At 38.7% G+C, this 115,343-nt stretch carries 112 protein-coding genes and 1 tRNA gene (1 of these 113 running past the window's edge); 24 read left to right on the top strand and 89 right to left on the bottom strand.

Annotated features, from left to right (window positions below; all coding sequences use genetic code 11):
• The 4 genes from WNY98_RS12255 to WNY98_RS12270 form a co-directional block, all read right to left on the bottom strand.
• A partial coding sequence (locus WNY98_RS12255) for a FimV/HubP family polar landmark protein (protein WP_342878030.1) occupies positions 1-1,866 on the bottom strand: 1,866 nt, incomplete at its 3' end.
• A gap of 354 nt (positions 1,867-2,220) precedes the next feature.
• Positions 2,221-3,237: an aspartate-semialdehyde dehydrogenase gene (locus WNY98_RS12260; protein WP_007586655.1), complete on the bottom strand. Its 1,017-nt coding sequence runs from the start codon at positions 3,235-3,237 to the stop codon at positions 2,221-2,223.
• A gap of 48 nt (positions 3,238-3,285) precedes the next feature.
• A complete protein-coding gene (locus WNY98_RS12265; protein ID WP_342878031.1) occupies positions 3,286-4,407 on the bottom strand; it encodes a 4-phosphoerythronate dehydrogenase in 1,122 nt (373 codons plus the stop codon).
• 265 nt (positions 4,408-4,672) lie between these two features.
• Entirely contained in the window at positions 4,673-6,895 is a 2,223-nt protein-coding gene (locus WNY98_RS12270) for a TonB-dependent receptor (protein WP_342878032.1), read from the bottom strand.
• 409 nt (positions 6,896-7,304) lie between these two features.
• On the opposite strand from WNY98_RS12270, the gene WNY98_RS12275 reads away from it, so the two are divergent.
• On the top strand, positions 7,305-7,895 hold the full coding sequence (locus WNY98_RS12275; protein ID WP_024597700.1) for a LuxR C-terminal-related transcriptional regulator: 591 nt from the start codon (positions 7,305-7,307) through the stop codon (positions 7,893-7,895).
• Here the strand turns inward: WNY98_RS12275 and WNY98_RS12280 are convergent.
• From WNY98_RS12280 to WNY98_RS12305, 6 genes are read right to left on the bottom strand one after another with little or no spacing between them, the layout of a single operon-like run.
• Positions 7,885-8,736: a hypothetical protein gene (locus WNY98_RS12280; protein WP_342878033.1), complete on the bottom strand. Its 852-nt coding sequence runs from the start codon at positions 8,734-8,736 to the stop codon at positions 7,885-7,887. The genes WNY98_RS12275 and WNY98_RS12280 overlap by 11 nt on opposite strands.
• Positions 8,726-11,131, bottom strand: coding sequence for a fimbria/pilus outer membrane usher protein (locus WNY98_RS12285; RefSeq protein ID WP_342878034.1), 2,406 nt, complete (start codon positions 11,129-11,131; stop codon positions 8,726-8,728). Before WNY98_RS12285 ends, WNY98_RS12280 begins: the two co-directional genes overlap by 11 nt.
• Before the next feature lie 2 nt (positions 11,132-11,133).
• Positions 11,134-11,868, bottom strand: a complete 735-nt coding sequence (locus tag WNY98_RS12290; RefSeq protein WP_342878035.1) for a hypothetical protein — start codon at positions 11,866-11,868, stop codon at positions 11,134-11,136.
• The gene (locus WNY98_RS12295) at positions 11,861-12,562 is read right to left on the bottom strand and encodes a molecular chaperone (RefSeq protein WP_342878036.1); all 702 of its coding nucleotides are present in this window, start codon (positions 12,560-12,562) and stop codon (positions 11,861-11,863) included. The genes WNY98_RS12290 and WNY98_RS12295 overlap by 8 nt, the downstream gene beginning before the upstream one ends.
• Positions 12,563-12,613: 51 nt before the next feature.
• Positions 12,614-13,126 (bottom strand): hypothetical protein, encoded by a 513-nt coding sequence (locus WNY98_RS12300; RefSeq protein ID WP_342878037.1) that lies wholly within the window; start codon positions 13,124-13,126, stop codon positions 12,614-12,616.
• Between the two features lie 54 nt (positions 13,127-13,180).
• Positions 13,181-13,651, bottom strand: a complete 471-nt coding sequence (locus WNY98_RS12305; RefSeq protein ID WP_342878038.1) for a hypothetical protein — start codon at positions 13,649-13,651, stop codon at positions 13,181-13,183.
• A gap of 502 nt (positions 13,652-14,153) precedes the next feature.
• On the opposite strand from WNY98_RS12305, the gene WNY98_RS12310 reads away from it, so the two are divergent.
• Both WNY98_RS12310 and WNY98_RS12315 read left to right on the top strand, forming a co-directional pair.
• Positions 14,154-15,284, top strand: a complete 1,131-nt coding sequence (locus WNY98_RS12310; RefSeq protein WP_342878039.1) for a porin — start codon at positions 14,154-14,156, stop codon at positions 15,282-15,284.
• Positions 15,285-15,296: 12 nt separating this feature from the next.
• Positions 15,297-15,704 carry a phosphate ABC transporter substrate-binding protein gene (locus tag WNY98_RS12315; RefSeq protein ID WP_342878040.1) on the top strand — a complete coding sequence of 136 codons (408 nt, stop codon included), beginning with the start codon at positions 15,297-15,299 and terminating at the stop codon, positions 15,702-15,704.
• Between the two features lie 436 nt (positions 15,705-16,140).
• On the opposite strand, the gene WNY98_RS12320 is transcribed toward WNY98_RS12315, so the two are convergent.
• From WNY98_RS12320 to rlmE, 8 genes are all read right to left on the bottom strand, one after another.
• Positions 16,141-17,766 (bottom strand): methyl-accepting chemotaxis protein, encoded by a 1,626-nt coding sequence (locus tag WNY98_RS12320; protein WP_342878041.1) that lies wholly within the window; start codon positions 17,764-17,766, stop codon positions 16,141-16,143.
• 199 nt (positions 17,767-17,965) lie between these two features.
• Positions 17,966-18,050, bottom strand: a tRNA-Leu gene (locus WNY98_RS12325).
• A 79-nt stretch (positions 18,051-18,129) separates the two neighbouring features.
• Positions 18,130-18,483 carry a preprotein translocase subunit SecG gene (secG, locus tag WNY98_RS12330; protein WP_024597872.1) on the bottom strand — a complete coding sequence of 118 codons (354 nt, stop codon included), beginning with the start codon at positions 18,481-18,483 and terminating at the stop codon, positions 18,130-18,132.
• Position 18,484: 1 nt separating this feature from the next.
• Complete coding sequence (tpiA, locus tag WNY98_RS12335; protein ID WP_170071862.1) at positions 18,485-19,234, bottom strand: triose-phosphate isomerase; 750 nt, start codon at positions 19,232-19,234, stop codon at positions 18,485-18,487.
• 71 nt (positions 19,235-19,305) lie between these two features.
• The gene (gene glmM, locus WNY98_RS12340) at positions 19,306-20,655 is read right to left on the bottom strand and encodes a phosphoglucosamine mutase (RefSeq protein WP_024606173.1); all 1,350 of its coding nucleotides are present in this window, start codon (positions 20,653-20,655) and stop codon (positions 19,306-19,308) included.
• Positions 20,652-21,500 (bottom strand): dihydropteroate synthase, encoded by an 849-nt coding sequence (folP, locus tag WNY98_RS12345; RefSeq protein ID WP_024597869.1) that lies wholly within the window; start codon positions 21,498-21,500, stop codon positions 20,652-20,654. Before folP ends, glmM begins: the two co-directional genes overlap by 4 nt.
• A gap of 78 nt (positions 21,501-21,578) precedes the next feature.
• Positions 21,579-23,522: an ATP-dependent zinc metalloprotease FtsH gene (gene ftsH / locus WNY98_RS12350; RefSeq protein ID WP_342878042.1), complete on the bottom strand. Its 1,944-nt coding sequence runs from the start codon at positions 23,520-23,522 to the stop codon at positions 21,579-21,581.
• 66 nt (positions 23,523-23,588) lie between these two features.
• A complete protein-coding gene (gene rlmE / locus WNY98_RS12355) occupies positions 23,589-24,218 on the bottom strand; it encodes a 23S rRNA (uridine(2552)-2'-O)-methyltransferase RlmE (RefSeq protein WP_024597867.1) in 630 nt (209 codons plus the stop codon).
• An 88-nt stretch (positions 24,219-24,306) separates the two neighbouring features.
• On the opposite strand from rlmE, the gene yhbY reads away from it, so the two are divergent.
• Positions 24,307-24,603 (top strand): ribosome assembly RNA-binding protein YhbY, encoded by a 297-nt coding sequence (gene yhbY / locus WNY98_RS12360; RefSeq protein WP_002963153.1) that lies wholly within the window; start codon positions 24,307-24,309, stop codon positions 24,601-24,603.
• Between the two features lie 80 nt (positions 24,604-24,683).
• Here yhbY and WNY98_RS12365 read toward each other — a convergent pair whose 3' ends face one another.
• Together WNY98_RS12365 and WNY98_RS12370 are read right to left on the bottom strand one after the other, a co-directional pair.
• Complete coding sequence (locus tag WNY98_RS12365) at positions 24,684-25,184, bottom strand: histidine phosphatase family protein (protein ID WP_342875938.1); 501 nt, start codon at positions 25,182-25,184, stop codon at positions 24,684-24,686.
• Positions 25,181-26,335: a serine hydrolase domain-containing protein gene (locus WNY98_RS12370; protein ID WP_342878043.1), complete on the bottom strand. Its 1,155-nt coding sequence runs from the start codon at positions 26,333-26,335 to the stop codon at positions 25,181-25,183. The genes WNY98_RS12365 and WNY98_RS12370 overlap by 4 nt, the downstream gene beginning before the upstream one ends.
• 112 nt (positions 26,336-26,447) lie before the next feature.
• Between WNY98_RS12370 and WNY98_RS12375 the strand changes: the two genes are divergently transcribed.
• The 6 genes from WNY98_RS12375 (at position 26,448) to WNY98_RS12400 (ending at position 32,484) form a co-directional block, all read left to right on the top strand.
• Positions 26,448-27,251 (top strand): hypothetical protein, encoded by an 804-nt coding sequence (locus tag WNY98_RS12375; RefSeq protein ID WP_024597864.1) that lies wholly within the window; start codon positions 26,448-26,450, stop codon positions 27,249-27,251.
• Between the two features lie 476 nt (positions 27,252-27,727).
• Positions 27,728-28,510, top strand: coding sequence for a MipA/OmpV family protein (locus WNY98_RS12380; RefSeq protein WP_259365611.1), 783 nt, complete (start codon positions 27,728-27,730; stop codon positions 28,508-28,510).
• Positions 28,500-28,883, top strand: coding sequence for a DUF3019 domain-containing protein (locus WNY98_RS12385; RefSeq protein WP_024599162.1), 384 nt, complete (start codon positions 28,500-28,502; stop codon positions 28,881-28,883). The genes WNY98_RS12380 and WNY98_RS12385 overlap by 11 nt, the downstream gene beginning before the upstream one ends.
• Before the next feature lie 25 nt (positions 28,884-28,908).
• Positions 28,909-29,613 carry a response regulator transcription factor gene (locus tag WNY98_RS12390; protein ID WP_024599163.1) on the top strand — a complete coding sequence of 235 codons (705 nt, stop codon included), beginning with the start codon at positions 28,909-28,911 and terminating at the stop codon, positions 29,611-29,613.
• Positions 29,614-29,632: 19 nt separating this feature from the next.
• Positions 29,633-30,925 (top strand): ATP-binding protein, encoded by a 1,293-nt coding sequence (locus tag WNY98_RS12395; protein WP_024599164.1) that lies wholly within the window; start codon positions 29,633-29,635, stop codon positions 30,923-30,925.
• 203 nt (positions 30,926-31,128) lie between these two features.
• Positions 31,129-32,484, top strand: a complete 1,356-nt coding sequence (locus WNY98_RS12400; RefSeq protein WP_342878044.1) for a sodium-dependent transporter — start codon at positions 31,129-31,131, stop codon at positions 32,482-32,484.
• Between the two features lie 79 nt (positions 32,485-32,563).
• Here the strand turns inward: WNY98_RS12400 and WNY98_RS12405 are convergent, their stop codons facing one another.
• Entirely contained in the window at positions 32,564-33,013 is a 450-nt protein-coding gene (locus WNY98_RS12405; protein WP_342878045.1) for a GNAT family N-acetyltransferase, read from the bottom strand.
• A gap of 74 nt (positions 33,014-33,087) precedes the next feature.
• Complete coding sequence (locus tag WNY98_RS12410; protein ID WP_076924491.1) at positions 33,088-33,831, bottom strand: sporulation protein; 744 nt, start codon at positions 33,829-33,831, stop codon at positions 33,088-33,090.
• 266 nt (positions 33,832-34,097) lie between these two features.
• On the opposite strand from WNY98_RS12410, the gene WNY98_RS12415 reads away from it, so the two are divergent.
• Together WNY98_RS12415 and WNY98_RS12420 are read left to right on the top strand one after the other, a co-directional pair.
• Entirely contained in the window at positions 34,098-35,672 is a 1,575-nt protein-coding gene (locus WNY98_RS12415) for a cation:proton antiporter family protein (protein ID WP_024599168.1), read from the top strand.
• Positions 35,673-36,023: 351 nt separating this feature from the next.
• Positions 36,024-36,239 carry a DUF3820 family protein gene (locus WNY98_RS12420; RefSeq protein ID WP_170071858.1) on the top strand — a complete coding sequence of 72 codons (216 nt, stop codon included), beginning with the start codon at positions 36,024-36,026 and terminating at the stop codon, positions 36,237-36,239.
• Between the two features lie 98 nt (positions 36,240-36,337).
• Here the strand turns inward: WNY98_RS12420 and WNY98_RS12425 are convergent, their stop codons facing one another.
• The 6 genes from WNY98_RS12425 to ilvY all read right to left on the bottom strand — a co-directional run bounded on the left by WNY98_RS12425 (position 36,338) and on the right by ilvY (position 41,978).
• Entirely contained in the window at positions 36,338-37,585 is a 1,248-nt protein-coding gene (locus WNY98_RS12425) for an ATP-binding protein (RefSeq protein WP_170071857.1), read from the bottom strand.
• A gap of 25 nt (positions 37,586-37,610) precedes the next feature.
• On the bottom strand, positions 37,611-38,303 hold the full coding sequence (locus tag WNY98_RS12430; RefSeq protein ID WP_076924494.1) for a response regulator: 693 nt from the start codon (positions 38,301-38,303) through the stop codon (positions 37,611-37,613).
• 14 nt (positions 38,304-38,317) lie between these two features.
• On the bottom strand, positions 38,318-38,698 hold the full coding sequence (locus WNY98_RS12435) for a DUF3019 domain-containing protein (protein WP_342875941.1): 381 nt from the start codon (positions 38,696-38,698) through the stop codon (positions 38,318-38,320).
• 1 nt (position 38,699) lies between these two features.
• Positions 38,700-39,512: a MipA/OmpV family protein gene (locus WNY98_RS12440; RefSeq protein WP_024599173.1), complete on the bottom strand. Its 813-nt coding sequence runs from the start codon at positions 39,510-39,512 to the stop codon at positions 38,700-38,702.
• A 397-nt stretch (positions 39,513-39,909) separates the two neighbouring features.
• Positions 39,910-40,956, bottom strand: coding sequence for a GGDEF domain-containing protein (locus WNY98_RS12445; protein ID WP_171972317.1), 1,047 nt, complete (start codon positions 40,954-40,956; stop codon positions 39,910-39,912).
• A 116-nt stretch (positions 40,957-41,072) separates the two neighbouring features.
• Positions 41,073-41,978, bottom strand: a complete 906-nt coding sequence (gene ilvY, locus WNY98_RS12450; protein WP_007584128.1) for an HTH-type transcriptional activator IlvY — start codon at positions 41,976-41,978, stop codon at positions 41,073-41,075.
• 138 nt (positions 41,979-42,116) lie between these two features.
• Here ilvY and ilvC point away from each other — a divergent pair, with 138 nt between their 5' ends.
• Together ilvC and WNY98_RS12460 are read left to right on the top strand one after the other, a co-directional pair.
• A complete protein-coding gene (gene ilvC / locus WNY98_RS12455) occupies positions 42,117-43,589 on the top strand; it encodes a ketol-acid reductoisomerase (RefSeq protein WP_342878046.1) in 1,473 nt (490 codons plus the stop codon).
• A gap of 192 nt (positions 43,590-43,781) precedes the next feature.
• A complete protein-coding gene (locus WNY98_RS12460) occupies positions 43,782-45,701 on the top strand; it encodes a methyl-accepting chemotaxis protein (protein ID WP_076924512.1) in 1,920 nt (639 codons plus the stop codon).
• Between the two features lie 95 nt (positions 45,702-45,796).
• On the opposite strand, the gene WNY98_RS12465 is transcribed toward WNY98_RS12460, so the two are convergent.
• Complete coding sequence (locus WNY98_RS12465; protein WP_024599177.1) at positions 45,797-46,126, bottom strand: GIY-YIG nuclease family protein; 330 nt, start codon at positions 46,124-46,126, stop codon at positions 45,797-45,799.
• A 107-nt stretch (positions 46,127-46,233) separates the two neighbouring features.
• On the opposite strand from WNY98_RS12465, the gene WNY98_RS12470 reads away from it, so the two are divergent.
• Positions 46,234-46,593, top strand: coding sequence for an outer membrane protein assembly factor BamE (locus tag WNY98_RS12470; protein ID WP_024599178.1), 360 nt, complete (start codon positions 46,234-46,236; stop codon positions 46,591-46,593).
• A gap of 132 nt (positions 46,594-46,725) precedes the next feature.
• Here WNY98_RS12470 and WNY98_RS12475 read toward each other — a convergent pair whose 3' ends face one another.
• Both WNY98_RS12475 and WNY98_RS12480 read right to left on the bottom strand, forming a co-directional pair.
• The gene (locus tag WNY98_RS12475; protein ID WP_007584122.1) at positions 46,726-47,049 is read right to left on the bottom strand and encodes an RnfH family protein; all 324 of its coding nucleotides are present in this window, start codon (positions 47,047-47,049) and stop codon (positions 46,726-46,728) included.
• Positions 47,046-47,486 carry a type II toxin-antitoxin system RatA family toxin gene (locus tag WNY98_RS12480; RefSeq protein WP_007584120.1) on the bottom strand — a complete coding sequence of 147 codons (441 nt, stop codon included), beginning with the start codon at positions 47,484-47,486 and terminating at the stop codon, positions 47,046-47,048. Before WNY98_RS12480 ends, WNY98_RS12475 begins: the two co-directional genes overlap by 4 nt.
• Before the next feature lie 147 nt (positions 47,487-47,633).
• Here WNY98_RS12480 and smpB point away from each other — a divergent pair, with 147 nt between their 5' ends.
• Together smpB and WNY98_RS12490 are read left to right on the top strand one after the other, a co-directional pair.
• Positions 47,634-48,113: an SsrA-binding protein SmpB gene (gene smpB, locus WNY98_RS12485; RefSeq protein WP_024599180.1), complete on the top strand. Its 480-nt coding sequence runs from the start codon at positions 47,634-47,636 to the stop codon at positions 48,111-48,113.
• Between the two features lie 697 nt (positions 48,114-48,810).
• Entirely contained in the window at positions 48,811-51,402 is a 2,592-nt protein-coding gene (locus WNY98_RS12490) for a TonB-dependent receptor (RefSeq protein WP_197185685.1), read from the top strand.
• Positions 51,403-51,461: 59 nt separating this feature from the next.
• On the opposite strand, the gene WNY98_RS12495 is transcribed toward WNY98_RS12490, so the two are convergent.
• Both WNY98_RS12495 and fadR read right to left on the bottom strand, forming a co-directional pair.
• Positions 51,462-52,067, bottom strand: coding sequence for a peroxiredoxin C (locus tag WNY98_RS12495; protein WP_007378637.1), 606 nt, complete (start codon positions 52,065-52,067; stop codon positions 51,462-51,464).
• A gap of 364 nt (positions 52,068-52,431) precedes the next feature.
• Entirely contained in the window at positions 52,432-53,145 is a 714-nt protein-coding gene (gene fadR, locus WNY98_RS12500; RefSeq protein ID WP_004335692.1) for a fatty acid metabolism transcriptional regulator FadR, read from the bottom strand.
• 386 nt (positions 53,146-53,531) lie between these two features.
• Here fadR and dsbB point away from each other — a divergent pair, with 386 nt between their 5' ends.
• Positions 53,532-54,050: a disulfide bond formation protein DsbB gene (dsbB, locus tag WNY98_RS12505; RefSeq protein WP_342878047.1), complete on the top strand. Its 519-nt coding sequence runs from the start codon at positions 53,532-53,534 to the stop codon at positions 54,048-54,050.
• 1 nt (position 54,051) lies between these two features.
• Positions 54,052-54,354, top strand: a complete 303-nt coding sequence (locus WNY98_RS12510; RefSeq protein WP_024599183.1) for a DUF6170 family protein — start codon at positions 54,052-54,054, stop codon at positions 54,352-54,354.
• Between the two features lie 24 nt (positions 54,355-54,378).
• Here the strand turns inward: WNY98_RS12510 and WNY98_RS12515 are convergent, their stop codons facing one another.
• A complete protein-coding gene (locus tag WNY98_RS12515; RefSeq protein ID WP_342878048.1) occupies positions 54,379-54,675 on the bottom strand; it encodes a helix-hairpin-helix domain-containing protein in 297 nt (98 codons plus the stop codon).
• Between the two features lie 314 nt (positions 54,676-54,989).
• Between WNY98_RS12515 and WNY98_RS12520 the strand changes: the two genes are divergently transcribed.
• Positions 54,990-55,307, top strand: coding sequence for a YebG family protein (locus WNY98_RS12520; protein WP_007584105.1), 318 nt, complete (start codon positions 54,990-54,992; stop codon positions 55,305-55,307).
• A gap of 276 nt (positions 55,308-55,583) precedes the next feature.
• On the opposite strand, the gene putP is transcribed toward WNY98_RS12520, so the two are convergent.
• Complete coding sequence (putP, locus tag WNY98_RS12525) at positions 55,584-57,062, bottom strand: sodium/proline symporter PutP (protein ID WP_076923495.1); 1,479 nt, start codon at positions 57,060-57,062, stop codon at positions 55,584-55,586.
• A gap of 332 nt (positions 57,063-57,394) precedes the next feature.
• Here putP and WNY98_RS12530 point away from each other — a divergent pair, with 332 nt between their 5' ends.
• On the top strand, positions 57,395-58,621 hold the full coding sequence (locus WNY98_RS12530) for an HDOD domain-containing protein (protein WP_342878049.1): 1,227 nt from the start codon (positions 57,395-57,397) through the stop codon (positions 58,619-58,621).
• A gap of 62 nt (positions 58,622-58,683) precedes the next feature.
• Here the strand turns inward: WNY98_RS12530 and WNY98_RS12535 are convergent, their stop codons facing one another.
• The 10 genes from WNY98_RS12535 to ccmA are packed head-to-tail and all read right to left on the bottom strand — an operon-like array spanning position 58,684 to position 66,404.
• Positions 58,684-59,415, bottom strand: coding sequence for a VacJ family lipoprotein (locus WNY98_RS12535; RefSeq protein ID WP_007585858.1), 732 nt, complete (start codon positions 59,413-59,415; stop codon positions 58,684-58,686).
• A gap of 9 nt (positions 59,416-59,424) precedes the next feature.
• Positions 59,425-60,678, bottom strand: a complete 1,254-nt coding sequence (gene ccmI / locus WNY98_RS12540; RefSeq protein WP_024599188.1) for a c-type cytochrome biogenesis protein CcmI — start codon at positions 60,676-60,678, stop codon at positions 59,425-59,427.
• The gene (locus WNY98_RS12545) at positions 60,679-61,140 is read right to left on the bottom strand and encodes a cytochrome c-type biogenesis protein (RefSeq protein WP_024599189.1); all 462 of its coding nucleotides are present in this window, start codon (positions 61,138-61,140) and stop codon (positions 60,679-60,681) included.
• A complete protein-coding gene (locus WNY98_RS12550; protein ID WP_342878050.1) occupies positions 61,140-61,709 on the bottom strand; it encodes a redoxin family protein in 570 nt (189 codons plus the stop codon). The genes WNY98_RS12545 and WNY98_RS12550 overlap by 1 nt, the downstream gene beginning before the upstream one ends.
• Complete coding sequence (locus WNY98_RS12555; RefSeq protein ID WP_342878051.1) at positions 61,706-63,676, bottom strand: heme lyase CcmF/NrfE family subunit; 1,971 nt, start codon at positions 63,674-63,676, stop codon at positions 61,706-61,708. The genes WNY98_RS12550 and WNY98_RS12555 overlap by 4 nt, the downstream gene beginning before the upstream one ends.
• A 2-nt stretch (positions 63,677-63,678) precedes the next feature.
• Positions 63,679-64,158 carry a cytochrome c maturation protein CcmE gene (gene ccmE / locus WNY98_RS12560; protein ID WP_024599192.1) on the bottom strand — a complete coding sequence of 160 codons (480 nt, stop codon included), beginning with the start codon at positions 64,156-64,158 and terminating at the stop codon, positions 63,679-63,681.
• Positions 64,155-64,358 carry a heme exporter protein CcmD gene (gene ccmD, locus WNY98_RS12565; protein WP_149614289.1) on the bottom strand — a complete coding sequence of 68 codons (204 nt, stop codon included), beginning with the start codon at positions 64,356-64,358 and terminating at the stop codon, positions 64,155-64,157. The genes ccmE and ccmD overlap by 4 nt, the downstream gene beginning before the upstream one ends.
• A 2-nt stretch (positions 64,359-64,360) precedes the next feature.
• A complete protein-coding gene (locus WNY98_RS12570; RefSeq protein ID WP_342878052.1) occupies positions 64,361-65,098 on the bottom strand; it encodes a heme ABC transporter permease in 738 nt (245 codons plus the stop codon).
• Positions 65,098-65,784 carry a heme exporter protein CcmB gene (gene ccmB / locus WNY98_RS12575; protein WP_024599195.1) on the bottom strand — a complete coding sequence of 229 codons (687 nt, stop codon included), beginning with the start codon at positions 65,782-65,784 and terminating at the stop codon, positions 65,098-65,100. Before ccmB ends, WNY98_RS12570 begins: the two co-directional genes overlap by 1 nt.
• Positions 65,784-66,404, bottom strand: coding sequence for a cytochrome c biogenesis heme-transporting ATPase CcmA (gene ccmA / locus WNY98_RS12580; protein ID WP_076915766.1), 621 nt, complete (start codon positions 66,402-66,404; stop codon positions 65,784-65,786). The genes ccmB and ccmA overlap by 1 nt, the downstream gene beginning before the upstream one ends.
• 113 nt (positions 66,405-66,517) lie before the next feature.
• Between ccmA and WNY98_RS12585 the strand changes: the two genes are divergently transcribed.
• Positions 66,518-68,971, top strand: coding sequence for a flagellar hook-length control protein FliK (locus WNY98_RS12585; protein ID WP_342878053.1), 2,454 nt, complete (start codon positions 66,518-66,520; stop codon positions 68,969-68,971).
• 2 nt (positions 68,972-68,973) lie between these two features.
• The gene (locus WNY98_RS12590; RefSeq protein WP_076923499.1) at positions 68,974-69,282 is read left to right on the top strand and encodes an EscU/YscU/HrcU family type III secretion system export apparatus switch protein; all 309 of its coding nucleotides are present in this window, start codon (positions 68,974-68,976) and stop codon (positions 69,280-69,282) included.
• A 31-nt stretch (positions 69,283-69,313) separates the two neighbouring features.
• Here WNY98_RS12590 and WNY98_RS12595 read toward each other — a convergent pair whose 3' ends face one another.
• The 31 genes from WNY98_RS12595 to WNY98_RS12745 all read right to left on the bottom strand — a co-directional run bounded on the left by WNY98_RS12595 (position 69,314) and on the right by WNY98_RS12745 (position 99,581).
• Positions 69,314-69,715 carry a DUF2802 domain-containing protein gene (locus tag WNY98_RS12595; protein ID WP_076923500.1) on the bottom strand — a complete coding sequence of 134 codons (402 nt, stop codon included), beginning with the start codon at positions 69,713-69,715 and terminating at the stop codon, positions 69,314-69,316.
• A gap of 17 nt (positions 69,716-69,732) precedes the next feature.
• A complete protein-coding gene (locus WNY98_RS12600; RefSeq protein ID WP_002959294.1) occupies positions 69,733-70,230 on the bottom strand; it encodes a chemotaxis protein CheW in 498 nt (165 codons plus the stop codon).
• A gap of 24 nt (positions 70,231-70,254) precedes the next feature.
• Positions 70,255-71,049 (bottom strand): chemotaxis protein CheW, encoded by a 795-nt coding sequence (locus WNY98_RS12605; RefSeq protein ID WP_342878054.1) that lies wholly within the window; start codon positions 71,047-71,049, stop codon positions 70,255-70,257.
• Between the two features lie 3 nt (positions 71,050-71,052).
• Positions 71,053-71,823, bottom strand: a complete 771-nt coding sequence (locus WNY98_RS12610) for a ParA family protein (RefSeq protein ID WP_007585827.1) — start codon at positions 71,821-71,823, stop codon at positions 71,053-71,055.
• Between the two features lie 12 nt (positions 71,824-71,835).
• Positions 71,836-72,795 carry a flagellar motor protein MotB gene (locus WNY98_RS12615; RefSeq protein ID WP_197185694.1) on the bottom strand — a complete coding sequence of 320 codons (960 nt, stop codon included), beginning with the start codon at positions 72,793-72,795 and terminating at the stop codon, positions 71,836-71,838.
• A 1-nt stretch (position 72,796) separates the two neighbouring features.
• Positions 72,797-73,561: a flagellar motor protein gene (locus WNY98_RS12620; RefSeq protein ID WP_024599203.1), complete on the bottom strand. Its 765-nt coding sequence runs from the start codon at positions 73,559-73,561 to the stop codon at positions 72,797-72,799.
• Positions 73,554-74,720 (bottom strand): chemotaxis response regulator protein-glutamate methylesterase, encoded by a 1,167-nt coding sequence (locus WNY98_RS12625; protein WP_024599204.1) that lies wholly within the window; start codon positions 74,718-74,720, stop codon positions 73,554-73,556. Before WNY98_RS12625 ends, WNY98_RS12620 begins: the two co-directional genes overlap by 8 nt.
• A 58-nt stretch (positions 74,721-74,778) precedes the next feature.
• Positions 74,779-76,986: a chemotaxis protein CheA gene (locus WNY98_RS12630; RefSeq protein ID WP_342878055.1), complete on the bottom strand. Its 2,208-nt coding sequence runs from the start codon at positions 76,984-76,986 to the stop codon at positions 74,779-74,781.
• A 15-nt stretch (positions 76,987-77,001) separates the two neighbouring features.
• Positions 77,002-77,775: a protein phosphatase CheZ gene (locus WNY98_RS12635; protein WP_342878056.1), complete on the bottom strand. Its 774-nt coding sequence runs from the start codon at positions 77,773-77,775 to the stop codon at positions 77,002-77,004.
• A gap of 17 nt (positions 77,776-77,792) precedes the next feature.
• Entirely contained in the window at positions 77,793-78,176 is a 384-nt protein-coding gene (gene cheY / locus WNY98_RS12640; protein WP_008132609.1) for a chemotaxis response regulator CheY, read from the bottom strand.
• 40 nt (positions 78,177-78,216) lie between these two features.
• Entirely contained in the window at positions 78,217-78,927 is a 711-nt protein-coding gene (locus tag WNY98_RS12645) for an RNA polymerase sigma factor FliA (RefSeq protein ID WP_024599207.1), read from the bottom strand.
• 26 nt (positions 78,928-78,953) lie between these two features.
• The gene (locus tag WNY98_RS12650) at positions 78,954-79,814 is read right to left on the bottom strand and encodes a MinD/ParA family protein (RefSeq protein ID WP_002959312.1); all 861 of its coding nucleotides are present in this window, start codon (positions 79,812-79,814) and stop codon (positions 78,954-78,956) included.
• Positions 79,807-81,291 (bottom strand): flagellar biosynthesis protein FlhF, encoded by a 1,485-nt coding sequence (flhF, locus tag WNY98_RS12655; protein ID WP_342878057.1) that lies wholly within the window; start codon positions 81,289-81,291, stop codon positions 79,807-79,809. Before flhF ends, WNY98_RS12650 begins: the two co-directional genes overlap by 8 nt.
• A 21-nt stretch (positions 81,292-81,312) precedes the next feature.
• The gene (gene flhA, locus WNY98_RS12660; RefSeq protein WP_024599209.1) at positions 81,313-83,424 is read right to left on the bottom strand and encodes a flagellar biosynthesis protein FlhA; all 2,112 of its coding nucleotides are present in this window, start codon (positions 83,422-83,424) and stop codon (positions 81,313-81,315) included.
• Positions 83,425-83,496: 72 nt separating this feature from the next.
• Complete coding sequence (gene flhB, locus WNY98_RS12665; protein WP_010553902.1) at positions 83,497-84,627, bottom strand: flagellar biosynthesis protein FlhB; 1,131 nt, start codon at positions 84,625-84,627, stop codon at positions 83,497-83,499.
• A 9-nt stretch (positions 84,628-84,636) separates the two neighbouring features.
• Entirely contained in the window at positions 84,637-85,416 is a 780-nt protein-coding gene (gene fliR, locus WNY98_RS12670) for a flagellar biosynthetic protein FliR (RefSeq protein ID WP_007585805.1), read from the bottom strand.
• 2 nt (positions 85,417-85,418) lie between these two features.
• A complete protein-coding gene (gene fliQ / locus WNY98_RS12675) occupies positions 85,419-85,688 on the bottom strand; it encodes a flagellar biosynthesis protein FliQ (RefSeq protein ID WP_002959325.1) in 270 nt (89 codons plus the stop codon).
• Between the two features lie 40 nt (positions 85,689-85,728).
• Positions 85,729-86,469, bottom strand: a complete 741-nt coding sequence (gene fliP, locus WNY98_RS12680; protein ID WP_197238254.1) for a flagellar type III secretion system pore protein FliP — start codon at positions 86,467-86,469, stop codon at positions 85,729-85,731.
• Between the two features lie 4 nt (positions 86,470-86,473).
• Positions 86,474-86,857: a flagellar biosynthetic protein FliO gene (gene fliO, locus WNY98_RS12685; RefSeq protein ID WP_007377952.1), complete on the bottom strand. Its 384-nt coding sequence runs from the start codon at positions 86,855-86,857 to the stop codon at positions 86,474-86,476.
• Entirely contained in the window at positions 86,854-87,252 is a 399-nt protein-coding gene (gene fliN / locus WNY98_RS12690) for a flagellar motor switch protein FliN (protein ID WP_024599211.1), read from the bottom strand. Before fliN ends, fliO begins: the two co-directional genes overlap by 4 nt.
• A gap of 20 nt (positions 87,253-87,272) precedes the next feature.
• Entirely contained in the window at positions 87,273-88,364 is a 1,092-nt protein-coding gene (fliM, locus tag WNY98_RS12695) for a flagellar motor switch protein FliM (RefSeq protein WP_024599212.1), read from the bottom strand.
• A gap of 9 nt (positions 88,365-88,373) precedes the next feature.
• Positions 88,374-88,904 carry a flagellar basal body-associated protein FliL gene (gene fliL / locus WNY98_RS12700; RefSeq protein WP_024599213.1) on the bottom strand — a complete coding sequence of 177 codons (531 nt, stop codon included), beginning with the start codon at positions 88,902-88,904 and terminating at the stop codon, positions 88,374-88,376.
• 57 nt (positions 88,905-88,961) lie between these two features.
• A complete protein-coding gene (locus tag WNY98_RS12705) occupies positions 88,962-91,061 on the bottom strand; it encodes a flagellar hook-length control protein FliK (RefSeq protein ID WP_342878058.1) in 2,100 nt (699 codons plus the stop codon).
• An 89-nt stretch (positions 91,062-91,150) separates the two neighbouring features.
• Complete coding sequence (gene fliJ, locus WNY98_RS12710; protein ID WP_010553907.1) at positions 91,151-91,597, bottom strand: flagellar export protein FliJ; 447 nt, start codon at positions 91,595-91,597, stop codon at positions 91,151-91,153.
• Positions 91,597-92,931, bottom strand: a complete 1,335-nt coding sequence (fliI, locus tag WNY98_RS12715) for a flagellar protein export ATPase FliI (RefSeq protein ID WP_002959338.1) — start codon at positions 92,929-92,931, stop codon at positions 91,597-91,599. Before fliI ends, fliJ begins: the two co-directional genes overlap by 1 nt.
• Before the next feature lie 18 nt (positions 92,932-92,949).
• On the bottom strand, positions 92,950-93,756 hold the full coding sequence (fliH, locus tag WNY98_RS12720; RefSeq protein WP_076923508.1) for a flagellar assembly protein FliH: 807 nt from the start codon (positions 93,754-93,756) through the stop codon (positions 92,950-92,952).
• A 3-nt stretch (positions 93,757-93,759) separates the two neighbouring features.
• On the bottom strand, positions 93,760-94,800 hold the full coding sequence (gene fliG, locus WNY98_RS12725) for a flagellar motor switch protein FliG (RefSeq protein ID WP_007581881.1): 1,041 nt from the start codon (positions 94,798-94,800) through the stop codon (positions 93,760-93,762).
• Positions 94,793-96,508 carry a flagellar basal-body MS-ring/collar protein FliF gene (fliF, locus tag WNY98_RS12730; protein WP_024606216.1) on the bottom strand — a complete coding sequence of 572 codons (1,716 nt, stop codon included), beginning with the start codon at positions 96,506-96,508 and terminating at the stop codon, positions 94,793-94,795. The genes fliG and fliF overlap by 8 nt, the downstream gene beginning before the upstream one ends.
• Positions 96,509-96,528: 20 nt before the next feature.
• Positions 96,529-96,861: a flagellar hook-basal body complex protein FliE gene (gene fliE, locus WNY98_RS12735; RefSeq protein ID WP_008168784.1), complete on the bottom strand. Its 333-nt coding sequence runs from the start codon at positions 96,859-96,861 to the stop codon at positions 96,529-96,531.
• A gap of 156 nt (positions 96,862-97,017) precedes the next feature.
• Positions 97,018-98,472, bottom strand: a complete 1,455-nt coding sequence (locus WNY98_RS12740; protein WP_342878059.1) for a sigma-54 dependent transcriptional regulator — start codon at positions 98,470-98,472, stop codon at positions 97,018-97,020.
• Positions 98,469-99,581, bottom strand: coding sequence for an ATP-binding protein (locus tag WNY98_RS12745; RefSeq protein WP_342878073.1), 1,113 nt, complete (start codon positions 99,579-99,581; stop codon positions 98,469-98,471). The genes WNY98_RS12740 and WNY98_RS12745 overlap by 4 nt, the downstream gene beginning before the upstream one ends.
• Before the next feature lie 132 nt (positions 99,582-99,713).
• Here WNY98_RS12745 and WNY98_RS12750 point away from each other — a divergent pair, with 132 nt between their 5' ends.
• Complete coding sequence (locus tag WNY98_RS12750) at positions 99,714-100,307, top strand: DNA-3-methyladenine glycosylase I (protein WP_342878060.1); 594 nt, start codon at positions 99,714-99,716, stop codon at positions 100,305-100,307.
• Between the two features lie 337 nt (positions 100,308-100,644).
• Here WNY98_RS12750 and WNY98_RS12755 read toward each other — a convergent pair whose 3' ends face one another.
• The 13 genes from WNY98_RS12755 to flgH all read right to left on the bottom strand — a co-directional run.
• Positions 100,645-102,081, bottom strand: coding sequence for a sigma-54-dependent Fis family transcriptional regulator (locus tag WNY98_RS12755; protein ID WP_342878061.1), 1,437 nt, complete (start codon positions 102,079-102,081; stop codon positions 100,645-100,647).
• A 349-nt stretch (positions 102,082-102,430) separates the two neighbouring features.
• Positions 102,431-104,497 (bottom strand): 6-hydroxymethylpterin diphosphokinase MptE-like protein, encoded by a 2,067-nt coding sequence (locus WNY98_RS12760; protein ID WP_342878062.1) that lies wholly within the window; start codon positions 104,495-104,497, stop codon positions 102,431-102,433.
• Positions 104,490-104,840 (bottom strand): hypothetical protein, encoded by a 351-nt coding sequence (locus WNY98_RS12765; RefSeq protein ID WP_342878063.1) that lies wholly within the window; start codon positions 104,838-104,840, stop codon positions 104,490-104,492. The genes WNY98_RS12760 and WNY98_RS12765 overlap by 8 nt, the downstream gene beginning before the upstream one ends.
• The gene (gene fliS, locus WNY98_RS12770; protein ID WP_342878064.1) at positions 104,841-105,260 is read right to left on the bottom strand and encodes a flagellar export chaperone FliS; all 420 of its coding nucleotides are present in this window, start codon (positions 105,258-105,260) and stop codon (positions 104,841-104,843) included. It lies immediately after the preceding gene.
• Between the two features lie 10 nt (positions 105,261-105,270).
• Complete coding sequence (gene fliD / locus WNY98_RS12775) at positions 105,271-106,662, bottom strand: flagellar filament capping protein FliD (RefSeq protein WP_342878065.1); 1,392 nt, start codon at positions 106,660-106,662, stop codon at positions 105,271-105,273.
• 10 nt (positions 106,663-106,672) lie between these two features.
• Entirely contained in the window at positions 106,673-107,065 is a 393-nt protein-coding gene (locus WNY98_RS12780; protein ID WP_342878066.1) for a flagellar protein FlaG, read from the bottom strand.
• A 74-nt stretch (positions 107,066-107,139) separates the two neighbouring features.
• On the bottom strand, positions 107,140-107,955 hold the full coding sequence (locus WNY98_RS12785; RefSeq protein ID WP_342878067.1) for a flagellin: 816 nt from the start codon (positions 107,953-107,955) through the stop codon (positions 107,140-107,142).
• A gap of 192 nt (positions 107,956-108,147) precedes the next feature.
• Positions 108,148-108,966: a flagellin gene (locus WNY98_RS12790; RefSeq protein WP_278382871.1), complete on the bottom strand. Its 819-nt coding sequence runs from the start codon at positions 108,964-108,966 to the stop codon at positions 108,148-108,150.
• Between the two features lie 294 nt (positions 108,967-109,260).
• On the bottom strand, positions 109,261-110,514 hold the full coding sequence (flgL, locus tag WNY98_RS12795; RefSeq protein WP_342878068.1) for a flagellar hook-associated protein FlgL: 1,254 nt from the start codon (positions 110,512-110,514) through the stop codon (positions 109,261-109,263).
• Between the two features lie 2 nt (positions 110,515-110,516).
• Entirely contained in the window at positions 110,517-112,520 is a 2,004-nt protein-coding gene (flgK, locus tag WNY98_RS12800) for a flagellar hook-associated protein FlgK (protein WP_342878069.1), read from the bottom strand.
• Position 112,521: 1 nt separating this feature from the next.
• Positions 112,522-113,538, bottom strand: coding sequence for a flagellar assembly peptidoglycan hydrolase FlgJ (gene flgJ / locus WNY98_RS12805; protein WP_342878070.1), 1,017 nt, complete (start codon positions 113,536-113,538; stop codon positions 112,522-112,524).
• 166 nt (positions 113,539-113,704) lie between these two features.
• Complete coding sequence (locus tag WNY98_RS12810; RefSeq protein ID WP_024592771.1) at positions 113,705-114,799, bottom strand: flagellar basal body P-ring protein FlgI; 1,095 nt, start codon at positions 114,797-114,799, stop codon at positions 113,705-113,707.
• Between the two features lie 11 nt (positions 114,800-114,810).
• Positions 114,811-115,343 carry the 3' portion of a flagellar basal body L-ring protein FlgH gene (flgH, locus tag WNY98_RS12815; protein WP_002959418.1) on the bottom strand. It continues 151 nt past the right edge of the window, so the window shows 533 of its 684 coding nt (coding positions 152-684); the start codon falls outside the window, past its right edge; its stop codon occupies positions 114,811-114,813.

The following is a 115,343-nucleotide window of genomic DNA, read 5'->3' on the forward strand; positions in this document are numbered from 1 at the left end:
GTCGTCACTTTCCTCAACTAATGAATCATCTGCAGTATCAACTGCTGCTTCATCAATTAAACTATCTATGTCGTCTAGATCAAAGTCGTCACTTTCCTCAACTAATGAATCATCTGCAGTATCAACTGCTGCTTCATCAATTAAACTATCTATGTCGTCTAAATCAAAGTCGTCACTTTCCTCAACTAATGAACCATCTGCAGCATCAACTGCTGCTTCATCAATTAAACTATCTATGTCGTCTAAATCAAAGTTGTCGTTTTCTTCTAGAAGTTCATTTTCGTCGAGTAACTCTGCATCAATTGAGTCATCTACCACATCACTTTTTGGTTCATTCGCTTCATCAATTAAGTTATCTATATCATCTAAATCAAAGTCGTCGCTTGAATCAAGTTCATCTAAAGTGTTATCTGAGGTATCTAATTCTGTTGATGTTTGATCTAATAATTCATCTATATCAAAATTATCATCATCTGCAAGCTCCTCACTTAAAGCCGCCATTTCATCATGGGATTCTAAGCTATCATCTTCTAAAGCTTCGCTTGTTTGCGGTGCATTAAACTCAGGTAGACTATCGTCTTCATCAAACAAGCTATCTAAATCGTCATTAGTTAGAATTTCATCATTGTTTATTGAGTCATCAGATAAGTCTAAATCTATATCTTCAGCGTTTTCATCTGAAGGTTGATCAAAACCTTGCTGCATAAAAATATCAAGTTCATCATTGTCATCGGTATTTTCATCATCAAAAACAATGTCATCACTTAGTAGGCTTTCGAGCTCATCCTGATCGAGTAAATTTTCACCACCTGAAAAATCATCTAGGCCGTCATCTAAATCATCATCAGGCAACATATCATTTTCGAGATTATCATCAAGTTGAACACTTAAGTCATCTAAAGAATCGGGTACAATTGGATCGTCATTTAAACTTGGATCTAAATCATCATCGCCAGTATAAGTTGGGGTTTGTGGTAAAAAGTCATCATCGTTTTGTGGCTCTTCTTGATTACTTGCTCGTTTTCGTAAAAACATAACAATTGCAAAAACAATCAGTAGCCCAGGAATAAACATTAATAAACCCAGCACTATAGGATTTGAAAATAATGAGTTTAAATCAAACGATTCTTTTGGTATTACCTCTTGTTTTTTTTGTTGTGCAATAATCTCGTTTTGTTTAACAATTAGTTCTTTTAACTGATTTTGAATTTCGCTGTCTTGTCCTAACTGTAAGCGTAAGTTTTCGAGTTCGTTTGAAATACCTGATAATTGTTTTTTAAGATTATTATTTTCAACTAAAATTTCTTCTACATTGCTTACAGAATTTTTAAACTGTTGTTGTAACTCAACTAGCTTAGTACCTTGCTCTGTTTTTATTTCATTTAATTCTTTCTGTATCTCTTTTTTGGCATCGTCTACGTCGACTTTACGAGCTTGAGTTACTTTTGTTTGCGCTGAGGTAATTTCGCTTTGCGTAAGTGTGCCATTTTTTTTCTTTTCCCATAATGCATCATCTTGCTCAGAACGTTGCTTTGCAAGCTGTGTATTTACACTTTTTATTTCGGCTAAAGTTGGGATTTTTAAATAGGCACCATTTTGAATATGGTTAAGATTTTGTTCTAAAAATGAGTTGGGGTTTTTGTTATACAAGGCCTGCATAACTTGATAAATGCTGACGGAGTTATCTGGGCGCACTTTAGCCGCTATACGCCAAAGTGTATCAGTTGGTTTAATTGGCCCAATAGATCGCCCTTGCGCACCATAGTCAACGCCTTTAGGCCCCTTTAATTGGGTACTGTCTTGAGAGTAAACTGGCGTTACTATCAATGCAGACGCTAATATAATAAGTGTAACTAAACCGCGCATGCTGATCCTTTAATATTTAAATATTAACAAAACACTTAAAGCTTAAGTGCATAAATATTGTTGATTATTGCTGTTATCAGCCAAATGACTGACTCGCATTTATTATTACAATCTATTTTTATTGCAAGCTCTATTCCAATTACAAACTATAAACCAGTTAGGGCTTAATATCCATCGCAACACCTTGAAAATAAATGCCTTAAAACATCTTTATAAATATTAATTTATTGAGTGTTATCAATCAGTTTATATACTTTTAGAATTAAACGGCAAAAAATTGACAAGCTCTATAAACAAAAAGCGGCAAACAAATAATGTTTACCGCTTCTCAAGTGTGTTCAACGCTATTAACTATTACATGTAATTAGCAATAAGCTCTTCTGCAATTTGAATACTGTTAGTTGCAGCACCTTTACGAGTGTTATCACTTACAACCCACATGTTTAATCCATGAGGATGAGAAATATCAGCACGTAATCGGCCTATATAAACAGTATCGTTACCACTAGCGTCAGACACTGCTGTAGGGTAATCACCTTCATCATCAATTAGCTCAACACCAGGCGCGTCTTTTAAAAGTTGCTTAACGTGTTCAAAGTCATAAGGCATGCGCGTTTCAATATTAATTGATTCTGAGTGACCAAAAAATACGGGAACACGTACACATGTAGGATTTACTGCAATGGTGGTATCACCCAAAATTTTATGAGTTTCATTTACCATTTTCATTTCTTCACGCGTGTAGCCATTATCTTCAAAGCTATCAATTTGAGGAATAACGTTAAATGCAATTTGCTTTGGAAATACTTTATTGTCCATAGGGCGTGCGTTCATTAAATTAGCTGTTTGCTTTGCAAGTTCATCAACCGCTTCTTTACCTGCACCCGATACAGCTTGGTAAGTAGATACGTTGATACGGTCTATTCCATAAGCATCATAAATTGGTTTAAGTGCTAGCATCATCTGAATAGTTGAACAGTTAGGGTTAGCAATAATATTACGGTTTCTAAAATCAGCTAGACTTGAAGCATTAACTTCTGGCACCACTAGCGGGATTTCAAAATCATTTCTAAAGTGCGATGTATTATCAATTACAATACAGCCGGCATCAGCAGCAATAGGAGCATATTTTTCAGATACACTACCACCAGCAGAAAACAAACCTATATGCGCTTGGCTAAAGTCAAAGCCTTCAACGTCAAGTACTTCAATGGTCTCACCACGAAACTTTATGTCTTCACCTGCGCTGCGGCTGCTCGCAAGTAAAAAAAGCTGATCGACTGGAAACTTACGATCTGCTAGCGTTTCAATGATTTGACGGCCTACTAAACCAGTAGCGCCAAGTACGGCAACGTTATATTTTTGCGACATATTTCTTCCTCTATAAACGACATTAAAACAACATCGTTAGTTAAATAATTATTCAGCTATGCTAAAGCCAAGTTGGCTAAGTGCTGCTAGTTGTGGGCTATCACCTTGTAGAAATAAGGTGCTAAATTCTCGCCTTACCGGATAGTTTTTACGTAAACTATCAAAGCCCTCACCTTCTAAATGACGAAGTAAAATTCCGTCATCGCGGCGTACGTCATAAATTAAATGCACCAAACGGGCAATATCTTGCTCGCTAAGGCTTTGCGTAACAGTTGCATTTGTAATAGCAGGTATTGGTAAAAAATCATCCAACGATTTACTTACCTCTACACCTTTTAGGTCACACAATTTTTGATACAACATTTGTGTACCTCGTGCTTTCCCCTCAAGTGTATGCCCTGCGATATGCACACTGGCATAACGCACATGCTCTAGTAATTCAGTTAGAATATTGGGCTCTTTTTCCCATACATCAAGTACTAAATCTAAATCAGCCCCAGCTTCCATTACCTCAAGCAAAGCTTGATTATCAATTACGTCGCCTCGGCTTGCGTTAATTAGCGTGAGTCCTGGCTTAAGTGCTTTTAATCGCTCTTTATTCATCATGTGCAGCGTTTTGTGCTCGCCACTTATAACAAGTGGAACATGAAAAGTAACAACATCTGATTGCGCTAATAACTCATCAAGCGCTACATGCTCTTGTAGTAAGCCCTGTTCGTGCTTAATTGGATCGCACAGCAGTACGTCGACATTTAATGCTTTTAATTTTTGCGACAAACACGTGCCAATGTTACCCATTCCTACAATACCAATTGTTTGACCACATAATGGGCGCGCATTTTCTTGGCTTAATGCAAATAAACTACTAATTACATATTCAGCTACAGCAACGGCATTACAACCAGGTGCACTGGTAAAAGCAATATTTCTATCATGTAGTAATTGCGTATCAATATGGTCAATGCCAATTGTGGCAGTCCCCACAAAGCGCAGCTTGTTAGCTTGTGCCAATAGTTCATGATTAACATTAGTCACTGAACGAGTAAGGAGTACATCTACATTTATTAATTGTTCAGGCGTTAATTTACGACCATCAAAACGCTCGACCTCACCAAAGTCTGCAAAGTACTGCTCAACTAAAGGCATATTTTGATCGGCAAGAATTTTCATCACTGAGTCCGTTTGGCAATTAAGTGGCGCCATTGTAACGAACAACCAAGCCTTTACACAAACTAAAAAGGCGCATTTTGGCTGATACAAATACTTAAAAGTGGTTATGTTGATTGTTTTAAATCAGCAATTTAAATTAGGGATTTAAATTATGCGGATAATAATTTTACTATTGAATATATAAAGGCCGAATCACAGCATGATTCGGCCTTTATTATGAAAAATAAACTTCAATTACATTGAATTTTATTTAGTTGATTTTAGTTTATAGCTCAAAATCTTTTTTGAATTTCAAACCAAATTCACTGCGGTCATTACTGCGCATTACACCAACAAAACCTGATTGTTGTAGGCGACCAACATCGTAAACTTCGTTTAGAACGTTTTCACCATATAATGTAACTTCCATATCGCCATATGGATTAGTGTACGAAATATTAAAACCAACTAGTTCACGAGAATCAATAGTCTCACTTTGGTTGTAAACTGATTGACCTTGCATTTCACTGCGATACGAATAATTAGCATTAAACGCAAGTGTTGCGCCACTCTCTAAATCCATAAAGTAAGAAGGTGCAACCATGACAGTCCAGCGTGGTGTAAGTGCTGGTGAATCGCCTTTACCTATGCCTTGTACGCCCTCAGCAACTTCTGTTATTTCAGAATCTAAATAACCAACTGCACTACGAATAGTAAAGTCATCGGTAATAGCAACGGTTGTTTCAAGTTCAATACCTTGCGCTTTAGATTGACCCGCATTTTCTACAATTGTTACAAAGCCACCACCCGCTGTTGGATCTGAAAACGGTAATGCTAAATCGGTGTAATCAGTCACAAATACCGCAAGCATCATAGATACATTTTCGTGTACTTGGCCTTTTAAACCCATTTCGTAGTTAACCGCTTTTGTTTCGTCAAACGATACAAATTGATCTGGTCCACCAAATGGACGCGGTGGAAAACCACCTGTTTGATAACCTTTTTGAACCTGGCCATACACATTCATATTATTGCTAAGCTGATAAGATGCATTTACATCCCACGTAACTGCATCAAAATCCGCACTTACATACTTACGAGTTGGAAATGATGGGAATATAGCATTTGCATCTTTCTTATCTTTTGAATAACGAAGGCCACCACCAACCGTTAAATCGTCAGTTAAATCGTAGCTGGCATTTATATATGCTGCATACGAATTAGTTTCTTGGTTAATTTCAAATTCACCGTAACCACCAAATGATTCTGTTACACCATCATTCAACAAGCCATTAGGTGTATTAAATGGGCTAAATACAAACGGGCCTGAACGTGTAAAGCCATCTTCATTAAAAAAGTAAAGACCAGATACAAAGTCCATATTATCGAATGTTGCATTTAGCTGAACTTCAAAAGAGTATTGATCAGCACCGCCCTCCTCTGGGAACTCAGACAAGTTTAAAGGTGATGCATCATCATCTAGGCCACCTTCATACTCAGATGTACGGTAACTTGAGATAAACTTAGTAGTATAAGTATCGTTAATTGCCCAATCGGCTGAAAACGATGTGCCCCAACCTGAGTAAGAAGTAGATTCAATACCCGCAACGGTTGTACCTAAATCATCAGGGTCTGATGGAATTAAATCTTGAGTCAATAATGGGAAATCTCCATTAAACACATCGCTTGCATCTAGCGGATCAGTTAATTCAATTGTGTAGGGCGATTGGCCAGATTCGTTATCGACACCATCTAAAGAAAAAGTAAATGCTAAGTCGGTATTTACTTGCCATTTAAGTGCAACACGGCCGCTAAACTCCTCTTCTTCACCAATTTCTTTTTCTGGGTTTGCTAAATTAACTGCCTCGCCCACACCATCACGTGTTTTGTACGATGCACTTGCAGACATACTTACATCATCTGTTAGTGAATTGTTAAAATAAACATCACCTGCAATACGTCCGCGACTCCCCAGCTTTGCAGTAGTAGTTACAATACCTTCATCACCAGGTTGTTTGGTAATTACATTTACAGCGCCACCTAATGTATTACGGCCATATAAAGTACCTTGTGGGCCACGAAGCACTTCAACACGCTCAACATTAGGTAATGATAAGTTAGAACCCATTTGACGACCTAAGTACACACCATCAAGATACACACCCACACCCGGATCGGTAGTTATTATATGATCTTGCAAACCTATACCGCGGATAAATACAGACGCATGCGCAGAATTACCCACGCCATAGCGGGTAATATTTAAATTTGGAACATATTTACCAATATCTTCTAAGTTACTCATATTGGCTTTATCAATTAGATTAGCGCCAATTGACGTGATAGCGGTTGGAGATTCAAACAGGCTCTCTGTACGTTTACGAGCTGTGACTTCTATCTTTTCGAATGCGTCTTGTTTAGCTGTTGTTTTAGCTTCTTCGCTGTTTACAGAGGTAGTGAGTGAAGCAAGAATTGCTAAGCTTAACTGTGAGAGGTTACGTAATTTCAAAATATTCTCCAAAGGATACCGGATGATTTAGTTATGCATTTATACTTAAGAGTATAAAATTCAGGCATAAAAAAAGATGCTTAATAGCACCTTTCCTCTGGACGGGTATTATATGACAGAATTGTGAAGAAATGTATAAATTATTTGAATGAATGTATAAAGAATAAAAGTGATTTAGACATTGTTAGTTTTTGGTGGATTATCACAAATAAAGAACATTAATATCAACCTCACTAAAAAGCTGTTTTAAAACAAAAAATCGCATAAATATAATTTTAAAAAACACATAAAATGTACTATACACATGCACTTTAGTGTATAAAAAAAGAGCTAAAACACATTCTCCTATCATTGAAATTAACTAAAAATAAGAATATAGTACTAAAATGTAATCTATGGATAGAATATTATGAATATTGTAAATACAGTAGATAAAAGCCCAAAATGCTTCACCAACTCAAATTACACCTCACTTTTTTGTGTTGCAGCTGACTTCAACGTCCTACTCGTTAATTATCAAGCTTTAAACGTCATTACCAATTATGAACTTATAAATCAGTTTATGCTAAAAAACGGTCATCAAGGACTCGTTATTTTTGACGTACCCAAAGACGGAGATGTACTCGCATTAAAAGAATGGCCTAATTTAAAAGGGTTGTTTTATGAAGGTACTGACGAGGTACTATTTCAGCAAGGGTTAGAAGCTATAGAGCAAGGAAAACTTTGGTTTCCACGTGCTGTAACTGACGGTTGGATGAGACAAATGCTAGCGAGTGAACAGCAAACCACACTGCAATCCAACAATTTAACATGTAAAGAAATGAAAGTATTAAACTTATTATTTTCAGGCTTACATTCAAGTGCAATTGCCGACACTTTATTTATAAGTGAAGCTACTGTTCGCGTGCACTTACACAAGGTTTATCAAAAGATTGCTGTGAAGAACAAGCAACAAGCATTACTTTGGTGTCAAAAAAACTTAAATAGAATTAATAGTTAAGCGGGCTTATTTGAAACCTTATTGTATCTGAATATTCTCCGGCAGCTTGCTCTCTAAAGTCAGCTAAGTGTATTCTAAGCGGTAATAGAAATACAGTTTGGCCATTATATGAATACGCCTGCTCAATATCCTGACTAAGGTGTAACTCATTCCCTGCCATATCTAGATAGTAATCTATATCATAGCGATGCTTATAAATACTATGTACTAGCTTACCTTTATTATCAGAACTAATACGTAATTTAACATCCGAGTTTGTTACTATTTGCAAGCTAGGTAACATTGAATATGTTTGTCTGGGAGTTAACTCTCCTAAACTGATAGTACTTGATAATGTATTGTAACCAAGTACTGAAAGATTCGTTCTAGGTGCTATATTTGTATCAATGTCCAATTGAAGCTCGTCTAGGAAGTTATTATTTTGATCATACAATTCAACCTGTAATCTATCCTTGTAAATGCCTGCTTTGACCGGTGTACCCGAAGGAATTAGGAGCTCTATTTCAGCTTTTGAGTCAATAAATTCCAACCTGCTGATTGATGAACTTAAAAGTTGTTGTGCGTTACTACTGTACCGATAAGCTATAGTTTGGAATACACCTTTCAACTTTCCTTGATTTTCACTCTTTAATATAATGTGAAGCTGGCATTTCTCGTCATCAACCACACTAATTCGCAACTGTTTTTTTGCATCTGTAGTCTGTAAAGAATAGTATTGTTCGAAATTATCAAATATATGTTCTACCTTATCAATTTTTGCATTACACTGCGCAAAACTCATATAAGGTACATACAATAAGACCAAGCCAATCATTGAGGTAACCACTTTTTTAGTCGACATAAATTTTTCCTTTGCGCTGTAGTTGTTCGCCCTCGATCACATCTAATAAGAATTTTGAATTACTACTATTATTAAGCTTTACAGTATAGCGACAAGGCGCAAGCCCTGTAAGTGCAAAGCGTCCTAATTTATTAGTAAAAAATTTGTAGCTCTTTCCTGGTTTTTTTAAGCAAGAAGCAACACCAACTTGCAATATAAGTGGTTGCTTTTGGCGATCAAGTAAGGTCGCTATTACTGATATATTCTCATCCGTACCAACTGTTAAATTATGGCCACTTTTATATGATGGAAAGAGAACAATTAACCCTGAACCTAAGTCATAACCTGGAGGTAGGTTTTCGACATCTATCGAGATTGCAGAATTTGTATAAGAATCAACATCACTTAATAAAATAGTTTTGAACTGATCATTACTCGCCCTATATTGCTGTTTGTTTTTACCCAATATAATTTTGTTATCTCCTAAACTACGGTGTGCATTTACTAAAGCAAAGCTATCATTAATAGGCTTACCAACAGCCCATTCAGTTTCGGCAAAAGCCAAACTAGACGCAAAACTCACCCTGCTTTGATGTGATACATTGTTGCTATTAAATTCTTCAAATGAGCTCGCATGGTCAAGGCTAAATAAAAACCTGTTTCCGCTATACTGCGAAGTTAAATCGAACAAAGCTGCATTTTCATCACTCCTTTCAACTCCTGCCCTCATACTAAGAGCGCCAGCATACCGGTGATTTGAACTGTGGTTTAACTCAAAGCGAGTCGCCTTTCTTCTTGATTGGTGTGAAAGCTTAGCTCTAATAGGGTTACTAAACTTATAAGATAAAGATAGCTGGAGGCCCCAAGCATTTTCTTTTGAAATTTCATCAAATTGCACACCAAAGTTGTAACGCCAATCACTGCTATTTAAGTTACCTGAAAAATTTACTCCAGCTGATTTATCATAATAAGATTGTGCATGTGCTCTGTTTAAATTTGCATAAAAAGCAACTTGCAAGCTAGGGTCAAAAACAAAACTATAATTAGATTGTATGAGATGTTCTTGAAATTGTGCATTATTTAATAACTCAGGGCGATACCCAATAGAGCTAAATCCAACAGAGCTATACTCATAACCTATGCTAAAGCTTTGCTGCAAAGAACTACTATCATAAAAGCTACTGTATAATAATCGGTAAGCATGTCCTGTACGATCAGCGAAACTAATAGCATTTTCAAACGCAACTTTGCCTACTTGAGTAGCAAAGATATTTTTGAAACCAAGCTGTTGCACATATTCATCCATTTGTAGTGTAAAACCTGATGTCCAACTTGGCGATATACCATAATCCAAGTAGCTACTAAGAAGTGGGTAATCGTTACTATATTCTAACTGCTCAGCTAATTTAGAAGGTATACCTAAGTGAATTTCGTATTCTAACTGTCCCTGAGCAAATAAGTCTAAACCCGTAGTTACATCAAAATCTATATAATGCACCACGCCAGCTATATCTGTAATACGTAAACTAATATTATTGCTTCCCTCTTTAAGAGGGATATCACTTAAAGAATACGTACCAACTCCTAGGTTCAACCTGCTTATAATTTTGCTATCCGCAAAAACTTCTATAGAAGAAGGACTCTCTAAAGTGAAGCTTTTGGAGGCGCTAGGACGAATAGTCTTATTAGAAACTAATGCAAAGTCATGAGCCAATGAAACACCTAAAAATCGTGATGTTGATTGAAAATAACTACCTGAACTATAGTTATCTCCTACTGAAATACGCATCCCCGCAAGAGGGGTGTCATGAGTTAATCGTGTTCCCAATCGTCTATAACTTGAGTCTTTTTCAGTTATTTCTGATATGTACTCGACTTCATTTTCTATTACCCATCCCTGCCAGTTTAATGCCATTTCTGCACGTGTTGCTAACTGCCTTCTTGTTTTATCTACTCCAATAATTTGACTATGCAAAAGGCTAGCATAAAAATTAGTAAAGCCACTTAAATCAGCAACATTCTCAGCATGTAGGTACCTAATATCAGGCTTTAATGTCAAGGCTCTCGTGGTAATAAACTTCAAAGGAACACTTATTTGTAAGCTAAAATTACTGAAGTCGAAATGCAAAGCAAAACCACTATCCTCTATTGCCTGATGGGTAAGCAAACCGTCATGAACTTTTGCTGATAACTTTGAAAAAATTTCGGGAAACAATACATCTTGAAAGGCAGAGTGAACATCGTTCCATTTAACTATTAGCCTATCATCAGGCTCAATAACTAGCGCAATTTTACCAATTGAGCTGCTATTGAGCTCAGCTTCAACGCTTAATTCAATTGTATGATTTGTTGGATTTATTTTTGCAAAACAGTTCAACGTAAGAGTAAGCAAAAAAAAATAAATTAGTAGCCGCATATTCACTTTTCCAGTTTTAAGTACAGCTGCTTTAGGTTGTTCTTATTTATAGAAGTTGAAACTGGTACTTCAATGTGACTAATACTATGCGGAGCAAAAAAAACATCATATCCCTTGGCTCTCAGCTGCTGTTTTAAAACTCTTTGTACCAAGACTTCACTATTAATATCTATGAAGTTAAGATCATACTCACTTAAACGGCTTGCACCTGGGCCAATATTTTTAATATTAGTTGTAATATAATTACCTTCTATAGAAAGAGGAGTTACTACTAAATTGGGTTTTAGCTTTACCTGGTCAACATGTACCACTAGGTTCACATTTAATCGAAGATTTAGTGCTGGGCCGCTAGTTGTAGAATGATTTAAAATGGGCTGTTCAATCAGGCTAATCTGGTAACTTTTATCAGATTCAGGTAAAATTTCAGTTAACCACTTAAATTGTAGTTGTTGAGCTTGACCAGGCTCTAGATATAGCGATGGTGGGAAGACCCATAGTGGCGAGTCAGTTAAAGCTTTGAGCTTTGGCTCTTCTTTTGCGTCCTCCTCACTAAATTTAATTTCAAATATTTGTATATCGAATGCTATCTCACGAGTTAGATCATTACGTACTAAGCTGTTAGCATCTTCATTAGGTGAAAAAGTTATCACCATAGGTCTTACCTCAATTGCATAAACAGGCCAAAAGAAGTTCAATAAAAGGCATGCTGGTATAGTTAAAAAAAATGACCTATTCATGCACCACCATTAACTTACTTAATTTGGGGTCAAATCTTGCTGGCATTTGCAATGTCACCTCACGGCTAGAGTAAGGTAATAAAAACTGATCTGAAAGGGCTTCTTTTAATTTGTCATCTTTAAGTTCTAACTTTTCACCAGACCTCTCAATTATCCATTGAGTTTTTGTCAAGCGAATATATTTATTTCCTTTGTTTTCTAAATACACCTTCCATAAACCCTCACTAGCCTGCTGCTTACCATTAACAACTAACTGTGCATGTGCTTGAGTAGGTACTACGTTATATAGAGTTTGAAAAACATAGCCAACTCCAATTGAAGATTGATTGCCTCCACTTAAATCAACATCAAGTTGTTTCACTTCTATTCGGTAAGATTTTGATGCTTTTAATATTGGTTCGCCTATGTATTTTACAATAATAGCCTGACTTTCTCCTGGAGGGATAATCGCAGTCATAGGTATGATCATAAAATCGTTGTCATTAGCAAATAACTTCTCTTTATTCTGGGAGTTGATTGTTAAATCAAAACTTGAAATTTCTACTGACAATTGATTCTCGGAAGTATTAGTTACTCGCAGTAACAACTGGGAATTTGCACCCAGTGGCTGTAAATCAGCCACCATAGGCTCGACCTGAAATGCAAAAATACGGAAAGATATGAATATTGTCAGAATAATTATTATATTGCGCATTTAATACCCCTATTTTGTAATAAAAGGCAGCCTTAGCTGCCTATTTAACTTTTACAAAGCAGTTATAGTCAATAATAAATTATCAGCATAATCCCCGGCCATTGAATTCCCATAACCACTGGTTAGGCCAACAGTCAATTTTGCATCGACCCCCGTAGCCACCTGAGCATTAGTAGTCATTCGCTGCTCACTAGTTTTTTGCTTACTTGTGTTGTCTGCATCAAGTACTAAATTGAAATTATTAGCGTCAGCCACATCCAGTTTTGCTTGATACTTAACTCCAAATGCTGCATTAGATTGATTTTCCAACCAACCATTTGAAGACTTCAATTTTACAACTGCATCATTAGCGCTGTTACATGTAACCTTGAAGTCAACATCTAAAGAACCTGTTGCGCTCTTTATTTGCTGTTCAGTAAAATCAAAATCACCTGTAAAAGTTGTTGCATTACAAATAACAGGAACAGTTCCTCCTGGAGCAAAGTCTTGGCTAGTTGCTAAGACAGAACCTGATGTGAATGTTGTAAATACTGAAATTGCCGAAATTACGATTAGTTTATTCATTTTTATATTCCTTATCCATGTGACATATAGTTTGTTTTGTTAATAAATGTGCGCTTAAAGCACGCCACCCGATACTACTGATGGTGTCATTTCTATGCGGATCACGTCCTGGTAGCTTCCTGCATATATCAAAGGTTCATCTAGAGTTAACTGAATCTCAGCAATGGTATTAAATAAGATATCATCAATATTAAAGTTATATGTCGATTTGATTGCCTGTGCCGATATAGACACAATTTTATTGGCACCTTCCAACGCCCAGTTAATATTATATGAACTTATTCTATTACTTTGCTCATGGCTTAAACCGCCATTAAGAGACTGCATTGATATTCGCATTGGTGAATTACAGTTGATCTCTAATGTTGTATTAGCAACGCCACTAGAAGAAAACTCTAAGTTACTATTTTGTGAGGTAAATTCACATACTGGAGAGATAAAACCAACCAATATAATACTTACTTCATCATTGCTATATGCATTGGATGCAAAGCAACAGAATATTAACCATGCTAACCTCTTCATTATTACCATTTCCTTTGAACTACCTTGCTAATACAGTGGTAATGTTAAGCTAAAATTCAGGTTTAGGAAGTTGGTATTTGATTACAAAACAAAGGATAATACTAAATAAGCTGTAAATAAGCATACCACTGGGTATAAACATCCGTGTGATTCGCAATCAGTAAAAATAACCTATTTGTGATTAGCTCCTTCCTGAAGCCACCACAGCACTACATTTAATGTTTATAAACAGTGCAACAGGAGGCAAACAAAGCATAAACAACGAACGAAATATCAATCACTACCTTCGAAATAATTCACTAAACAATGTTAATAAATTTAAAATTTTAGCTTCAATAAAATCACTAACTTTAATTAGGAAAGTCTGATAACTAAAAATTGAAAATTTCAAGGTAAACTAAATGCTCACTTCTTTTTTATTAACTAGCTAAGTTAGGTAAAAACCAAATTTACTTCTATAATCCTATTGAAATCAACATTTAATAACAAATAGGAACAACATATGAAAAAGCTATCTGTAGCAGTGGCTGTATGTGCAGTTTTAGCATCTAGCTATACTAGTGCTGAGGTAAGAATTAATGGTTTTGCATCAATTGTTGGTGGTAAAAGTCTGGATAGTGACAGTACTTTGTACGGCTATGATGACGATATCTCTTTTAAAAATGAGAGTAAATTCGCTTTACAATTATCTGCAGACCTACATGAAAAGCTAACAGCTACGGCTCAAATTATTGCGCGTGGAGAGGATGACTTTGACGCTACATTCGAATGGGCATACGTTACTTATGAATACAGCGATGAACTGCAATTTAGCGCTGGTAAAATGCGTGTTCCTTTTTACAAGTACTCTGATTTCTTGGATGTAGGTTATGCTTATCGCTGGGTACGTCCGCCAAAATCAGTATACGGTATCCCATTTTCAACTTATGAAGGAGTTAGTGTAGTTTACAGCTCTCAATTGGGTGATTGGGATTCTACGCTTCAAGGCTTTTATGGTGCATTCGATGGTGATATTGATGTATTTGGAACAGAATTACCTGCTGAATTAAATAATTTAGGCGGTATAAACTGGAGTCTATCATACGACTGGTTCAGTGCGCGAGCTGCATACATTGTGGCCGACACTAGCATTTCATCAGAGGATAGCGGCCTAATTGGTCTCGTAAGTGTATTGTCTGATAGTGGCTTAACTAATACTGCGAATGACCTAATCACTGAAGAAGATAAAACGAGCTTCGTTGGCGTTGGTTTTTCTATTGATTATGAAAACTTTTTGTTTGATGCCGAATATACGCAATTTGAGGTTGAAGACAGTATACTACCAGAACAGTCACAGTATTACGCATCAGTTGGTTACCGTATTGACAGTGTAATTGTTCATTTTACTTATGAAGACAATGATGACAAACATGACTCATCACGTTTTAATACCATTGAGTCAATACCAGCCTTAAATTCAGCTGTAAATGGTGCTCTTGAAGGTCTTCGTGCACAAAGTAACGTATACACAATTGGTGCACGTTATGATTTTCATCCTTCCGCTGCTTTCAAGATCGACTTTAGTCGTTTTGAAGATGACATAACTGATACAGAGACGGATGTTGTAGCTGTCGGTGTAGATCTTGTCTTTTAATTGGAGCTTATGATGAAAAAATTAATTTTAGTAAGTGCACTTTCATTGTGCTCAATTAATGTATTTGCAGAAGTTGCTGTGATTATTAATCCAAGCAATGCTAGCTCTGTAGATGCTGACACAATAAAAAAGATTTATCTGGGAAAAAGTAAGTCATTTAGTAATGGCGATAAAGTTAATCCTATAAATCAAGACGGTACATCTGTAGCTGATGAATTTAACGACAAAGTAGTGGGTAAGTCTAGCAGTCAGTTAAATGCATATTGGTCAAAGCTTGTATTTACAGGTAAAGGTACCCCGCCTGAAAAACTAACATCTGACCAAGCTGTTATTGATTTTGTTGCTGCTAATAACGACGCTATTGGCTATATTGATAGCGCTAAAGTGACCGATAAAGTAAAAGTAATTGCTACCTTTTAGCAGTGAAATTGATATAAAAATCACCCAGAGGTTAATATAGATAGGTTGAGGAATAATTTAGCTAATCGATAAAACGGCCTTCTGGTTCTTTTATAAAGGCTTCTGAATTTATTCAGAAGCCTTTTCTTTTGCAATCCACTACGACACTTCATCTAGCCAATAGATACGTACACAATTCAGAAGACTTCTGTGAACTGAGTGTTGCGACGTGTGTAATTAATATTTTTAACTTAATTCAGACTATGTTTATTGAGAACTCAGGGAGTATCCCTAAATAAATAGAGTAATCGTAAGCTAAAGTAGAGCATCACATATTACTAATAAAGCGAGGGTGAGCATAAACTAGGTATGTCAAATATCCAAAAAAAGCCAGTCAGCGGTTAACTAACTGGCATCAACCCTTGGGTAGATTTTTATACTGACTCAGTACTAAGCTTTACTCAATTCTAAACTTAGCTGTTGCATCTAATAGGTTGTCTGATAGGTAGTGAAGGTTTTTGGCTACGTCGCGAACAGCAAGTAATGAGTCCATAGTATCTTCGAATGATACATGCATATTTGACACATTATCTACTACCATAGCTGCAACGGATGTTTGTTCCTCTGTCGCTGCTGCTATTTGCGAATTCATACCATTAATTTCTAACATTTGCTCTGCGATTTTCTCTATTGAAATACCTGTTTTCTCTGCGGCTGTAGCATTATCTGTTGCCATATCTCGTGCTGAAGTCATAGCTGCTACAGATTCATTTGCGGCAGTCGTTAATGACCCCAATAGTTCACGTATTTCATTAGTAGAATGTGCAGTGCGAGAAGCCAGTTCACGAACCTCATCAGCCACTACCGCAAAACCTCTTCCATGTTCACCTGCTCGAGCGGCTTCAATAGCAGCATTAAGGGCAAGTAAGTTTGTCTGATCTGCAATAGACGTGATTACATTCAAAATTTGAGATACATTTTTTGTATCGTCCGCAAGCTTATTGATAGTACTTGCAGCTCGATTAATTTCATCACTGAGCGTACGAGAGGCGGTAACTGACATTTGCACTTGTGTACGACTTTGTTCAACTTCTTTTTCGGCCGTTTCAGCAGCGTGAGAAGCGTTAGCCGCAGATTCTGATATGTCACCAACACTCTGCTTCATTTCTTCCATAGATTGCTTAACAATTTCAGCATCAGTGGTTTGTTTTGTTGTAGCACGCTCAGCTTGTTCCATACCTTGAACTAGTCGTGTTGAGTTTTCCATTAAAGGCTCACATACAGCAATAACTTCAAGAACCGTTTCTCTTAGCAAGGAAATAAATGCATTGAAATTAATAGAAACTTGGCCAATCTCGTCTTCTGAATTAACAGATAGTTGGGTGCTTAAAGAACCATTCCCGCTTGCTAATAAACTAAGGTTGTTAGCTGCATCACTAGCAGATGAACCTATATTCTTAGCAATCCAAATAGCCATAAACAATAATAAAATTAATGAAATAATGGATACAGCTAACATTAGAGTTAATACTTCATCAGAGCGCGCTTTAGTGTTGGCAACCAGTTCAAAAAAACGATTATCAGCTTTTTGTTGAGCGCCTTTAAAGCTTTCTAAAACAGATCCATATAAGCTTGTTTTAAGCTGCGCTTGTTGCTGAATCTTACTAAAATCAGCTGTACCGTTAACCATACCTGTAGCAATACTTGAGGATATTTTTTCATAATCTGACAGCTCATTAATAATATCGTTATTAATGTAGGAGTTATTAAGTTGCGTTATTAATGCAATATTAGACTCTAAAGCTTGATATACCTCATCTGCTTTAACTATAAGGTCTTGCTCACCAAACGTAACAGCTTGGGTATAAAGTTCATCAAGTTTCTCTAAAAGCCCTACGTTTTGCGACGTTATTTTTACAACTTTATACGATGAGTTACTCATTTCATCGAGAGAAACCTTATTATCATTCATAGCTAAATAGTTTATCAATACGATCACTACAAAAGCCACAACCGCAATACATGTTATTGCATGTATTTTTTTTGTTATGCTTAGGTTTTGAAAAGAGAAGCCTGAAGCCATACTGTGCTACCTTATTTTATTGTCTATATCTATTATCGGCTTGATATCTATAAGTGTGAGCTAAATTTGTAATATTTCTAGTTTTTTCTAACAAATAGAAGAATTATTTAACAACAAACACACATCGCTCAAAAAACACCCACAATAAATTCCAGATACAAAAAAAACCAGTAACATCACTGCTACTGGTTTCTAAATTTGGTGCGGATGGGGGGACTTGAACCCCCATGCCCTAAAGCACCACCCCCTCAAGGTGGCGTGTCTACCAATTCCACCACATCCGCATTTTAAGCTTTCGCTCAGGTGTTAAACATGTGACTTATTTGAGGAAGATAAATCGTTTAACGATAGCTTTACGCTAAATTAGTTCGGTACTTCAGAGCTTTGCTCTTTTGTAGATGTTACTGGAACATCTTCTTCAACAGGAACTACTGTTTCTACTGCTGGAGCTGCTTCTAGGTTTTCCCATTCGTCGGTCTTTTTAATTTGACCAGCTGTTAGGTTTCCTAACACAATGCTTAAAACAAAAAATACCGTTGCTAAGCTTGTGGTTGTTTTTGTCATAAAGTTACCAGCACCTGACGAACCAAAAACAGTGCCTGATGCACCAGCGCCAAATGAAGAACCCATATCTGCGCCTTTACCTTGTTGAATTAAAACCATTCCAACTAAAGCTAAAGCCACAACTAAATAAACTACTAATAAAATTTCGTACATCTTATACAGTCCCTTTTGCACTGTTACAGATTGCAGTAAAAGACTCTGCCTTTAGACTTGCGCCGCCAATTAAGCCGCCATCTATATCTGTTTGTGCAAATAATAATTCGCTATTTTTTTCATTAACGCTACCACCGTATAAGATGGTAAGCCCTTGTGATAAATTGCTGTCAAGTGATGCAATTTTGTCACGGATAAATTTATGAACAGTTTGTGCCTGCTCTGGCGATGCAGTCTTACCTGTGCCTATGGCCCAAACGGGCTCGTATGCTATCACAGAATCTTTCAGTGCTGCTACACCTAATTTCTCTATTACTGCATCAATTTGTGCAGCAACTACTTGTTCAGTTTGACCGTTCTCTTGCTCGCTTTCGCTTTCGCCTACACATAAAATTGGTGTTAAACCAACTTGCTGTGCCCTAGCAAACTTTTCAGCGACTGTTGCATTACTTTCGTTATAAATACTGCGGCGTTCAGAATGACCAACGAGTACGTAAGTTGCACCTAAATCTTTTATAAGCTGCGCATCAACTTCACCAGTAAATGCGCCAGGTGTATTTTCAGAAACAGTTTGAGCTCCTGTAGAAACACCGCTAGCTACCATTGCAGATACAAGTGGGTATGGAGGAAATAAAACAATGTCCATCTCTTGTGATTTTACATCGTTAATGGCGTCAGACATTTTTTTAACTAACTCTAAAGAGCCATTCATTTTCCAGTTGCCTGCGACCATCGCCTTGCGTATTGCCATTATCCACTCCACATTAGAAAGCGGGCGAGATATTAACTTTTCTCGCCCAAAGTTACAAGAGGTTATTGTTATTAATCAGTTTGTTTGCTCATAGATTCTACAACAGCTGCAATTTTTTGAGCGCTGTCTATTACAATTTTTTCTTGCTCGGCTTCAACCATAACACGAACCACAGGTTCAGTGCCTGATTTACGCAGTAAAACACGGCCTTTATCGCCTAAAGCAAGCTCGACTTCTGCTACAGCTGAAAGTACTTCAGGTGCTTTTGTAGGGTCAGTTCCAGCGGTATAACGCACGTTTATCATTTTCATTGGATACTTGGTAAAACCAGCACCTAAATCTTGTAATGTACGATTTTGTGCAACCATAGCAGCCAGTACTTGCAAGCTTGATATAATGCCATCACCCGTGCTAATTAAATCTAGATTAAGTACATGGCCTGAGCTTTCGCCGCCAATTTTCCAGCCTTTTTGCTGTAGTAACTCCATAACATAGCGGTCCCCTACTTTACTGCGAGCAAACTCGATACCTTTTGCTTTTAAAGCATTTTCAAGGCCCATGTTAGACATAACAGTGCCAACTACACCACCACCCAAATTATCATCTTGGGCTGCTTGGCAAGCAATAATATAAACCAGATCATCACCATCAAAAACGCGGCCATTATGATCAACCATCATTACGCGGTCACCATCACCATCGTATGCAATACCTACGTCGGCTTTAAGTTCAAGCACTTTACGTTTAAGGGCATCTACGTGAGTAGCGCCACATTCATGATTGATATTAACGCCATTAGGCTCGCATGCATGTGTCATTACTTCTGCGCCAAGTTCACGCATAACAGAAGGTGCAATATGATAAGTAGCGCCATTTGCGCAATCGACAACAATTTTAAGACCTTCTAAAGATAGGCCTTGCGGGAACTGGCTCTTACAAAACTCTATATACCTGCCATCCGCACTAACTAAACGCGATGCTTTACCTAATTTATCTGAAGCAACACACGTCATTTTCTCATCAAGCATTGCTTCTATTTCAAGTTCTACTGCATCATCGAGCTTTAGACCTTGACCATTAAAAAACTTAATACCGTTATCATAATACGGATTATGTGAAGCACTAATTACAATTCCTGCCTCTGCACGAAATGTTTGAGCTAAGTAGGCTACAGCAGGTGTAGGCATAGGGCCCAATAATACAACATCAATACCGGCGGCGATTAAACCAGCTTCAAGTGCGGTTTCAAGCATGTAGCCCGAAATACGTGTATCTTTACCTATAATTACTTTTTTAGTACCACTTTGTGATAATACACGTCCAGCAGCCCAGCCTAACTTCATTGCAAACTCAGGGTTTATAGGAGCAGCGCCTACAAGTCCACGCACGCCATCGGTGCCAAAATATTTTCTTTCTTTCATTGTGAAATTCCTTGTTCGCAGGCTTGATATACACCAAGTACATCTGCGGTTTCTTTTACGTCATGTACACGAATAATTTTTGCGCCATTTTGCGCTGCGATTAACGCACCCGCTAAGCTGCCCGCTAACCGTTCATTTGTATCTCTATTTAATAAATTACCTATCATCGATTTACGAGATAATCCGGCCAATAATGGCAAACCTAACTTATTAAAATCATCAAACCTAGCCAATATTTGATAGTTATGACTAAGCGTTTTTCCAAATCCAAAACCTGGGTCTAGAATAAGTCGTTCAAACTTAATCCCAGCTGTTTCACATGCTTTAATACGTTCACTAAAAAACATATTTATATCTGCAAACAAATTATCGTAATGAGGTGCCGATTGCATGCTGCGGGGCTGCCCTTGCATATGCATTAAACAAATTGCTACATCTTCATACTGCGCAACCGTTTCTAAGGCGTCTATTTCTTGTAAAGCTCTTACATCATTAACTATGTCTGCCCCTGCGAGTATTGCTTGCTCCATTACCGGTGCTTTACTGGTATCAATTGAAATAGCGCAATCACTGTGCTGACGTATCGCTTTAATAGCAGGGATTACTCGAGAAAGTTCATCCTCTAAGCTGACATCTGGCGCGCCAGGGCGAGTAGATTCTCCCCCTATATCTAAAATTGTCGCACCGTCATCTAATAATTGCATAGCGCGCTTTAGCGCTATTTTGGGTTCTAAAAACTGCCCACCATCAGAAAACGAATCCGGCGTTACATTTAATATCCCCATAATAACGGGCTTTTCAAGATTAAGCGTACGCCCTCTCGGAAGCTTTAGTATGCTAGTCATTGCCAACCTTTATTCTTTTTCTAAATAGCTGATACAAAAAAGCCCCGAAGTTCGGGGCTTTCATTACTATTTTAACGATTATTCAGCTTTATCATCAAGGTTTGTTTCATCTTTTTTTGATGAATCGCCAGTATTTTGACTTTCATCAACTACTGGCTCTTGAGGTTCTTCCGCTTTTACCGGTTTTGCTTCATGACGGTCATGTGCATCACGCGGCTCACGCACTGGTTGGCGTGCCATTAAATCATCAATTTGCTTAGCATCAATAGTTTCGTATTTCATTAATGCATCTTTCATTGAGTGAAGAATATCAATGTTTTCTTTTAATATTTCTTCTGCTCTTTGATAGTTACGATCTGAAAATAAACGTACTTCTGCATCAATTATTTTAGCTGTATCGTCTGACATGCTAGATGAACGGCTACCACCGCCACCCATATACATTTCGTTCTGATCTTCAGCGTAAAGTAACGGACCTAGTTTTTCACTTAAACCCCAATGCGTAACCATTTTACGCGCTATATCTGTAGCTCGTTCAATGTCATTACTTGCACCCGTTGTTACTTTATCTGCACCGTAAATAAGCGCTTCAGCAATACGGCCACCATAAAGGCTAGAAATCATTGATTCTAAAAGCTCTTTTGAATGGCTAACACGATCTTGTTCTGGTAAGTACATTGTTACACCCAGCGCACGGCCACGTGGAATAATAGATACTTTATAAACTGGATCATGCTCTGGCACCATACGACCAACAATTGCATGGCCTGCTTCGTGGTACGCAGTCATTGCTTTTTCTTGCTCGCTCATCACCATGGTCTTGCGCTCTGCGCCCATCATGATCTTGTCTTTAGCAGCGTCAAATTCAGCCATACTTACAACACGTTTATTACCACGTGCAGCATAAAGCGCAGCTTCGTTTACTAAGTTTGCTAAATCAGCACCTGAGAAACCTGGAGTACCACGTGCTATAAGAGCCGCTTCTACGTTATCGCCTAATGGCACTTTACGCATGTGTACTTTAAGTATTTGCTCACGACCACGAATATCAGGTAAGCCTACTTCAACTTGACGGTCAAAACGACCTGGACGAAGTAATGCAGGGTCTAATACATCTGGTCGGTTAGTTGCTGCAATAACGATTATACCTTCGTTACCACCAAAGCCATCCATCTCTACTAGCATTTGGTTAAGTGTTTGCTCACGCTCGTCGTTACCGCCGCCCATACCAGCACCACGTTTACGACCAACAGCATCAATCTCATCTATAAAGATAATACAAGGCGCCGCTTTTTTAGCTTGTTCAAACATATCACGTACACGTGATGCACCAACACCCACAAACATTTCAACAAAATCTGAACCCGAAATTGTGAAAAACGGTACTTTTGCTTCACCAGCAACTGCCTTTGCAAGTAGCGTTTTACCGGTACCGGGAGGGCCAACCATCAGTACGCCTTTAGGAATACTACCGCCAAGCTTTTGAAATTTTGATGGGTCACGTAAAAAGTCGACCAATTCAGTAACGTCTTCTTTCGCTTCATCACAACCTGCCACATCGGCAAACGTTGTTTTAATTTGGTCTTCGCTCATTAATCGAGCTTTACTCTTACCAAATGACATAGCGCCTTTACCGCCGCCGCCTTGCATTTGACGCATGAAGAATATCCACACACCTATAAGCAGTATCATCGGGAACCAAGAAATAAATATACTTGCTAAAAATGATTGTTCTTCAGGTTGTACACCCTTCACATTTACATCATTTTTAAGTAAGTCATTAATTAAATCTTCATCGTACATTGGCATCGTTGTTTGAAAACGCTCACCACTGCTCTTAGTACCAGTAATATTACCTGTACCACGGTCAATAATAACTTCTTGTAAAGAGCCACTACGGACATCTTTAACAAATTGAGTGTAACTAGTTTGACGATCAACTTGCTCGCCACCATTAAAGCTCTGAAAGACTGACATCAGCACAACTGCAATCACCAGCCATAGTATTAAATTTTTCGCCATATCGCTCAAGGGGTTAACCTCTTGTATCCAATTAATTTAAGTTCAACTAAACGCCAAGCAACTGTACTACAGTTTGTATCCAGTCGCTACTATATATACTTCCCGAGAACGGGCACGTGAGGCATCAGGTTTGCGTATTTTCACTGCTTTAAAACTATTACGTACATCTTGCAAGTATTGATCAAAGCCTTCGCCTTGGAAAACTTTAACAATAAATGCGCCATTTTTCTTTAGTACTTGGCTACACATATCTAGCGCAAGTTCTACCAAATACATGCTACCTGCTTGATCTACTGAGTTATTGCCACTCATATTTGGTGCCATGTCAGAGAGTACCACATCAACATTTTTACCATCAATACGTTTTAACAACGCATTTAATACTGATTCTTCACGAAAGTCGCCTTGTAAGAAGTCAACACCCGCAAGTGAGTCCATCGGTAATATATCACACGCTATCACTTGACCTTTGTCACCGACTTTCTCTGCCAAATATTGAGACCAACTTCCTGGCGCTGCCCCTAAATCAACAACTGTCATACCTGGACGAAGTATCTTATCTCTATTTTGTACTTCATCTAATTTAAAAACCGCTCGGGAACGCCAGCCTTTTTTTTGCGCTTCTTGAACATATTTATCATCAAAATGTTCTTTCAGCCATCGCTGTGAACTGGCTGACTGTTTTTTATTTGTCATAAATTAACACGCAACTAATTAGTAATATTCTTTAGATGGCGTTAGAATACCCTTAATTCAAGCCATATTCAGCAAAATTTGTATAAACATGACATTATCAAACAAACAAAAGCAGTTTTTAAAAGGTCAGGCACATAGCCTTAAGCCTGTAGTTTTACTAGGTTCTAACGGTTTAACCGAAGGCGTAGTAGTAGAAATTCAAAGTGCATTAGAAATTCACGAATTAATCAAAGTTAAAGTTCCAACTGACGATCGTGAAACAAAAGCACTAATTTTTGAAGCAATCGTACGTGAAACTGGTGCGACTAAGCTACAAACGATAGGTCACACTATTGTGCTTTATCGTCAAAGCGTTGAGAAAAAAATACATTTACCGCGTAACTAATTATTCCTGTTAAAGGATTTAGTGCGTTTAAATTGAAAAAACCAGCTTAATGCTGGTTTTTTATTATTTAACGTTTTAAATCAAAAGCTCATTTTATGATGGGTTAAATCATATTCGCTACCATTACTCCTCGGCTTCTTATTCAATATAAAGTACTGAGTAAATTGTGTTTCACTCATTGCTGACACTTTTTCATTCGAAAGCAGCTCGGCTAGTTGCGGTGTGGTATTACTGTGCCCTATAACAACAACTACACCTTTTAGTTTTAGTAACTCTTTTTTTAAATCACTTAGCTCACCTGCGTTATACACATTTACGTCGGTATTAAAATATGTCTGCAAAGGGGCCGCTGTTTGTAACGTGCGTTTATAGTTACTGCTGAAAATATGTATATTTTGATACTCTTTGAAAAAAGTAACTAAATTATTTGCACGTGCCTTTCCCACCTCTGAGAGCGCTGGATTTTTGCCCGTTAATTTTTCGCTATGACGAAACAAATATATTTTATCCGGTGCCGCAAGCGCCAAACTACTATTAGATAATATGACTAAACAAGTGATTACTAATATTATTTTATTCATATTTTTTTACCCCGTTTGTACTCTAATAGCCTGTCGATAAATTCAGTCGTTAGTTCATTAATTACGCCGGTTTCAGCGTTAACTATTAAGCTAAAACCAATATTTAAATGAGGAAATACAACCAAATCACTTCTATACCCTTGCACCCAGCCACTATGATAATAAAGCGTTTCATCAGCATAGTTATAAACGCGCCAACCTAGCCCGTAATAAGCTTCGTTAAGGTGTTTTTTCCACACCCTACGATACATTTCTTTTTTTGTATTCGTATAAGGGCGTGTTTGTTTTGCGAGAGTATCCAATGACAAAACATCAGGGTATTGGCCCAGCTGCGCTTTTAGCCAAATAGCCATATCACTTGCGCTCGCATTTACACCGGCTGCTGGGCTCACTTTATAGTAATTTTTTTTAAGCTTAGCGCTATACCAACGTTTTTTACCACGCACGTGTGGTAGCGCGTAATTTTTGTCATTCGTCATTGATTCAAAGCCTAAGCTCGCATCATTCATTTTCAATGGCTCAAAAATAGCTTCTTTTAACCACTGTTTGTAACTTGTATCGGTGCTTTGTAATATCACATCACCTATAAGGCTAAACATAACGTTTTGATAGCCATAACATTCACCAGGTTTACAAATTGGTTTGACACTAAGTAGCTTTTCAACAATACCGGGGTAATCCATACGAGATTCAATTAAATTATCGTATGCATTAGGAACTAACCCGCTTGAATGACTTAAAAGATGAAACACCTTTAAATCATTTTCATATACAGTTCCTTTAAAATCAGGTATGTAATCACTAACAGGCTTATCTAACTCCAGTAGGCCGTTAGCAGCCAATTTAGCTGATAACGAGCCTGCAAATGTCTTAGAAACAGACGCAAGTCTAAAGCGGGTATGCTTATTAACTTTTTGTCCATTTCGTGTTTTAGTTACGCCCATAGTGTGGATGTAGTCTGAGTTGTTTATACTTACAATCGAAAGCGCTGCACCAGGTATACCTTTACTTTTTAATTTTTTTTGTGCGTAACGACCGTATTTTTTTACAAATGCATCCCAATCAGGATCCGCTTTTGCTGCAAAGCCCACAGAGCTAAACAACAAACACACTGCAGGTAAGCTATACAATAAAGAGTTGAGATACTTCATTTTTATAAATTTTATCTTTTTAACCACATCTGCGCAGATAATATCATGAAGTTTTGTTTGGACTAACGTACAATACGACGATTATTTGGTTTTTAGCGGGTGTTTAGTACTTATGCGTTTTTTAGTTGTGTCACTTTTTATATTATTATCAACTGGTTGTGCTATTACAAAGCAGCCAGCCGAGCCATTGGCTATGCCGTTAAAGCCAACATTAAAAAGTCAGACCTATCAGCTTGAGTACACTACAGAGCACTCATCTCCAAAAGTTAAATCTGTGCAATTACCTGCACATAAAGTAGTTAGAAACCAGACAGTAAAAATCATTACCGATAAAGCGAGCGTGACCGATAAACTTCTATCGCAAATTAGCCAAGCACTGAATGATAAACAACTAAAAGTGACAACTAAAAATAACAGCGACTATACACTGACAATTCAGCAACTAGATTTAACTTTTACAGACGATACCAAGTACGCAATAAAGCAACCAGAGAATCCTTTTACTTTATATTCAAATGTTGCACAACAATATCCAACCCAGCAGTGCGCAGCTATGTTCGCACAAGTTAGTATGCGTCTTACGCACAAGTCATCGGGTGATGTTGTTTGGTTTGCTAAATCATCTATCGACAGTGCAAGTTTTCATCGCGAGCCGCTAATTTACAATTTTACCGAAGAGCAAAAAATAACTAATGAGCTTGAGGTTGTCGCTTTTGTTCATCAACAAAACACTGATGAAGCTCGCATTGAAAGACTTGGGAAAGACATTCAAATCCCTCAGTACAAAACGTTGTCAAAACTATCTAGTCTTACCAAACTTAGCGGTCCATGTAACAGAACAGAAGTAAGTGCATTAACACCTATGATGCAGTTTTACTTGAGCAGTATATTAATCGATAAAATTAAAGTTCAGTAAATTAGGGTCTGTTGATCTTTACGGATTAAAATTTGTTCAAACTAGGGGCTATTTAATCGCGGCGCGAGATTTGTAACCTAGTGGGCTCAATAACTGCTCCTGCGTTATTCTACTGGCTTACATCCATGTAAGAATCAGTAAAAACCGAGCAACAAATAGTAAATAGCCCCTAGGAAGAACCCTTTGGGCAGCGCCTGTTTGGCATTAATGCTACGTATCGCCCATTTATGGGGAATAGCCACACTGTATAGGCTCTGCCTTGCCTAAATACCAAACAGACTGCTGCAAATTTAACCTTGAAAGATCAACAGAGCTAACACTTACTACATTTTTTTACAGATTAAAGGAACGAATTAACAATATACTACGCTTAATAACAAATAATAATTAGGCCCTAAGGGATGAGAAACGCTTTGCTTAACCATACTTTACTGAGCATAACACTGCTTTTTTGCTGCATTTTTAGCACATCGAGTATGGCAAGTAACCGCTATTATGCAGATAATACGTTAGAGCCAACCCAAGGCTTTGCGTGGGATTGGAGTGCTGGTGCGGGCTTTTATATTGAAGATTCTTACCTTGTCGGCATTGAGTCTTACGACAAAGGCGTTGAGCTCGATTTAAGTCTTGCTGTTTCCTACGATAAATTTTACCTTGATTTCGATCACAATCAGCTCAGTGGCGGCCTTGTAATAGGCTACAGTCTTATAGATAAATTTGATTGGGGCCTAGATATATTAGGCACAAATACTCAAGCTGGATTTGACGAAAAAGGCCTAGGATTTTATAACCACGGTGTTATACAAGAACTCCAAGGTATAAAAAAACGTAATTACGACTTTGACGTCGGCCTTCGACTTTCTCGTCGATTTGAAAATTCTCAATTCTCTTTTGAATACCTTCATGATGTATCTGGCGCGCACAATGGCTGGGTTATAAACAGCTTTTTTAGTCACATTTTGCCATGGCGAAACTGGGAGTTTAGATCGGGTGTTGGCTTAAGCGCCTACTCTGCTGACTTTACTAATTATTATTTTGGCATTGATAGCGATGAAGCCACCAGCCTTCGCCCTATTTACAGCAGTAATGCCAGTACCAGTATTATTTTTGAGTTCCATGCTGAGTACCCAATAAGCCAAGATTGGGTGTTTTTATCCGGCTGGCTTACCACATGGTTTTCTAAAGAAATTGACGACAGCCCAATTATTTCCCAAGGATATCAACATAAAGCCAAGGTAGGCCTACGTTATGTATTTTAGATGGATCTGTGTATTACTGATCTTCCCCAGTACTTTTACTGTTAAAGCTCAGGAACCTCCTGAAGCACTCATAGCACTACCCGACACGTGCGTTGCACTTCGCGAAGGGCGAAATTGCTATGCTGACGTTACGCTAACGTGGGAGCAACCTATCATTGGTAATTACTGCCTACGTGACGCCACCTCAAAGTACATAATGCAATGTTGGCTCAAGCAACAGAGCGGTACTTTTAATTATGCATTTGATTCACAGCAAAGTATTTCATTTGAACTATTTGACAGCAATACATCTAAAATAATTAGTGTTGCCGAAGTAAAGCTTCAATGGGTATATCAAAACAGGCAAAAAAAGCGCCGCTGGCGACTATTTTAATACCAATCGCATTAAGGATATTTTCATGGATAACTACGGCACTATTTTACTCGTTGAAGACGATGTATCTCTTGCTCAATGGGTTGCTGAATATTTAACAGAGCAAGGCTACACAACGCATGTTTGTCACAGAGGTGACGAAGTAATTAGCCAAGTCAAAACATTAAATCCAAATATCGTGCTCCTAGATATTATGCTTCCAGGGCAAGATGGTATAAGCGTGTGTAGAGAGCTTCGTAGTTTTTATAATTCGCCCATCATAATGCTCACTGCACGCGATGAAGAAATGGATGAAGTCATTGGTCTAGAAGTAGGTGCAAGCGACTACATAATGAAACCTGTGCGTCCTCGTGCATTGCTAGCGCGTATAAAAGCAGCCCTTCGCCAAAAAAATGAGCCAAATACGCCACACGTTAACGAAAGTGTTATTAATGTTGGTGCGCTTAGTATTGATACCGAATCTAGAAATGTAAAACTTAACGAGCAAGACGTAAATATATCAAGTGCTGAATATTTACTGCTTCACTACCTTGCGAGTAACGCAGGGCAAGTAGTCTCTCGCGACGCTGTATTTAAAGCAACCAAAGGCAGAGAGTATGATGGGCTTGATAGAAGTGTTGATGTACTTATTTCTGCACTTCGTAAAAAGTTTAATGATGATCCACAAAACCCTGAAAAAATTAAAACCATTTGGGGCCGTGGATATTTACTTGTTTCTACTGCGTGGTAATAAAGTGATGAATAAATAAATGAAAAAGTTTTATATATCGCTTCTAGGCAGTGCACTTTTATCTATTGTGGTATTGGGTTGGCTTATTGATGCTTTTAGTCAACAAGCGCATACCCCACAGGATGAATTTAGTCAGCAAAGTAAAATGATCATGGGTTTTAGCAAGCAGTTAGCTAACATACCCACATCTGAGCGCAGCGATTATGTAAAACAACTGGCGCTAGAGTTTGATGTTTTAATTGATTACAAACCTAATGAATCACTTGCTTTACCGCCTTCTTTATTATTACAAATGCATACGCCGGGTGGGCTGATTTTAGAAGATCAGCAAGGCTTTTATATGCTTTATAGCAGCGATGTTTTAAATCCTTTTCACTTATCAATGCGTTTAGATAAAATTTTTGATAGCGAGCAACATAACGACATAATATTAACCTTACTCTTTTACGCAGGCCTATGTGTATTTATGGGCTTTATTATTGCGCCCTTAGCTAAACGATTAACCGTGTTAAATGAAGCCGCTAAAAAGTTTGCCTCAGGTAATGTTCAAGCCCGCATAAAAGTATCGCATTTTACTTACATAAAAGACGTAGAGCTTACCTTTAATCGCATGGCCAGCCAAATAGAGAAGCTTGTCGCCGAAAACAAGCTAATGGCCTCAAGCTTATCTCATGATATACGCACCCCTATCGCGTGCCTGCGATTTGGTTTAGATGCGGCATTAGATAGCCATGATGAGCAAAAAATAAAACAGTATTTAACCCGTATGGAAAATGATTTAGACCATATGGAATCGATGCTTAGTAGCTATTTAGCATTTGCTACTTTAGAGCAAAATGCTAATAAGCTGACCTATTCATCAACAAACATTAAGTCCTACCTTGAAGATATTTTAGTGCAACTTGCACCTAAACTTGAAATGCAAATGCTTAGTGTACAGCTCAATAGTACCGATAAAATAATAAATGCAGATCTTCACTGGCTTGCTCGTGCAATTACCAATTTATTAACTAATGCCTCTGATTTCGCAAACCAACATATTTACTTAAGTGCGAAGTTACACGAACAACAGCTTATAATAACGGTAGAAGATGACGGCCCTGGCATAGCTCGAGAAAACTTTAGCAACGTATTTAGTCCATTTTTTAGAGAAGAGGCTCACCGTAACAGAGCTGATAAAAGTTACGGCCTTGGTCTAGCTATTGTTGAAAAAGTAGCCGACTGGCATCATGGCAGTGTTAAAGTTAGTAAAAGTACCCAGCTAGGTGGTGCGTGTTTTACTCTCACTATTGCACAGCATCACAATTCGTAAAGCAATAGTTACAGACTGTAATTAACAATTATTAAACAAAATCAACTCGTTATTTTAAACGACCCGATAACAACAATTAAAATCGATGGTTATAACACGCATTTACTTATTAAATTGTGCCAGATCAGCAAATAAGCACTTTTTATTTTTTAACATTTCCAGTAGATTGTCAGCGCCGTCACACAATAGAGAAGTACAATAATATGAGCGCAGTTAGAGGCGAGTTTAGCTCTCGCTTTGGTTTTATTATGGCCGCCGCGGGTTCTGCCGTTGGTTTGGGCAATATCTGGGGATTCCCTACACAAACAGCAAGTAATGGCGGTGCTGCATTTTTAGTCGCATATTTAGTGCTTGCGTTCTTTTTAGCCTACCCCGCTTTAATGGCTGAACTTATGATTGGTCGTCATGGCCAAGCAAACGCGGTTTCATCACTTCAAAAAATATCTAATAAGCCATGGCAAAAACACTTTGCCTTTATTGTTGGTTTTGGCGGTATTTTATGTGCTGGCTTTATATTAAGTTTTTACGCCATTGTTGCTGGTTGGATGCTCAGCGCTACAGCTGACCCCATAGCTACTCTTGTTGGTGCCGACACAGCATCGACATGGCTAAGTGAGCAATCACTTACCCGAAACATAACATTTACTCTCGTCTTTATCGTACTAACTGTCGCTATTATCAGTAGAGGCGTTGAGAACGGTATTGAAAAATGGTCGAAACGCTTAATGCCTGCTCTTTTAGGTATTTTATTTGCACTTATTGCATATGTAATGACCCAAGATGGCGCAATGGAAGGTTTAAAGGCTTACTTAGTTCCCGATTTTTCATCTATTTTTGACGCAAAATTATTAGTGAGTGCGCTAGGACAAGCTTTCTTCTCTTTATCGCTAGGTACTAGCGTAATGATTATTTATGGCTCGTACATTAGTAAAAAAGAAAACCTTGTTTCTTTAGGTGCCTATGTAACCCTTATTGATGTATTTATAGCTTTTGTAGCGGGTTTACTGATTATTCCGGCTATGTATGTAGCACAAGCTCAAGGCGTTGAAATATTCTCTGCCACAACGGGTAAACTACTCTCTGAAGATACGTTAGTATTTCAGGTACTCCCTGCTTTATTTGATGGAATGGGCGAAGTTGGCTTATTTGTGGGCTTTTCATTTTTTGCGTTAATGAGTATTGCCGCTTTAACGTCATCTATTTCAATGTTAGAGGCGCCAGTATCATACACTGTAGAACGCTTTGGGATGAAACGCGTTCAGGCAACCTGGTTGATTGGAGCTTTAATTGCTATCGTTAGCATTACAATTGTGTGTAACCTTAGCAGCTTATTTGGCTTAGTAATCACCCTCACTACAAAAGTAGCTCAGCCTTTGCTTGGCCTGATGTGTTGTATATTTGTAGGCTGGATTTGGTACAGAGGCTCATTACTTAAAGCAATTAAAGAAGGTAATCCTGAAGTTCATAACACATTGTTTTGGAAAGTATGGCCTTGGTATACCAAGTTTGTGTGTCCACTTGCTATTGGTATGGTGTTTTTACACTCACTATTAAGCTAAATAATACCTTAACCTTAAATAGTCTTAAATTAAAATAGCCCACATTAGTGGGCTATTTTAATAGCTGCTTAAATTGGATTTATTTAGCGAGTTTTAAAATCATATCTTGATGAGGGATACCGTCTTCTAGATATTCACTTTTATAATCTTCAAAGCAAAAAGAGCGGTAAAAATCAAGCAAGTAAGTTTGTGCACCTATATAAATATCTCGCTCAGGCCATTGTGCTTTACAGCAGTCTATAGCTTCATTAATAAGTAAAGTAGCATACCCATTGCCACGCGCGCTTTCACTTACTAGCACGCGACCTATTGCGCTGTATTGTGCACTTTTTTCATAGCATCGCGCGTAAGTTTGTAGTTGCCCATGACTCAATGTATATAAATGCTGTGTATTTAAAGCAATGTCTACATCATCAAGTTCAGGGTAAGGGCACTCCTGCTCTACAACAAACACATCAACACGCCCGCGCATAATAGTAAAAAGAGTCTGTGTATCAAGAGCGTCAAACTGCTCACATTTAAACTGCATATCAAATCCTATAGGCAAAAAACCCAGCTTAGGCTGGGTTTATTAAAATCACTCGCTAGCTTAGTTAACTTATACTAAGTAAATAATCGCTCTAGCTGATCACACAGCTGCGATAAATTCACATGATCGTGCTCTATGGTTAAATCAACATAACCATCACCTTTAAAGGCTCTGTCTAGCTCTATAAGCACATGTGTTTTATGTGCTTCTGGGACAAACGATAATTCAATCTCCTGAATGCCGAATAAGCTGCGGCTATTTGGTTTATATTCAAGTTCTTGATAGCATCCAGATAATGACTGAAAAGTCGAAGCGCGTAAGTGACCTTTTTCTACGTCAGCTTTCATTAAACTAAAACCTAACTTTTCCATCGCTTGCATACACGTTTTAACCGCTTCATTAGGGTAAATGTGTAAATGGTCCTTATCTATTGGGTCAAGTGCTAAGTCTATATCTAGCCCTGTTTCAAGCCACACATGAGATTGATTATAACCTGCATTAATTTCTGTAATAGGAGTTTCAGAATGAAGACGCGCTTCAAAAGGGATATTTTTAACTTCGCCTGGCTCAATTGTACCTATATCTGTAATTCGCCATTGCTCAATCACATGATTCGTAAAATAATCGCCATTATCACCTGCAACTTTAACACGAGTCATTAATAATAAATCTAAACCTGAAATATCTTGGCTCACATCACCTGCAGTAATGACTATTTGTGCGTTAAAAAGTTGACCTGGTTGTAGGTGTTCAGTTTCTAAAATAGTGTCTACCTTTGCAGCACCAATACCTACCGACGCTAAAATCTTTTTAAACATATATCTCTCCTTAAGCTGAGCGGCTGTATTATTTGCTCCGGCTTAAACTTCTTCGTTATCGCATCTTAACCATATTTAAAAGCTAATGTCAGTGAAAAAGTGTTATTTACATAGTATTTACTATTAAATAGGTGTTTAATGCCCGTTTTTTATACGCAGCTGGACAAGTAATTGATTAGACGCGTTCATTTTTAGGTCTATTTATATTTTCAATGGTATAAATTTTTCGTTACACTGCAACACCAAATGAAGTGATATTAAGAATTATGGAACTAATCTATTTTGCTGCCGCGTTTGTTTGTGGTTTTGCTGTTTATCAGTTAAAACTACCTCCTCTAATTGGGTTTTTACTTGCAGGTTTTGCTTTAAATTTATCGGGTTATAAAAGTACAGAGTTGCTCGATACAATTGCAGCCCTAGGGGTTACTCTTCTTCTTTTTAGTATTGGCTTGAAACTTAAAGTTAACAGTTTAATTAAACCTCAAGTTTGGGCGCCTGCAACATTGCATATCATTTTTAGCAGCGCGTTATTTAGTGGCTTTATGCTTCTGCTTGGCGTTTTCGCCATTCCACTATTTGTTGATTTAAGTTGGCAAAGTGCTTTATTGGTTGGATTTGCACTTAGTTTTTCAAGCACTGTATTTGCAGTAAAAGTACTTGAAGAGCGCGGAGAAATGGCAAGCCTACACGGCAAAATAGCCATTGGAATATTGGTAATGCAGGATATCTTTGCAGTAATATTTTTAGCTATTAGCACCGGTAAAATCCCTAATTTATGGGCTATTGCATTAATAATTGCTTTGCCTTTATTACGACCTGTAATGTATGGCGTGTTGAACCGATCTAAACATGGTGAACTATTACCATTGTTTGGTTTTTTCTTTGCGCTAGTTGCTGGTTATCATGCATTTGAATTTGCAGGCCTAAAAGGCGATTTAGGTGCACTAGTAATAGGAATGATGTTTGCCCCTCATAAAAAGGCTGGCGAGCTATCAAAATCTCTACTTAATTTAAAGGACATATTGCTAGTTGGCTTTTTCTTAAGTATTGGTTTAAGCGCAGAGCTAACCACTAACTCCTTGATTGTTGCCATTATACTTATTTTAGTATTACCCATTAAAATAGCGCTTTACTATGTGTTCACTAATATATTCAAATTACGTGCGCGTACATCATTACTTACCGCTTTTAGCTTATCTAACTACAGTGAGTTTGGATTAATTGTATGTGCAGTGGCTGCGACTACAGGCATGATCACCTCTGAGTGGCTAGCTGTAATGGCAATTGCTGTTTCTATTACATTCATAATTGCTTCCCCATTAAATAAACGCTCAAATGAGTTGTATGTAAAAATAGAGCACTGGTTATTAAAGTTTGAAAGTAAAACTCGTTTAGCTGAAGAGCTACCCGTTAACCTTAATGATACGAAAATAGTCATTTTTGGGATGGGACGTATTGGTACTGGTGCTTATGAAACGATCAACGCGACTCACCCTAATGTTGTTGCAGGCATAGATATAAAGCCAGAGGTGGTAGACAAGCACGTTAACAGAGGCCGCAACGTCTTAATTGCAGATGCAACCGACCCTGACTTTTGGCAACGAGTAAATCACTCACAAGTAGAAATGGTTATGCTTGCAATGCCAAAGCATATGCAAAATATTTTTGCTTTAGAGCAATTACAGGCCTCTGGTTATAAAGGCCAAGTAACAGCTATTGCAAACTACCCGGATCAACAAAAAGAGCTTGAAGAAATGGGTGTGCATTCTACTTATAACTTTTATTTAGAAGCCGGTAGTGGTTTTGCAGAGCACGTAAAACAAGAGCTATTTAACGAATAGTCCTCTTTTGTATCGTTTATAAATAACAAAGCCTTAAATTCATTAAGGCTTTGTTATTAGTTTTTAAATAAAAAGCAATTCTATTTACATTCCTTTACAAGCCAATTCTCTATAGCAATAAAAAACAGGTAAACTAGCTGTGTTGGTTAAATAAGAACCCATGTTCTAATAATAACTTAATTAGATCCCAGCTAATTAAAGTTCAACTAGGTTTATATTAATTAACATAAAACTATTAAATCAGAGGGCCTACTCCCTCGCAAAATAGGCTGTTTCTTGCCCGTCACAGCCTATTTTATATCTCTAAAATCCCTTACACTTACCCTGACTTTAAATACCTAAGTAATCTTTATGGATCCAAAACAATTAAAAATAGCGATAAATACTACAATGCCGTTTGGAAAATATGCAGGACGGCCATTGTTGTTACTGCCAGAACCTTATTTAGTGTGGTTTAACAAGCAAGGGTTTCCCGATTCAAAGCTAGGTAGCCAACTTGCAATGATGTACGAAGTAAAACTAAATGGCCTTGAGCAAATGTTAATGCCATTACTTGAAAAAAAATAAAAATAGTTGAGAACTTTTTTAAGCACTTGCGGTCTATTATATTGCTACTTGTTGATTTTGGTTTTTAACCGCAAAAAAAGCGCCTCAAGGCGCTTTTTTTATGTCTTTAATTTGAGGGGTAAATATACAATAAATTTAGCACCACCTAAGCTTGAGCTTTCTGCTTTACACTCTCCTTGGTGCCACGACACAATTTTAGCAACTATGGCGAGCCCTAAACCAAAACCACCGGTATCCTTACCTCTACTTTTATCTAGTCGAGTAAAAGGTTTAAATACATTTTCTCGCTCAGCGGGATCTATCCCTTCACCATCATCTTCAACAATCAATACGATGTGTTTTGTCTCTTGTAGCAATGAAATTTTGACTTGCTTATGGGTGTATTTGAGCGCATTGCCAATTAAATTTTGAAATACTCGCGCCATAAAGTGACTATCACAGTAATAATTTAAATGCTCAGGGAGGTTTACGGAAAGCGTTGTTCGGGCTTCAAAGTTTAGCTTTTCAACAGTTGTTTTTACCAGCCCAGCTAAGTCACAGTTTATTGGCTGTAAACTAGGTTGTTGAGTGTCTAATCGCGCATATTCAAGCATTTCAGAAACTAGTGACTCAAGCTCGCTAATGTCTGTTTGCATGTTTGTTAGGTATTTCTCACCTTTTTCATCAAGCATTTGTTCTTGCAGCATTACAATTGCAAACTTTAAACGTGCTAGTGGTGTTCTAAACTCATGCGACACCGATGAGGTAAGTTCTTGCTGCGCACTAAGTAAAAACTCAATACGTTGCTGCATTACCTTTAATGTATCAGTAATAGGTAAAAAGAAAGACTTAGAAGAGTCGTTTAGTTGAAAGTCTTGCAAACCCTCCACCGCTTCACACGCTTTACGTAGCTTTGCAAAATCGCGCCAGAGTAAAAAGCTCCATAGCCCAACAGGTATACCTACAATAATAAGGAGTAATAAATAGGGCCAAACAGAAGATGATTGCTGCGTTAATACACCTACCGGCCCTACTTGAAGTAATGAGTCATTACCGAGTTCTACATACCAAACAATGCGCTGTTGCTTATCGTATAAGTATAAGTAGTGGTTTTGGTTAAGCTGCGATTGTTGTTTTTGAGGAAGTATTAAATCACGTCGTTCAATTACTTTGCTATCAAAGTTATGCTTTAGTTTTTTAAGACCGTTAGGAGTTTGTGAGAGCAACCATAGTGATTGCCCAAACTCATCGTCTAAGAAAACTTGCTGTTGCGACTCTTCATAAGGCCACAACTGCTCTATAACACCACTTACTACAAACAAAGAAACGATGATGTATAAGTATAAACTGGTAAACAGTTTTCCCATTAAAGCCGACTAACCTTAAATAGTTCTAGAGATCCCACGCATCAGAAACAAATAAATAACCTTGTCCCCATACAGTTTTTATACGATATGGCTTATCGCTGTTATCGCCTAATTTTTTACGAATGCGTGATACGCGTACATCCACAGTTCTATCAAGTCCATCATATTGGCGGCCAATCATATGTTGGTGCACATGTTCTCGACTTAGTACTTCACCTGCATTTGACGCTAATAGCCATAGTAACTCAAACTCGTGCGAAGTTAATACAATCTCCGAATCACTTAGTTTTACAATACGACTTGTTTTATCAATAACTAAATCACCAAACTGGAGCTCTTCACTTGATTTTACTATCGGTTGTCCACGACGCAGTAATGCATTGATCCGCGCTAGTAATACACGTGGCTCTGCTGGTTTTATTACATAATCATCAGCGCCAAGCTCTAAGCCAAGTACTTGGTCGAAATCCTCACCTTTAGCAGTCAACATTAAAATTGGTAGAGTAAATTTATCTCTTACTTGGCGGCAAACGCTAAAGCCATCTTTACCTGGCAGCATAACATCTAAAATCATTAAATCGGGTGTATTATTCTCTAGGTAATTAAACACTTCGTCACCGCGGTCTAACACATCGACTTCAAGGCCATTATGTTCAAGGTAATCTTTTGTTAGTTGTTGTAAACCTAGATCATCTTCAACAAGTAAAATTTTTGGCATTAGTTGCTCCTAAATTAAAAAAAGCTCCACGGAGAGCGAAGCCTACGCCTATTTTTTTTAGCATGGGCGCTTTGTACTTCAACTTGTGTCTTAGCTAATAACACACCCGTATGAGGATTGATTAAGGAGTATATGGTCTCCACCTGAACACGCGCTTTATAATTAAATTGCCCAGAAAGTTGTTGCTCCCAGCATTGAAGCAGTCGCTCTTGCTGATACAAACAGACATCACTATAGGCGTTTAATTGCCACTCAAATTGTAAATCAAGATCGCAAAAACCCTGCTGTTCAGAGACGACGCAGACTTTTGGAGAAACGCTAAAAAAAGGGGTTTGTGCCACACTAAAACCACTAAAAAAAGTGGTAATAAACACAACTAATATTGAATACTTCATATTAAAAAGTACGATCGAATCCTATAAATGCAGTCATTGAATAAGTACGTTCAAAGAGCGGACTGCCATCCATAGCCGAATAGTCGTAATATGCTACATGAAAACGAAGAGAGTCAGCCTTACTCAGTGGCCAACGGGCGTCGATTTTAGCATAAGGTTGCCAACTACTACCAACGTCTATTTTGCCAAATTGAGTTTCACCCTCATTAAGTCCATAAAAATAGCTATTTAGTTCCGCAGATTTATAGTTTATTCCAAGTGTTGGCTTTATTTTGAGCTTTCCTATCACAGTATGATACTGCCACTGCAATGCTGCGCGTACACCTCGATAAACATCGGTTATATCATGCAGGGCCTGAACCGAAAAAACTTGGTCCTCATTTACATAATGATATGCAATACCCGCATCCAGTGCAATTTGCCGTTTATGTAAATTATCAATATCAACATAGCGAGTGGACGAGGCTTCATCTTGCATTACGAACTGATTGTTGAGGGCACTACTTTGTAGTGTAAATATATTTTTAGGGTGCCAGTCTATAAAAAAGCGTGACTCAGAATTGAGTTCACCAACTAGATTAAAGTGATGCTTAGGGGTTTGCAAAAATGAATAACCAAGACGGCCATTATCAAAAAACCATTGCTCTGCATAAAACGCAATTTGTGGAATAAGCACGAGCGGAATATTATCTCCACCATGCAAAGGGTTGGTTATAACTCCAGCCCCCACGCTTAAACTCAAATGCAGACGGTCGGTTATTATGTCTTGCTCTGAATAATCGTCAACATGCTTGCTTGCCTGTGTTGCTTGCACCGAAAGACAAACAAATAAAGTGCTAAAACATAGAGCTGTTAATAATGAGAAGGCATACCGCATCAGCGTAAATCAAAGTATCAAAATAAGAGAGTTCCCCATACTAGCAAGGTCTTTTTAAACTAGCTCTAGCTGGTTACAATTATTCACAATTTGTATACAAAAATGTTAACTTTTATGTTTCTGCAGGCTATTTATCTTTCGGAAGTTATACTTTGAGATACTTAGAAAATCAGATGCTGCGATGAAATACAGATATCTAAATAAAGGCAGCTAGAAACTAACGCGTTACAGCCAGCTTTATTACCCATGAAACCTAATAGTTTAACGAGATTGATATTTGATAAAAAACTCAAATTAAGTGACTTTAAACCTGATAAATAGCTCCAGATACTTATTAAATATCTGGAGCTATTTCTATTCGGTTTCGTCCATGTGTTTTAGCGATATATAAAGCTCTATCTGCTCGCTCAACTAAAACGGAGCTATTGGTAAATGGGCGTAAAATCGCTAAACCAAAACTTGCTGAAATAGCTCGTTTTGCAGTTACATCATGCTTTTTACGAATCACCAGTTTTGCAATTGCTAAACGAATACAATCGGCAAACGCTATTATATCGTTAATAGTGTCAAAGTAGGCTGTTATGCAAAACTCCTCGCCACCATATCTATACACGTTTGCAGCTTCCGTTGTATTCTCTCTCACTTTTTTAGCAACTAACCTAAGTACTTCGTCACCCTTTTGATGGCCAAAATCATCGTTAAAGCGCTTAAAGTGATCAATATCAAACATAATAAGGACGGCAAGAGAGTCTTCTTGCGCTTGCTCTGAATATTCAAAGCAAAAATTTACAATATCAGAATCAAACTTACCTCGGTTATAAAAACCCGTAAGTGTATCGGTATCGGCTGCTTCTTTTGAAATATTGAGTGCTTCTTTTAAGTCTTTTATTTCATTGTAGGCAACGGCTAATTTAGTTTGAAATTCGCGAGCATAATCTTGCATTGCAATAGAATCGTCGGTTAAACGCTCAACACAACCTAATATCTCATTGTAAGAATTTACATCAACAAGCATATTTAATTCATTTTGAGAGTCAACCAAACTCGTCGTAAAGCTTTTGGAGTGATCAAGCGTGGTACTTATATCTTGCTGAACTTGCTCTATAGTTGTATGAAATTTTTCAGTCATTTCTTGAAAAAAAACGAGATCGTCTTGCGTTAAATGTTTGTCAAATATCTCTTTTGCTTTGTCTTGTGAACATGTTTGTTGCTGAGCAATAACGTGGTCTAACTCAGCATTTAGTGACGGTTTGTTTCCTTGAATATAACAGTACCAAATTGCATAGTTGATGGGAGTAACCGGCATTCGGTATTTTACCATCAAAGGAATCGCCTTTTTCAGGCATTGGGCAGAATGAGCAAGTGATACAGCGTGGTTCATAAATAAACTCTCAAGCGTCATTGTTTTTATTATTAGCGCTCAATGTTAAGTAATAGTAAACTTATACGCAACCTATATTCATACTATTTAACTAACTTGCTTATTCTCTGCGCGCATTAAATCGCTTTTGCATCTAAAGTTTGCGCAATATTCCACAAAGCGCTGATTGCAGGGTCATTTAACTCTTTCCTTAATACAGCCAAGCCAATATCAAACCCATCAGGAGCTTGCATTTTTGGTGTTAGTATTTGTACTTTATCTTGCAGCGGGCTGTTATCTAGCACTATTTTAGGAACCATTGCGACACCTAATCCTAAGCTCACCATAGATACCATCGCTTCGTGCCCAGCAACTTGTGCGTAAATTTTCCCGTGAATATTATTTTTGCGCCACCAGTGTTCTAACCTTTGGCGAGAAAAACCTTGTTCTGGCACAATAAATTCTAAATCAGACCAATTAATGTCATCACCATTCTGCGTTAGTTTTTGTGTGATCGGGCATTGAATTTTTGGTCCAATTAATAAAAGTGGAGAATGCCCTATATCTACAAAAGCAATTTGTGCCGGTAACTTATTTGGCTTAGCTGCAATTGCCATTAATTCATGTCCATCTAACACGCGGTTTATAGCAAGTGCAGGGTCGCCTGTATTTAATGTTATTTCTATATACTGATGCTGCGCACGTAGTTGCTCTAATATTTGATGTAAAAAACTATAAGATGCAGTAACCGAGCAATAAATACTTACTTTGCCGTAAATATGTTGTTGCGGGTCTTTTACATTCGTTTTAAAACGCTGCCAGTTAGCAAGCGTCGCTGTGGCGTAATCAATAAACGATTCACCTTCACGCGTTAATTTAACACTGCGGTTATCGCGTACAAATAATGCAACACCTACCTCTTCTTCCAAGTGTTTTATATTGCGGCTCAAAGTGGGCGCGCTTATGTGACAAAGTTCGCTTGCGCGCCCAAAGTGGAGTGTTTTAGCCAGCGCTAAAAAGTAGTTTAAATGTTTATGATCCATGTCAAACCCAGCATTTCATATTATGAAACACTTTAATTCAAATATATCATTTTACGCAAGCAACGATTTTACATATGGTGTTTGTAAGCGTAATAAACTTTGCGCATCTAACAAACATGACTTTATAGGACACTAACAATGGCGAATTATTTCAATACCTTACCTTTACGCGAGCAATTAGCGCAATTAGCGCAATGTGAATTTATGGACGCAGGCGAATTTGCCGATGGCGTTGACGCACTTAAAGGTAAAAAACTAGTTATTGTAGGCTGTGGCGCACAAGGTTTAAACCAAGGCTTAAACTTACGTGACTCTGGTTTAGATGTTTCTTACACATTACGCGCATCAGCTATTTCTGAGCGTCGCCAATCATTTTTAAATGCATCTGAAAACGGCTTTACTGTTGGCACTTACGAAGAACTAATCCCAACAGCTGATGTAGTACTTAACCTAACGCCAGATAAACAACATACCGCTGTAGTAAGTGCAATTATGCCACTTATGAAAAAAGACTCTACCCTTGCTTACTCTCATGGCTTTAATATCGTTGAAGAAGGCATGCAAGTACGCGAAGATATTACTGTAATCATGGTTGCGCCTAAGTGTCCTGGTTCTGAAGTACGTGAAGAATACAAGCGCGGTTTTGGTGTGCCAACTTTGATCGCAGTTCACCCAGAAAATGACCCTCAAGGTCTTGGTTTAGCACAAGCTAAAGCGTATGCAGCGGGTACGGGTGGTCATCGCGCAGGTGTACTTAAATCATCATTTATTGCTGAAGTTAAGTCTGACCTAATGGGCGAACAAACCATTTTATGTGGCATGTTACAAACTGGCTCTATTTTATGTTTTGATAAAATGATAGAAAAAGGCGTTGATGCGGGTTACGCATCAAAACTAATTCAATATGGTTGGGAAGTAATTACCGAAGCACTTAAGTACGGCGGCGTTACAAACATGCTTGACCGCCTTTCAAACCCTGCAAAAGTAAAAGCGTTTGAACTAAGTGAAGAGCTAAAACTAATTATGCGTCCACTTTATAATAAGCATCAAGATGACATCATCGACGGCACTTTCTCACGCACTATGATGGAAGACTGGAATAACGATGACGTAAACTTACTTAAATGGCGTAGCGAAACAGCAGAAACTAACTTTGAAAAGACTCCTGCTGGCGATGTAGAAATCTCAGAACAAGAATTTTTTGATAACGGTATTTTAATGGTAGCAATGGTTAAAGCGGGTGTTGAACTTGCATTTGAAACCATGACAGCAGCTGGCATTATCGAAGAGTCAGCTTACTACGAGTCATTACACGAAACGCCATTAATCGCCAATACGATTGCGCGTAAAAAGCTTTTTGAAATGAACCGTACTATCTCTGATACTGCAGAATACGGCTGTTATTTATACAACCATGCATGTTTAACATTACTTGCTGATTTTATGAAAAACGTTGATACAGACATCATTGGTAAAGGCCTTGGCGAGCACAGTAACCAAGTTGATAACCAAACATTAATTCAAATCAATGCCGCACTGCGTGAACACCCTGTTGAAAAAGTAGGTGCTAAATTACGTGGCTACATGTCAGCAATGAAAAAAATTGTTTAACCCTAAACAATAAAAGTTTCGCTTGTTAGAAACCAAGCCCGTATGCTTTTTGCATGTGGGCTTTTTTATGCTTGTTAATAAAACTTTAACCAATCTGGTATATCTTTGCTTATTCTGCTTAGCCAATATTTAGTTCCAAATAAATAATGTGCTAATATGTTTTTCTATTTAGTTGTAAAATTAATTAATATCATGACGATAAAAAATCTTTCGATCACTCAAAAAATCACAGCTTTAGGCAGTGTTATTGCTATATGCGTAGCCGCACTGATTGGTTTGACTTCCCTACACAGCTCAGAGGATATTATCGAGCGACGTATGATTGAGTCAGAGCTTCCTAGTAAACTGCAAACAATCAGCAATCACATAGGCGGTGAAATCAACGAGTTACTCGGTGCTGCTCAGCAACTATCATCAAACGAATTTATTTTACAATGGGCTCAATCAAACAACCAAGACGATACATTACTATTAAAAGAATTAAATCGCGTTGCCCAGCAATACGATTTAGCCACAGCATCTTGGGCAAATAGAGACACCGCAAAGTACTGGAACCAGAATGGTTTTTTGCGTGTGTTAAAAAACGATGCAGCCGATGGCTGGTTCTTTGCTTTTAAGCAATCAAAACAACCTTACTCTATCAGTATTTATCAAGAGTCAGCCAATGATGTGAAAATGTTTGTAAATCATCAGCAGGCTAATGGTACTGGTTTAGCAGGTCTTGCAAAAAGCATCACTGATATGCAAAAGCTATTACAGCAATTTAAAATTGAGCAAACAGGCTTTGTATTCATTGCAGATAAAAGTGGATTGATTCAGCTTCATAAAGATGCAAGTAAAGTAGCTAAAGCAAATATTGATGATTTATATACTGCAAATATTCACAGTCAACTATTTAATAGTAATGGCTTTGCACTAGAAGAAATCAATTTAAATGGTGAACCGACACTCGTTGCTGCTATGCCGATTAAAAACACCGACTTATATGTTGTAGCCCAAGTGCCAAAAAGTGAAGTTTTCGCAAGCGTAAATACCCTGCAATGGCAAATATTTACTTTTACGGTAATTACAGCATTGGTTGCCAGTTTAATCAGTTACTTGCTTGCTCGCTCACTTTCATCTCCACTTTCTAAAATGGCTGAGTTATTTTCACGCTTAGGCTCAGGCGATGCAAATTTAGCATATCGCTTACCAGAATCGAGCCAACCAGAGCTTAACAATCTAAGTAATGGCTTCAATCAGTTTATTAATAAAATAGAGGTAGCTATTACTCAGGTTGCCAGCGAAAGCCACGATATTCGTCAAAGTTCTGATCATGTATTTGAACAAGCAAAACGAAACTCTCAAGCAATAGACAACCAAAAAGAGCAAACAATATCTGTCGCAGCAGCAATCAACGAAATGGGCGCTACAGTACAAGAAATAGCGCAAAGCGCAGCAAATACAGCAAAGTTAACCGATAACAGTCGCGAAAACACCATTCAAAGTCACAAACAAGTGCTCCAAAGCCAAGCAACTATATCAGCCCTTGCCAGCGATATTGATGGCATAACAGAGCAAGTTACTTTGCTTTCTAAAAAAACGGTTGATATAGCAAGTATTGTTGACTCAATTAGAGGCATATCGGATCAAACTAACCTGCTTGCTTTAAATGCTGCAATTGAATCTGCTCGCGCTGGTGAACACGGGCGCGGTTTCGCTGTTGTTGCTGATGAAGTACGTGCACTGGCAAACCGCACATCGCAATCAACCACCGAAATTCAATCTATGATTGAAGAACTTACAAGAATATCTGAAGATGTAGTTAACGATATTGGTCAATCGAAAGATAAAGCACAGCAAAGCGTTGGTGCTATGCAAAACTCAGTAGAATTGCTCGATACGATAACCGAAACAGCCAATCAAATTAACGATATGGCTACGCTCATAGCGACTGCAACTGAGCAGCAAAGTAACGTGGTTGCCGATGTAAGTCGTAATATTGAGCAAATTAGCGAAATTAGCGATAAAGCTATGAGCGAACAAATCAATACAGAGCAAGCTATTAGAGACTTAGCAAACAGCGCACAAACACTTGATGCACTTGTAGCGACCTTTGAAAAACACCGCTAAGTAGTAAGTAGCTATAAAACTGTATGTTTACCGTGAGCAAAGGCTATAATCAATGGTAGTTTTTGCTCACAACGAATATGCTTAATTTGAACAAGTTAAGCGCTTTCAATAGTGCCGCTATTAAATGCTAAAACGTACGCTTCCTTTTTGGCCCTGGAGAGCTTTTTTAATTGATATTCAAGCTTACTTGCTTCACTTTTGTTGCCCACTTGTTGTTGATGAATAAGTAAAAGCGGCCCTTTGCCTCTAAGGTTTTTAGCCCCTTTCCCTGCTTGATGAGTTGCAAAGCGTTTTTCAACATTAGTCGTGATCCCTGTGTACCAATGACCAAATCGTGTTTCAACTATATATAAAAACCAAGTAGACTCAGCTTTTAAAATATTCGTTTCAATGTGTTGTAAACTTTTTTCATTATTAGTGGTCAAAACATTACCTTAACGCCCTTAACATAAAACAATTGCTTAAAAGGGTTTTACCTTCAGTGACTAATCGGTATCATGCAGATTATAAAAAATAAGGATCACAACTAACAATGCAGTCGTTAAAAACTTTTTCTCTTTGGCTTATCGTTGCTTTAACACTTAGCTCAGCAGCTGGTTGCTCTAGCTGGGTATACCGAATTAACATCCCACAAGGCAACTTTTTAGAGCAGTCGGATGTTGAAAAACTTCGTATAAATATGACCCGAGAGCAAGTTATTTATGTATTAGGTAGACCTATTGCCGAGGACGCCTTTGATAACAATACTTGGCGCTATATTTACAGCTTTAATAAAGGCCGTAAAAACGAACAAAATAAAGAGTTAGTAATTAACTTTGAAAATGAAAAGTTAGTTTCAATCTCAGGTGATTATGATCAACCTGAAAACTTTACTACACCGCTAGAGCAATAAACGTCTCAAGTAGTAAAAAAGGTGAGCATGGCTCACCTTTTTTATTGGTTTACTTAAAAAGCTTTTACCATTTTAACCACGTTAGCGTGTGATTTAATCTGTTAAACGGTTCGAGGTTTATGCCTATAGGTATTACTTCTCGAGTGGGCGACCGCCCGTTATTTTATTTGCACGCCCCTCTTCTTTTGCTTTTTCTGCACGTTTTCTGCGAGCATCTTTAGGGTCTGCAATTAATGGCCGGTATATTTCTATACGATCACCGTCTTTTAATTCATAGTTAGCTTTTACAGTTCGATTCCACACACCTAACGTTAGCGATGTGGCATCAATTTCCGGACACTTTTCTATAATACCTGACTGAATAACAGCTTGCTCTACTGTAGTCCCTTGTGGCACTTCAATTGATAAGCACGTGGCTGTGGTCGGTAATGCAAAGACTACCTCAACATTAATCATACTCGCGCTCCATAAACCTGTTTTGCACGCTGAGTAAATGCACTCACCATATTTTTTGCTACATCGTTAAAAATCTTTCCAAAGGCAAGCTCTATTAACTTACTTGAAAATTCAAACTCGAGGTGCAAATGAACCTTACATGCTTTGGCGTCAAGCTCTTGAAAATGCCAGCGCCCTTTTAACGTCTTAAACGGACCATCAACAAGGCGTAGTAACACGGTTTGTTCATCAACAAAGGTGTTTTCGGTGGTAAACCACTTTTTTATACCCGCCTTAGATATTTCTAAACTCGCGGTCATGTTATTATCGTGCTGTGAAACAATTTTTGAATCTGAGCAATTTGGTAAAAACTGTGAATAAGCTTCTACATCATTAACTAGATCAAACATCTCTTTAGTGCTGTACATAACCAGCGCACTTTTTTCTATTTGTGGCATACTCACTCCCAACTGTGTGGGCGAATTTTAGCAAGCTTTGCGCGTTTCCCCAAATTTTCATGCAGCTTAAATTAAAGCTAAATTTTTAAAAGCATTATTAAAAAAATCGATGTAAAACATCTCACATTACGTATATTATAGGGCACTATGGCTAAGAAAAATTCATCAAAATCGACAAGTAATACCATCGCGCTAAACAAAAAAGCGCGACATGAGTATTTTTTACACGATAAGTTTGAAGCAGGTATTGAACTACAAGGCTGGGAAGTTAAAAGTATCCGAGCTGGTAAAGTAAATATCACAGAAACTTATATTCATCTTAAAAATGGCGAAGCATTTTTACTTGGCAGTCAGATTCAGCCACTTATTAGTGCCTCGACCCATGTAATTTGCGACCCGCTACGTTATCGTAAATTGCTATTAAGCAGACGCGAACTTGACCGTTTATTCGGTGCTACAGAGCGCGATGGCTATTCTTTAATAGCTACAGCGATGTACTGGAAAAACTGCTGGGTAAAACTTGAGTTTCATCTAGCAAAGGGTAAAAAGCTACACGACAAACGCGAAGACGGTAAAGATAAAGACTGGTCGCGTGAAAAAGAACGCTTAATGAAGCATAAAGCATAAATAAAAACGCCTAATTTATTAGGCGTTTTTAATTTCACCTATATAAAAACTCAAATAATACCAGCTCGCTCAATTAAGTAATCTACTTTGAAATAAGAAAATTGTATCGATAACAAGACAAAACTTGTTATACCAATCTGCTTATATATGGGGTCTATTTAACGTTAAGAAATTACGCTAGAACTAGGCAAAAATTTTTATATCTAGTTGTTCTAAATAAAAAATTTTTAACGATGTTATAATGCAATTTAATTCGTTAAATTGATCAAAGATTTATGCAGGTTGGTATTACTTAGCCATTCTCAGCAATTGCTCCTGCATTACCCTACCTCCTGTATCTACACAGTCGTAAATCAGAAAGTTTCAACGCTTTTAGCATCAGCTTCCCCGCTCAAGTTAAAAGCAGATAAAACAAAAATTTTTAATTTATAGAAATAAATTATTACAAATTATTTTGATCATTAGCAACTCCACACATGGCTTCATCTAGCTATATAACAATTATTAAGTCTATGTCCTATTCACGCTTAGTTTCACCTAGAAAAAAGTCTAAATAAGGTTATAAAACCCACAAAAAAGCATTGAAACTAATACTTAAATCACAAATTAAGCTAATTGCTAACACTTAAGTTACATGATATTAATACTCGCGCTTGTTAAGCAAATAATTTTATAATATATCAACAAGGACTTAAGGATGAAGCAATCAACTGCATTTACACCAAGCATTATTGTGGGCGCAACACTCGCATTATCAGCAGGTTTTACAACAACGGCTTACGCAGCTGAAGAAGCTAAAAAAGTAGAGCGAATTCAGGTTACTGGTTCTCGTATTAAGCGAACGGATATTGAAGGGCCTTCTCCGGTACAATCGATCGGTAGAGCTGAAATCGAAAACATGGGTTACGATAACTTGCAGCAGCTTCTAGAAAGAATGCCTGTAGCAGGTAGCGGTACTTTCTCTACTCGTGGTAACAACCAAGATTCAACCGCTAACGGTTCAGCTGCAGTAAGCTTACGAGGGTTAGGAGCCGATGCAACACTCGTACTGATCAATGGCCGCCGTGTATCAATTAGTGCCTTTGCTGAAGGTATCACCAACTCATTTGTAGATATAAACAGTATCCCTGTTTCTGCTATTGAGCGCATAGATATACTCAAAGATGGCGCATCAGCAATCTACGGCTCAGATGCAGTAGCGGGTGTAGTTAACGTTATTTTAAAGAAAGATATTGATGGTGTTGAGATTAACCTAGGCTATGGCGGTACGGATGGTCCAAATTATGAAGAAACAACAGCAAGCCTAGTTTGGGGTACTACAAGCGAAAAAAGTAGTGCATCTGTTATTATCGATTACTTTAAAAACACATCTCTTTCTTCTGATGAAATGGGCAGCCTTGGCACTGCAAACCAAGCACCTTATGGTGGTGAAGATTTCCGTTCATCTCGTGGCTTTCCGGGCTACTTTTACGTAGATGGCGTTAAAACAATCGACCCTGCCTGTCCTGCTGAAAATGCAACTTCAAGTGGTAGCTGTTTATTTGATTACGGCCCATATGGATATGTTGCCCCAGCATCTGAGCGTGTAGGCGCTATTTCACAATTTGAATATCGCTTTGATAACGGCATTACTGGCTTTTTAGAAATGGCTGTTCAGCATAATAGCTCTGTCGCTGCTGGTGCACCAACACCACTTGATGAAGATGCAGGCCTTACTGTACCCGCTAGTCATCCAAACAATCCATTTGGCGAAGATATTCAAATTGGTCGCTACCGTACAGTAGATGCTGGTGCTCGCCAATGGGACATTGAGTCAGATACCTTACGCTTTGTTGCAGGGTTGAAGGGCGAAATAAACGATTGGAGCTGGGAGACTGCGGTACAAAAAGGTCGCAGTAAATCACTACAAACTGGCGATCGTACACAAGGCTGGGTACGCACCGATTTCTTACAACAAGAAATTGATGCCGGTAACTATAATCCATTCGGTGGCACATATAACGACCCTGCTGTAATTGACAGAATCACAACCAGCTTAGTACGTCGCGGTGAGTCTCATATGACCTCTTTTGACGCAAACATTACAGGTGAAGCGTTTAGTTTTGGTGGCGAAGCTGTAATGATGGCCGCCGGTATTGAGTACCGTGAAGAAGATGTAAATGATATCCCTGATGATCAATTTCAACGTGGCTTAATATTTGGTACTGAATCAGTATCAGCTTCTGCTGATCGTGAACAATACGCTGCATATGTTGAATTCTCAATCCCGCTTGCTGAAAACCTCGAACTACAATTAGCAGGTCGTTACGATGATTATAGCGACTTTGGTACAACAACAAATCCAAAAATAGCTCTGCGCTGGGCACCAACTGACGAAGTAACTGTTCGTGGTTCTTGGGCGCAAGGCTTTAGAGCGCCTTCGCTAGCGCAAATAGGCTTAGGTCCGTCGCAAAAAAGCCAATTCTTTGTTGATACGCAGCGCTGTGAACAAACGGGATTAGATTGCCAAGCACTTGATTACAACATTGAGTTCTCTGGTAACCCTGATTTACAAGCAGAAGAGTCAGAATCATGGAACGTGGGCGTTATCTGGGCACCTACAGCTGAGTTTGGTTTAAGTGTTGATGTATGGAGTATTACTCAAGATAACAAAATCGATGAAGAAGAATTTGGTCCTATTTATGCAGCAGAATGCGGTAACCAAAATAGTACTGTATGTGTTCGTTTAGCCCCTACAGGCGGTGCAAGCTTAGGCACAATACAAAAAATACACAGCACATTTAAAAATTTATCATCGCAGGAAGTATCTGGTGTTGATGTTTCAGCAAACTATAACCACTCTCTTGATGACTTAGGTTTACTTAAGTTTAATCTAGAGTGGGCATATCAAGATAAGTTTGAAAAAGATGGTCGTGATTACACGGGTGAATATGGCTACCCAGAGCATCGCTTTATTTTCTCAACCAACTGGGAAATTGGTGAGTTTAACACCAATGTCAATATCAGTTATGTAGGTGAATTTGAAGATACACCTGATATCGACTTTGATGGCAATTTAGACTTTGATAGCAATACTTCACGTATGATTGACTCGCAAACGCTTGTTGATTTACAAACGTCGTACCGTATTACTGAGTCAGCTAAAATATCTTTAGGTGTTAATAACTTATTTGATGAAGAGCCACCATTTGCAATTGGTGATGGCGATGGCGATTTATACGGTTATGCATCAGCTGTGCATAACCCTCGTGGCCGCTACTTGTACACTAAAGTAAGCTTTTCTTTCTAAATAAAAGACACAAAAAAACCGCCAATTGGCGGTTTTTTTATTTAAAACTAAGGGCTAGATTATAGCTCGCCTTCGTTTTCAGATAAGAACTTAGCAACGCCTTCAGGGCTTGCGTCCATACCTTTTTTACCTTCAGTCCAACCAGCAGGACATACTTCACCGTGCTCAGTGTGGAACGCTAACGCGTCAACCATGCGAAGCATTTCGTCGATGTTACGACCTAGTGGTAAATCGTTCACTACTTGATGACGTACATTGCCTTCTTCGTCGATTAAGAATGAACCACGAAATGCAACACCCGCTTCTGGATGCTCAACGTCATACGCTTTACAAATTTCGTGTTTAACGTCTGCAACTAGTGCGTATTGAACTTTACCAATACCGCCGTCTGCAACAGCAGTGTTACGCCATGCGTTATGTGAGAATTGTGAATCGATAGAAACACCAATTACTTCTACGCCACGCTTTTGAAACTCTTCAAAACGCTTATCAAATGCAATAAGTTCAGAAGGACATACAAACGTGAAATCTAGTGGGTAAAAGAAGATAACTGCTTTTTTACCTTTAATGGTTTCATGAAGATTATAGCTATCTACAATTTCACCGTTACCAAGAACAGCTGCAGCGGTAAAGTCTGGTGCCTGGCGGCCTACTAATACACCCATTTTATTCTCCAAATATTTTGAGTTTGTTTTCAATTGCTTTCGCAATGCTGGTACTTATATGGGCGCTAAAAATTAAAAACCAATAGCGCATACATATAATTAATTGGCATTCTAAAGTTATTCACCACAAAAGAACAATCGCATTTAACGATGTGAGCAATCGAAAATAACGAACACTTACAACTTGCACAAATTTGCTTGAATAATATGTCTATTTTGAAATGTAAACTGCGTTGTAATTAGATAGAGCTTTGGACGTTTCTGAAGAAGAGTCAGTACGTTAAATTGTTTAAAAAATCATATAATGTGGTATTAATTTTTACAGATACAAAAAAACCTGCAAATGCAGGTTTCTCGTTTAGATTTAATCCATTATATCTGAGGGCATATCGCCACGGATTTTTTGCCAAATCTCACCTGTTTGATGACCGTATTTACGCATCATCGAAATAGCACCATCGTGCTCTTTATTTTCTGCCAAAATTGTTAAATCTTTATAAAACTGACGAGCAAGTTCACGAGTTCCGGCATCAGAGAAATAATGACAACCAATCTTTGAATAAAAGCCTCTAAAACCGTTGAGTATTAATACATAAATACGGTTATTACCCGCAACGGCTAATTCGTGATGAACTTTATAATCGTAGTCAGCAAATGCCTGCGCAGTGTCTTCTAGCTCATGGCTTTGTGATAAAATTTCAATTACACGTTCAGGATTTAACTTAATTGCAGCACGTGTATAAATAGCACTAATATTAGTACGTGCAGATAAAAGCTGATCTGTCAGCTCTGGCATCTTGTCTTCATCTAAGCGCGCTAATGTTTCAAGAATATTTAAGCCTGACGTTTCCCAAAAGTTATTTACTTTTGTCGGTTTACCATGCTGAATTGTTAACCAACCATCACGTGCTAAACGCTGTAATACTTCTCTCAAGGTCGTTCTTGTAACACCAATTAACTCTGAAAGTTCTCGCTCGGCAGGTAGAATTGAACCTGGAGGGAAATCGCCGTTCCAAATAGATTCAACTATATATTCTTCAGCAAATCCTGCTGGGCTTTTCGCTTTAAAAATTCTCATCCAGTTCCCACTCGAATTAATCAACACTCATCGTTTTACACGAATAACTGACTGATTGTACCAGACGAAGCATAACTAACAAGTAAAGTCAGGTATATTAATAAGCAAATGAGTAGAAATTAAAGATTAATAAATAATAAAATTTATATTTTTATAATTTAGCTAAACTGCACAGTTCTACTGGTAATATTCATCGTAGGTACATTGTTATTTGTTATGTATTAATGAGGCCTAATAGATCATCATGTCGCCCCTATTGGGGCATTACCGAGTAGTCACTAATTCCATCTTAAAAAAAGTGACTTCGGTAGCTTTTTTTTCCTTTTTGTTGCTGCATACTTTATCCTGCGTCATAATCTAACGTCTTATTAAAACGCGGAATTTTTATGAACTGGCTTGCGCAATTACCCACCCAACGTACCCCATGGCTTTTATTTACAGCCATCGTTTTTTTACTGGAAGTGACCGCTCTTTTCTTTCAATACCAAATGGGGTTAGCGCCTTGCATAATGTGCATATACCAACGCACCGCTGTACTAGGCTTATTAGGTGCAGGAATTATAGGTTCGACTAAACCACAGAGCAAAACAGTTCGTATACTTGCGTATGTAATTTGGGGGGTATCGAGTGTTTGGGGATATTTAATTGCTCGCGAACATATTGATATGCAAACCACCACAGATCCTTTTGCATTCAGCTGTGAGTTTGAGCCAAACTTCCCGTCATTTATGCCGTTACATGAATGGATACCTAGCTTTTTTCAAGCGACCGGGGATTGTGGAAATATAGATTGGCAATTTGTTGGTTTGAGCATGCCTGCTTGGATGGTAATTATATTTGGGGTTTTCTCACTAACACTATTTATTATAGTTATTGGCCGTTTATTAATTAAAAAGTCGATTTGATATGTTTACATTTTTTTCAAGCCAATTAGATGAGCTTAAACATCTAAAAGTACGCAAGCGTCAGGACGTAATAGCACTTTCGTTAAGTATGCTATCGCCAATAGATAAAGTTTTACTACGTATTATAAAATTATTGTTACTTAGCCCATTATTTTTAATATTTACGGTATTTGAAGGCTGGATATTAATCCCTTTTTTGATACTTGGTGGGCTTTGCTATCCGCTACTAACAACACCTATTGAAATTAACTTTGCTAAAAAGCACTTAAGCGATGCGCTAAAACAACTTAATCAGGGCGTATAACGCCCTGATTATTCCTTACTCGCTTTAAAGTGATATTTTTCCTTCTAATTTGGCTAATAGTTTTTTACCAATTCCTTTAACTTGTGATAAATCACTGACGCTTTTAAATTCGCCGTTTTCCTCTCGGTAATCCACAATTGCCTGCGCTTTTTTCTTACCTATGCCAGGTAGCTTAGCCAGCATATCTGCATCTGCATTATTTATACTAATTGTCTCAACATGAGGCATTTGCTTAGTTACTTCCGATAATTGTGCATATACGGTAGTTGCAGGTAGTAGGCATAATAAGCTTATAATTAATAAATTTTTTAACGTTTTCATCAAACTTGTCCTTATTCTTCTTTTCTTAATTTTGAATGTTGCTCAGGAAAACTAAAAAATAAGGAACTGTAAAGCTCATCACTTAAAGTGTACCTAAACGCATTATCACTATGATCCGAAATCCTGAAAATGCAGCTGGTACAACAAAGTGATTGCTTAACTAAAGTAAAGTTACCGTTTTTTGTCAAATTTAAGACACCTAAAAATTAATACTTCGCGCTTGCAAATTTACGCCCAAACCATTACTGTACATAAAAACAGTAATCTAATGGTTTTTACAAACCACGGTGCCAAGCAATTTTGCAGGAGAAATCATGGCTGTTGTTGTTAAATATGTTGTAGAACGAAACGGAGTCGAGCGTATGACGTTTACTACCAAAAAAGAAGCTGATGCTTATGACAAGATGCTCGATATAGCAGAATCACTTGAGCTAATGCTAGAAAAGGTAGACGTACCGCTTAGTGAGCAACAAATTGAATCACTTGCTTTAGAAATAGCGAAAAGCAAAGATGACTTTATGACCATACTAAAGGGCGGTAAAGATCCAGTTGTTACCAAAGCACCAGCAAAAAGTAAAAAGTCAGATAACGTTGCATCAATTGAAGATAACAACGATAAAAAAGCAAGTTAACTCGTAGATTGCCCTTTCCTCGGACGGGACAAACTAAATAAAAAAGGGAGCAACTAAGTTGCTCCCTTTTTTATTATACCAATTCGCTTTATTAAGTGATCTATTTTGAGGGTGGAAAAACGTATTGATAGCCAGTCAAAAAATTCGCTATTTAGTTGTTCTAAATGATAATTTTTCAACACAGGTAGTGACACGTTTAGCCCCGCAAAATGATTAAGTATTATTGCGGATTGGTATTAATTTACTACCCATTCAAAAATGGGCAGTAATTACTATTTAAAGCTCTTTTTCTACTTCATCAAATAAAGCGGTAATGTTTTTCTCAGGCTCTTTTGTAACTAAGCTAACAACAACAATTGCGATGCTCGCTAAAATAAAGCCTGGTACTATTTCGTACATAAAGCTGCTTAAGCCTTCACCATTTATAGTAAATGGTCCATATATCCAAATTAGTACAGTAAACGCACCTACTAACATACCTGATAAGGCGCCAGCAAAATTCATACGTTTCCAATAAAGGCTAAACAATACAAGTGGTCCAAACGCAGCTCCAAAGCCAGCCCAGGCATTACTTACTAAATCTAATATAGAGCTATCTCTGTCGTAAGCCAAGTAAATAGCAAACATAGCAACTATGGCTACACTAATACGGCCAACAGCAACTAGTTCTTTATCGCTAGCATCTTTACGTAAGAATGTTTTATAGAAATCTTCTGTTAATGAGCTTGAACTAACAAGTAACTGTGAAGAAATTGTACTCATAATGGCAGCTAAAATTGCAGCTAATAAAAAGCCAGCAATAAGTGGGTGAAACAATAACTCAGAAAGAATTAAGAAAATCGTTTCAGGATCTTCAACTACAATATTATTCTCATAAGTATAAGCAGCACCAAATATACCAGTACCAACAGCACCAATGGCAGCAACAATCATCCATGTCATACCAATACGGCGTGCTTTAGGCATATCTTTAACACTACGTACTGACATAAAGCGAACAATGATATGTGGTTGGCCAAAATAACCTAAGCCCCAGGCCATTGCAGAAATAATACCTAATGCAGAGCCTGCACCAATCCAGTTAAGCATATCTGGGTTTACGCTATGCAGAGTTGACTCTAGGGGTTGTTCTAGTAAAGAGTATGCAACGGTAGGCACAAGAATAAGTGCAATGAACATAATACAACCTTGCACAAAGTCAGTTAAGCTAACCGCTAAAAAACCGCCAAACAAAGTGTATAAAACAACTACACCTGTCGTAATGTATAAACCCATTTCATAACTTAGACCAAATGAGCTTTCAAACAGCTTTCCGCCGGCTACAACACCTGATGACGTATAAAGGGTAAAGAAGACGATAATTACTATAGCTGATACAACACGTAATAAGTTTGACTTATCATTGAAGCGATTTGAAAAGTAATCTGGGATTGTTATAGAGTCATTTGCTTTTTCAGTGTACACACGTAATCTAGGGGCAACTAACAGGTAATTTAACCAAGCACCAATCACCAAGCCAATTGCTATCCATGTACTACTAAAACCAGTAACAAACATCGCACCAGGTAGGCCCATTAAAATCCAGCCACTCATATCCGATGCACCCGCAGACAGTGCAGCAACGCTTGGAGATAGATTTCGTCCACCTAACATGTAACCAGATACATCGTCAGTAGATTGCTTATATGCATATAGTCCGATACCCAACATTACAACAAAATATAATGCTAGTGAAATAATCATTCCTGTTTCCAAATTAGCCTCCGCATAATTATTAATAACAGGCTCTTAATCCGAATATTGACTCTTAAAATATTATAATAAAGACACTATTAGGATAAAAACCATTCTCGCTGACTATATCATGCTTAATAATAAAATCTCCAACTTGTTGCCCCCAGCTGATACAAAAATACTCATGTTGAATAATTTTAAAGCTAATTGGTAAAATATAATAAATTAAATACAAGAAACCCCTTAATTTATAATGATAATTTATTAATCATGCAAATATACGTAATGCTATTTTGAATCTTTTGCCATATATTATTACAATACCTAATTACATCACTCTTACGGAACTGTTTATGTATTTTTACGCTGCACGTCAACCGATTTTAGACAGAGATAAAAAGCTCATCGGATATGAGCTTTTATTTCGTGATGGCGTTGATAACGTATTTCCCGATATAGATGGTGACGAAGCAACAACACGACTTATTGAGGGAAGCCAGTTTAATTTTGGTTTAGAAGATTTAACCGATAATAAACCTGCCTATATAAATTTCACCCTAGAAACGCTGTCAAAGGGTTATCCTACTCTGCTAGGTAAAGATACTATAGTAGTAGAAATACTTGAAACGATTCAGCCTGGTAAGCGTTTATTAGCTATTGTTAAAGATTTAAAAGATAAAGGTTACACTATTGCTCTTGATGATTACATTCATCAACCTGTATGGCGTCATTTTTACCCGTTCATTGATATCATTAAAATAGACTTTTTAACATGCGATATAGATACAATAAAAACGGTTCTTAACGATTTAAAACCACACTCGCATATTAAGTTACTTGCCGAAAAAGTTGAAACCTACGAAATTTACCAACAAGCTTTAGAGCTTGGGTTTGATTATTTCCAAGGGTTTTTCTTCTCAAAACCTGAAATGGTACAAAGTAAGGCTTTACCGCCTTCAGAAATGGCATTAGCTGAATTACTCTACGAAACATCAAACATTGATATGGATCTTAAAAAAATCACTGACGTGTTTGAGCGTGATGTAAACCTATCTTATAAGTTACTCAGGTATTCAAATTCAGCAGCATTTACTAGGCGCGCTGAAATAAGGACAATTAAGCAAGCCCTTATAGTGCTTGGTGCCAATGAAATTAAAAAGCTATTGTCACTACTGTTTGCAGCACAAGTATCTGCAGATAAACCTGTAGAGCTAATTAGGCTATCGCTTACACGCGCTCGATTTGCTGAATTACTGGCTATATCCCACGGACAATTTAAAGACACTGGCATGGCGTTTTTAACCGGTATGATGTCTCTTATGGATGCAATTTTGGATGAGAGCATGGAAAGCGTCATGAAAAAACTTCCACTTTCTAATGATATAAAAGCAGCGCTATTAAACGACGAAGGCTTATTGGCAAAATACTTAAACTTAGTTAAGTATTATGAACAAGCAAATTGGTCTGCCGCAAACGAACTAACGAAAGAACTAAACCTAGTTGAAAAAGTTCCCGATGCCTATCATGAAGCACTAGCTTGGGTTAATGAACAAATGCAGTTAATAGTTAACGAAAAATAAATATCTAAACAGCAAACAATAACGCCAGCATTTAGCTGGCGTTTTTGTGAGTGGCTTTTCAATTATAAACTTTCTAAAAAGTCTTCATCAAAATCAGCTGGCTCTTCTTTAATTGGCGGGTTGCCGTCGTACAGTTCATAAATTTGACGCTGAAAGTAAATATCTTTTACAAATAAGTACGGATCAAGTGAATCATTTAATAACCCCTCTTGTGGGATTAATGATGCACGTGCCTCAACTGCTTTTAAAACAAACACTAGAATAGTTTGTGGAGTCGTTAGCGCAACTTCAGGTAATACAAAGTTGTCGACTACATCACCAGTCAGATTACGTGCTGTTGTAGGACCCATGCCTGGTAGCATTAAATAAGCGCCATCACCCACCCCCCATACACCCAACGTTTGTCCAAAGTCTTCATCTACAATTTCAAGGCCTAATGAGCTAGCAACATCAAAAATACCAAAAATACCAACTGTAGAGTTAACTAAAAATCGCGCTAAGCTCACACTTGCATTACCCGGCTTACCTTGCAAACCCGCATTAATCATATCGACAGGCGCTGTAATATTACCTGTAAAATTAACAATACCGTTTCTTACCGGTACAGGCGTTACTTCAACATAACCTACAGCAACGGGGCGCAATAAATAAGCATCCAATACATCCATATTAAAATCGTATAACGGACGATTAATACTTTGCAGCGGATCTCTGTCATCTACTTTGCTTTGTGGTACTTGAGCACACCCGGCTAGTATCAATAAACATAAAAAAGTAAAACTGTGTTTTAACATCTAACGTCCTTAAGGTATTAATGTATCAATTTGAAGTTGGTAGTCACTTACACTTTCACGCTTTAACGACTCTGAATGACCTTCTAGCTCACCAGAACTTGGCATAACAGAGTCATCTATAGAGATACGCGCTGAAATAATAATATTTTCTGCACTAGACAAGTTTAGCCCAGCAACCATTGCACTACTATCACTCAACTCAACTGTAATTGGAAATGAATATTTAGCGAGCTTAACAGCAGCTAGCGGCATTGGCGAACCACTTGCTGCTTTTGCAAATATAAACAAAATACCGTCTTTTGGCTGTTTATCTATAAGCTCTTTTGCAATGTCGACTGTAACTGCAATAGCACCCGTTGTATTAGTAACTGGCATAACAGAGCCTTCCGTTTGCATTTGCTGCTCAATATCACTAATACGCTCGGAAATCATGCTATAACGAGAATCATTTTTTTCCATACTGGCAAGTAAAACTTCAAATGCAGCTTTAGCTTGAGGCCAATCTTTACGTTCATAGGCAATAAGTGCTAATAACGAAATTGCATCTAAATTGGTAGGCTCAACTTTCAGTACTTTTGAGAGCATACCTGCCGCACGAGTCATATTAGCTTCGCTGCCTTCTAGTAATAAAACTTGGCTATAACTAATAAGTACCTGCATATTATCAGGATTCATACGTAGTGCTTTGTCAAATGACTGCTGCGCCATGTCAAATTCATTAAGCGACATAGCAACTCGCCCAAGTAGCATCCAAGCAACTTCATCATCGCCAGAACGACTAAGCTTAGTACGAAGCGCCAAAGCAAAAGCCTGCAGCTCATTTTGGCTAAGCGGCTCACCTTTTTGCATTACAGCCCGTTCACCATAATCAGCTAAATTATCCATTGCATCATGCCAAGCCGAAATTTGCTGCTGGCTACCCGTTAGACCATAAAAAACGCCTGTTAGAGCAAGAACAAAAGCACCACCAGTTAAAGCAAAAATACGATTATTACCTTTGCTGTTTAGTGATTTTTCTGGTGATAACTCATTCAATAAGCGACGTTTTAATTCAACAATTGATTCTGCATGACTTACGCCATCAATACGTTGATTATCTAAATCAGTTTGTAAATCAACTAAACGCTGCTCATAAATGCTAATTAGCTCAGCATTGGCATTATGAGTAATTGTTTGAACGCGCTCTTTTTTTAAAAAAGGCAACATCACAAATCCAAGAGCAACCAGTGTGAGTAAAGCAAAACACGCCCACATTAATATCATTTAACTTTGCTCCTGACGTTTATTTTGTTCAATTAGCTTAGCTAACAGCATTTCGTCGTCGCTGCTCCACGTTTGTTTTACTGATGCTTTTCGCTGGCGAATAACAATAAAACCAAAGCCGACTATTACAATTAATACAGGTAATACCCAAAGTACTAAAGTAGCGGGTGTAACGGGTGGGTCGTAATGAACAAAATAACCAAAGCGGTCTATCATGTAATCAATCACTTCGTCTTTGCTCTTACCTTCTTTCACCAATACGAGTACTTTATCGCGTAAATCTTTAGCAACAACGGCGTCTGAATCAGCAATATTCTGATTTTGACATTTAGGGCAACGTAGCTCTTTAGTTAGCTCTTCAAATAGTATTGCTTGTTTATTGTTATCAAATTGATAGCGATCTTGCTCTGCAAACGCACCCATGCTCACAAAAAGACTAAGTGTAAGTAGAAACCACTTCATTATTTAAGCTCCTGCATAATTGGGGCAAATTTAGCTCGCCATACTCGCTGGTTTATATCACCTGTATGGTGCAGTAAAATAGTGCCGTTTTTATCAACTAAAAATGTCTCAGGCGCACCCGAGACACCTAAATCCAACGACAAAGTACGGTGTAAGTCTAAAATATTAAATTGATATGGGTCGCCCGCACGTTGTAGCATATCAGTCACCTCTGTACGAAGTGATTGCATATTAAATGGGCCATCAAAGTCAGCGTCGTAACCTTGTACGTAATAAAGCCCAATAATTTTAACGCCTTGCTCACGTAATTTAGTTAAATAGCCAAGTTCAACTAAACATGTCGGGCACCAAGTACCCCACACATTTAATAAGTAAACTTCGCCTTTTAACGATTCGTTAGTCCACTCTTTATTGTCTTGCATCAAATCTGGTAAATTAAATGCGGGCATTTCTTGGCCTAACCGCCCCGTTTGAATTTCACGAGGGTTAGCAAAAAGTCCTTGGTATAAAAACACACAAACAAATGCAAATACTAAAAGCGGCGCGAGTGCTAAAATTTTACGGTTCATAAAACACTCTCCGGTGCATCTTTACGGGCTGTTTTAGCTGATGTACGGTAGCGTTTATCAAACAAAATCATGAAACCTGCAAATGACATAAGCACACCACCAATCCATATCCAGCGTACAAATGGTTTATGATAAATGCGAAGTGACCATGCATCACCACTTAACTGCTCACCTAACGCTAAATATAAATCACGTTTAAAACCGGCATCTATTGCTGCCTCAGTCATAAACTGCATACCTATATCATATTTACGTTTTTCAGCATGTAAGCGTGTTACCAGCTCATCGTTTTTAAGCACCGATACAACGCCCGCATGGCCGCTGTAGTTTGGTCCGCGAATAGTTTTAACACCATCAAAGCGATATTCATACTCATTAAGCTGTGCGGTTTCACCCGGTTTCATTGATACGTCACGCTCTACTGAATAAGCAGAGGTCAGTGTTACGCCCGCAATAATAAATGCAATACCAATATGCCCAAGCACCATCGCCCAGTAACTGACAGTAAAGCGTTTTAAACCTTCTTTTAATGTGCCGTGCACTGCGGCTTTGGTGTAAATATCAATCCCTGTTGATATTGCAATCCACACTGCAAGCGTTGTCGCTAATAATGTAAGAGGCTTTACTAAATCGTAACTTGAGAACAACCAAGCGCAGGTAATCACGACACTTGCTAATACACCCATTAATATTTTGTTTTTTAAGAAAGCCCATTTATTTTGCTTCCAACGTAAAAGTGGTCCTATTCCCATCAAAATAGCAAAAGGAACCAAAATTATTGCAAACATCTTATTAAAAAACGGTTCACCAATAGAAATACTACCCAGCCCCATTTCTTTATGAACCATTGGCAATAAAGTGCCTAACATAACAATTAATGTAGCAACGACTAAAAATATATTATTGAGCCATAACGCAACTTCGCGTGATACGAGCTTATATCGACCTTCACTGTGAACTTGCGACACACGCATTGCATATAATGCCAAGCCACCACCTACAACTACGCCTAAAAAGGCGAGTATAAATAAGCCTCTATCAGGGTCAGTCGCAAAAGCATGTACCGATACAATAATACCCGAACGTACAATAAACGTACCCAGCAAGCTTAAAGAGAATGCTGCAATCGCGAGTAACACTGTCCATGATTTAAATATACCGCGCTTTTCTGTCACACTTAATGAATGCAGTAATGCAGTTGCAACAAGCCAAGGCATAAGCGCTGCATTCTCTACAGGATCCCAAAACCACCAGCCGCCCCAGCCTAGTTCTGAATACGCCCACCAGCTACCAATAGTAAGACCTAAACCTAAGAATCCCCATGCTGTCATCGTCCACGGGCGTGACCATTTAGCCCATGTATTATCAAGTTTACCGGTTAATAATGCAGCTATAGCAAAAGAGAAAGCAACCGAAAGCCCTACATAACCCATGTACAATAATGGTGGATGAATAATCATTCCAGGATCTTGAAGCAGCGGATTCAAATCTCGCCCTTCTACTGGAAAATAAGGAAGTAGACGCTCAAATGGGCTTGAAAGCAGCAAGGTGTACATCATAAAACCTACACCTAAAAAGCCAAGCACACCCAATACGCGAGCACGTAGTACCCAAGGTAATGATTTAGAACGCGCTGCAACAGCAGCAGTCCAACCCGCCTGCATAACTAGCCACAATAAAATAGCACCTTCATGACCGCCCCACGTAGAGGTGATTTTATAGTACCAAGGCAGCGTACTACTTGAATGATACGCTACGTAAGATACGGTAAAGTCGTCAGTTAAACTCGCATAAATAAGGGCAGCAAAAGAGATTAGTACAAAGGCAAACTGTCCTATTGCTAAAGATGGAGCCGCACGCATTAATCGAAGATTACCGGTATGCGCGCCCCAAAGAGGAAAAATACACAGTAAAACGCTTAGCACCATGGCAAGCGTTAAAGAAAAATAACCAATTTCTGGGATCATAGCTAATTACCACTATCTAAGTTGTATTTTGGTTTTTCGTGTTTAATACCTTTAACTGCCTCTGCAACTTCTGCTGGCATGTATTCTTCGTCATGCTTTGCAAGTACTTCAAATGCTTCAATAACATTAGGTTCTATTAATACACCTTGCGCTACAATGCCTTGCCCCTCACGAAACAAGTCTGGCAATATGCCTTGATAACGCACGGTAACTAATGGACCTGTATCAATTAACTTAAAGCTTACTTGCAAGCTTTGTTCATTTCGCTCAACTGTACCAGGTACAACCATACCGCCAATACGTAACTTTTGGCCTATGTGTGGTTTTTCTTTGTTAGGACCTTTACCATCAATAAGCTCGCTTGGCGTATAAAATAAGTTTATATTTTCTTGAAGTGCATAAAGCACTAAACCAATCGATCCACCAATACCAAACAGTACGGCAATAATTACCAATAGGCGCTTTTTACGTCTTGGATTCATGATACTTGTTCCTGTTTAGCTTTTTTAATTCGCGCTTCACGTATTATTTGTTGCTCTACTGAAGCCATAATACGTTTAGTATCTCTTAAAGAGTTCACTAAAATACCGAGTAAAATAAGTGCGCATGTACCAAAAGAAAGCCATACATAAAACCCATAGCCTCCCATTGCAATAAAATCAGAAAAAGAGTCAAACTGCATAATTACCTCTTATTTAACAACGTACGCACCCACGGTCGGTGCTTTTCGCGTTGCAAAATTTCATTTTTAAGACGAATCAAAGTCACTGTGCCTACAAAAGCAGCAAAGGCTAAAATATTAACCATAAGAGGCCAAAACATACTTGGGTCTATTGCTTTGGTGTCTAGTTTTGTAATGCTTGCACCTTGGTGTAACGTATTCCACCACTCAACAGAGTAATGAATAATAGGTAAATTAATTACGCCAACAATCGCCAAAATAGAAGCCGCACGCCCTGCTGACTTTTTATCTTCAAACGCATGGTAAAGCGAAAGCACCCCAAGATATAAAAATAATAAAATAAGTTCAGACGTTAAACGTGCATCCCACACCCACCAAGCACCCCACATAGGTTTACCCCATGCAGCGCCAGTAATAAGCGCAATAGCAGTAATGCATGCACCAACAGGGGCTATAGCAATAACAGCAAGTTCAGCATTTCGTAGTTGCCATACAAGTGCAACAATGGCGGCAATTGCCATTGAGGAGTAAGCGCCCATAGATAAAATGGCAGAAGGAACATGAATAAAAATGATACGGTAGCTGTCTTTTTGTTGGTAATCGGCAGGTGCAAAACCAAGCCCCCATACCCATCCAACAATCATACTAACCACGGTAACTACGGCAAAATAAGGCAGTAACGTATTGCATAACTGATATGCACGCTCTGCTTTAGCATAGGGATGTAACCACTTCCACATTAACTTACACTCACTTTTAAAGCTGACGATATGGCAATTGGTGCACTAATAATAGCAATAAGCAACATTGCACCAAGGATGGCAAGCTGCCCACTATAATCCAGCGACATTGTGCTGGTATCGATAGCTGACGTTGCAAAAATCAAAACAGGAATATACAAAGGCAGTACGAGTAAACTCATCAAAATACCCCCTTTTTGTAGCCCCACAGTAAGCCCAGCGCCAATTGCGCCAATAAAGCTCAATAGTGGTGTGCCTAATAATAATGTTAAAACGGTCGCAGTTAGCGCCGTACTTTCTAGGTTTAATAGCAATGCAAACAGCGGCGTCATTAATACAAGCGGAAGGCCTGTTACTACCCAATGTGCAGTAACCTTTGCGAGTACGGTTAACGATAACGGATAAGACGATGCAATTAACTGCTCCAATGAGCCATCATTAAAATCATCTCTAAACAGCTTATCCAATCCCAACATGGTAGAAAGCAATGCGGCGACCCAAATAATACCTGGCGCCATTCTTGCCAATAGACCGGGCTCAGGCCCTATTGCTAACGGGAATAATGAAATTACAATTAAGAAAAACAAAATAGGATTTACTATTTCGGCGCGCTGGCGAAACGCAAGTTTTACATCTTTGGTAAATACCGCACTAAATAGCAACCAATAAGAATGTTGACGAGTCATTAGTGGCGATACTCCAATGTAACCGTTTGCAAGTTACTAAAATGGGTCGTTAAATCTTGGTGGGTCGTTAATAAAATAGCACCACCGCTTTGTAAGTGTTCAGTAAATCGCTGCTGTAAAAAAGCAACGCCGCTTTTATCAAGCGCGGTAAATGGCTCATCAAGTACCCATAACTTAGCATCACTTAACCAAAGCCTTACCAAAGCTACACGTCGTTGTTGCCCAGCAGATAGCATCCTAACCGGTACATCTTCAAGCCCAACAAGGCCAAGTTGCGCTAGAATGGCATATAAGTCAGGCTCGTTTATGTAGCCATTAATTTGTAACCAATGGCGAACATTTTCAACTGCACTAAGCTGAGTATTTACACCTGTTTTATGGCCTATAAAGAGTAGTTCTCTGGCATACTCTTCGTAGTACTTAGATATGGGCTGTTCTTGAAATAAAACAGCACCTTCATCAGGCACAGAGAAGCCTGCGATAATACGCAATAGCGATGTTTTACCAGCCCCATTAGGACCCGCTAATTGCATGATTTGACCGCTATTAAGGCTAAAATTAAGATCCGCAAACAAACAACGATCTTGCTTGATGCAGGTGACGGACTTAATGTGTAACAAGATGACGATTCTCTCTGCCAAAAATTAGGCGTTAGTCTACCATAATGATAGGGTAATACGAATATTGCTTTAAAATCGACTCACTTAAAATAGAGAAAACTTGATTTAAAATAATGAATACGCCAACGCAAATAACATTATCTAATTCATTGGTTATCAATCAGTCAACGACTCCCCAACCCAATGAGTTATCACAATTACCTAATGAGGTACTTGCGGCTAAAAACATTCAATTTTCGAAAGACTCGATTACGCTTGATGTATTGATTGATAAGCATTGGCAAACATTAAGGCTTGGCACTGCAAGCACACCTCAAAATTTACAAAAAATAGCCAGTGCTAACATACAGCTCAACCCCGATGGCAAACAGCTCAACATCACGCCAAACACTACTACCCTGACTTTAAATCAACCAGTACAATTACAGCGTTTATTAAATTATGTAAGCACGGGCACTGAGGTACAAAGCAAACCACTGGATGTACAAGTCGTTGTATCCCCAACTCCCAAATTAGTAATTGATAAGCTCAACGCCAGTATTGCCATAAATAAAGACGTAGCGCAGTTACTTTTAACCGAGCAGCCTTTAAAAGTAGTTGTTAGCACCACTAATAAAGGCACACAGCTTAATGTTATTAGTCGCTTTGCAGATACAGTTCATACGCAACCACTTAGCCAAACTAAACTTACTAAATTACTCGTGGCTTTATTACCTAGTGCGCAACTGAAAGCAACGCCTAAGCTCGCTATTTTAACTCATCCTCAAAAGCCAGGTTCGTTTACAACGCCTATTACTAATCAACAAGTTAGTGAACTACCCAACACGCCTATTAAAGTAAATTTAATAAATCAGGCAGATAAATTACTTATTCAAACCGATGCTAACAATATAAAAGTGACGCTTAATAACTCATTTTCTAAACCATTTAACGAGTTACTTATAGCGCAAAAAAGCAATGCACCGGCAGTGCCATCGTCTGTTTCTAATGTAAAAGTAAACCCATTATTGACCCCAGATAGTCCAATAAAATCGTGGCTACAAAATAGCTTTAGTGATTTAAAAACGCGAATTAATGATGCGGTTAAATACTTTGAAAATAAGCCCTTTGCAGCAGCAAATAAACCTGAGCTAACACCACCATCTGTATTGTCTGCAATACAAAGGCCAGGCTTAATTGTACAAGTAACAGAATCACCGCTAACTAGAGTTAACATTACCCAACATGTAAGTACTGCGTTGAATAGCAATACGAGTAATATTTTACCAGAGCACTTTTCAAGACTCCCACCACTTGTACAATTAACTCAGCAAATAAAAGGAAGTGTTAGTGTTTGGCAATCACCTTCAAACACAGCAACAACCAACACGCCAATAACAAATAATATTACGCAAAGTGAAGTGGCGAGCGCTAAGCCAAGTAACCCAAACGCGAGTCAATTGAGTGCTCTGAGTATTAGTACCAACAGTAAAGTTGATACGTTAATTAAGCCTACAAGTGAAATTGTTACTAAAGGGCAAACAACTTCTTCAGTGCAACAAGTAATAAACGGCAACAATCAAAACAGTGTAAACTCTGCCGGTATTAAAAACACGATCCCATTAGCAGAGCCGTTATCTAATATTGCCTCTCGTAGTCAAATGCTACAACCAATAGAAGCAAAGCTATTAAGCACATTATTAAAGCTTCCTGATACCACAATCCCTACGGATAGAGTGGCTGGTAACAAACAGCTTTTAAGTAGTCAAATTACTGACATTACAAATAGAGCAACAAAAGATACGCCCGATTTAACTCGCTTAGTTAACCAAGCATTTAATCGCATGGTCTCAAGTAATAATATTAACCCTGCGACCATACAGCGTGAAGTGTTAGCCACCTTACAACCATCCCAATTAACAGGTGATATACTACAAAGTAGCTTCACTAAAGGACTTGAACAAGTTGCAGTGAGTATTTTAGCAGCCCCTATAATTAGCCAATCAGTAACACCAATAAGCTTTAATAACCAAACTGGCTTAGATGCACTTTTACAAGTTCTCATACCTACTTTTAAGACCGGTAACGCGGGAGCAAAAATACTTGAGCAACTGCAGCAAGCTCAAGTTCAAGCATTAGCTAGCGAAATCGTACAAGTTAAAAACACACTTACCCAAGTAAGTGTTTCAACACCAAATCAGCAACCTGACACAAACCCGCTTGCACAGTTTTTATTACCAATGAAATTGCCGCCGGAGACCGCCCAAACAGAAATAACACTGGGGCAATATAAAAAGCAAAGCGCAGATAAATTAGAAGATAAAAATGTATGGTTTGTCAGGTTAAACTTTGATTATGCACAGATTGGGCAGTTACAAATTACCGCTGAGTTAATGGATAAAGCGCTTGATTGCCAGCTATTAGCCTCGAGCCAAGAAATAAGCGCAATTGCTCACCCTCACTTAGATAATTTAAGATCCAAACTAGCTAAACATGGTTTACAAGTTGGAGAGCTCAACTTAAAGCGAGGCGATGCAAATAATCAGGCATTTTATAAATCTCATGCAATTATTAATATTAAGGTTTAGCTATGAGTGATACACCTATTAATAAGTCAGCCATTGGGCTTTTATATGAAGCTGGCAATACACCCACTGTAAGTGTAAAAGGGTTTGGCGAATTAGCTGACGAAATAATTGCGGCGGCAAAACTCAAAGGAATTATGATTCACGAAGATGCTGAACTTGCTAAAACGTTGTCTCATTTGAGCTTAGGGGAGGAAATTCCTAAAGAACTTTATTATGTAATTGCAGAACTCATTGCATTTTCATATGTATTAAGAGGTCAGTTTCCGCCAGGCTGGCAAGACTTTCAAGGTAAGTTAAATATTAAAGCATGAGCTTATTTATGCACTTGTAAACACAAAGGCGCTAAGCGCCTTTTTGCTTATGTAATGAAAATAGTAATTCTGCTTCTGCTCGCGGTAATTCGCATTCGCGTATCACCTCATCAAGATCGGCACCTAATTCAACCATTTTTACTGCACGAGAGTAAATTTTAGCATCAGGGTCATCGTATTTTTGCGCAGCTTGTTGTTGAACCAAATCTTGATTTTGTTGTTCAACCTCAAGCACTCGCTTACCAATACTTAAGAGCCCTGTTCTAAGCTCTGAAATCTCACTTCGCAAAATATGAGTTTGCTCTGAGCTATCTTTGAGCTGTTGCGACACTGCATTAACTTCATTCGCTTGTTTATTTTTTAATGCAATAATTAACGCCAGCGATATGAGTCCTATCGCTAACGCTGATATAGCTATACTAAGTAACAGCATAATTTATTTGGTAAAGCTTATATATCGCTTAACTCATCCCATTCGTCATCACTGAGTAACTTATTTAAATCAACCAAAATCAGTAATTCATTATCACGATTACAAACGCCTTGAATAAACTTAGCACTTTCTTCAGTACCAACATTTGGTGCACTATCGATTTCAGAGCTGCGTAAATAAACCACTTCAGATACGCTGTCAGCTAAGATGCCGATAACTTGCTCTTCAGCTTCAATAATTAAGATACGAGAATTATCGGTTGCATCAGCAGCTAACAAACCAAAACGTGCACGAGTATCTATAACCGTTACAACGTTACCGCGTAAGTTAATAATACCAATAACGTAAGAAGGAGCACCTGGTACAGGGGCTATCTCAGTGTAACGAAGTATTTCTTGTACTTGCATTACATTTACGCCGTAGGTTTCTTCTTCTAGCTTAAACGTAACCCACTGTAAAATTTCATCATTATTATCTGCGTTTTTATTTGCTGACAGTAATTTATCTTGATTCATGCTATTACCCCGTAATGGTCATTACTACTGACGGCTATCTAAGCCTTTCTCTAATAATATATTTAAATTATCTACGTCTATTAAAGCACACATTTTTTCTTTTATAACACCAGCAAGCCATGGGCGCTTACTTTTATTTGTACGCCATTTTACATCTTCTTTACTCAATGTAATGTTATTTATCAACTTTTCAGCTAATAAGCCCCACTGGCTATCACCTAAGGTAATTAAATACTGATAATCTAAAGACGCTTCTAATTTATCATCATACTTTTCTGGCATTACCCACCGAGCAGTATCAACAACATTAAGCTTTTCTTCTCTATTGAGCATAACGCCTTTAAACCACTTTGGCTTACCAAACAAATGATTAACTTCACCTAATTGATGTATACCGCCTAATGCTTTTAAGGGTACAGCCAATGTTAAACCAGCAACTTCAAAAAATAATGCCTGAAATTCACCATCAAAATAGTCAGATTGGCTAGTGGTTACAATCTGTGGCTCTGGTTCTTCAATAGTCGTACTTATTGGCTCTATTACTTCATCATCAATGGCTTTATTAACTTTTCCGGCTTCAATAATCGGTTCAACTATTGGCTTAATTTCGGCATTAAGTAAATCTTGATCAAATATTTTTTCTGCCGCTTTTATCTGTTCTTTAGGTTTTAAATGAATATGTTCTTGCTGCGAGTCGTGCGGCATTTGCTCGAGTAATTTTGCAACTGGCTCAAGGCTATCTACAGGCTCGTCTTCACATAACAAAGCCCCTAGGTATTGTTTCATTACTTTTTCATTAGCAAATAATTGCTTACTCATTCATTAACCTTGTTCAATTAAATATTCTAGCAGTGCTTTATATGCGTATACACCACGCGAACGAGGGCAATACTCTACAGGCACTTTTTGCGCAAAGCTTGCATCTCTAAATTTAGTATCCACCGGTATTACACCTGGCCAGACTTTATCACCATACGTACTTTGCAGTGTTTTATATGCTTCTAACGATGCTTTAGTACGTTTATCATACATAGTAGGGATTATAGTATATTGATAATCTTTCGCTTGAGAGGTTTGCATTAATTCCATAGTGCGCATCATTCTATCAAGCCCTTTAAGTGCTAAAAACTCCGTTTGCACTGGCACTAAAATTCGCTCACTTGCTGCAAGCGCATTAACCATTAACACCCCTAAAACGGGAGGGCAATCTAAAATTGCATAATCGTAATGTTCACTGATTTTTGCAAGTGCTTTTTTTAGTATTAATCCCATTCCTGTTTTATTACCCATACTTCTATCAAGCGTGGCTATTGCCATTGTTGCGGGTAAAATATCCAGGTTTTCAAGCGTTGATGGACATAGAGCTTGAAGTATCTCTTCACTTTGCATGCTTGTGCCACGAGCAAAAATATCGTACACACTCACTTCTAAATCTTCTGAGTCAATGCCAAAGTAATAAGTGAGTGATGCATGAGGGTCTGTATCTATAAGCAACACACGCTTACCCTGCAAAGCTAAAATACCGGCAAGGCTCACTGCAGTTGTTGTTTTCCCAACACCACCTTTTTGATTTGCGACAGTCCAAATCTTCACATTACATCCTAATTACTGTTCATTGCGCGTTGTTATGCGAATACCACCATGAGGCAAACGAATTATTTTTATTGTATCGTCATCTGAAGGGAGCTCAATTTCAGGCTTTGCCACTACTGGTTTATTAACTTGTTCATCACCTTTAATGTCTTGTATTGGTGGTAAACCATACTTAGAAAGTGCAATAACAACTTTACGATTTTCTGCTCGCCCTTGTTCTGTATCGTTACTTACAAAAGGTGAATATTGACCATAACCTTCTATCGCCATTCTGGCAGAATTGATACCTAATGCTTCTAGTTCTACTAGGATAGACGTTGCTCTAGCAACCGAGAGTTCCCAATTTGAGCGAAATATCTCGTTGCGAATACTTTCATCATCAGTATAGCCACGCACCCTAATATAGTTATCTACTGGAGCAATAATATCTTTAACAATTTTGACGACTTGCTTTGCTCTCGAGTGTGCAACTGAGCTACCACTTGAAAATAACATACCAGAGCTGAGCTCTATAATCAGCCAATCTTGATTCAGCTCTAAGCTGGCTTCTCCGTCACGAATTTCATCAATAAGCGCTGACTGCAGCTTAGCAAGTAAGCTATCGAGTGGTTTTCCTAAATATTTCTGTTGTATGTTACTTGTATCACTTTGACCGTCGAGTAACTCTGGACCTTGTTCTTCTTTTAAAATACTTTCACCATAAAGAACTTCTTGTTCTGGGCTAACTCTATCTGTCAATATTCCATTACCATTGACGCCCTCACCTTGCTGGGAGTGCTGGCGGGCAGATTTATCAAAAACGTGTTCAAGGGAGTCTGACAATATTTGAAATTGTTCTTCTTTGTTAATCGCTATTGCATACAGCACCACGAAAAAAGCAAACATAATCGTCATGTAGTCGGCATACGATACAAGCCAACGTTCTGTATGCTGACTTTTAGTATCAGAGTGACGAAGTCGTCGGCGTAACATGTTATTCGTCCACTAAATTAGGACGCTCTACACGGTAGGCTTCAAGCTTTAATTCAATATTTACTGGGCTTTCGCCAACACTTATTGCAATCACGCCTTCGGCAAGCATTTCATGATAGAGCATTTTTTGCTCTACACGCTGTTTTAACTTATTTGCCATAGGTAAAAACAATAAATTAGCTAAACCAACACCATAAATTGTCGCAATAAATGCAGTAGCAACACCCGCACCAAGCATTTGCGGGTCGGTAATAAACGACATAGCCTGTATTAAACCAAGTACCGCACCTAAAATACCAATGGTAGGGCTGTAGCCTCCCATTGCTTCATAAACACGTGCGGCTTCAAGTAAACGATCACGCTCTAACAGTAAGTCAATTTCAAGAGTGTCACGTAGCTTTTGCTCTGAGCAACCATCTACAAGTAGACTTAAACCTTTTGCAGCATACGCATCTGGATGAGCTAGCGCCTCATTTTCAAGCGCTAAGTAACCTTCTTGACGCGCCTTATAAGACCATCGTTTAACTTGCTCTATTGCGTCTTCAATATCGTATTGTGGCGCAACAAAAACCCAAGAGCTCATATTTAGCATTTTCTTGAATGTACTGGCCGATGTTTGTAACATAACAGCGCCAAGCGTGCCGCCTAATACAATAATAAGCGCAGGGCCATTAAATAGTGCAGAAACAACGCCGCCTTCTAAAGAGTAACCTAGTCCTATTGCACCTAGTGCTACAAATAGTCCAAATATTGAGAGCTTATCCACAACCCACCTCTCTCTTTATACGCGCTGCAACATCATTCAGTGCTAAGCTTTCACTCGAAAGTCCCGCATTAGCGATAGCTTGAGGCATTCCATAAACAACACAGCTTTTCTCATCTTGCGCCCAAATAGTTGCACCTGTTTGTTTTAACATTCTTGCACCGTCACGTCCATCAGCGCCCATACCTGTTAAAACAATAGCAAGCACATCGCCTTGATACGTTTTTGCTGCACTGGCAAAAGTTACATCCACACTCGGTTTATAGCTTATTCTCTCACTATGATCTTCAAATACCCGCAGTGTTCTATTTGCGCCACGCCCTTCTACCATCATCTGCTGTCCGCCGGGTGCTAAATAAGCTGTCCCAGGCTGTAAACGGTCACCTTGTTGCGCTTCTTTCACTTTTATTTGGCACAGGCCATTTAAGCGTGCCGCAAATGCGGGTGTAAAAGCCGCAGGCATATGCTGAATAAGCAAAATAGGATGAGGAAAATTAGCTGGTAATTGAGTTAATATAGTTTGTAGTGCAACAGGACCACCTGTAGAAGTACCTATAGCCACAAGCTGGTATTGCTTTCCACTTGCTCGCATTGAGGCAATACTTGTACCTGACGGTGCTTTAGGTGCTGCTCTTTGAAAGCTTCTATCGGGTTGTTTTATCGAAGGCGTTAGTGTGCTTGTTCTTTGAGAAAGTGTACTTGTTGTTGGTTTGGCTGGAATTACTGACTTAGGTGGCGTTGCAGCTTTAAACGTTCGCGGTAAGCGTCTTCGCCCTATATCTTTCACTTTATTTTGCAAAAGCTTTATAGCGTCTTCATTATTGCGAGCGATGTCTTCAAATTTTTTCGGTAAGAAATCCATTGCTCCCGCATCTAGCGCATCAAACGTTGCTGTCGCGCCATCACGTGTTAAAGATGAAAACATTAAGATCGGCGTTGGATTACTCGCCATTATCTCTTTAACTGCGCTAATACCATCAAGCACAGGCATTTCTACATCCATAGTGATCATATCTGGACGTAGCTGAGCTGCCTTTTCAACAGCCTCTCTGCCATTAACAGCAAAGCCTATAACTTGTATGTCGCTGTCTTGCTCAAGAATTTCGCTTACTCTACGGCGAAAAAAGCTTGAATCATCAACAACTAAAACTTTAACGGCCATTTAGCTCTCTTATTAAATTTATGCGTAGGTATATATTAAATATATACCTACTTTATTATTAGCCTGCGTAATGTTTTAACATGTTTGGAACGTCTAAAATTAGTGCAATGCCACCATCTGAAGTAATTGTAGCACCTGCCATGCCTGGGGTACCTTGTAGTAACGCATCAAGTGGTTTAATGACAACTTCTTCTTGACCTATTAATGAGTCAACAACAAAACCAATTTGCTGAGTACCAATTTGCACGATAACGACGTGACCTTGTGATTTTCGCTTCGAACGATCTGACCCTTTAACTAACCAATGCTCGAGGTAAAATAACGGTATTGCCTTTTTACGCACAATAATTGTTAATTGCCCATCTACCACATTTGTTTTCGTTAAATCTAAGTTGAATATCTCACTAACACCAGCAAGTGGTAACGCAAATGTTTGTGCGCCAACAATGACCATTAAGGTTGGTAATATAGCTAAGGTAAGTGGTACTTTAATCTCTAAAATAGTACCGACGCCTAACTCAGATTGAATACTTACAGAACCGTTTAATTGGGTGATTTTAGTTTTCACCACATCCATTCCAACACCACGGCCTGAAATATCAGATATTTCTTCTTTTGTAGAAAAGCCGGGTGCAAAAATCAAGTTATATGCTTCAGTGTCAGAAAGTCGACTTGCTTGGTCGTGATCAAGCACACCTTTACTAATTGCTATTTTTTTCAGTTTTTCAGCATCCATACCTGCGCCATCATCTTTAATGGTAAGCAAGATATGGTCACCTTCTTGAGACGCTGATAAAGTAACATTACCTGTTCTCGGCTTTCCTGCAGCCTCACGAACAGCTGGCATTTCGATGCCATGGTCAACTGAGTTTCGAACTAAATGCACAAGAGGATCAGCAAGGGCTTCAACCAAGTTTTTATCTAAATCAGTTTCTTCACCTACAAGTTTTAGGTCAATATCTTTGTTTAAGCTGCGTGCTAAATCGCGAACCACGCGAGGGAAACGACCAAATACCTTTTTAATTGGTTGCATTCGCGTTTGCATAACCGCACCTTGAATATCAGCAGTCACCACATCTAAGTTAGAGATTGCTTTACCCATGGCTTCACTGTCTGAGTTAGTAGCTAAACTAACCAAACGGTTTCGTACCAGTACTAACTCACCAACCATATTCATAATTTGGTCAAGTCGTTTTGTGTCTACGCGAACTGTCGTCTCTGCTGCTGGCGGTGCTGATTTTTTAGGCGTTACTGGCGCTGCTTTAGCTACCGGTTTTTCTGCCGGTTTAGAAACGGGTACTTTTGCAGGTTCAGGTTTGCTTGCAGGCACACTCGCTTTTTCAGCTGGTTTAGCAGGAATATTTGGCTGTTTCACCGCAGGAACGCTTTCTGTTGATTTAGGTGCAGTACCTTTGCCATGAAGTTCATCAAGGAGTGCTTCAAACTCATCATCACTAATTTCATCACCTGATGAATTAGAAGTATTTGAGGCTGGTTTAGCTGCATCTACAGGCGCTTTAACTGCGTTATCTTGTTCAGGTGCTTCACTCGCAACCTCACCAAAACTGCCAACACCGTGTAACTCGTCTAATAAGCTGTCAAATTCATCATCAGTAATATCACCATTAAAATCACTACTACTTACTGCTGGCTTTTCAACTACAGGACTTTGACCTTTACCATGTAGTTCATCAAGCAAGTTTTCAAATTCGTCCTCAGTGATTTCATCTATCTCAGCGTCACTAACCGAAGGAGTTCCACTAAATAGTTCATCAAATGCAAACGGATCTTCATCATCAGCTATTGGCGTATCAGTTACTTCATTATGAGGCTGTTCAACTTCAGTTTGTGAAGAGACTCCATTAAGCTCATCTTCTGTTGGAGGTAAGCCCAAGATATGGAGGGTGTGAAGTAATTCAGGATCTGCAGGTTCTGGCTTATCCCTATTTTGAATAGTCGCGAACATTTCATTAATGGTGTCGAGCGCTTGTAAAATAACATCCATTAACTCTGAATTGACAGTTCGCACGCCTTGACGTAATAAATCAAATACGTTTTCAGCGCCATGGCAAGCATCAACAAGTTCTGTCATCGCTAAAAAGCCTGCTCCACCTTTTACAGTGTGAAAGCCTCTAAATATAGCGTTTAGTAACTCGGTATCTTCTGGATTATTTTCCAGTTCAACTAACTGTTCAGATAAAAGCTCTAGGATTTCTCCTGCCTCTACAAGAAAGTCTTGTAAAATATCTTCATCGACTTCAAACATGCAGTTACTCTCCTCTTAGAAGCCCAAACTTGATAAAAGATCATCGACTTCATCTTGATCAGATACAACATCATTACGCGATTCTTTATCAATAATAGGGCCTTCAGGACCTGCTAAAGTTTGTGTGGCAACTGGTTCTTTTATTTTTTGTTGTTCTACTTTATTCGCTGTGTTGTCACTATCATCTTGTTCAGCAAAAGCTGTTAAAAGATGAAGTAAGCTTTCTTCTACTTCTCTAACAAGTTCTATAACACGACGAATAACTTGACCCGTTAAGTCTTGATAATCTTGAGCCATTAGTACATTTGTCATTAAGCTTTGAAGCTCATCAGTTTTGTGATGAGAGTTATTCATAAACTTATCGATACTATGGCAAAGTTGTTTAAACTCACCAAGCTCAATCTCGCGACTCATTAAACGATCCCATGTCGGTTTGATATGAGATATTTCATCTGCCAGTTGTTGAGCTATAGGTAAACTAGCCTCAACAGCATCCATTGTTTTATTAGCCGCATTCTCTGTCATTTCTATGACATAATTAAGCCGCTTTTTAGCATCTGGAATAGCATCAGTCGTTATATTAGTTAAGCGAGTATCAAGCTCAAAGTTTTTAAGTGCTTCGTGCAGTTGACGAGTCAACTTCCCAACTTCAGCAAATAATTTAGACTGCTCTTGTGAAGCGGTCTCTAAAATCAACTCATTTGCTTTATCTTGCTCATCGTTTTCTAAAAAAATGACGAGTTGACGAGCTTGTTCTAACGTTATTTGAGGCGCAGCTGGTGCTGACATAAGCCTCTCCCCCATCATTAGCCTAAGCGTTCAAATACTTTTTCTAATTTAGTTTTTAATGTTCCAGCCGTAAACGGCTTAACAATATAACCATTAACGCCAGCTTGCGCTGCAGCTATTATTTGTTCTTTTTTAGCTTCTGCCGTTACCATCAATACAGGAATATGTTTTAACTTATCATCTGCACGAATTGCTCTTAAAAGGTCAATGCCTTGCATTCCAGGCATATTCCAATCTGTAACCACAAAATCAAATACTTGATTTTGTAACATAGGCAAAGCTGTAGACCCGTCATCAGCTTCTTGAACGTTAGTGAAACCTAAGTCACGTAATAGGTTTTTTATAATTCGTCTCATCGTTGAAAAATCATCAACTACAAGAATTTTCATGTTTTTATCCAAAACATCCCCCAGTGAGGTATTAACCTTAGTTTACTTACTACTAGTTTATCCAGTCATTGATTTTAGCTTTAAGCTTAATCATCGCCTGACCATGTATCTGACTTACACGCGATTCGCTTACATCGAGTATATGTCCTATTTCTTTTAAATTCATTTCATCGTTATAGTACAAAGAAAGTACCATTGCATCACGCTCTGGTAATGACTTTATTGCGCTTAGCAGAGACTCATTAAACCGGTCATTTTTAACATTATTAAAAGGTTTGTCTAGCGCTAAATCTTGGCCTACGGGAGTAATAACATCCTCATCGACACCAAGGTCTTCTATGCCTAATACTTTACTGGTATTAACATCATTTAAAATATGATGGTACTCATTGAGCGAAATTTCAAGTTTTTCAGCAACTTCTGTATCTGTTGGTTCGCGGTTCAGACTACTTTCGAGCCCAGTAATTGCTTCTGCAACTTGTCGGCTTTTACGGTGTACTGAACGAGGAGCCCAATCACCACGGCGCATTTCATCAAGCATAGCACCGCGAATACGAATACCAGCAAAGGTCTCAAAGCTTGCACCTTTTGTTGCATCAAAGTTTTTTGAAGCTTCTATTAAACCTATCATTCCTGATTGAATTAAATCATCAAGCTGAACGCTAGGTGGTAATCGAGCAATTAGATGACATGCCACTTTTTTTACAAGTGATGCATGTTTCTCAACAATCACATTTAAGTTTTGTGTTGATTGATATCCCATAGCTCTATTCACCAGTGTTGTCATAATTAGCCGTTTACTAGTTTCTCAATGAAAAACTCTAAATGCCCAGATGGTTGATTTGGTATTGGCCATTTAACTGCTTTTGTTGCCAGTGTTTTAAACGCAAGAGCGGCTGGCGAATTTGGAAAGAGTTCTACGATTACTTTTTGACGACGTGTTGCTTTGCGCATATTTTCGTCATAAGGAACCGTTGCGACTAGCTCCATTGATACATCTAAAAAGCGATCTGTTACTTTAGAAAGCTTTGCAAATAATTCGGTGCCTTCACGCATACTGCGGACCATATTGGCGACAATTTTAAACTTATAAACACCGTGCTCACGGCTTAATACTTTAATAAGTGCGTAAGCATCCGTTATTGATGTTGGTTCATCGCACACGACAACCATTACATCTTGTGCCGCGCGAGAAAAGCTCAGTACCATGTCTGAAATACCAGCGGCGGTATCTACAATTAAAATATCAAATTCGGTATTTAATTCGCTAAACGCACGAATTAGTCCAGCATGCTCAGATGGCGATAGCTCCACCATACTTTGCGAACCAGACGTAGCGGGTACAATTTTAATACCTGCTGGGCCTTCAACTAAAATTTCGTCAAGCTCACATTCACCAGACAAAACGTGTGATAAATTACGCTCTACACGTAAACCAAGCATTACATCACAGTTTGCTAAACCTAAGTCAGCATCCAGCACTAATACTCTGTTACCTTGTTGCCCTAGTGCAATAGCTGTATTTAGAGAAACATTTGTTTTCCCTACTCCACCCTTACCACCGGTTACAGCGATAACTTTTACGCCGTTGTTATTGTTTTGACTCATCTTGCGCAGGCCGCTTGCTTGATCTAATACTGTGTTAATCATACATCCCTACTGTACTTGGCGCCACTGCTTGGTGCCTTGAATGTTGTGCTTTTATTCTTTTTAGATATAATTGCTCAGCCTTTTTCACTAGTTTTTCAGCATTTGCAACACGAATATCTTCTGGTACTCGTTGACCGTTAGTAAGATACCCTATTGGAAGACGATTTTGAATCGCAATACTAATAATCTCACCCAAACTCAATGATTCATCTAACTTAGTGAAAATACAACCACTTAACTGTACTTTTTTAAAGTGACGTACTGTTTCTTGTAATACATTAATTTGTGCTGTCGCGCTTAGTACTAGGTAGCTGCGAATATCCACACGTTGGTTGCGCATTAACGTGTTTAACTGCTCAGTTAAACGTAAATCTCGTTGGCTCATACCTGCTGTATCAATTAATACTAGACGTTTATTTCGTAAATGATATAAAACTTCAGCTAATTCATTAGCATCTTTAACTTGTTTTACACCACAACCAATAATACGGCCATATGTTGCAAGTTGCTCATAGGCTCCAATTCTGTACGTATCAGTGGTTATTAACGCCACTTTATCAGCGCCATATTTTTGTGCGCCTAACGCTGCAAGCTTAGCCACAGTTGTTGTTTTACCTACACCGGTTGGACCTACTAATGCATATACACCACCTTGGCGAAGTATTTCATTATTGGTTGTTTGCATTTGATCTTCGACCATCGTTAACAATGCTTTCCAGCCTTGTTGACGAGACACATCATCAGGTACAAAACATGCCATTTGTTGTGCTACTTCTTTATCAATGCCCATACCGACTAAACGATCAACCATGCAAGCACGTGTTGGATCGCGACGCGCCATATCTTGCTGCATTAAACCCGATACTTGATGCTCTAATAACTGACGAATTGCGTTCATTTCTTCACGCATTGTTGTCATTTCTTCGCTTTCATTATTAGGTTTTTGCTGGCGAGCAGTTACTGGGCTGTCTAAATCATCAAAGTCGCTGTCTAAATCGTCAAAACCTAAGCTATCGGCTTGCGTATGAGGACGTGCAGGGGCTACATCATCACGTGCAAACATATTATTAGTAGGACGCGCTTTAGCTGCAGGTTCCTGGTAGTTATCTGTAGTATCAATACCTGATTGAGAAAACATTGACGCAAGCTCTGGGGAGCGAGGACGCGGTGATTGACGCTCTAATAAGGCTTGTAAGCTATCTGCTACTTTTGCTTGAGGTTCAGGTTTGGCACGCTGAGGTTCTGATTTTACAAAGTTGTGCATACTTTGCTGCGGCGCTTGAGCACGCGACTCTGCATTGCCTTGTGGTTGCGCTGTTGCTTTAGGGGCTGCTTTGTCATAATCAACTGCCGCTACAATTTCTACACCGTTAGCCAGCTTTTTATTTGACATAATAACCGCATCAACACCTAACTCATCTTTAACTTCTTTAAGTGCTGTGCGCATATCTTTAGCAAAAAAACGTTTAATTTTCATGATTCAACCCCTTTTAAAATCTTATTGTTGGCCTACTGAGCTAACGATCTTGATCTGTCTTTCGTCTGGTACCTCTTGATAAGACATCACTCTTAATCCTGGAATGGTGTACTTAACAAAACGAGATAACACAGTGCGTAACATTCCTGACGTTAGCAATATAGAAGGTTCACCGGCCATTTCTTGATTTTGATGAGCTTGTGTCAATGACACTTGAAGTCGCTCTGCAAGTCCTGGCTCAATACCGGCACCTTCATCGCCTGCATTTTGTAATGACTGATGCAACATCTGTTCCAACTCAGGTGCCAAGGTTATGACAGGGATTTCTGATGACATACCAACCGCATCTTGAACAATTAATCTACGCAGAGAAATACGCACTGCAGCCGTTAATACATCAGGGTCTTGGCTACGCGGGCCATACTCAACTAGGGTTTGAACAATTGAGCGCATATCGCGAATAGCAACGCCTTCATTCAATAAATTTTGCAGTACTTTTACAATTGCAGTTAATGGCAACACATCTGGTACTAGTCCTTCAACTAAGCGAGGGTGGCTTTTAGCAAGCATATCAAGCAGGTTCTGAACTTCTTCGTGCCCTAGTAGTAACGCCGCACTGTTAGTTAATAACTGGCTGATATGAGTGGCAACTACCGTGGCTGAATCTACAACGGTGTAACCTAGTGATTGAGCTTCATCTTTTTGATCTGGTTTTATCCATACTGCATCAAGACCAAATGCAGGGTCTTTAGTTTCAACGCCTTTAATTGGGCCAAATACTTGCCCTGGATTAATCGCCAGCTCGTCGCCATGTTTAAGTTCGCTTTCACCTGTTGAAACACCCATTAGCGTTATTCTGTAAGCATTAGGGTCAAGCTCTAAATTGTCGCGAATGTGCACAGGTGGTACTAAAAAGCCAAGCTCTTGAGAAAGCTTTTTACGTACACCTTTAATACGATTAAGTAGCTCACCACCTTGAGATTGATCTACCAACGGAATTAATCTGTAACCTACTTCTAGGCCAATTACATCAACTTGTTGAACGTCATCCCAGCCAAGTTCTTTTTGCTCTTGTTTATTAGCAATACCCGTTGCAGCGCTTCCACCACTGGCGGCTTCTTCAGCTTCTGCTGCAGCGGCTTTTAGTTTACTTTGCTGCGTGTAGTAAGCTAAATAACCAAGTAACGCACCTAAACTTAAAAAAGCAAAATGTGGCATACCAGGCACTAAGCCCATGATGATCAAAATACCTGAAGCAATGAAGAGAGATTTTTCGTTACCAAGTTGCTTCTTAAATTGGTCCCCCATATTGAGCGACTCATTTTGGCGTGTTACAACAATCGCAGTACCAATTGAAAGTAGTAAAGAAGGGAGCTGAGCAACTAAGCCATCACCAATGGTAAGTAATGTATATACTTCCATTGCGTCGCCAAAACTCAAATTGTGCTGAATCATACCGACAAATAAACCACCAACAATGTTGATGATTAATATAACAATACCTGCAATAGCATCGCCTTTTACAAATTTACTCGCACCATCCATTGAACCGTAAAAATCGGCTTCTCGGGTTACTTCCTCTCGGCGGTCACGCGCTTGTTCAGCACTGATAAAACCAGCGTTTAAATCAGCGTCAATTGCCATTTGTTTACCCGGCATTGCATCAAGGGTAAAACGTGCAGATACCTCAGATATACGCCCTGCACCTTTAGTAATTACCACAAAGTTAATAATGATCAGGATTAAAAACACGACCAAACCAACAGCGTAGTTACCACCAATAACAACTGAGCCAAACGCCTCAATCACCTTACCTGCAGAATCTCCTCCGTTATGACCTTCAAGTAGTACAACTCGAGTACTGGCAACGTTAAGCGCTAAGCGCATAATCGTAGCGATTAATAATACAGAGGGGAATATACCAAACTCAACCGGCTTCATCGTGTAAACGGTCACGAGTAAAACCACTAATGCGAGAGCAATATTAAACGAGAAAAGGATATCGAGTAAAAATGGCGGTAACGGTAGAATCACCATTCCCAAGGCAGCAAGCACAAGCAAAGGAGTACCTACCCCTTTGGCATAGTCTTTTTTGTCTCTGTTAAGTTGTTGTAATACCGCTTTAAAACTCATAATTCTACAATTTCAAAAAATTGACACTACATAGAATTTGCAATAACTATTCCAAGTTATTAAGTTAGCGATTTAATACTTATAGGCATCGGGGATTGGGAGCTTATTATTAAGCTTAGTTGGGCGTTTACCGCGCCCTTTATTAAAGCGCTTAAGCTGAAATACATACGCTAAAACTTGCGCAACAGCAGTAAATAGCTGATCGGGTATTTGCTCTCCTACTTCAGCCGTATGGTAAAGCGCTCGGGTCAACATAGGGGATTCTAAAATTGGTACTTCATTCCCTATTGCTACTTTTCGAATTTGCATCGCCATTTCATCAATACCTTTAGCAAGCACAATAGGCGCTCCTGCACGCTCTGTATCGTATTTTAATGCTACTGAGTAGTGAGTTGGGTTGGTAACAATAACGTCAGCGTCAGGGACATCTTGCATCATGCGGTTTTGCGACATTTGCCTTTGTGTTTGCCTAATACGCGCTTTTATTTGTGGGTCACCTTCAGAGTTTTTATACTCATCTTTAATTTCTTGCATGGTCATTTTAAGTTGTTTGTTATGGTTATAACTTTGAAATGGCGCATCGATGGCGGCAATAATAATTAAAGTGCATGAAAGGCCTAAAAACATCCAGCCTAAAATCTCTAAGGCATGAATAATATTACCTGGTGCACTTTCTAAACTTAAATGCAGTATTTCATCAAAATAAGTATTAATTAAAAACACAGCAAAACTTGCAACCAAACCAAATTTTAAAAGTGACTTTACAAGCTCAATAGCCGCTTGCGGGCCAAACATACGTTTAAAGCCTTTCATTGGCGACATTTTACTTGCTTTAGGTGCAGCGGCTTCCCAGCTAAAATTAAAACCACCTAGTAACGTATTCCCAATAAATGCAGCCAAAACTATAATTAATACAAACATAGCCATAGGAAACATTAAAGCATCTGCAACCTCTCCCCATACAGCAAACATTTTAGTGGTATCAAAGGCTTCGTTACGGTTTAAGCTAAGGGTTCGGCCCATTACATTGTATAAACCTTTGCCAATTTCAGGACCATACATCAAAAGCGATATAGCCGAAAAGATAAGTACAAACATGGTACCTAGCTCTTTTGAGCGTGCTATTTGACCTTTCTTTTTAGATTCTTCAAGCTTTTTGGATGTGGGTTCTTCTGTTTTTTCTTGCCCTGAGTCTTCAGACATGACTTTCTCCTAAGGTGAGCAACCGACTAAAGTGCACATTAGCTCAACCATTTTTAACCATTGAAACTCAAACTGAGTAACAAAGTTACCTAGTGTCGCCCAAATAATAATGAGTCCCGCTACCAAGGTAAACGGAAAACCAATAGAGAAAATATTTAATTGCGGTGCTGCGCGCGTCATAATACCAAACGACATATTAATAACGAGCATAGCCGTAAGCGGTGCAAGTGAGAGTACTAGTGCTGTAGTAAACATCCAGCCGCCCCAGGTCACTATGTCCCAGTAATGATCTACAGACCACCATGTGCCATCAATGGGTAGCACTTGAAAACTATGCACTACCATTTGAATCATCATTAAATGACCGTTAAAAGCAAAAAATAACAGGGTGGCCAAAATAAGGAAAAACTGACCTACAGCAGGCACACTCGCACCATTAGAAGGGTCAATAACCGAAGCAAAACCTAAACCGGTTTGCATCGCAAGTATTTGCCCTGCTAACACAAAAGTATTTAGTAAAAGTATAGATGCAAAACCAATAGCAACACCAATCAACATTTGTTGAATAACCACTAAAATCATCTCAAACGAAAATAAATTAGTGAATGTAGCTGGCGGTAAGACGGGAACAACAACAAAAGTTACAACAACTGATAAACCCATTTTTATACGCGTAGGAACATTTTTAGCCCCTAAGCCCGCCATAATCATAATCATTGAGCTAATGCGTACCAGCGGCAGCAAAAAATCGCTCAACCATTGAATAACGACAGCAAATGGATATTCCACATTTAACCTGCAATTTCAGGAATAAGTAATACTAGGCGAGTAAAAAAGTCCATTAGTTCTTGAGTAAGCCAGTGCCCACCAACAATTAGCGCACTAATAGTAATTAATAAACGAGGTAAAAAGCTCAGTGTTTGTTCATTGATTGACGTTGCGGCCTGAAACACAGCCACAACTAAACCAATAATTAAGCCTGGGACTACAATTGCAGACACCAATTTAATAACTAAAAACAGCGCGTCACTTAGAATATCAACAAAAATTTCCGGTTCCATGTTGTACTCCTATTGTTGAGTCATGTTAATGCTTTGCATACTAAGTCCCTAAACCAAAGCTTTTGGCTAGAGTCCCCATCACTAAGCTCCAGCCGTCTACAAGTACAAATAACATAATTTTAAACGGCAAGGACACAATCATGGGTGAAAGCATCATCATACCCATCGCCATTAATACCGAGGCGACCACTAAATCAACAATTAAAAATGGGATAAAAAACATAAAACCGATTATAAATGCGGTTTGCAGTTCACTGGTTACAAATGCCGGAATCAAGACTATTAGTGGCGTGTCTTTTGGTGAATCTAGCTGATCGTAACCGGCAATTTTAGCAAATGTTTCTAAATCTTTTAAACGCACTTGAGAAAGCATAAAGGCTTTCATTGGCTCTTTAGCAAGCTCTAATGCCTCTACTGATGTAACCTGCTCATTTAAGTAAGGTTCTATCGCTCGCTCGTTTACCTGCTGATAAATAGGCGACATTATAAAAATACTTAAAAAAAGCGACATGCCTAATAACACTTGGTTTGACGGTGTTTGCTGTAAACCAATTGCTTGGCGCAAAATAGCGAGTACAACAATAATCCGTGTAAATGAGGTCATCATAATTATGGCAGCCGGTATAAAACTCAGCGCCGTCATAATGGCTAAAACTTGTAACGTTACTGAGTAATCTTGTGTGCCATCAGCGTTTGTTGTAATAGTAAGCGCATCAATTCCCTCTGCACTTACACTCGGTACAAACACCATGGCAAAAATAATAAGCAGCCACTTTGTCATAGGTTTAATTCTTTTTATTTTGGTTTGATTGCGGGTTTAAAAGTTTACCAAATCGTTTAGCGAGTTCAGGCAGTTCTTTTTCACTTAATGGGGTTTCTAACTTGTGTAAGTAATTAATACTGTGGGGAGTTACACCAAGTAAGTGCTGAGCATTATCTATCTCAACAACCATTAAACGCTCACGAGAACCCAAAGGCAGGCTTCTGACTACTTTAAATTCATCGCTGTTAGCTAAATTTGGATTAAGCTTTTTAACAAAAAATGCCAGCACAATAATCAGTACCAGCACCATTACAAGCGACAGCACCATAGAGAGTATATCTCCAGTTGGTGTTGCCACATCTGCTTTTGAAAAAACGGAACTAGTTAAAGCAACTAATAAGCTCATCGTAGTTTTTTGATCCGCTCTACTTGGCTTATCACGTCAGTTAAGCGAATACCAAACTTGTCGTTTACTACAACTACTTCGCCATGAGCTATCAAAGTACCGTTAACTAGTACGTCTAGCGGCTCGCCCGCAACACGGTCAAGCTCAACAACAGAGCCTTGGTTGAGTTGCAGTAAGTTACGAATATTAATTTTAGAGCGCCCTACTTCCATTGAAATAGTAACGGGGATATCTAAAATAGTGTCGAGTTTTCGTTTTTCATCGCCACTCATTTCGTGTTTTGAATCACTTAACTCATCAAGCTCTGCAACATGTGCTTCGCTACTATCATCTGGACCTTCGGCTTCTGCTAATGCTGCTGCCCATTCGTCCATTGTATCTTGATCATCGCTCATACTTTTAACCTTTTAATCAATTACCAGTCTAAGTCTACACCGTCAGAGAGGTGTAAATCATCTTCTAGTTCTGCTAATTCTGCATCTGAGTCAATTTTCTTGCCGCCTTTGGTAAATACATGCAGCTCAGATTTAACTGAATCAGGTCGTTTAATTTTTTCACTAATTTGAAGCGCAACATTATCGCGAGAGCGGCCCATCTTGGCTCTAAATGTAGGTAATTCCTCAACAAATACGGTTATATGCTCAGGCATTTCAACCGGAATAATATCGCCAGTTTTGAGTTCCATAATCTGCCTTAAGGTTAAATCGACTTCAAGTAACTGAGTCGACATATCAACCTCTACATCCATTATTTCGTCGCGAAGTGCTTTGCTCCAACGTAAATCAGTATCTTCAGTATCAGATTGAACACCCGCGTCTAACAGCTCTCGAATTGGCTCAAGCATTGAATATGGAAGTGCAATATGAAAATCGCCACCGCCACCATCGAGTTCAATATGAAAAGAACTAATAACCACAACCTCGGTTGGGCTTACAATATTAGCCATAGCTGGGTTTACTTCAGAATCGAGATATTCAAACGATACATCCATAACCGGTGCCCATGCTTCTTTATAATCTTCAAAAATGATCTTAAGGAGCATTTGCACAATACGACGTTCTGTAGGCGTAAATTCTCGGCCTTCAATTTTTGCATGATAACGCCCGTCACCACCAAAAAAGTTATCTACCAAAATAAACACAAGTCGTGCTTCCATGGTAATAAGGCCGGTACCTTTCAGCGGTCTAAAACGCACCATATTTAAGCTGGTTGGAACAAACAGAGTATGGATATACTCACCAAATTTAATCATTTGCACGCCGTTAATAGACACCTCTGCGGTGCGGCGCATCATGTTAAATAGGCTAATTCGCATATGACGAGCAAAGCGTTCATTAACAATTTCCAGTGTCGGCATACGACCACGCACGATCCGATCTTGCGAAGAAAAATCGTACTGAAGCGTACTTCCCCCGCCGTCTTCACCTTCGTGTATATCTTCCTCTTCAACGTCATCAACGCCGTGTAATAGCGCATCAATTTCGTCTTGGGATAATAAATCGCTCACGCTAACCCCTTATTGCATCACAAAGCCGGTAAACAATACCCGCTCAATTACTTTGCTGCCTTCAACATCCATCAAGGCTTTTTGTACCTTTTCAAGTGCAGAAAAACGAAGTGTTTCTTTACCAGAACTCGTACTTAACTCATCGGCTGTTGTAGTAGAAAACACACTTAGTAGCGTCCCTTCTATTAGCGGAATATGTTTTTTAGCGGTTTCTTCGTTTACTTCACCACGTACTAATAACTGTACTTTAATTTGCACAATTCTGTCGCGACTTGAGCCAGGCACATTAAATACAAATGGGCGTGGCATCGCAACATATAAAGCACTGCCTATTTCAGCTGAATCACTAGGCTCAGCTGAGGGGGTATCTGCTGATATTGCAGTTTCTTCATCCAAGGTTTCAACTGACGCATCCGAACCTGACATAAAAAAGTAACCCGCAGCACCACCTATTATAAGTAGTACAGCCACTATAATTATTATGAGTTTCTTTTTGCTTTTACCGGTTTCTTCAATTTCTAAACTTGCTTCTTCAGCCATCATGATTCCTTTAATCGCAAAGGTACTTGCTTGTTTTAACTATTATAATAGCAGTACTTAGGCATAGTAATCTATTGATGATGAAGTTTGTTGTCGAGAACTTTGTGCAGTGTTATTTGCTTGCTCGTCGTTTTCATCATTAACTGACTTATTATTAGCCAAATTACCTTGAGTTCCACCTTCACTGTGCTCAGCAGTTTCACCACCTGATTGTCCATAAGAAATAGTGCTTTCACCAAGCTCTAATCCCTGTTGCGCTAACATTTCACGTAAGCGCGGCATTGATTGTTCAAGTGCTTCTTTGGCTTGCTGGTTTTGTACTACAAAGTTTATATGTGCTTGTTCTGCATCGCTACGAATACGTATTTGCATACTGCCCATTTCGGGAGGATCTAAACGAATTTCTGCTTCTTTGTTATTAATGCTCAGCATTGAGCTGACGCGCTCTTGCAATAATTTAGCTGCATCACTTTTAACAATATTAATTGCCTGCATTACGCCAGGATCAATACTTACTTGCTTAACTTGCGATGTACTTTGTAATTGTTGAGTTTGTATTATTTGGGTATCAAGTAAGCTCTGCTCGTAACTTAATGAGTCGTATTGGCTTAATGTGCTCGTTTGCTGAGTATTTAAAGCAGCTGTAATTTGCGTAAATACTTGTGCTACGCGTGCAGGTGTTTGTTCTGCAGTTATTTTTTTAAGGCCATCTTTTTGTAATTCTTCAAGTGATTTTAATAAATCATCACCCTCAGCTGAGGTTGTTACGGCTTTATTTAAATCAGCCCCTTCGTTTGTCGATGTCTTTAAGCTTAACTTTTGTGGATTATATACTGTATTAGGAGTCTCTGACGCTACAAACGTTTTTGAGTCTGATTTAGCTGTGTCGGCAAGTCCTATTTCAATTGAAGCTTTTAACTCATTAACTGCTTGCTTAAGCGCTGACAACTGTTCGCCTTTAGGCTGCTCTGTTTTAATATAAGCGTTTAATTGCGTTAATAAGCTTTGTTTTTCAGCTGTATTAAGTGAATTTATTTCTGTGCTAAAAGAGTGTTTAGTTACTTTGCTCTGTGCTTTTTCGTTATCAGTAATAAATTGCGCAAGCATTTGCTTGAGATCAGCAGTACTGCTAGTCGCGCCGTTCATTGAATCAGTATTTTCTAACACCTTAACTTGCATATTAAGTTGTGAGCGCTGCTCTGGCGTTAAACTAGCAATAACATTATTAGCTTTAATTAAGCTCGCATCTTTAGCTATTAAGGCGTCAATTGCTGCGCCTTTTTCGCTCTCAGATGTCTGTGAACTTGTTTGCATTGTTTCTGATTCAGTTAAAGAAGGTGTCGCTACAGATGGAACCACTGGCGTAGGCACTGGTGTTGGCAACACTATATTTTTTGCACTTTTATCAACGGATTTATCTTGAGCTAATTGTCCCTTAATATCCATTGAAACTAATTCAGTGTCATCAACTATAGAGCCAAAACTGTCATCGGGTTTTTTACTTATAGGGTTTAATGGCCCTTCAATTGCCTCAGCAACAGCACTTTTACGATGCTTTCCTTCATTTAATGGTAATGAATTTAAAGATGGTGAGCTTAAGTTATCGCTTTTTGAATCAGTTAATTTAGCCGCTTTAGAGTCTACACTAGTGGCAATCGGGTTTTGCACTACACTCGCTGCATTCGCTTCTTCGCCACTTGCATTAGCTGATGCAATTCCTGATGTGCTTTTTAATTCTGTGTTTTCTATTTCGGTATTCTCTACCTGTGTAGCTTCTAGCTCTGCATTGTCTGATTCTAAACTGTTAGTTGCATCGAACGGCTTATTGACCGAAGTGCTCATTGCTTGTGCTGAATTAATTTGATCAAGCATCTCAACAGACACAAAAGTAACTTCGTCCGTTGTTTCTTCATCTAGCTTTACGCTCAGGTTTTCATTTTTTTCTGGCTGTTTATGCTTAGGAATAGCAATCGAGTTTTCGGCATCGGGATTTTTATTGCCTTTAAGCAAAGACTCCATAGAGTTATGCGCTTCGTTTAGCTGGCTTAAAAACTCCGCGCCTAAATCGCCTTCACTATTAGCTAAGCTATTGTCTTTAAAGGCTAACAAAGAGTCTTTTTCAGAAGAAACTAAAAACGAAATGTTATTCATCGCCATAAATCACCTAATACCATTACGGCAATATGCCACCGCATACCGCCAAAAGTTGAATCCCACTAAGTAATAAAGCAATTAGCGTGCCTGAATTACAAAGCTTTACGACGTTGAAAAAACTGATTAGCTGAAAATTCATCTAACATTTTTTGCTCATTTTTAGCCATTAACGCATTTGCTTTAAGTTTTTGATTTTCGATTAATTTGGCGACTGCTTTAGCTTTAATTTGCTGCTTAAGCCATAGCGTTTTACGTTGAGTAACAACTTGCTTAGCGGTATTTACCGTACTTGCTTGTTGGCGAATTGCTTCTTCAATTTTAGCTATAAAGGCATGATACTGCCCAAATCCGGCACTAGATAAACCCGACTTACCTTTTAGGTGCAACTGCTGAGAGTACTCAAGTCTAAAATTATTTAAACCTTGTAGCTTTTGTTGATTCGATTGCAAGTTTTGATTAGCTTGTAAGTAACTCATGCGCAAACTTTCTTCTTTGTCATTTTCAATTTTGAGCAATAAATCGAGTTTATTTTTAGCCATTATGCTTGTCCTAGTAACTGAGCAAGACCTTGCAGACCATCATCGTAGCTAATGACATCTCGCATACCTTGTTGTAAAAATGCATTTACTCTTGGCATCATATTTATGGCTTGGTCGAGCATTTGATCGGTCCCTTTTTGATAGGCACCTAAAGTAATCATGTCTTTGTTTTGTTGATACATTGAATATACTTGCTTAAGCACTCGGGCTTGTTGCATATGTGGCTCAGAAACAACTTGAGGCATAACACGCGAAATCGACTTTTCTATATCTATAGCGGGATAGTGCCCGCTGTCGGCTAAATCACGCGATAATACAATGTGGCCATCTAATATAGCTCGCGCTGCATCAGCAATAGGGTCTTGCATATCATCGCCTTCACTAAGCACTGTAAAAAAGGCAGTAATTGAACCTTGCCCTTCTCCGCCATTACCGGCGCGTTCTACTAGTGCAGGTAATTTAGCAAACACCGAAGGCGGATAACCTTTGGTTGCCGGCGGTTCGCCTACAGCAAGCGCAATTTCACGTTGCGCCATTGCGTAACGCGTTACCGAATCGAGTAACAATAATACGTTTAAACCCTGATCTCTAAAATACTCTGCAATAGTTACGGCGCTCTCGCAGCCTTTTAAACGCATAAGTGGTGATGAATCAGCGGGTGCTGCGACAACAACTGAGCGTTTGCGTCCTTCTACACCGAGTATTTCTTCAATAAATTCTTTTACTTCGCGGCCACGCTCCCCCACCAAGCCAACAACAATAACATCGGCTTCACTACCTCGGGTCATCATACCCAGTAGTACAGATTTACCCACACCAGAGCCTGCAAACAAGCCCATACGCTGGCCTTGCCCTACTGTAATTACCGAGTTTATGGCACGCACGCCTACATCCATAGGCTTAGTGATTGGTCTTCTAGAAAGCGGGTTTATAGTATTTTGCGCAAACTTTAAATGATGCTCAGCATTAATTTTACCAAGGCCATCTAGCGGTCGCCCTAAACCATCCACCACGCGGCCTAATAAGCTCATCCCTACAGGCAAACCTAAGTTATTAACTTGAGGAATAACACGCGCACCAGGTAGTACACCAGAAATATGGTCGTTAGGCATTAAGTACAAAGTTTGGTCGTTAAAACCGACTATTTCGGCGTCTACAAAGCCGTTCATGGTTTCTATTTTACATTGGCTACCAACGGGTGCACGTAAACCTCTAGCCTCAAGGGTAAGGCCAACAACACGCGTTAAAATACCTGCTACAGCAGGCGCTGGGGTTTTAATATGTTGTTGATATTGAGATAAGCGTTCGCTTAAAGGTGCACGTTGAGTTGACATAACACGCCAATAAAATAGTTAGATACCACTATTATGCAAAAAACTATCCAACGTTTCTTTGACACGTGTTTTTAGAGTCATATCGAGTGACGATTGCGCTGTTTTAACTTCACAGCCACCGCGTTCAAGAGTGGGTTCTGCCATTAGTTGCCAGTTATTGTCAATAATGGTTTGTTCGCCGTAGCTCTCTTTTATGAGTTCTAAGTCTTCGGGGTTTAAATGGATTCGTACTTTTTCTTGCTCCGCATTAAGTGAATTAATACTTTGCTTTAACGTGTGTAAAATCACATCTGGCGATGTTTTTACTTCTTGATAAATAACAGCTTCCGCCAACATGCTAGCAAGTTGTACTAATTGCTTCTCAGCTTGTTCGTCCACTTTATCTAGCGGTGCAGTTAGCCCCTCTAAAATGGCTTTTAAACTTGTTAACTGCTCTTCAATTAATGGTTTTACATCTTCAAGGCCTTGTGTTTTACCTTGCTCTAACCCTTCTTTGTAACCTGCTTCTTTACCTTCGCCAACGCCTTTTTCAAAGCCGTCTATGTAGCCTTGCTCATGACCTTGTTTGAGGCCTTCTTCGTACGCGTCTTGTCTAATGCGTTCAAGCTCAACCATGGTAAGCGCAGGGAGTTCTGGCTCTTGTGGCTCATCAATTGGCATTTCTTCAGCTAATTCTTTTTTGTACAGCTCACTAAGCGGTGTGCCGTAAGCTGTAGAGCGATTGCCAAAGCTGCTCTCATCTGGTGCTACATCCGGTATAGCCCAGTTTTTTAATAGTTCATCTGCTTCATCAGCGTGAAGAGTGCGCCCTTTGAGTTTGCTCATGGTTTACAGGAACTCCTCGCCACCGCCGCCGCCCAGCTGAATTTCACCTGAGTCAGATAAACGACGCGCTGTTGATAAAATCTCTTTTTGCGCCGCTTCTACTTCACTTATACGAACAGGTGCCATAGCTTCTAAATCATCAGCAAGCATTTCGGCTGCACGCTTAGACATATTGCCCAGTATTTTATCTTTAAGGGCATCGTCGGTGCCCTTAATTGCTTTCATTAATACGTCTTGTTGTACTTCTCGTAGGATTGCTTGAATACCACGGTCTTCAACATCCATTAAGTTTTCAAACACAAACATTAAGTCTTGAATTTGCTGCGACATCTCTTCGTCATGTTCACGAATAGAATCCATTAACTGCCCTTCTACGTTGGTATCTAGGTAGTTCATAATATCTGCAGCAGCTTTTAAGCCGCCCATTTTAGCAGCTTGCGCACCTGCTTGGCCGGCAAATTGTTTTTCCATGATTTCGTTTAGCTCTTGCAGTGCTGCTGGCTGAACTTCTTCAAGGTTTGCAATACGCATAGTTAAATCTAAGCGTACTTTTTCAGGGAACTGAGCAATAATCTCAGCTGACTGTTCTGGCTCTAAATACGATAATACAATGGTTTGAATTTGTGGATGCTCATTACGAATAATGTTTGCTACCTGCTTAGAGTCCATCCATTTTAATGAATCCAGGCCTTTAGCGCCTGAGCCCATAACAATTTGGTCAATAAGGCTAGCAGCTTTGTCTTCACCAAGAGCGGCTGTAAGCGCTTTTTTAATAAAATCTTCTGACTGAAAACCAATGGTACTAAAGCTTTGAATTTGCTCTATAAACAAGTTGTGTACAGCGCTTATTTTAGCTTGTGATAAATCCTGTAGCCCAGCCATCGCCATACCCACTTTTTGCACCTGTTTAGGTTCTAAGTGTTTAAGGATTTGCGCGGCATCTTCTTCTGATAAACTCAAAAGTAATATAGCGGCTTTATCTACCCCATCTAGCTTATCAACATCAAAGGCTGGCGGGAGTTGTTTTTGTTCTTGATCAGTCATCTTCTGTTAACCACGCTTTCACTACTTGTGATGATAGTTCTGGTTCGTTAGCTACAAGGGCACGAATTGCTTTAAGTAGATCTTCGTCGCCATGTAAATCCGGTAACTGCAGTGTACCATCACTTGAGAAACCAACCGAAGCAGAATCAAAGTCTTTATTTAGCATATCAAGCGTGTTGTCGCCAATATCTACGCCTGAGCTTAGTGCATCTTCGTCGTATTCTTCTAGTGTATCGTCTGGGTAAATCAAGCGTTTAAGCATTGGTTTTACCACTGCCATTATTAATACAATGATAACTAAGGCGCCCAATACAAGGCGGGCTATTTTCATAAACCAGTCTTGTTCCCACAGTGGCACTTCTATAGCTAAATCTGTTGCTTCACGTACAAACGGCACTGTTACTACTTCAAGTGCATCACCACGTTGCATATCAAAGCCCACACCGCCTTGTAGTAAGCGACGAATATTTGACAATGCTTCAACCGAGCGTGGAGCCATGGTTGTTTCGCCGTTTTCTCCCACTTTAGGAATATAGTCAACAGCAACCGATACGCTTATTCTGCGTATAACACCACTTTGTTGGCGCTTGTGCGAAATGGTAGTATCGAGTTCATAATTACGTGTAGCTTCTTTATGGCTACGTGTTGGAGAAGTAGCTGTGCCTGCACCACCTTGCCCCGCAACCTCAGGAATATTTGAATTTAGCGGTGGCTGATTTGTAAGCGCACCTGGAATACCAACAGCTAGGCCGCCAATGTTATTTTCTTCAAATGTGGTTTCGCTTCTAACCGCTGGTAAGTCTGGGTTATAACGCTTTTGAGTTTCCTCAATCGAGCTAAAATCCATACTCAAATCAACTTGAGCTGTATAGTTTGCAAGCCCAACAACCGGTATTAAAATACTGTCTATTTTTTCAAGATACTCTTGTTCGCGCTTACGTTCTAAATCGTATTCTTTACGAGAGCGTGCTGCTAATGAGCTTTGCGAACCTGAATTTAATAATCGACCATTTTGGTCAGTAACCGTAACACGTGCAGGCTCTAAGCCTTGTACTGCTGAAGCAATCATATCAACAACAGAGTCTACCTCTTCACGGTCAAGTGAGCGGCCACGCTTAAGTGTTAATACAACAGTAGCGGATGGTTTTTTCTCTCTGCGGGCAAATACGTTTTCTTTAGGGATGGCTAACAATACTTTGGCGCGAGTAATGTTATTTAGCTCTTCAATAGTGCGGGCAAGTTGTTGCTCGCGGCCATGTTTAAGGCGTTCGCGCTCTAAGCGTTGGCTTACACCAAAGCCCATATCTTGCATAATTATGTCGGAGCCAGATGCAGGGCCTTGCTCTAACCCTTCGCGGGTCATTAGCAATTTAATGTTTTGGTATTCGCTTTCATCAACCGAGACAACATTGCCATCAAGTTGATATTCAATTTTTTGCGCATCTAAAAAGTCTAATGTTTGAATAAGCTCTTCTGTTTGCATTTTGCCTAACGGGCGCATATCTGGCTGACGAGCCCAAATAATAATGAAAATCGCGATAGCTAAACAAATCGCTAATGCTATTACCAGTGTTACTTGGCGCAATACATCAACACCACTTAAAGCACTTAAGTAGCCTGACTTTTGTTCTTGTTGATCATCACCACCACTTTGGTCGATACCGCCGCCAGCAAGTGCTAGGTCTGTAGATTGGTTAGATTGCGCCACAATAATTCTCCACTACCTAATTAAACAGGCATGTTCATGATTTCTTTATAAGCTTCAACAAGTTTATTACGAACCTGTACTGTAGCCTCAAAAGCAACTGACGATTTTTGAGAAGCAATCATCGCCTCAGCAAGCGATACACTTCGATCACCCATTTCAACCGCTTTTACTTTTTGACCTGCATCTTGCTGTAGACCGTGCACTGTATTTAGTGCATCACTTAGCATGTCGCCAAACTGGGAAGTAGAAGTAGGCTGAACTTGAGTCGGCAATTTATTTATTTGATTATTACGGCCGGCTTCTAAAGCCATTGATTGCATTTCTTGAAATACAGCACTGTTTTGAATTTTCATAATTTATCTCTGACACGCAGTGAACTCTTACAAGTAATAAAGCACAAAACATGCCAAATAATTAATTGTTAAAATACATGCAGTTAGCTTTAAATTATGTGAGTCAGAGTTTTGACAACCCTAAGTTCGCAGCGCAAACTTAGGGTTTATAGGAGGTTATGCAGGAAGTGAAATACCTAAATCGCGCATTTGCGCTAGTTTATAACGTAAAGTTCGTGGGCTTATGCCCAACGTTTCGGCAACGTCTTTACGCTTACCTTGGCAACGTGCAAGGGTTTCTAAAATAATGCGATGCTCTTTATCTTTAAGCTCATCTTTATAGCTACCGGTATCTGCTGCTAGTAAACCTTGTTTAGGCTCATCCTCGGCATGCAATTTTTCATCGTAGTATGCCGAGCTTAGCGTGCTTTTATCAACGCCTTTATTTACGTGAGCCACTTCTGTTGGCGCCGGTGCCAATGAAGGCTCCATAACAAAGTTATTAGCTACTAAGTTTTCAATAAAAATAGCATGCTCGTTTATTGTATCGCCACTTCGCAGTATAAGCGCACGCTGTATAACGTTATCAAGCTCGCGCACATTTCCAGGCCACGCGTGGGCCAGTAACTTTTGCTCGGCAGCTTTATCTAAATACGCCATGGGCTCTTTACTTTTACTGATATGGCGCTCAATTAAATGCTTAGCCAATACAATAATATCGCCAGGGCGTTGGCACAATGGTCGCCACATAAGTGGAAAAACATTAAGCCTGTAATATAAATCTTCTCTAAATTGGTTTTCAGACACGGCTTCTTTTAAATCACGATTACTGGTTGCCAAAATACGTACATCAAGCTGAATTGTTTTACGACCCCCTAAGCGCTCTACTTCACGCTCTTGCAGTACGCGTAACAGCTTTGCTTGTAGCCCTAAGTCCATCTCTGTAATTTCATCAAGTAAAATAGTGCCGCCTTGTGCTTGCTCAAACTTACCCGGACATGCTTGAATCGCGCCTGTAAAAGCCCCTTTTTCGTAACCAAATAAAGTGGCTTCGAGCATATTTTCAGGAATAGCCGCGCAGTTAATCGCCACAAATGGCTCATTACAACGACTCGACTTATCATGAATATAACGAGCGAGTACTTCCTTACCTGAACCACTTGGGCCAAGTACCATTACACTTGCATCAGAGCGTGCTACTTTACTCGCAAGCTCCAATAATTGAATACTAGTTGGGTCGGCAACAATAGGTCCGTCGGTTTCTTTTGCTTTTTCAGGCAAATAACGGCTCACCATATTTAACAGCACTTCAGGTGCAAATGGTTTAGCCATGTAGTCAATTGCACCTAGGCGCATGGCCTCTACAGCATCGTCAATTGTGGCGTACGCCGTCATCATCAATACAGGTAAATCAGGGTGGTTTAATTTAATACTGCGTAGTAAATCAAGTCCACTCATTGCGCCCATTTGCACGTCGCTTACAACAAGCGAAAATTGATCTTTTTTAAGCAGTAACATTGCTTGCTCAGCACTGCTCGCTGCAATACATTCAATACCCGACATTTCAAGGGTATCTATTAAGGCTTCACGAAGCCCAGCGTCATCTTCGACAACTAAAATAGTGTTACTCATAATGAACCCTTTAATTTAGATGCTGCCTTAATAGGCAGTAACAAGCTAAAGCAGGCACCACCATGCGTATTATTAGTCACATCAACACGGCCTTGGTGTGCATTAGCAACCGAACTCACTACAGCAAGCCCTAAGCCTGTGCCCTGACTTTTAGTAGTAAAAAATGGTTCAAAAATTTTATCGCTTTGGCTTAAATCAACACCTGGGCCATTGTCGCTCACACTAATACGAACCATATCTAAATCTTTTAAATCTCTTTGTGCGCTAATTTTTACTTTTGCACCGCCACCAATAACTTGAATACTATTGTGCACAAGATTTTGAATAGCACTGGCCAATGCCGTTTTATTACCGACTATTTGTATATCTGGCTCTGGTAAGCTTACATCCAGTTCACTTTCATTAAGTGCGACCATCGCATCAGCGCCCGCTTTAACTTCTGTTAAAAGCTGCTGCATTGAAACTTGCTCAACCACTTGCTGATCGCCACTTTTAGCAAATAAAAGCATGTCGTTTACTTGAGTTTCTAAATCTTTTAAACGCGACATTAACTTTGTTTGAAAGTTATCGCGAGATGCTTCGGGTAAGCGCTTTGACCCTAAATTAGCAGCGTAAAGCATAGCGGCTGAGAGCGGCGTACGTACTTGATGGGCTAATGACGCAACCATTTTACCCAGCGCACTTAAGCGCTGCATATGTGCAACACGTTTTTGTAAGCGGCGGGTTTCGGTTAAATCCGTCATTAAAATAAGTTGCCCAGGCTCTGGTGCTAAAGCGGTAATATCAAGTTTTATTAGGCGCCCGTCTTTTAAAGACACTTCGTGACCATCATCTTGATGCGGCCTAAAAGAGCGCTGAATAACATTAAACCAGCGTTCGCCTTCAAGTGGCTCGCCAAGCATATCAATCGCTATTTGATTCGCTTTTGCAATCAACCCTTTGCCATCAAGTACAACCACGCCTGCTGGCATTGTATCAACCAAATGCGAAAGCCAACTTGCTTGCTTGCGCAGATCGCTTAATTCACCAATGTACTCCTCTTGAAGTAAACATGGGTTATACTGATTTGCAGAAAAAAACTGTGGTTTTAGCACGCTAGCAAGGGCCATAATCAAATCTCGAATTGATGTAGATATATGTCTAAATGCACGATTTATACCAAAATTTATTTGCATACTTATCATTAAGTTACATCAACAATTTGAGCGACATAAAAATGACGCACGCAAAAAGGAATAATAATGAGTGAGCAAATAAAGTGCCGTTGCCCGTGGCTCGACACCGCTAAACCCGACTACGTTATTTACCATGATGAAGAATGGGGCGTCCCCCTTTATGATGATACAAAGCTGTTTGAATTTATCACGCTTGAATCCGCGCAAGCCGGCTTAAGCTGGTACACAATTTTAAAAAAGCGCAGCGGTTATAAAAAAGCATTTGCTAATTTTGATGTAAAAAAAGTATCACAATTCACACAAGATGACGTTGAGAGACTAATGCTTGATGAGGGTATTGTGCGCAATCGCTTAAAAATTTCGGCAACTGTTAACAACGCAAAGCGCTTTATAGAAATACAAAAAGAATTTGGAAGTTTTAGTAACTACCAATGGCAGTTTGTGGGTAATAAGCCGATTATAAGTAATTTAAATAACGTTGAGGACTACCCTGCAATTACAGAGGCATCAACCGCATTTGCGAAAGATTTAAAAAAACGGGGTTTTAAGTTTTTAGGCCCTACAACGGTTTACGCTCATATGCAGGCCTGCGGTATGGTTAACGATCACAGTAATGATTGTTTTAGAAAAGAAGAAATTATTAAGGCTTTTAGTGGGTGAGTGATTTATAGCTATAAAAGTGATTTGTTCACGAAGAGGTTAAGAGACGCTGCGCTTTAGAGAAGTAACGCGTAGGTTGACTATGGTTTCTCATTTACCCTCGTTTTTCTCTTTGTGAGATGGCGTTTTATTTAAGTGATTAAAAGTCTCGTTTTTCACGCATGCAAGTCTAGTGTCTACAACAAAAGTAAAAACCGTGTAGGTGCGAATTTACTTCGCGCTCTTGCTAATATTTTTAAGTAAAGTGCGGTATAAAACCGCACCTACAAAACGAGGGGTTATTTATCTACTGTGTTTGGCCAATTTATAACTAAACACTGACAGCTGCTTTTAAACCTTAATCCCGTGATAGATTATACTTTTTCATTTTCTCAACGAGTGTGGTTCTGCGTACACCTAATATTTCTGCAGCGCGAGCTACAACGTAATCATAGCGCTCTAGAGCTTGGGTTATTAAGCTAATTTCAAGCTCTGCTAAATAATCTTTAAGTTCAATACCATCATCAGGCAATAGCCCACTACCCGCTTGGCTAAACTCAGCGTCTGGCTCACTTTCGTCATCACTGAAACCGGTGCTAAATATATCGTTAAAGGCGTCTTTTTCCATTAACTCTTCGGGGTATTCTGGCTCGTAGGCTTCAACTTCAATGTAACGATATTTATTAGGTAAATCGGGAATATCGACCACTTTTTCAGGAAACATAATAACCATACGCTCCACTAAGTTAGCAAGCTCACGAATATTACCAGGCCAAGCATGTTCTTTTAAACTCTCAACTGCGCGTTCTGTAAACTTAGCAGTAGAACCTGTTTGCTCGTTAACACGGCGCATTAGCTCTTTTAAAAGCAGCGGAATATCATCAGCTCGCTCACTTAGCGATGGGTTTTCGATAGGAAATACATTTAAGCGGTAATATAAATCTTCCCTAAAACTGCCCTCTTCAATCATTGTTTCTAGGTTACGATGCGTGGCCGCAATAACGCGTACATCAGCCTGAATAGCCTTTGTACCACCAACACGCTCGTAGCTGCGTTCTTGCAATACTCGCAGCAATTTAACTTGCATTTGCAGTGGCATATCGCCTATTTCATCTAAAAATAGCGTCCCACCTTGCGCGAGTTCAAACCGCCCTTTTCGAGCCGATATAGCACCTGTAAACGCGCCTTTTTCGTGGCCAAATAGTTCACTTTCGAGCAGCTCCGCCGGAATAGCACCACAGTTAACAGGTACAAAAGGGCCATTAATACGCTTTGAAAGCAGGTGTACATTACGGGCAACCACTTCTTTACCAGTGCCTGATTCGCCTAAAATTAAAACATTAGCGTCGGTTTTTGCCACTTGTTCAATTAAAAAGCGAACATCTTTTACGGCCTCTGTTTCACCAACTAGCCCATCAAAAATTTTATGCGGTTTAGTATGCTTATGCTCATTAGGCAACATTCGCTGATACTGCTGGCAATCGTGAAGTAACTGAGTTGTCACTTCGTGATTAAATGGCTCGCAAATAAGCCCCACCACATTAGCTATACTTAATAGTGGTTTTAGCGTTTCGCCAATTAATAAAAACGGCAATGTTGGATAGCGTTTAATTAAGCTTTCGTGGTCAAGCGATTGCAACGCTCCTAAAATAATCATGCATTCTTGCTGCTGATATTTTTTGCATTCTTGTTCAAAGCAGTCTTCGCTTAATAGTTGAGCAGCTTCACCAATAAAGCCAAGTGAAGCATTTAATCCTATTGCGCGGTTGTTATTATTATCTAAAATCAAGATCATATTTAGCGAGCCGTACTTTCACTAATTTGTATAATTAGTTAAATTGTAAGCCAGTTCAGCATGGATGCAAGTGATAGCGGCAGTTTTTTGACATAAACGCCAAAAAACAGACACTTTTCGATTAATATATTAATTATCTGTAGGTAAAGATTACTTCGCCTACCAAAGTGAATTACAAATGGTAGACACTAGGTTAAATGCACTTTAGTTTTTTAATTAAATACAGAGTTCAAAATTTGCATAACCTGAGTTTAAATTTTTTATTTAAACCACTAACTAAGAGTCGCACTTTGGGTGCAAGCCCCAAAAACTGTAACCAACTTTACAAAACTAAACTCTTAAAGTGGCGCTAACTAAACTTAGCAGTATAATTTTCTTTTATAGCTTCAAGGTAGTTGCAAACTATTTGCGCACTAGTGTAATAGTTATTTATTGCTAACTGTTCATCCTGGTCGCTATACAAAGAATTTATTAACATTGAGTGAGTGTGTAAAAGTGTGCCGCGTAACAACTCATCAAAGTAACTGATAGTGGTATTATGAAAGCTTGTAAGCCTATGAAGCTGCTCATCAAGTGTATCTAATACCGCTTTAATAGAGGTCGGTCGACTAGACAGTTGCTCAATGTATAAATCACATAGATCTATAAACAAAGTTACATCGTTTTGAAGTGCAACAAAGGCATCATCAGTGTAATTTTCTGAACTCTTGATATTTTGAACAATATGCGCAACAAGTGTGCTTTTATTTTCAATTGGACTACTAATCAAAGAGCTTGTCCGTGTAGGCACAGTACCTTCAATGTATGCACCATCACTGCAGTTTCTCACCTGTAGATGTTTATTTTGCGCTAAGGTTCTTTCAAGTACTGAGTGAGAATACTTAAAAATTTCATCTGTTTCAACGAAAATACCTGATTCAAAATTGCTTTTTAATTTGTGCTTTGCTTTATGTGTATACAAACCTGAATCTCGTTCACCATCATAATAAACACTATTTTTAGAATGATGCTGTTCGGATTTATAACCCATATCAACACCAAATAGAGTAATATCGGTAAAACCTATTTTTTCACAAAAAGCCAACGCACAATTACTTACTGTTGGATTACAATTTACTAGTAAAGCCGGTTTTTCTTGAGACCCTAGGCCTTGTACAAAAATTTTACTACTCGCTTCCCCCCACTTCACACCTTGTACTTTATCTTCAAACATAGCAAACACAGAAGGTAAAACAGTATTTAAAGCTAAAAGGGTAATACCACTAAAAAACTCTTTATCGTAAAAAGAAGTCAATACATCATGTGTTACCTGGCAACGTTCCATCTCACAATGGAAGTCTGGCTTTAATCCATATTGATGCAAAGCACTGAGAGCCGTGCCACAGCTTATAATAATTGCGTTATCTTGATGCTCTATAAGCCATTTTATATCTGCATCTAGCGATGGCCCATTTGCAATTAGATATACAGGAATATTCTTTAACTCATCTAAACCGTCAGCTTTAAGAAAAGGCACATTAAAATTTCTAGAAAAATTATCTATACTTAGTATTGAGTCATCGTAGAACCCGAACCCTAATATATTACCAACAAATTGTTGCGATAGCTGTTTTGCAACACGATCTAGGTAATCGTCATGGTAGTGTTTATATAAAAAACTGTATCCTGAAAAAAAGCGGCCAAACCTTTGAAATACGGACTCTACCTCTTTTGTAATACCCAGTTCAGTATCAAACTCACCAACGCTAAAATGCAATTCAGTATTATTTACATTAAGCTGCTCAAAAATGTGCGACCAATCAGTTAAAAATAAGCTTAAATAAAGAAGATCAATATGAGGCTCATAAATATAGAGCTTTTTCACTATATGGTCACTTAAGATAGAGTGAATATGATAACCGCAACCTATTCCCATTAGCATTAAAGTTGGCAAAACCTTAGGTAGTCGATTACTTTTCTTTTGCTCGTTCTGCTGTTGTAAATTAACAGCAAGCTCATTTAAAAAATGACTATGAATAAATCCATCATTGATTTTTTCTCGGACAGAAAACTTGTTAGTTAGCACAACTGGGTTATCTTGAAAGCTTAAATACTGTACATATGAATCTTGATAAATATCATGTTTATATAGGTTTATTTTTTCTTTAGTGTCATAAACATTAACTTTTCCGTCTTCCATATGCAACTCAAAGCGGGAGAGCTGATAATTTAAAAAAGTATTGTAAATATCAGGATAAATAGCCTCAAAAGCTAACATATTAGATTGAAACATTTTTTCTAAATCAAAATCAGGCCTTATAAAATCTTTTAATTTAGCCTCGTATTTTTTTCTATTTTCAATCTGTGTCTGTAAAAATGATTGATAGCGCTCAAGTTCATCTAACTTTTCATTTATAGCCGATGTTAGGTCATTCATAATTACTCGCTTCCTTAACTATTGAGTAAGCTTTTAGCTGTTTTTTCTTTTTTTGCATTGAGATAAGTAACATATGCAGCCTTACTTTTTCATCACCTAACAAGTCATAATGCTTTTGAGTTTCTGCTTGGAACTGCACCATAAACTTACTGACAAACGCCTTACTTTCTGGTTCGAGGCTACTGGATAGCTCAAGTAATTCGGCTAACAAGTTGTTTTTCTTTTCTATAACCTCTGCTAAACCGCTATAGTCTTCAGCCTTTGTCATAGAGCGCTCATCTTTAAGTAAGTTTTTTAGGCACTCACTAAGCTGCATCGCCTTATAATTGAGAGACTTATCCACTTACAAACCACTTTGCTCTAAAAGTGCAAAACCTTTTTGTTTGTCTTCCTCTGTAATACCATCCCAAGCTTCTTTTATAGGCGAAAACAGCTCCTTTATTTCATCTAAAATATATATCGAATTTTGTGTATTCGCTTCTGATAATCTAATAACTAAATAATCATAAAGAGCATTTAAATTATCAGCTATATCACCACCTTGCTTTAAATTTAATCCTCCTTTTAATCCACCTATAATACCAATTGCTTTTTTAATACTATTATTTCTAGACTCAATATCTGAACGCTGAATAAAAACTTTAGCCTGATATACTTGAGTTAAAAATTCTCTCATCAAAATTTGAATAACTTGATGAGGATTGGCTTCTGAAAGAGAAAGTTCTTTTTGAGCTTTTTTGTAGGTGTTTACACGTAAGTTCATATTATTCCTATTAATTATCACTTGATACACTTGTTAATATACTTGATATATAAGAGCTAGAAGTTTGGTATTGTGCAATTATGCTATCTAAAGACGCATACTGGCTTCGTAGTGATGCTTCAAGGTTTATAAGCCTTTCACTCAAAGTGTCTCTGTCTGTTTCAACTTTTTCTAAAGACACATTAAGACTCTCTTCTCTTTTTAATAAAGATCCACCACTACCGGTGTAAAGTTCAATTAAGCTATCGACCTTATTTACTAGACCATCGTCACTGCTAAAAAAGCTTTGTAATGAGCTATACCTATCAGAGATCGTACTATTTAGTAACTCTTCACCACTTTGTAATGTGCCAATACCTAATGTTGATATTTCCATCTCACCTTCACGGTTAAAGTTAATACCTATTTCTAATAATGACTGTATCTCTGTAGTACCACCTAGATCATTAGTAAACATTCTTTGCAATTGTTGTTCCACAGTTCTAACGGTACTGTCTGATGCTAAAGACCCAGATGAAGCATTTGACACTGTATCTAACTGCCCTTTAAGAACATTATAAGCATCAACAAACTCTTGCAAACCCTCTTTTACAACTCCTTCATCTACAGAAACACTAAACTCTTGGGGTTGAGTAGTTACTGATTTAAGAGTTATTGTAGTACCTTGTATTTTATCACTTAATTCATTAGTGGAGCTACTTACAGCCTGGTCGTTAATTAATGCCTTTGCGTCCTGTGATTGTTGTTGAATAACCATGCCTGAACTGCCATTAGGAGAACTCGTTGCTATGGCAGCAAGTGAATCATCATCTGATGTAACTGTAAGTGTATTACCGTCACCAGAGATGGAAGAGCTAAATGTTAAAACTGCGCCGGAGTCACTATTTACTATATTCGCACTAACACCAAAGTTTTCACTCTCTTTATTTATTTTATTTCTTATATCTTCGAGGGTATCTGCGCTTTCTATATTTACTGTAAATTCAGAACCACCTGCATTAAACGTTAAATTGCCAGTGCCAATAGTGCTATTGGAAGTTCCTAATGCTGCAGATTGTAATTTAGAGCCCTTTGCTAATTGCAGCACTTCGACAGAAAAGTCTCCAGATTGCATAGAGCTTCCTACTTCTACTTCAAATGCTTGCTCAGACTCTTCTACACCGTTACCAAATGATACAAGCCTAGAATTGTACGTTTCATCATCACCAAGTTTAGCAAGTGCATCATTAAATGTATCGAGGGCAGCTTTAAAAGTTCCAACACCTGACAGCTCGGTTGTGTAATTTATCTCACGGGCGTTGAGCTGATTTGTCTTAACTGCACTTTCAGCTTGAATAGTTACTTCAATTATAGACTCAAGATCTAAACCTGAACCTACCCCTGCAGATGTGATACTAGCCATAATTTAGCCCCTAAATTTTTTGGTCAAAAAGTAAACCTAGCGAAGTTCCAAAAATTTCTTCCTGTAATTTATCAATTTTACTTGCTAGCTCCAGCACTTCTTCACTTGGTATTTGACGTATAATTTCATTTGTTTCAGAATCGGTCACTACAACAAATGATTTTTTAGATTCTTCATGAATGTTAAACTCAAACTGTTTCGTTTGCAGTTGAGAGAGTGATTCAATTTTTAAAACTGACTCCTGCAAATTTTGTACCGAAACAAGTTCACTAGGACTAACTTGAACCTCTTGTTCTAATTTTTCATCACTGGCATTTAAAGTGAGTTGCCGCCCTTCACTTAAAACAGAAGTTAAATTGATATTTAAGTTCTGTTTGTTTAAATCAGCGCTATTTGACTCCATTTTATTTCTCCCAAAAAAAAAGCTTTGCCTACCAGATGTCTCCAGTATACAAAGCTTTTCTTAAATAAGCTTTTTTATAAAAGAGACAAAGCAATCTGTGGCTGTTGGTTAGCTTGCGCTAACATAGAGCTTGATGCCTGCTGTAATACTTGATTTCGAGCAAGACTGGCACTTTCCGCTGCAAAGTCAGCATCCATAATACGAGAGCGAGACGCAGACACATTTTCAGATACATTAGACAAATTACGAATTGTAGAACTGAAACGATTCTGTTTCGCACCCAAGTCTGCACGTATATCGTTTACTGTTTTCAAAGATGCATCTAAAGCAGTGATTGCTTCCTGAGCTTGCGAAGCCGTACTAATTACAAGTGAGGTAGTTTCTAAACCCGCAGCATCCATATCAGTACTAATTTTTATTTCAATTACTTGATTAGCATCAGCTCCAACTTGGAAATCAGCAGTGAACGTACCGTTTAATACATTTACACCACCAAACGTCGTAGTATCTGCGACTCGGGTAATCTCTTCATTTAATTGAGTAAACTCTTTTTGAAGAGCTGCTCTATCATCAACGCTATTAGAGCCGTTAGCTGATTGAATTGATAAAACACGCATACGTTGTAACATATTTGTTGTTTCTTCCAATGCTCCCTCAGCAGTTTGAGCTATTGAAATACCATCATTTGCATTACGCCCAGCTTGGTCTAACCCTTTCATTTGAGACTCTAAGCGAGAACCTATTTGTAAACCAGCTGCATCGTCAGCAGAGCTGTTTACACGTAAACCAGAAGATAGACGTTGGAATGACGTAGACAAATCGTTTGTAGAGTTTGATAAGTTACGTTGTGAGTTTAATGACATTACATTTGTATTTACGCTTAAAGCCATGATAGCCTCCTAATAATTTAACTAGATGGGAATCAAGCTTAACGTTAAACGTATTTTGCTCTGTGATTCCTGATTCAATTAAGTTATCGGCGCTAAATTTATTTACTTTAATGTTTTTTAGCTTTATTTTTTATTTTTATCTTCTAAAGCCTTAAAGCTAGGTAAAACCTAGCTTTAATTAGAAGGTAATGGTTACTGTAATAACGATAATGCAATCTGAGGCTGTTGATTTGCCTGAGCAAGTATAGTACTTGATGCTTGTTGCAATACTTGATTTCGAGCCAAACTAGCACTTTCCGCAGCAAAATCGGCATCCATAATACGCGATCTAGAAGCCGATACGTTCTCTGCAACATTACTTAAATTTCGAATTGTAGAACTAAATCTATTTTGTTTGGCACCTAAATCAGCCCTAACATCATTAACGATTTTTAATGCGTCATCAATACTATCAATCGCTGTTTGCGCTCCGGCTGCTGTCGAAATAGTATCTGTTATAACTCCCAGCCCTGTAGCCCCCATACTTGTAGCAATTGAAACTGAAATAGTTTGATTTGCATCTGCACCAACCTGAAACTCAGCGGAGTAAGTACCATTTAGAACGTTTACTCCACCAAATGTCGTTGTTACCGCTATTCTGTCTATTTCTTCTTGTAATTGGACGAACTCTTTTTGCAGCGCAGCTCTATCATCATCGCTATTAGAACCGTTAGCTGATTGAATTGATAAAACACGCATACGTTGCAACATACTTGTTGTTTCATCAAGGGCTCCTTCAGCGGTCTGTGATATTGATATACCATCGTTTGCATTTCTAGCAGCCTGGTTTAAACCATTTACCTGAGTAGTTAAACGAGAACCAATTTGCAAACCAGCGGCATCATCTTTTGCGCTGTTTACACGCAAACCTGATGATAATCTTTCAAACGAAGTGCTAAGGTCATTTGTTGAGTTTGCTAGATTTCTTTGAGAGTTTATCGAAGCAATATTTGAGTTTACTGTTAAGGCCATTTTACCATCTCCTAGTGTTAAGGTGCGGTTCTATATGCTTTAAGCAGGAACCACTATTTGTAGTTTATCTTCGTTAATTTAAATGCATGAGTCATGCCAACTAATGAAAACTCCTTATCTGATTGTTTTTTTTTGTATTTATTTAGGTAATTAGTAGAATGCACTTGAAATGATATATTTTTATAAGAGAGTTATTAGTAAATGACATATTTTTGCCGCTCACTGTCACTTGTTTTTATATGCGAGGAGGCAAGTTATTACCTTTTAGTAAGCTAATAACTTTAATAACAGAATTTACAAATAATCAAATAATGAAAGGTTGGATAAACGCCCAAAAGTTGCCTGCGATGCTTGTAATGCAGTTTCTTGCTTGGTCAATTCGCTAATTGCTTCAACCATATCAACTTCTACTAAGTTAGAGCGATTACTTTTATTTTGTATGTCAATCGACAAGTTTGAAGCTGTAATTCTATCGACTACATTTAGCCGCCCGCCTAAATTTGCTTGGGTAAATACAACTTGTTCACCTGCATTCTGCAGTTGTACAACTCCATCAGCAAGTACTTGTTGAAAGTCATCACCTTCAAGTGTGCCATCGTTAAGGCCGGTAATAAGTGCTTGTAATGTATTAAGTACGTTTTCTTTGCCTGGTTTTTCAAGGTTAAAATCTAGTTGACCAGGCGCACTCCCTTCTAATTCAATCGTCATACCTGCGTATTCAATTGTATCATCGTTAACTTCACCAGTTACAGCGGGGGTTAATGCTGCGCCGCCTCGGTATATTTCGTAAGTTTGTGGATCTGTTGCTGTAGCACCTGGGCTTACTAATACACTATATGTATTTGCTGTTGCCGAAGCTGCTGGGTCTGCGTTGTAATTTGCTTGATGAAACTTATCAAACTCAGCTTGGCCGTCAACATATACACTTGCCGCTGTAATAGAGCCTGAAACACTTGCCGTGCTAGATTCTACATTTAATCGCGCATCAATCTTTTCAAACGTATCAAAGCCGTTATCGCTTGATTTAATTGATACACCTTCAGCTATAGTTATTTGGTGCTGACCTTGGTCGCCATTATAAGTGTATTCTTCTGCAACTGAGTCAAACTGATATGGTTGCGTATTGTCTTGGTAACCCGAAAATATAAATTTCCCATCTTCTAAACGGGTATTCATTAGGTCAAGTATACTACTTTGTATCCCTTCTAATTCTGAAGCTATAGAACTTAAATCAGACTTACTTAATGCTCCGTTACCTGCTTGAATTGTTAATGTTTGTGCTTTTTGTATAGCATAGTTAATACTTTCTAATATAGTTTCTTCACTATTTAATCTATTACTAAGCTGATCGATATTTTTAGTGTATTGCTCATTAGTTTGTATTTTATTTGAATACAGCATAGCTTGCGAAATAGCAGCTGGCGCTTCTGAGGTGGTTAAATACTTTTCACCTGTTGTTACTCGCTCTTGAGCATTTGCAACACCTTGTTGGTTGTCGAGTATTTTATTTATGTTGTTTTGGTACATTAAATTATTTGATAAACGCATAATTACCTCGCCGCATTTAATAAGGTGTCAAAAATTTCTTGAGCTGCTGCTAAAACTTGTGCTGATGCTGAATATGATTGTTGAAAACGCAGTAAATTCGCGGCCTCTTCATCAAGGTTTACACCCGATAGTGATTCATACCATGCCTCAGATTGCTGTGCTAGTGCGTCAAATGCAGCCCCACTTGTGATTGCTTGGCCAGTTATAACACCTATATCACTCACTAATCCTGAATAAGCTTGGTTGAACGTTTTATGGTTATCGGCCGTTGCTGTTGTTTCTACGTTTAAGCGTACTAACTCGCCATTTTGTAAATCAGCTAATTTTAAACCATTACGGTTATCGTCAAAGCCGCCTTCATTAAACTCAAGTGTAAAGGTGTCGCCTGTTGCTGGTGTACCTTCTATATCAAAATCGAATCCGTAGGTATCAAATGGAGCACCCGCTTGCGATAACATTCCTTTTGCAGGAGGCGTAATAGTAAAAGTACTCGTTCCGCTATTATCAGTAATTTGATATTCGTTAGCATTACCTGTTTTAACAAGCGTTATTTCACCGTTTGTTAAGCTTGGTGTTGAAGTAAATCCACCGGAGGTAACACTTGTTACTTCTCCCGCTGAAATAGTAGCGGTACCTATATTATTTAAATCGTTAGCAGTACGGATTGGCGATGCTAGTGCTAAATCTTCTGCGCGCCCTGTTGCAAGTGTAATACTTGAAGCGGCATCTGAATTAAGCTTTATTTGAAATTGATCCCCCTCAACACCTGCCCCAGATACATTTACTTGAAGACCAAATGATTCGCCTGAGGTAATAGTCGATGAATCAATAACACCTGTCGATATATCAGCAAGTGAAGGCTGCCCTAACGGATCGCCTTTGTTATCTATAGGCTGAATACTTACTTCGTTGGCATTGCCTGTATAGGTAATAATAAAGTCACTGGCAGGAAGTTCACTGCCCTTACCTGGCTCTACCGTTGCAGTCATACCAGCAGTGCCCGTGTTAGCTTGATACGCATATGCGCCAACGGTAGGTATATTAAAAATATTACCCCCTAGCTGACCTGTTGCATCCATACCCAATTTGTTTTGTTCGTTAAATGCATCAGCAATAGCTAAGCCCATTTGACCAATTTGGTTTTGCGCAGGGACTAATATGTCATCTCTAAAAGCAAGTAAACCGCCAATTTTGCCTTTAAGCTTGCTTACATCAACTTCAAGCGGCACAGCTTTGCCACCATTAACGTCAAGCGTGAATTCTTTAAAATTAGGATCAGGATCGCCCGTCATCGAAAATAAGTTAAATGCGCCATTTTGCATGACAACCGCTTCGCCTGTGCCCATAAAAACGAGTTTTTCGCCATTTGGACCATCAAGCGTTTCTATGTCTATTAGCTCTGATAAGTCGCGTATTGCTTTATCGCGTTCGTTATAGGTAGAGCTGGCATCTGCGGCGTTATTAGTGCCATTAACTGCTGCAATATTTTGATTTAGCGTGCTAATACTTTGAATGAGTGAGTTTGCTTCATCTGAAAATATTTCGAGCTGCTCGTTTACTATACTTTTTTGATCAAGCACGATGCCCGAAAGCCTATCCATCTGATCAATTAAGCTTTGCGCATCTGTCATTACTAATGAGCGAGCAACAGTAGACGAGGGCTGATTTAGCGCTTCTTGCACGTTATTAAATAAAGAGTTAATACCAGTCGAAAGATTATTCGACTCTTCAGAAAAAATAGTATCAACTCGATTAGCCTCAGTAATAAACTGATCGAAAAACGATTTATTAGAGGTGTCACGATTTAGCTGTGACTGAGCAAACTCATTTAGTAATCGGTATGTTTCGCCTCGCCCTACTTGGTTGTCAACCATAGTAGTAAACTCTGTACGCTCACGCACATAGCCTTCTGTATTAACATTGGCGATATTTTTACTTGTCGTTTGCAGTAGCTCCGAGCTTGCTCTAACCCCAGAACTGGCAATGTTTAATAAATTAAACGACATGTTACTCTACTCCTTGGCGGATCACGTTTGCCGCAATGTCTTTTAGCTGACTGCTATTGAGCACTTGTTTTATTTTGTTGGCATAATTTGGATCGGTTGCATAACCTGCTTTTTGTAATGAATCTAAAAAGTCGTTTGGTTTAGCTGTATTTTGTAATGCTTCTTTGTAGCGTGGGTTTTGCGTTAAAAAATCAACGAAGTCGTTCACGCTGTCTTTAATTGAATCGTAGGCTCTAAAGCTGGCTTGTTTTTTAACGGGTGTACCTTGCTCAAACTCAAGCGTTATTTTGCTTGCTTTATCACCTTCCCAGCTTTTATCCGACTTAATATTAAACAAGTTATTTGAGCTGCCACCGTCACTTTTATTAATAATGTGTTTACCCCAACCGGTTTCAAGTGCCGCTTGTGCAACCATTACCGCAGGATTTAAACCAATTTTTTGCGCTGCCGTTTTAGCGTGTTCCCACACTGAACTTACAAACTCTTCTGCATTTTTAAATGTTGGGCTATCGGTTTTAGACTCTGCAGTATCGACTTTAGGCTCAGCAATATCGGCTTTAGTACTCTTAACGATAAGATCGGGTTGCTTATTTTTTTGCTCATGAGGAAGAGCGGAACCGACTTGCGTATCGCTAAAAATATCGTTGGTTGTTCTAAGCACCGAGCCTGGCATAAAGTTTTTAGACTCAGGCGATAACTGCTGAACTATTAGATCGGCAAGGCCTAACGAGCCATTTGATGAAAGCTCTGTTGAAAGTTGCTGATCGTGCATTTCTTCAAAAAACTTTACGCCACTTGAATTAAATGGGCTGTCTTTGTCTTCAAATGCTTCGTTAGCTTTACGCATTCCTTTGAGCAACATTTGCGTAAAAATAGCTTCAAATTGTGCGGCCGCTTTTTTGAGCGCAGCTTTAGAGGCATCAGTTGATGCATCGCCACTCGTTAAGGCTTCTTTACGAAGTGAATCTAAGTTGCCTAAATCAAAAAAGTTTTGTTTATCGAGGTGATTAGTTTCCATCGGCTTTTTGACACAAAATGAATAATACAGTTAAAAATGCAAAAATTGAGCCACTACAGATAAAACAAGGAAGATAAAAATAATAAACTTAAGTTGCTGTAAATAAAAAGCCCTAATTTCAAAAATATAGGGCTTAAGTAATACGTTATTTATTGGCTTGGATTATTTATATAACAACTAACTGTCCGTTAATTGCGCCGGCTTCTTTTAGTGCTTCTAAAATAGCCATTAAGTCACCAGGCGCTGCGCCTACTTCGTTAATTGCGCGAACTAAATCGTCAAGGCTTACACCTGGATTAAATACAAAGGCGCGCGAGTCGTCTTGGTTTACATCAATAATGCTCTGCTGCGTGACAACTGTATCACCGTTTGCTAGCGGATTTGGTTGTGACACGTTTTGTTGTTCTGCAATTGTTACTGTTAAGCCACCATGAGTTATAGCCGCAGGCTGAAGCTTAACGTTTTTGCCAATGACAATTGTACCGGTGCGCGAGTTAACTATAATTTTAGCGGCCATGTCAGCTGGTTTAAATTCTAAGTTTTCGAGTGTTGATAAATACGATACACGCTGGGATGCATCGCGTGGTGCTATAACACGAATAGAAACAGAATCTATTGCTTGTGCGCTATTTGGGCCAACTAAGTCATTAATTGTTTTTTCTAGGCGTTTTGCCGTCGTAAAGTCTGGGCGGTTTAGGTTGAAGGTAATGTAATCGCCTTGCATAAATGGGCTTTCTACGGTGCGCTCCACTGTTGCGCCATTTGGTATACGACCAACTGTAGGCGTGTTAATTACAACCTTACTGCCATCAAGACCTTGTGCGCCTAAGCCACCGACAATTAAACTACCTTGTGCAATTGCGTACACGTTACCGTCTACACCTTTTAAAAAAGTTTGTAGTAAAGTACCGCCACGTAAGCTGCCTGCACTACCAATAGAAGAAACCGTAATATCTATTGTTTGTCCGGGTTTTCTAAATGCGGGTAATTCTGCATGCACCGCCACAGCGGCAACATTTTTAATTTTAGGACTTTGAGTTGAAGGTAGCGTAATACCAAAGCTGTTCAACATGCCTCTAAAACTTTGTTGTGTATATGAGTTTTGCTCGCCAGTGCCTGGCAAACCAACTACTAAGCCATAACCGACTAATTGGTTAGAGCGTACGCCTTCAACCATAGACACATCTTTTATGCGCTCAGCACTGGCAGTAAACTGCCAACCTAATAACACAACTAAACATAAAGCTTTAAGGCTATTCATGTTGTTACCCTCTAAAATGGAAACAGCGAACTGCTAAAGAAACGTGTAAGCCAACCAGGACTTTGCGCTTCTTGCGTTTGCCCTTTACCTGAGTATTGAATACGTGCATTAGCAATACGGTTTGATTCAACCGTATTATCGGCGCTTACGTCTTGAGGGCGTACTAGCCCTTCTAGACGAATAAACTCTTCGCCGGTATTAAGCGTTAGCCATTTTTCGCCGCGTATAACTAAATTACCGTTAGGTAAAACGCGCATTACATTAACCGAAATATCGCCCACTAAGCTGTTTGACTGGTTTGATTTTGAATCACCCGTAAACGACGAATCACTACCAATACCAAACTGGATACTATCGCCACCTATATTTACAGGTAGACCACCTAAGCCAATCACTGGGTCTAAGCTTGCGTCAGTTTCTTTGTCTGTTTCTGTTTTAGCGGCTTTTGTTGCTTGAGTAGACTCTTGCAATTTAACCGTAATTATATCGCCAGTACGTAGCGCTTTTTTATCAGAATATAAGTCGTTTGATGTATGAGTATTAA

The sequence above is a fragment of the Pseudoalteromonas sp. AS71 genome (genome assembly GCF_038900275.1).
Taxonomy (GTDB): Bacteria; Pseudomonadota; Gammaproteobacteria; order Enterobacterales; family Alteromonadaceae; genus Pseudoalteromonas.

Bases quoted from the DNA above. Each gene is read 5' to 3' on its own strand.
- WNY98_RS12600 (WP_002959294.1), bottom strand. From the start codon at position 70,230: ATGAATCAAGATAAATTACTGTCAGCAAATAAAAACGCAGATAATAAT.
- WNY98_RS12515 (WP_342878048.1), bottom strand. From the start codon at position 54,675: ATGAAAACGTTAAAAAATTTATTAATTATAAGCTTATTATGCCTACTA.
- fliP (WP_197238254.1), bottom strand. From the start codon at position 86,469: ATGACAAAGTGGCTGCTTATTATTTTTGCCATGGTGTTTGTACCGAGT.
- WNY98_RS12745 (WP_342878073.1), bottom strand. From the start codon at position 99,581: ATGGCCCTTGCTAGCGTGCTAAAACCACAGTTTTTTTCTGCAAATCAG.
- ccmD (WP_149614289.1), bottom strand. From the start codon at position 64,358: ATGCAGTTTGACTCTTTTTCTGATTTTATTGCAATGGGAGGCTATGGG.
- flhF (WP_342878057.1), bottom strand. From the start codon at position 81,291: ATGAAAATTAAACGTTTTTTTGCTAAAGATATGCGCACAGCACTTAAA.
- ccmI (WP_024599188.1), bottom strand. From the start codon at position 60,678: ATGATATTAATGTGGGCGTGTTTTGCTTTACTCACACTGGTTGCTCTT.
- WNY98_RS12475 (WP_007584122.1), bottom strand. From the start codon at position 47,049: ATGATTAATGTTGAGGTAGTCTTTGCATTACCGACCACAGCCACGTGC.
- WNY98_RS12460 (WP_076924512.1), top strand. From the start codon at position 43,782: ATGACGATAAAAAATCTTTCGATCACTCAAAAAATCACAGCTTTAGGC.
- WNY98_RS12590 (WP_076923499.1), top strand. From the start codon at position 68,974: ATGAGTGATACACCTATTAATAAGTCAGCCATTGGGCTTTTATATGAA.
- WNY98_RS12410 (WP_076924491.1), bottom strand. From the start codon at position 33,831: ATGTTTAAAAAGATTTTAGCGTCGGTAGGTATTGGTGCTGCAAAGGTA.
- glmM (WP_024606173.1), bottom strand. From the start codon at position 20,655: ATGAAAGAAAGAAAATATTTTGGCACCGATGGCGTGCGTGGACTTGTA.
- fliQ (WP_002959325.1), bottom strand. From the start codon at position 85,688: ATGGAACCGGAAATTTTTGTTGATATTCTAAGTGACGCGCTGTTTTTA.
- flhB (WP_010553902.1), bottom strand. From the start codon at position 84,627: ATGTCTGAAGACTCAGGGCAAGAAAAAACAGAAGAACCCACATCCAAA.
- fliJ (WP_010553907.1), bottom strand. From the start codon at position 91,597: ATGGCTAAAAATAAACTCGATTTATTGCTCAAAATTGAAAATGACAAA.
- WNY98_RS12310 (WP_342878039.1), top strand. From the start codon at position 14,154: ATGAAAAAGCTATCTGTAGCAGTGGCTGTATGTGCAGTTTTAGCATCT.
- fliI (WP_002959338.1), bottom strand. From the start codon at position 92,931: ATGTCAACTCAACGTGCACCTTTAAGCGAACGCTTATCTCAATATCAA.
- WNY98_RS12300 (WP_342878037.1), bottom strand. From the start codon at position 13,126: ATGAATAAACTAATCGTAATTTCGGCAATTTCAGTATTTACAACATTC.
- WNY98_RS12570 (WP_342878052.1), bottom strand. From the start codon at position 65,098: ATGTGGAAGTGGTTACATCCCTATGCTAAAGCAGAGCGTGCATATCAG.
- WNY98_RS12425 (WP_170071857.1), bottom strand. From the start codon at position 37,585: ATGGGAAAACTGTTTACCAGTTTATACTTATACATCATCGTTTCTTTG.
- WNY98_RS12555 (WP_342878051.1), bottom strand. From the start codon at position 63,676: ATGATCCCAGAAATTGGTTATTTTTCTTTAACGCTTGCCATGGTGCTA.
- ilvC (WP_342878046.1), top strand. From the start codon at position 42,117: ATGGCGAATTATTTCAATACCTTACCTTTACGCGAGCAATTAGCGCAA.
- WNY98_RS12380 (WP_259365611.1), top strand. From the start codon at position 27,728: ATGGCAAGTAACCGCTATTATGCAGATAATACGTTAGAGCCAACCCAA.
- WNY98_RS12760 (WP_342878062.1), bottom strand. From the start codon at position 104,497: ATGAATGACCTAACATCGGCTATAAATGAAAAGTTAGATGAACTTGAG.
- WNY98_RS12750 (WP_342878060.1), top strand. From the start codon at position 99,714: ATGAGTGAGCAAATAAAGTGCCGTTGCCCGTGGCTCGACACCGCTAAA.
- yhbY (WP_002963153.1), top strand. From the start codon at position 24,307: ATGACATTATCAAACAAACAAAAGCAGTTTTTAAAAGGTCAGGCACAT.
- flgK (WP_342878069.1), bottom strand. From the start codon at position 112,520: ATGTCGTTTAATTTATTAAACATTGCCAGTTCTGGGGTTAGAGCAAGC.
- WNY98_RS12740 (WP_342878059.1), bottom strand. From the start codon at position 98,472: ATGAGTAACACTATTTTAGTTGTCGAAGATGACGCTGGGCTTCGTGAA.
- WNY98_RS12635 (WP_342878056.1), bottom strand. From the start codon at position 77,775: ATGTCAGCACCAGCTGCGCCTCAAATAACGTTAGAACAAGCTCGTCAA.
- dsbB (WP_342878047.1), top strand. From the start codon at position 53,532: ATGAACTGGCTTGCGCAATTACCCACCCAACGTACCCCATGGCTTTTA.
- smpB (WP_024599180.1), top strand. From the start codon at position 47,634: ATGGCTAAGAAAAATTCATCAAAATCGACAAGTAATACCATCGCGCTA.
- WNY98_RS12535 (WP_007585858.1), bottom strand. From the start codon at position 59,415: ATGTTAAAACACAGTTTTACTTTTTTATGTTTATTGATACTAGCCGGG.
- WNY98_RS12365 (WP_342875938.1), bottom strand. From the start codon at position 25,184: ATGAATAAAATAATATTAGTAATCACTTGTTTAGTCATATTATCTAAT.
- WNY98_RS12780 (WP_342878066.1), bottom strand. From the start codon at position 107,065: ATGGAGTCAAATAGCGCTGATTTAAACAAACAGAACTTAAATATCAAT.
- WNY98_RS12625 (WP_024599204.1), bottom strand. From the start codon at position 74,720: ATGGCCGTTAAAGTTTTAGTTGTTGATGATTCAAGCTTTTTTCGCCGT.
- WNY98_RS12630 (WP_342878055.1), bottom strand. From the start codon at position 76,986: ATGTTTGAAGTCGATGAAGATATTTTACAAGACTTTCTTGTAGAGGCA.
- WNY98_RS12275 (WP_024597700.1), top strand. From the start codon at position 7,305: ATGAATATTGTAAATACAGTAGATAAAAGCCCAAAATGCTTCACCAAC.
- ilvY (WP_007584128.1), bottom strand. From the start codon at position 41,978: ATGGATCATAAACATTTAAACTACTTTTTAGCGCTGGCTAAAACACTC.
- WNY98_RS12445 (WP_171972317.1), bottom strand. From the start codon at position 40,956: ATGAACCACGCTGTATCACTTGCTCATTCTGCCCAATGCCTGAAAAAG.
- WNY98_RS12480 (WP_007584120.1), bottom strand. From the start codon at position 47,486: ATGCCACAAATAGAAAAAAGTGCGCTGGTTATGTACAGCACTAAAGAG.
- WNY98_RS12550 (WP_342878050.1), bottom strand. From the start codon at position 61,709: ATGAACCGTAAAATTTTAGCACTCGCGCCGCTTTTAGTATTTGCATTT.
- ftsH (WP_342878042.1), bottom strand. From the start codon at position 23,522: ATGGCGAAAAATTTAATACTATGGCTGGTGATTGCAGTTGTGCTGATG.
- WNY98_RS12495 (WP_007378637.1), bottom strand. From the start codon at position 52,067: ATGGGTGTATTAGTAGGCCGCCAGGCACCAGACTTTACCGCTGCAGCT.
- WNY98_RS12650 (WP_002959312.1), bottom strand. From the start codon at position 79,814: ATGATTAACACAGTATTAGATCAAGCAAGCGGCCTGCGCAAGATGAGT.
- rlmE (WP_024597867.1), bottom strand. From the start codon at position 24,218: ATGACAAATAAAAAACAGTCAGCCAGTTCACAGCGATGGCTGAAAGAA.
- WNY98_RS12705 (WP_342878058.1), bottom strand. From the start codon at position 91,061: ATGGCGATGAATAACATTTCGTTTTTAGTTTCTTCTGAAAAAGACTCT.
- fliS (WP_342878064.1), bottom strand. From the start codon at position 105,260: ATGAACTTACGTGTAAACACCTACAAAAAAGCTCAAAAAGAACTTTCT.
- WNY98_RS12530 (WP_342878049.1), top strand. From the start codon at position 57,395: ATGTATTTTTACGCTGCACGTCAACCGATTTTAGACAGAGATAAAAAG.
- WNY98_RS12400 (WP_342878044.1), top strand. From the start codon at position 31,129: ATGAGCGCAGTTAGAGGCGAGTTTAGCTCTCGCTTTGGTTTTATTATG.
- secG (WP_024597872.1), bottom strand. From the start codon at position 18,483: ATGTACGAAATTTTATTAGTAGTTTATTTAGTTGTGGCTTTAGCTTTA.
- ccmB (WP_024599195.1), bottom strand. From the start codon at position 65,784: ATGACTCGTCAACATTCTTATTGGTTGCTATTTAGTGCGGTATTTACC.
- WNY98_RS12645 (WP_024599207.1), bottom strand. From the start codon at position 78,927: ATGGGATATCAATCAACACAAAACTTAAATGTGATTGTTGAGAAACAT.
- WNY98_RS12405 (WP_342878045.1), bottom strand. From the start codon at position 33,013: ATGCAGTTTAAATGTGAGCAGTTTGACGCTCTTGATACACAGACTCTT.
- WNY98_RS12545 (WP_024599189.1), bottom strand. From the start codon at position 61,140: ATGAAGTGGTTTCTACTTACACTTAGTCTTTTTGTGAGCATGGGTGCG.
- WNY98_RS12585 (WP_342878053.1), top strand. From the start codon at position 66,518: ATGAATACGCCAACGCAAATAACATTATCTAATTCATTGGTTATCAAT.
- flgJ (WP_342878070.1), bottom strand. From the start codon at position 113,538: ATGGAAACTAATCACCTCGATAAACAAAACTTTTTTGATTTAGGCAAC.
- tpiA (WP_170071862.1), bottom strand. From the start codon at position 19,234: ATGGCAATACGCAAGGCGATGGTCGCAGGCAACTGGAAAATGAATGGC.
- fliL (WP_024599213.1), bottom strand. From the start codon at position 88,904: ATGGCTGAAGAAGCAAGTTTAGAAATTGAAGAAACCGGTAAAAGCAAA.
- WNY98_RS12290 (WP_342878035.1), bottom strand. From the start codon at position 11,868: ATGAATAGGTCATTTTTTTTAACTATACCAGCATGCCTTTTATTGAAC.
- WNY98_RS12755 (WP_342878061.1), bottom strand. From the start codon at position 102,081: ATGATCTTGATTTTAGATAATAATAACAACCGCGCAATAGGATTAAAT.
- flgL (WP_342878068.1), bottom strand. From the start codon at position 110,514: ATGCGTTTATCAAATAATTTAATGTACCAAAACAACATAAATAAAATA.
- ccmE (WP_024599192.1), bottom strand. From the start codon at position 64,158: ATGAATCCAAGACGTAAAAAGCGCCTATTGGTAATTATTGCCGTACTG.
- fliE (WP_008168784.1), bottom strand. From the start codon at position 96,861: ATGAAAATTCAAAACAGTGCTGTATTTCAAGAAATGCAATCAATGGCT.
- WNY98_RS12315 (WP_342878040.1), top strand. From the start codon at position 15,297: ATGAAAAAATTAATTTTAGTAAGTGCACTTTCATTGTGCTCAATTAAT.
- WNY98_RS12280 (WP_342878033.1), bottom strand. From the start codon at position 8,736: ATGTCGACTAAAAAAGTGGTTACCTCAATGATTGGCTTGGTCTTATTG.
- WNY98_RS12320 (WP_342878041.1), bottom strand. From the start codon at position 17,766: ATGGCTTCAGGCTTCTCTTTTCAAAACCTAAGCATAACAAAAAAAATA.
- fliH (WP_076923508.1), bottom strand. From the start codon at position 93,756: ATGAGCAAACTCAAAGGGCGCACTCTTCACGCTGATGAAGCAGATGAA.
- WNY98_RS12415 (WP_024599168.1), top strand. From the start codon at position 34,098: ATGGAACTAATCTATTTTGCTGCCGCGTTTGTTTGTGGTTTTGCTGTT.
- WNY98_RS12615 (WP_197185694.1), bottom strand. From the start codon at position 72,795: ATGTTACGCCGACGACTTCGTCACTCTGATACTAAAAGTCAGCATACA.
- fadR (WP_004335692.1), bottom strand. From the start codon at position 53,145: ATGAGAATTTTTAAAGCGAAAAGCCCAGCAGGATTTGCTGAAGAATAT.
- WNY98_RS12510 (WP_024599183.1), top strand. From the start codon at position 54,052: ATGTTTACATTTTTTTCAAGCCAATTAGATGAGCTTAAACATCTAAAA.
- WNY98_RS12420 (WP_170071858.1), top strand. From the start codon at position 36,024: ATGGATCCAAAACAATTAAAAATAGCGATAAATACTACAATGCCGTTT.
- fliN (WP_024599211.1), bottom strand. From the start codon at position 87,252: ATGAGCGATGATCAAGATACAATGGACGAATGGGCAGCAGCATTAGCA.
- WNY98_RS12785 (WP_342878067.1), bottom strand. From the start codon at position 107,955: ATGGCTTTAAGCGTAAATACAAATGTAATGTCATTAAACTCACAACGT.
- WNY98_RS12260 (WP_007586655.1), bottom strand. From the start codon at position 3,237: ATGTCGCAAAAATATAACGTTGCCGTACTTGGCGCTACTGGTTTAGTA.
- fliD (WP_342878065.1), bottom strand. From the start codon at position 106,662: ATGGCTAGTATCACATCTGCAGGGGTAGGTTCAGGTTTAGATCTTGAG.
- WNY98_RS12295 (WP_342878036.1), bottom strand. From the start codon at position 12,562: ATGCGCAATATAATAATTATTCTGACAATATTCATATCTTTCCGTATT.
- fliG (WP_007581881.1), bottom strand. From the start codon at position 94,800: ATGACTGATCAAGAACAAAAACAACTCCCGCCAGCCTTTGATGTTGAT.
- WNY98_RS12305 (WP_342878038.1), bottom strand. From the start codon at position 13,651: ATGAAGAGGTTAGCATGGTTAATATTCTGTTGCTTTGCATCCAATGCA.
- WNY98_RS12430 (WP_076924494.1), bottom strand. From the start codon at position 38,303: ATGCCAAAAATTTTACTTGTTGAAGATGATCTAGGTTTACAACAACTA.
- WNY98_RS12435 (WP_342875941.1), bottom strand. From the start codon at position 38,698: ATGAAGTATTCAATATTAGTTGTGTTTATTACCACTTTTTTTAGTGGT.
- WNY98_RS12810 (WP_024592771.1), bottom strand. From the start codon at position 114,799: ATGAATAGCCTTAAAGCTTTATGTTTAGTTGTGTTATTAGGTTGGCAG.
- WNY98_RS12520 (WP_007584105.1), top strand. From the start codon at position 54,990: ATGGCTGTTGTTGTTAAATATGTTGTAGAACGAAACGGAGTCGAGCGT.
- WNY98_RS12470 (WP_024599178.1), top strand. From the start codon at position 46,234: ATGCAGTCGTTAAAAACTTTTTCTCTTTGGCTTATCGTTGCTTTAACA.
- WNY98_RS12390 (WP_024599163.1), top strand. From the start codon at position 28,909: ATGGATAACTACGGCACTATTTTACTCGTTGAAGACGATGTATCTCTT.
- WNY98_RS12790 (WP_278382871.1), bottom strand. From the start codon at position 108,966: ATGGCCTTAACAGTAAACTCAAATATTGCTTCGATAAACTCTCAAAGA.
- WNY98_RS12370 (WP_342878043.1), bottom strand. From the start codon at position 26,335: ATGAAGTATCTCAACTCTTTATTGTATAGCTTACCTGCAGTGTGTTTG.
- WNY98_RS12490 (WP_197185685.1), top strand. From the start codon at position 48,811: ATGAAGCAATCAACTGCATTTACACCAAGCATTATTGTGGGCGCAACA.
- flhA (WP_024599209.1), bottom strand. From the start codon at position 83,424: ATGAGTTTTAAAGCGGTATTACAACAACTTAACAGAGACAAAAAAGAC.
- WNY98_RS12605 (WP_342878054.1), bottom strand. From the start codon at position 71,049: ATGAGTAAGCAATTATTTGCTAATGAAAAAGTAATGAAACAATACCTA.
- WNY98_RS12285 (WP_342878034.1), bottom strand. From the start codon at position 11,131: ATGCGGCTACTAATTTATTTTTTTTTGCTTACTCTTACGTTGAACTGT.
- WNY98_RS12375 (WP_024597864.1), top strand. From the start codon at position 26,448: ATGCGTTTTTTAGTTGTGTCACTTTTTATATTATTATCAACTGGTTGT.
- WNY98_RS12395 (WP_024599164.1), top strand. From the start codon at position 29,633: ATGAAAAAGTTTTATATATCGCTTCTAGGCAGTGCACTTTTATCTATT.
- WNY98_RS12265 (WP_342878031.1), bottom strand. From the start codon at position 4,407: ATGAAAATTCTTGCCGATCAAAATATGCCTTTAGTTGAGCAGTACTTT.
- WNY98_RS12385 (WP_024599162.1), top strand. From the start codon at position 28,500: ATGTATTTTAGATGGATCTGTGTATTACTGATCTTCCCCAGTACTTTT.
- WNY98_RS12595 (WP_076923500.1), bottom strand. From the start codon at position 69,715: ATGCTGTTACTTAGTATAGCTATATCAGCGTTAGCGATAGGACTCATA.
- folP (WP_024597869.1), bottom strand. From the start codon at position 21,500: ATGACTAGCATACTAAAGCTTCCGAGAGGGCGTACGCTTAATCTTGAA.
- fliO (WP_007377952.1), bottom strand. From the start codon at position 86,857: ATGAGCTTATTAGTTGCTTTAACTAGTTCCGTTTTTTCAAAAGCAGAT.